The sequence below is a fragment of the Streptomyces sp. NPDC001204 genome, from assembly GCF_053598035.1.
The window spans coordinates 1-109,550 of the sequence record NZ_JBSFJL010000032.1 but is presented as its reverse complement, the minus strand read 5'-3'; the positions used below and the strand labels follow the sequence as shown (position 1 = coordinate 109,550).

At 69.1% G+C, this 109,550-nt stretch carries 102 protein-coding genes and 4 pseudogenes; 54 read left to right on the top strand and 52 right to left on the bottom strand.

Annotated features, from left to right (window positions below; all coding sequences use genetic code 11):
• On the bottom strand, positions 1 to 662 hold a 662-nt coding region (locus ACWC91_RS33055; RefSeq protein WP_450645050.1), incomplete at its 3' end, for an aldehyde dehydrogenase family protein.
• Positions 663 to 1,340: 678 nt separating this feature from the next.
• Between ACWC91_RS33055 and ACWC91_RS33050 the strand changes: the two genes are divergently transcribed.
• The gene (locus ACWC91_RS33050) at positions 1,341 to 3,014 is read left to right on the top strand and encodes a sigma-54-dependent Fis family transcriptional regulator (protein WP_450726152.1); all 1,674 of its coding nucleotides are present in this window, start codon (positions 1,341 to 1,343) and stop codon (positions 3,012 to 3,014) included.
• A 596-nt stretch (positions 3,015 to 3,610) separates the two neighbouring features.
• Here ACWC91_RS33050 and ACWC91_RS33045 read toward each other — a convergent pair.
• The 8 genes from ACWC91_RS33045 to ACWC91_RS33010 all read right to left on the bottom strand — a co-directional run bounded on the left by ACWC91_RS33045 (position 3,611) and on the right by ACWC91_RS33010 (position 11,773).
• Positions 3,611 to 4,939 (bottom strand): flavin monoamine oxidase family protein, encoded by a 1,329-nt coding sequence (locus tag ACWC91_RS33045; protein ID WP_281155360.1) that lies wholly within the window; start codon positions 4,937 to 4,939, stop codon positions 3,611 to 3,613.
• A gap of 13 nt (positions 4,940 to 4,952) precedes the next feature.
• Positions 4,953 to 5,300 carry a cupin domain-containing protein gene (locus ACWC91_RS33040; RefSeq protein WP_281155359.1) on the bottom strand — a complete coding sequence of 116 codons (348 nt, stop codon included), beginning with the start codon at positions 5,298 to 5,300 and terminating at the stop codon, positions 4,953 to 4,955.
• A 290-nt stretch (positions 5,301 to 5,590) separates the two neighbouring features.
• Complete coding sequence (locus ACWC91_RS33035; protein WP_281155358.1) at positions 5,591 to 6,238, bottom strand: MBL fold metallo-hydrolase; 648 nt, start codon at positions 6,236 to 6,238, stop codon at positions 5,591 to 5,593.
• The gene (locus tag ACWC91_RS33030; protein ID WP_281155401.1) at positions 6,238 to 7,338 is read right to left on the bottom strand and encodes an S-(hydroxymethyl)mycothiol dehydrogenase; all 1,101 of its coding nucleotides are present in this window, start codon (positions 7,336 to 7,338) and stop codon (positions 6,238 to 6,240) included. Before ACWC91_RS33030 ends, ACWC91_RS33035 begins: the two co-directional genes overlap by 1 nt.
• A gap of 284 nt (positions 7,339 to 7,622) precedes the next feature.
• Positions 7,623 to 8,567, bottom strand: coding sequence for a PDR/VanB family oxidoreductase (locus tag ACWC91_RS33025; protein ID WP_281155357.1), 945 nt, complete (start codon positions 8,565 to 8,567; stop codon positions 7,623 to 7,625).
• A complete protein-coding gene (locus ACWC91_RS33020) occupies positions 8,557 to 9,759 on the bottom strand; it encodes an aromatic ring-hydroxylating oxygenase subunit alpha (RefSeq protein ID WP_281155356.1) in 1,203 nt (400 codons plus the stop codon). Before ACWC91_RS33020 ends, ACWC91_RS33025 begins: the two co-directional genes overlap by 11 nt.
• 119 nt (positions 9,760 to 9,878) lie before the next feature.
• Positions 9,879 to 10,628, bottom strand: a complete 750-nt coding sequence (locus ACWC91_RS33015; protein ID WP_281155355.1) for a VOC family protein — start codon at positions 10,626 to 10,628, stop codon at positions 9,879 to 9,881.
• Positions 10,625 to 11,773: a PucR family transcriptional regulator gene (locus ACWC91_RS33010; RefSeq protein ID WP_281155354.1), complete on the bottom strand. Its 1,149-nt coding sequence runs from the start codon at positions 11,771 to 11,773 to the stop codon at positions 10,625 to 10,627. The genes ACWC91_RS33015 and ACWC91_RS33010 overlap by 4 nt, the downstream gene beginning before the upstream one ends.
• A gap of 200 nt (positions 11,774 to 11,973) precedes the next feature.
• On the opposite strand from ACWC91_RS33010, the gene ACWC91_RS33005 reads away from it, so the two are divergent.
• The 3 genes and pseudogenes from ACWC91_RS33005 to ACWC91_RS32995 all read left to right on the top strand — a co-directional run.
• On the top strand, positions 11,974 to 12,267 hold the full coding sequence (locus ACWC91_RS33005; protein WP_281155353.1) for a helix-turn-helix domain-containing protein: 294 nt from the start codon (positions 11,974 to 11,976) through the stop codon (positions 12,265 to 12,267).
• Positions 12,268 to 12,333: 66 nt separating this feature from the next.
• Positions 12,334 to 13,051, top strand: a pseudogene (locus tag ACWC91_RS33000) (transposase family protein).
• Positions 13,052 to 13,064: 13 nt separating this feature from the next.
• A pseudogene (locus tag ACWC91_RS32995) lies at positions 13,065 to 13,731 on the top strand (IS630 family transposase); the annotation flags it as partial.
• A gap of 55 nt (positions 13,732 to 13,786) precedes the next feature.
• Here the strand turns inward: ACWC91_RS32995 and ACWC91_RS32990 are convergent.
• Together ACWC91_RS32990 and ACWC91_RS32985 are read right to left on the bottom strand one after the other, a co-directional pair.
• Positions 13,787 to 14,209 (bottom strand): diguanylate cyclase domain-containing protein, encoded by a 423-nt coding sequence (locus ACWC91_RS32990; RefSeq protein WP_450641771.1) that lies wholly within the window; start codon positions 14,207 to 14,209, stop codon positions 13,787 to 13,789.
• A gap of 401 nt (positions 14,210 to 14,610) precedes the next feature.
• Positions 14,611 to 14,808: a hypothetical protein gene (locus ACWC91_RS32985; protein WP_281156580.1), complete on the bottom strand. Its 198-nt coding sequence runs from the start codon at positions 14,806 to 14,808 to the stop codon at positions 14,611 to 14,613.
• 13 nt (positions 14,809 to 14,821) lie between these two features.
• Between ACWC91_RS32985 and ACWC91_RS32980 the strand changes: the two genes are divergently transcribed.
• A complete protein-coding gene (locus ACWC91_RS32980) occupies positions 14,822 to 14,947 on the top strand; it encodes an SbtR family transcriptional regulator (protein WP_281156581.1) in 126 nt (41 codons plus the stop codon).
• Positions 14,948 to 15,443: 496 nt separating this feature from the next.
• Here the strand turns inward: ACWC91_RS32980 and ACWC91_RS32975 are convergent, their stop codons facing one another.
• Positions 15,444 to 15,683 carry a hypothetical protein gene (locus ACWC91_RS32975; protein WP_348638517.1) on the bottom strand — a complete coding sequence of 80 codons (240 nt, stop codon included), beginning with the start codon at positions 15,681 to 15,683 and terminating at the stop codon, positions 15,444 to 15,446.
• Positions 15,683 to 16,297: a helix-turn-helix domain-containing protein gene (locus ACWC91_RS32970; protein ID WP_450641767.1), complete on the bottom strand. Its 615-nt coding sequence runs from the start codon at positions 16,295 to 16,297 to the stop codon at positions 15,683 to 15,685. Before ACWC91_RS32970 ends, ACWC91_RS32975 begins: the two co-directional genes overlap by 1 nt.
• Before the next feature lie 443 nt (positions 16,298 to 16,740).
• On the opposite strand from ACWC91_RS32970, the gene ACWC91_RS32965 reads away from it, so the two are divergent.
• Positions 16,741 to 17,862, top strand: a complete 1,122-nt coding sequence (locus ACWC91_RS32965) for a three-Cys-motif partner protein TcmP (protein ID WP_450726149.1) — start codon at positions 16,741 to 16,743, stop codon at positions 17,860 to 17,862.
• Here ACWC91_RS32965 and ACWC91_RS32960 read toward each other — a convergent pair.
• On the bottom strand, positions 17,834 to 18,589 hold the full coding sequence (locus ACWC91_RS32960; protein ID WP_281156584.1) for a DUF5131 family protein: 756 nt from the start codon (positions 18,587 to 18,589) through the stop codon (positions 17,834 to 17,836). The two genes, ACWC91_RS32965 and ACWC91_RS32960, sit on opposite strands and share 29 nt — an antisense overlap.
• Positions 18,590 to 19,146: 557 nt before the next feature.
• Between ACWC91_RS32960 and ACWC91_RS32955 the strand changes: the two genes are divergently transcribed.
• A complete protein-coding gene (locus ACWC91_RS32955; protein ID WP_450641765.1) occupies positions 19,147 to 20,637 on the top strand; it encodes a DUF2971 domain-containing protein in 1,491 nt (496 codons plus the stop codon).
• Positions 20,638 to 21,016: 379 nt separating this feature from the next.
• On the opposite strand, the gene ACWC91_RS32950 is transcribed toward ACWC91_RS32955, so the two are convergent.
• Positions 21,017 to 22,123 (bottom strand): hypothetical protein, encoded by a 1,107-nt coding sequence (locus ACWC91_RS32950; protein WP_281156586.1) that lies wholly within the window; start codon positions 22,121 to 22,123, stop codon positions 21,017 to 21,019.
• A 152-nt stretch (positions 22,124 to 22,275) separates the two neighbouring features.
• A complete protein-coding gene (locus ACWC91_RS32945; protein ID WP_281156587.1) occupies positions 22,276 to 23,910 on the bottom strand; it encodes a helix-turn-helix domain-containing protein in 1,635 nt (544 codons plus the stop codon).
• A gap of 958 nt (positions 23,911 to 24,868) precedes the next feature.
• On the opposite strand from ACWC91_RS32945, the gene ACWC91_RS32940 reads away from it, so the two are divergent.
• The 6 genes from ACWC91_RS32940 (at position 24,869) to ACWC91_RS32915 (ending at position 33,049) form a co-directional block, all read left to right on the top strand.
• Positions 24,869 to 25,900 carry a hypothetical protein gene (locus ACWC91_RS32940; protein ID WP_281156588.1) on the top strand — a complete coding sequence of 344 codons (1,032 nt, stop codon included), beginning with the start codon at positions 24,869 to 24,871 and terminating at the stop codon, positions 25,898 to 25,900.
• Between the two features lie 657 nt (positions 25,901 to 26,557).
• Positions 26,558 to 27,268, top strand: a complete 711-nt coding sequence (locus ACWC91_RS32935; protein WP_281156589.1) for a TnsA-like heteromeric transposase endonuclease subunit — start codon at positions 26,558 to 26,560, stop codon at positions 27,266 to 27,268.
• Positions 27,265 to 29,433 carry a transposase gene (locus ACWC91_RS32930; protein ID WP_281156590.1) on the top strand — a complete coding sequence of 723 codons (2,169 nt, stop codon included), beginning with the start codon at positions 27,265 to 27,267 and terminating at the stop codon, positions 29,431 to 29,433. Before ACWC91_RS32935 ends, ACWC91_RS32930 begins: the two co-directional genes overlap by 4 nt.
• Positions 29,421 to 30,455, top strand: coding sequence for an ATP-binding protein (locus ACWC91_RS32925; protein ID WP_281156591.1), 1,035 nt, complete (start codon positions 29,421 to 29,423; stop codon positions 30,453 to 30,455). The genes ACWC91_RS32930 and ACWC91_RS32925 overlap by 13 nt, the downstream gene beginning before the upstream one ends.
• A 138-nt stretch (positions 30,456 to 30,593) precedes the next feature.
• Positions 30,594 to 31,724 (top strand): TniQ family protein, encoded by a 1,131-nt coding sequence (locus ACWC91_RS32920; RefSeq protein WP_450641764.1) that lies wholly within the window; start codon positions 30,594 to 30,596, stop codon positions 31,722 to 31,724.
• A gap of 125 nt (positions 31,725 to 31,849) precedes the next feature.
• Positions 31,850 to 33,049: an endonuclease domain-containing protein gene (locus tag ACWC91_RS32915; protein WP_450641762.1), complete on the top strand. Its 1,200-nt coding sequence runs from the start codon at positions 31,850 to 31,852 to the stop codon at positions 33,047 to 33,049.
• Between the two features lie 12 nt (positions 33,050 to 33,061).
• Here ACWC91_RS32915 and ACWC91_RS32910 read toward each other — a convergent pair whose 3' ends face one another.
• The 10 genes from ACWC91_RS32910 to ACWC91_RS32865 form a co-directional block, all read right to left on the bottom strand.
• The gene (locus tag ACWC91_RS32910; RefSeq protein WP_450641761.1) at positions 33,062 to 33,244 is read right to left on the bottom strand and encodes a multiubiquitin domain-containing protein; all 183 of its coding nucleotides are present in this window, start codon (positions 33,242 to 33,244) and stop codon (positions 33,062 to 33,064) included.
• 114 nt (positions 33,245 to 33,358) lie between these two features.
• Positions 33,359 to 33,640 carry a DUF3892 domain-containing protein gene (locus ACWC91_RS32905; protein WP_401791303.1) on the bottom strand — a complete coding sequence of 94 codons (282 nt, stop codon included), beginning with the start codon at positions 33,638 to 33,640 and terminating at the stop codon, positions 33,359 to 33,361.
• Positions 33,641 to 33,787: 147 nt separating this feature from the next.
• Complete coding sequence (locus tag ACWC91_RS32900) at positions 33,788 to 34,813, bottom strand: ImmA/IrrE family metallo-endopeptidase (RefSeq protein ID WP_450641760.1); 1,026 nt, start codon at positions 34,811 to 34,813, stop codon at positions 33,788 to 33,790.
• A 13-nt stretch (positions 34,814 to 34,826) separates the two neighbouring features.
• Positions 34,827 to 35,735, bottom strand: a complete 909-nt coding sequence (locus tag ACWC91_RS32895) for a hypothetical protein (protein WP_450641759.1) — start codon at positions 35,733 to 35,735, stop codon at positions 34,827 to 34,829.
• An 80-nt stretch (positions 35,736 to 35,815) separates the two neighbouring features.
• Positions 35,816 to 36,766, bottom strand: a complete 951-nt coding sequence (locus tag ACWC91_RS32890) for a hypothetical protein (protein ID WP_450641758.1) — start codon at positions 36,764 to 36,766, stop codon at positions 35,816 to 35,818.
• Positions 36,767 to 36,995: 229 nt separating this feature from the next.
• On the bottom strand, positions 36,996 to 40,946 hold the full coding sequence (locus ACWC91_RS32885) for a hypothetical protein (RefSeq protein WP_450726147.1): 3,951 nt from the start codon (positions 40,944 to 40,946) through the stop codon (positions 36,996 to 36,998).
• A gap of 14 nt (positions 40,947 to 40,960) precedes the next feature.
• A complete protein-coding gene (locus ACWC91_RS32880; protein ID WP_450641756.1) occupies positions 40,961 to 41,371 on the bottom strand; it encodes a DUF6375 family protein in 411 nt (136 codons plus the stop codon).
• Positions 41,368 to 42,267 carry a radical SAM protein gene (locus tag ACWC91_RS32875; RefSeq protein WP_450726145.1) on the bottom strand — a complete coding sequence of 300 codons (900 nt, stop codon included), beginning with the start codon at positions 42,265 to 42,267 and terminating at the stop codon, positions 41,368 to 41,370. The genes ACWC91_RS32880 and ACWC91_RS32875 overlap by 4 nt, the downstream gene beginning before the upstream one ends.
• 137 nt (positions 42,268 to 42,404) lie before the next feature.
• Positions 42,405 to 43,940, bottom strand: a complete 1,536-nt coding sequence (locus ACWC91_RS32870; RefSeq protein WP_450641754.1) for a caspase family protein — start codon at positions 43,938 to 43,940, stop codon at positions 42,405 to 42,407.
• On the bottom strand, positions 43,930 to 44,313 hold the full coding sequence (locus ACWC91_RS32865) for an effector-associated constant component EACC1 (protein WP_450641752.1): 384 nt from the start codon (positions 44,311 to 44,313) through the stop codon (positions 43,930 to 43,932). The genes ACWC91_RS32870 and ACWC91_RS32865 overlap by 11 nt, the downstream gene beginning before the upstream one ends.
• 432 nt (positions 44,314 to 44,745) lie before the next feature.
• Between ACWC91_RS32865 and ACWC91_RS32860 the strand changes: the two genes are divergently transcribed.
• The 4 genes from ACWC91_RS32860 (at position 44,746) to ACWC91_RS32845 (ending at position 48,363) form a co-directional block, all read left to right on the top strand.
• Positions 44,746 to 45,327: a hypothetical protein gene (locus tag ACWC91_RS32860; RefSeq protein ID WP_450641750.1), complete on the top strand. Its 582-nt coding sequence runs from the start codon at positions 44,746 to 44,748 to the stop codon at positions 45,325 to 45,327.
• A complete protein-coding gene (locus tag ACWC91_RS32855; RefSeq protein ID WP_450641749.1) occupies positions 45,324 to 45,938 on the top strand; it encodes a hypothetical protein in 615 nt (204 codons plus the stop codon). The genes ACWC91_RS32860 and ACWC91_RS32855 overlap by 4 nt, the downstream gene beginning before the upstream one ends.
• Positions 45,939 to 46,096: 158 nt before the next feature.
• Positions 46,097 to 47,623 (top strand): ParB/RepB/Spo0J family partition protein, encoded by a 1,527-nt coding sequence (locus ACWC91_RS32850; RefSeq protein ID WP_450641748.1) that lies wholly within the window; start codon positions 46,097 to 46,099, stop codon positions 47,621 to 47,623.
• Positions 47,624 to 47,739: 116 nt separating this feature from the next.
• Positions 47,740 to 48,363 carry a hypothetical protein gene (locus tag ACWC91_RS32845; RefSeq protein WP_450641747.1) on the top strand — a complete coding sequence of 208 codons (624 nt, stop codon included), beginning with the start codon at positions 47,740 to 47,742 and terminating at the stop codon, positions 48,361 to 48,363.
• A 246-nt stretch (positions 48,364 to 48,609) separates the two neighbouring features.
• On the opposite strand, the gene ACWC91_RS32840 is transcribed toward ACWC91_RS32845, so the two are convergent.
• The 7 genes from ACWC91_RS32840 to ACWC91_RS32810 form a co-directional block, all read right to left on the bottom strand.
• Positions 48,610 to 49,473: an SDR family oxidoreductase gene (locus ACWC91_RS32840; protein WP_450641746.1), complete on the bottom strand. Its 864-nt coding sequence runs from the start codon at positions 49,471 to 49,473 to the stop codon at positions 48,610 to 48,612.
• 97 nt (positions 49,474 to 49,570) lie between these two features.
• Positions 49,571 to 50,032 carry a GNAT family N-acetyltransferase gene (locus tag ACWC91_RS32835; RefSeq protein WP_450641745.1) on the bottom strand — a complete coding sequence of 154 codons (462 nt, stop codon included), beginning with the start codon at positions 50,030 to 50,032 and terminating at the stop codon, positions 49,571 to 49,573.
• 14 nt (positions 50,033 to 50,046) lie between these two features.
• A complete protein-coding gene (locus tag ACWC91_RS32830) occupies positions 50,047 to 51,369 on the bottom strand; it encodes a UDP-glucose dehydrogenase family protein (RefSeq protein ID WP_450726143.1) in 1,323 nt (440 codons plus the stop codon).
• A 140-nt stretch (positions 51,370 to 51,509) separates the two neighbouring features.
• On the bottom strand, positions 51,510 to 52,790 hold the full coding sequence (locus ACWC91_RS32825; RefSeq protein ID WP_450644082.1) for an aminotransferase class III-fold pyridoxal phosphate-dependent enzyme: 1,281 nt from the start codon (positions 52,788 to 52,790) through the stop codon (positions 51,510 to 51,512).
• A 92-nt stretch (positions 52,791 to 52,882) separates the two neighbouring features.
• Complete coding sequence (locus tag ACWC91_RS32820) at positions 52,883 to 53,059, bottom strand: hypothetical protein (protein WP_450644080.1); 177 nt, start codon at positions 53,057 to 53,059, stop codon at positions 52,883 to 52,885.
• Entirely contained in the window at positions 53,056 to 54,138 is a 1,083-nt protein-coding gene (locus ACWC91_RS32815) for a hypothetical protein (RefSeq protein WP_450644078.1), read from the bottom strand. Before ACWC91_RS32815 ends, ACWC91_RS32820 begins: the two co-directional genes overlap by 4 nt.
• A 396-nt stretch (positions 54,139 to 54,534) precedes the next feature.
• The gene (locus tag ACWC91_RS32810) at positions 54,535 to 54,963 is read right to left on the bottom strand and encodes an ATP-binding protein (protein ID WP_450644076.1); all 429 of its coding nucleotides are present in this window, start codon (positions 54,961 to 54,963) and stop codon (positions 54,535 to 54,537) included.
• A 236-nt stretch (positions 54,964 to 55,199) separates the two neighbouring features.
• Here ACWC91_RS32810 and ACWC91_RS32805 point away from each other — a divergent pair, with 236 nt between their 5' ends.
• The 4 genes from ACWC91_RS32805 to ACWC91_RS32790 all read left to right on the top strand — a co-directional run bounded on the left by ACWC91_RS32805 (position 55,200) and on the right by ACWC91_RS32790 (position 58,650).
• Positions 55,200 to 56,465, top strand: coding sequence for an XRE family transcriptional regulator (locus ACWC91_RS32805; RefSeq protein WP_450644074.1), 1,266 nt, complete (start codon positions 55,200 to 55,202; stop codon positions 56,463 to 56,465).
• The gene (locus ACWC91_RS32800) at positions 56,462 to 56,983 is read left to right on the top strand and encodes an NUDIX domain-containing protein (RefSeq protein ID WP_450644072.1); all 522 of its coding nucleotides are present in this window, start codon (positions 56,462 to 56,464) and stop codon (positions 56,981 to 56,983) included. The genes ACWC91_RS32805 and ACWC91_RS32800 overlap by 4 nt, the downstream gene beginning before the upstream one ends.
• A gap of 450 nt (positions 56,984 to 57,433) precedes the next feature.
• Positions 57,434 to 58,393: a hypothetical protein gene (locus tag ACWC91_RS32795; protein ID WP_450644070.1), complete on the top strand. Its 960-nt coding sequence runs from the start codon at positions 57,434 to 57,436 to the stop codon at positions 58,391 to 58,393.
• Positions 58,390 to 58,650 carry a hypothetical protein gene (locus ACWC91_RS32790; RefSeq protein WP_450644068.1) on the top strand — a complete coding sequence of 87 codons (261 nt, stop codon included), beginning with the start codon at positions 58,390 to 58,392 and terminating at the stop codon, positions 58,648 to 58,650. The genes ACWC91_RS32795 and ACWC91_RS32790 overlap by 4 nt, the downstream gene beginning before the upstream one ends.
• 249 nt (positions 58,651 to 58,899) lie before the next feature.
• Here the strand turns inward: ACWC91_RS32790 and ACWC91_RS32785 are convergent, their stop codons facing one another.
• Positions 58,900 to 59,598, bottom strand: a complete 699-nt coding sequence (locus tag ACWC91_RS32785) for a hypothetical protein (protein WP_450644066.1) — start codon at positions 59,596 to 59,598, stop codon at positions 58,900 to 58,902.
• A 106-nt stretch (positions 59,599 to 59,704) separates the two neighbouring features.
• On the opposite strand from ACWC91_RS32785, the gene ACWC91_RS32780 reads away from it, so the two are divergent.
• Positions 59,705 to 60,019 (top strand): hypothetical protein, encoded by a 315-nt coding sequence (locus ACWC91_RS32780; RefSeq protein WP_450644064.1) that lies wholly within the window; start codon positions 59,705 to 59,707, stop codon positions 60,017 to 60,019.
• A 1-nt stretch (position 60,020) separates the two neighbouring features.
• Entirely contained in the window at positions 60,021 to 61,268 is a 1,248-nt protein-coding gene (locus ACWC91_RS32775; RefSeq protein ID WP_450644063.1) for a DNA cytosine methyltransferase, read from the top strand.
• A gap of 286 nt (positions 61,269 to 61,554) precedes the next feature.
• Here ACWC91_RS32775 and ACWC91_RS32770 read toward each other — a convergent pair whose 3' ends face one another.
• Positions 61,555 to 63,006: a hypothetical protein gene (locus ACWC91_RS32770; protein WP_450644061.1), complete on the bottom strand. Its 1,452-nt coding sequence runs from the start codon at positions 63,004 to 63,006 to the stop codon at positions 61,555 to 61,557.
• The gene (locus ACWC91_RS32765; RefSeq protein ID WP_450726141.1) at positions 63,003 to 64,436 is read right to left on the bottom strand and encodes a hypothetical protein; all 1,434 of its coding nucleotides are present in this window, start codon (positions 64,434 to 64,436) and stop codon (positions 63,003 to 63,005) included. The genes ACWC91_RS32770 and ACWC91_RS32765 overlap by 4 nt, the downstream gene beginning before the upstream one ends.
• A 705-nt stretch (positions 64,437 to 65,141) precedes the next feature.
• Here ACWC91_RS32765 and ACWC91_RS32760 point away from each other — a divergent pair.
• The 25 genes from ACWC91_RS32760 to ACWC91_RS32640 all read left to right on the top strand — a co-directional run bounded on the left by ACWC91_RS32760 (position 65,142) and on the right by ACWC91_RS32640 (position 91,657).
• The gene (locus tag ACWC91_RS32760) at positions 65,142 to 66,074 is read left to right on the top strand and encodes a conjugal transfer protein (protein WP_450642887.1); all 933 of its coding nucleotides are present in this window, start codon (positions 65,142 to 65,144) and stop codon (positions 66,072 to 66,074) included.
• Positions 66,071 to 66,412 carry a hypothetical protein gene (locus tag ACWC91_RS32755; RefSeq protein WP_450642889.1) on the top strand — a complete coding sequence of 114 codons (342 nt, stop codon included), beginning with the start codon at positions 66,071 to 66,073 and terminating at the stop codon, positions 66,410 to 66,412. Before ACWC91_RS32760 ends, ACWC91_RS32755 begins: the two co-directional genes overlap by 4 nt.
• Complete coding sequence (locus ACWC91_RS32750) at positions 66,409 to 66,990, top strand: hypothetical protein (protein WP_450642890.1); 582 nt, start codon at positions 66,409 to 66,411, stop codon at positions 66,988 to 66,990. The genes ACWC91_RS32755 and ACWC91_RS32750 overlap by 4 nt, the downstream gene beginning before the upstream one ends.
• Positions 66,987 to 69,677: an ATP-binding protein gene (locus ACWC91_RS32745; protein ID WP_450642891.1), complete on the top strand. Its 2,691-nt coding sequence runs from the start codon at positions 66,987 to 66,989 to the stop codon at positions 69,675 to 69,677. Before ACWC91_RS32750 ends, ACWC91_RS32745 begins: the two co-directional genes overlap by 4 nt.
• Positions 69,677 to 70,027, top strand: coding sequence for a hypothetical protein (locus ACWC91_RS32740; protein ID WP_450642893.1), 351 nt, complete (start codon positions 69,677 to 69,679; stop codon positions 70,025 to 70,027). Before ACWC91_RS32745 ends, ACWC91_RS32740 begins: the two co-directional genes overlap by 1 nt.
• 1 nt (position 70,028) lies before the next feature.
• Positions 70,029 to 72,791 (top strand): hypothetical protein, encoded by a 2,763-nt coding sequence (locus tag ACWC91_RS32735; protein ID WP_450642894.1) that lies wholly within the window; start codon positions 70,029 to 70,031, stop codon positions 72,789 to 72,791.
• A 35-nt stretch (positions 72,792 to 72,826) separates the two neighbouring features.
• Positions 72,827 to 73,936, top strand: coding sequence for a C40 family peptidase (locus tag ACWC91_RS32730; RefSeq protein ID WP_450642895.1), 1,110 nt, complete (start codon positions 72,827 to 72,829; stop codon positions 73,934 to 73,936).
• Positions 73,933 to 74,577, top strand: a complete 645-nt coding sequence (locus tag ACWC91_RS32725) for a hypothetical protein (RefSeq protein ID WP_365776900.1) — start codon at positions 73,933 to 73,935, stop codon at positions 74,575 to 74,577. Before ACWC91_RS32730 ends, ACWC91_RS32725 begins: the two co-directional genes overlap by 4 nt.
• On the top strand, positions 74,553 to 77,183 hold the full coding sequence (locus tag ACWC91_RS32720; protein ID WP_450642897.1) for an ATP/GTP-binding protein: 2,631 nt from the start codon (positions 74,553 to 74,555) through the stop codon (positions 77,181 to 77,183). The genes ACWC91_RS32725 and ACWC91_RS32720 overlap by 25 nt, the downstream gene beginning before the upstream one ends.
• Positions 77,174 to 78,088, top strand: a complete 915-nt coding sequence (locus tag ACWC91_RS32715; RefSeq protein WP_450642899.1) for a replication-relaxation family protein — start codon at positions 77,174 to 77,176, stop codon at positions 78,086 to 78,088. Before ACWC91_RS32720 ends, ACWC91_RS32715 begins: the two co-directional genes overlap by 10 nt.
• A 252-nt stretch (positions 78,089 to 78,340) precedes the next feature.
• The gene (locus tag ACWC91_RS32710; RefSeq protein ID WP_450642901.1) at positions 78,341 to 78,469 is read left to right on the top strand and encodes a hypothetical protein; all 129 of its coding nucleotides are present in this window, start codon (positions 78,341 to 78,343) and stop codon (positions 78,467 to 78,469) included.
• An 88-nt stretch (positions 78,470 to 78,557) separates the two neighbouring features.
• The gene (locus ACWC91_RS32705) at positions 78,558 to 79,139 is read left to right on the top strand and encodes an OmpA family protein (protein ID WP_450642902.1); all 582 of its coding nucleotides are present in this window, start codon (positions 78,558 to 78,560) and stop codon (positions 79,137 to 79,139) included.
• Positions 79,140 to 79,421: 282 nt separating this feature from the next.
• The gene (locus tag ACWC91_RS32700) at positions 79,422 to 80,024 is read left to right on the top strand and encodes a hypothetical protein (protein WP_450642903.1); all 603 of its coding nucleotides are present in this window, start codon (positions 79,422 to 79,424) and stop codon (positions 80,022 to 80,024) included.
• Positions 80,018 to 80,902, top strand: coding sequence for an ATP/GTP-binding protein (locus ACWC91_RS32695; protein WP_450642905.1), 885 nt, complete (start codon positions 80,018 to 80,020; stop codon positions 80,900 to 80,902). The genes ACWC91_RS32700 and ACWC91_RS32695 overlap by 7 nt, the downstream gene beginning before the upstream one ends.
• A 21-nt stretch (positions 80,903 to 80,923) precedes the next feature.
• Positions 80,924 to 81,622 carry an SAF domain-containing protein gene (locus ACWC91_RS32690; RefSeq protein WP_450726139.1) on the top strand — a complete coding sequence of 233 codons (699 nt, stop codon included), beginning with the start codon at positions 80,924 to 80,926 and terminating at the stop codon, positions 81,620 to 81,622.
• Complete coding sequence (locus tag ACWC91_RS32685; protein WP_450642909.1) at positions 81,622 to 82,449, top strand: hypothetical protein; 828 nt, start codon at positions 81,622 to 81,624, stop codon at positions 82,447 to 82,449. The genes ACWC91_RS32690 and ACWC91_RS32685 overlap by 1 nt, the downstream gene beginning before the upstream one ends.
• Positions 82,439 to 83,926 carry a CpaF family protein gene (locus ACWC91_RS32680; protein WP_450642910.1) on the top strand — a complete coding sequence of 496 codons (1,488 nt, stop codon included), beginning with the start codon at positions 82,439 to 82,441 and terminating at the stop codon, positions 83,924 to 83,926. Before ACWC91_RS32685 ends, ACWC91_RS32680 begins: the two co-directional genes overlap by 11 nt.
• Positions 83,923 to 84,876, top strand: a complete 954-nt coding sequence (locus ACWC91_RS32675) for a type II secretion system F family protein (protein ID WP_450642911.1) — start codon at positions 83,923 to 83,925, stop codon at positions 84,874 to 84,876. Before ACWC91_RS32680 ends, ACWC91_RS32675 begins: the two co-directional genes overlap by 4 nt.
• On the top strand, positions 84,873 to 85,757 hold the full coding sequence (locus ACWC91_RS32670; protein WP_450642912.1) for a type II secretion system F family protein: 885 nt from the start codon (positions 84,873 to 84,875) through the stop codon (positions 85,755 to 85,757). Before ACWC91_RS32675 ends, ACWC91_RS32670 begins: the two co-directional genes overlap by 4 nt.
• A 43-nt stretch (positions 85,758 to 85,800) precedes the next feature.
• Positions 85,801 to 86,121, top strand: a complete 321-nt coding sequence (locus ACWC91_RS32665) for a hypothetical protein (RefSeq protein ID WP_450642922.1) — start codon at positions 85,801 to 85,803, stop codon at positions 86,119 to 86,121.
• Positions 86,121 to 86,546, top strand: coding sequence for a TadE/TadG family type IV pilus assembly protein (locus ACWC91_RS32660; protein WP_450642913.1), 426 nt, complete (start codon positions 86,121 to 86,123; stop codon positions 86,544 to 86,546). Before ACWC91_RS32665 ends, ACWC91_RS32660 begins: the two co-directional genes overlap by 1 nt.
• Before the next feature lie 14 nt (positions 86,547 to 86,560).
• Entirely contained in the window at positions 86,561 to 87,004 is a 444-nt protein-coding gene (locus ACWC91_RS32655) for a TadE/TadG family type IV pilus assembly protein (RefSeq protein WP_058928832.1), read from the top strand.
• A complete protein-coding gene (locus ACWC91_RS32650; protein ID WP_376504268.1) occupies positions 87,004 to 87,456 on the top strand; it encodes a TadE/TadG family type IV pilus assembly protein in 453 nt (150 codons plus the stop codon). The genes ACWC91_RS32655 and ACWC91_RS32650 overlap by 1 nt, the downstream gene beginning before the upstream one ends.
• A complete protein-coding gene (locus ACWC91_RS32645) occupies positions 87,456 to 90,932 on the top strand; it encodes a LysM peptidoglycan-binding domain-containing protein (RefSeq protein ID WP_450642915.1) in 3,477 nt (1,158 codons plus the stop codon). The genes ACWC91_RS32650 and ACWC91_RS32645 overlap by 1 nt, the downstream gene beginning before the upstream one ends.
• A gap of 170 nt (positions 90,933 to 91,102) precedes the next feature.
• Positions 91,103 to 91,657, top strand: coding sequence for a histidine phosphatase family protein (locus tag ACWC91_RS32640; RefSeq protein ID WP_376504265.1), 555 nt, complete (start codon positions 91,103 to 91,105; stop codon positions 91,655 to 91,657).
• Between the two features lie 177 nt (positions 91,658 to 91,834).
• Here ACWC91_RS32640 and ACWC91_RS32635 read toward each other — a convergent pair whose 3' ends face one another.
• From ACWC91_RS32635 to ACWC91_RS32625, 3 genes are all read right to left on the bottom strand, one after another.
• The gene (locus ACWC91_RS32635; protein WP_450642917.1) at positions 91,835 to 92,416 is read right to left on the bottom strand and encodes a hypothetical protein; all 582 of its coding nucleotides are present in this window, start codon (positions 92,414 to 92,416) and stop codon (positions 91,835 to 91,837) included.
• A 210-nt stretch (positions 92,417 to 92,626) separates the two neighbouring features.
• A complete protein-coding gene (locus tag ACWC91_RS32630; protein WP_450642919.1) occupies positions 92,627 to 93,478 on the bottom strand; it encodes an IS5 family transposase in 852 nt (283 codons plus the stop codon).
• Between the two features lie 98 nt (positions 93,479 to 93,576).
• A complete protein-coding gene (locus ACWC91_RS32625) occupies positions 93,577 to 94,497 on the bottom strand; it encodes an SDR family NAD(P)-dependent oxidoreductase (protein WP_450642920.1) in 921 nt (306 codons plus the stop codon).
• A 167-nt stretch (positions 94,498 to 94,664) separates the two neighbouring features.
• Between ACWC91_RS32625 and ACWC91_RS32620 the strand changes: the two genes are divergently transcribed.
• Positions 94,665 to 95,270 carry a TetR/AcrR family transcriptional regulator gene (locus ACWC91_RS32620; protein WP_376505905.1) on the top strand — a complete coding sequence of 202 codons (606 nt, stop codon included), beginning with the start codon at positions 94,665 to 94,667 and terminating at the stop codon, positions 95,268 to 95,270.
• Positions 95,271 to 96,760: 1,490 nt separating this feature from the next.
• Here the strand turns inward: ACWC91_RS32620 and ACWC91_RS32615 are convergent.
• Positions 96,761 to 97,465, bottom strand: a pseudogene (locus ACWC91_RS32615) (DUF2637 domain-containing protein); the annotation flags it as partial.
• A 719-nt stretch (positions 97,466 to 98,184) separates the two neighbouring features.
• The gene (locus ACWC91_RS32610; protein ID WP_376505903.1) at positions 98,185 to 98,622 is read right to left on the bottom strand and encodes a lamin tail domain-containing protein; all 438 of its coding nucleotides are present in this window, start codon (positions 98,620 to 98,622) and stop codon (positions 98,185 to 98,187) included.
• Positions 98,623 to 99,083: 461 nt separating this feature from the next.
• Between ACWC91_RS32610 and ACWC91_RS32605 the strand changes: the two genes are divergently transcribed.
• Positions 99,084 to 99,677 (top strand): hypothetical protein, encoded by a 594-nt coding sequence (locus ACWC91_RS32605; protein ID WP_376505901.1) that lies wholly within the window; start codon positions 99,084 to 99,086, stop codon positions 99,675 to 99,677.
• A 136-nt stretch (positions 99,678 to 99,813) separates the two neighbouring features.
• On the opposite strand, the pseudogene ACWC91_RS32600 reads toward ACWC91_RS32605, so the two are convergent.
• The 10 genes and pseudogenes from ACWC91_RS32600 to ACWC91_RS32555 form a co-directional block, all read right to left on the bottom strand.
• Positions 99,814 to 99,963, bottom strand: a pseudogene (locus ACWC91_RS32600) (IS256 family transposase); the annotation flags it as partial.
• A gap of 320 nt (positions 99,964 to 100,283) precedes the next feature.
• The gene (locus ACWC91_RS32595) at positions 100,284 to 100,601 is read right to left on the bottom strand and encodes a DUF6087 family protein (protein ID WP_376505899.1); all 318 of its coding nucleotides are present in this window, start codon (positions 100,599 to 100,601) and stop codon (positions 100,284 to 100,286) included.
• Positions 100,602 to 100,662: 61 nt separating this feature from the next.
• Entirely contained in the window at positions 100,663 to 101,307 is a 645-nt protein-coding gene (locus tag ACWC91_RS32590) for a hypothetical protein (protein ID WP_376505897.1), read from the bottom strand.
• Positions 101,308 to 101,536: 229 nt separating this feature from the next.
• Positions 101,537 to 101,791, bottom strand: a complete 255-nt coding sequence (locus tag ACWC91_RS32585) for a hypothetical protein (RefSeq protein ID WP_376505895.1) — start codon at positions 101,789 to 101,791, stop codon at positions 101,537 to 101,539.
• Positions 101,791 to 102,267: a hypothetical protein gene (locus ACWC91_RS32580; protein WP_376505893.1), complete on the bottom strand. Its 477-nt coding sequence runs from the start codon at positions 102,265 to 102,267 to the stop codon at positions 101,791 to 101,793. The genes ACWC91_RS32585 and ACWC91_RS32580 overlap by 1 nt, the downstream gene beginning before the upstream one ends.
• Positions 102,176 to 102,757, bottom strand: a complete 582-nt coding sequence (locus tag ACWC91_RS32575; RefSeq protein ID WP_376505892.1) for an MvdC/MvdD family ATP grasp protein — start codon at positions 102,755 to 102,757, stop codon at positions 102,176 to 102,178. The genes ACWC91_RS32580 and ACWC91_RS32575 overlap by 92 nt, the downstream gene beginning before the upstream one ends.
• Positions 102,757 to 103,038 carry a putative ATP-grasp-modified RiPP gene (gene tgmA / locus ACWC91_RS32570; RefSeq protein WP_450644302.1) on the bottom strand — a complete coding sequence of 94 codons (282 nt, stop codon included), beginning with the start codon at positions 103,036 to 103,038 and terminating at the stop codon, positions 102,757 to 102,759. The genes ACWC91_RS32575 and tgmA overlap by 1 nt, the downstream gene beginning before the upstream one ends.
• Before the next feature lie 260 nt (positions 103,039 to 103,298).
• Positions 103,299 to 103,844: a hypothetical protein gene (locus ACWC91_RS32565; RefSeq protein ID WP_450644304.1), complete on the bottom strand. Its 546-nt coding sequence runs from the start codon at positions 103,842 to 103,844 to the stop codon at positions 103,299 to 103,301.
• Between the two features lie 59 nt (positions 103,845 to 103,903).
• Entirely contained in the window at positions 103,904 to 104,467 is a 564-nt protein-coding gene (locus tag ACWC91_RS32560) for a hypothetical protein (protein ID WP_450644306.1), read from the bottom strand.
• Positions 104,464 to 105,348 (bottom strand): ATP-binding protein, encoded by an 885-nt coding sequence (locus ACWC91_RS32555; RefSeq protein WP_450644308.1) that lies wholly within the window; start codon positions 105,346 to 105,348, stop codon positions 104,464 to 104,466. The genes ACWC91_RS32560 and ACWC91_RS32555 overlap by 4 nt, the downstream gene beginning before the upstream one ends.
• A 317-nt stretch (positions 105,349 to 105,665) precedes the next feature.
• Between ACWC91_RS32555 and ACWC91_RS32550 the strand changes: the two genes are divergently transcribed.
• Together ACWC91_RS32550 and ACWC91_RS32545 are read left to right on the top strand one after the other, a co-directional pair.
• A complete protein-coding gene (locus ACWC91_RS32550; protein ID WP_450644310.1) occupies positions 105,666 to 106,520 on the top strand; it encodes a helix-turn-helix domain-containing protein in 855 nt (284 codons plus the stop codon).
• Between the two features lie 7 nt (positions 106,521 to 106,527).
• Positions 106,528 to 106,770 carry a DUF397 domain-containing protein gene (locus tag ACWC91_RS32545; RefSeq protein ID WP_450726154.1) on the top strand — a complete coding sequence of 81 codons (243 nt, stop codon included), beginning with the start codon at positions 106,528 to 106,530 and terminating at the stop codon, positions 106,768 to 106,770.
• 235 nt (positions 106,771 to 107,005) lie between these two features.
• Here ACWC91_RS32545 and ACWC91_RS32540 read toward each other — a convergent pair whose 3' ends face one another.
• Positions 107,006 to 107,236 (bottom strand): hypothetical protein, encoded by a 231-nt coding sequence (locus ACWC91_RS32540; protein WP_450644312.1) that lies wholly within the window; start codon positions 107,234 to 107,236, stop codon positions 107,006 to 107,008.
• A gap of 417 nt (positions 107,237 to 107,653) precedes the next feature.
• Here ACWC91_RS32540 and ACWC91_RS32535 point away from each other — a divergent pair, with 417 nt between their 5' ends.
• Positions 107,654 to 107,836 (top strand): hypothetical protein, encoded by a 183-nt coding sequence (locus tag ACWC91_RS32535; RefSeq protein ID WP_450644314.1) that lies wholly within the window; start codon positions 107,654 to 107,656, stop codon positions 107,834 to 107,836.
• A complete protein-coding gene (locus tag ACWC91_RS32530; protein ID WP_450644316.1) occupies positions 107,833 to 108,753 on the top strand; it encodes an IS3 family transposase in 921 nt (306 codons plus the stop codon). Before ACWC91_RS32535 ends, ACWC91_RS32530 begins: the two co-directional genes overlap by 4 nt.
• The last annotated feature ends 797 nt before the right edge of the window (positions 108,754 to 109,550 follow it).

Below are 109,550 nucleotides of genomic sequence, written 5' to 3'. Positions count from 1 at the left end.
AGGTACGGCCCGAGGTCGCCGCCGTCGCCCAGCACGTTGACCACCCCTGCGGGCACCAGATCCTGGACCATCTCGGCGACGAGCATCGCGTTGAGTGGCGTCGTCGGCGCCGGCTTGATGACGATCGTATTCCCCGCGAGAAGCGCAGGCGCGAGCTTGTAGACCGTCTGAAAGAAGGGGAAGTTCCACGGAATGATCGCGAGGACCACTCCGATGGGCATGCGGTGGACCTCGATACGTGACCCGCCGTCCTCGCGCAGGACCTCGGGGTCCAAGCGTAGCCCGGCGACGTGGCGCAGCCAGGTGAGGGCGGCGTCGACATCGCCCTCGGCCGCTGCGATCGGCTTCCCGTTCTCCAAGGTGATGATCCGCGCGATCTCGGCGCTGCGCTCCTCGATCCGCTGGGCGAGCTGGTGCAGGATCTCCGTCCGCTGCGCCATTCCCGTCTTGCGCCAGTCGTTGAGGGCCCGCGCAGCCGCGTTGCAGGCCGCGTCGGCCTGGCTCTCGTCGGCCACGGGCGCCGCGGCGAAAGCCTCGCCGGTCGCCGGGTCGACGACGGGCTGGCTCGATGCACCGTCGACCAGCTGACCGTCGATGAGCAGCTTGAACACGCGGTCTGACAGGTCGACCTTGGTGGCAGCGGGTTCCTTCTGGAGCGTCATGATCGGCTCCCTCTCCATCTGAGGTTCTGGCTGGTGGTGGTCGATCGCCGGTCCGCGATCTGTGGTGTAGAATGCTGCGCCAGAGCGGGCGGGATAACTGTTCAGGAACCGGACACCTGGTTCGGCGGTCGATGCCAGTGTGACCGGGCAGCCGTTCGCGCGGCTGCCTGCCGGATTCCCAGTGGCGTGTGGTCCTGTTTTCGTTGCTCCGAGTTGTTCTCCGCGAGTTGCTCGACGCTGGTGTGCGGCCGGGCGGCCTACGCGGGGGGCGTCCGCGGTGGCGGTCCAGGTGGAGGGTCCCGCAGTTGCGTTCCGGGTAGTACTGCACGTGTCGCCGCCTTGGATGTCGCCATCGGGCAGTGGCCGCACGGCGGCCCACGGTTCCAGGCGTCCCGTCCGCCCACGACGACGCGACGTTCCGCGTCACTCCAGTCGCACCCGGTCGGTCCAACCCGATCGGAATCCTGTCCGGCATCACCACCCGTCAGGCCAAGCACCGAGGCAGTTCACCAGCGACCACCCCCCTGATCGCCCAGCGGTGCCACAGCTCTGGTGGTCACGTGCTGGTCAGCCGCCCGAGAAAGCAGCGTTCACACAACACCAGCGGACACTGGTAAGGAGTGCCCGACCGTGCGACGATCTACAGACTCAGCACTCGGCCCGGCCCTTGGGAGTCGTATGCCGTATCAAGACTTCGTGGGCACCGACATCCCGGAACGCGATCTGCCCGCCGACCCGGACATCCGACAGTCGTGGTACCGGTCGACCTTGGCCGGCCTCACGCCCGGCAGCCGAATCGCGTGCGTGCCGGCGACGCTGAACCTGCAGTCACGGCTCGTCAGGGCGGCCACACCCATCCTGCAGGGTCTGGAGAACCAGCTGCACGGGTCCGACTTCGGCGTGCTGCTGGCCGACAACGAGGGCTCCATCCTCCACCGCACCTTCGGGACGCCGAAGCTCGCCGCAGCCTCGGACCGCCTGGGAGTGGTGGTCGGGGCGCAGTTCACCGAGCAGACGAGCGGCACCAACGCGATCTCGACCCCGATCGAGACCCGCCGTGGCGTGTTCGTGCTCGGCGGGCAGCACTTCCTGGAGTGCTTGCGCGATCAGATCTGCTTCGGCCTGCCGATCTTCCACCCCGGGACCAAACGGCTGGAGGGCGTCATCAACATCGCAGGGCCGAGACGCGAGAGCCCCGCCCTGATGAAGCCGGTGCTGACCACCGCCGTATGGGAGATCCAGCAGCGCCTGCTCAACACCTACTCCGACGCCCAAGTCGCTCTCCTGCTCGCGTTCCGCGCCACGTGCGACAGCCACCGGCGGATGCCCGTGGTCGCGGTGGAATCCGGCGAGACCTTCACCAACGGGGCCGCCGCGACGGAGTTGCGAAGCGGCGACCTCGCGGTGCTCCGCGAGGTCGCCGCACGACCGGGCCTCGGCACCGGCGACCGGCTGCTCGTCGACCTGAGCATCGGACAGCAAACCGTCCGCGTGGAGCGCGTCTGCAAGCAGGGCGCCGTCTTCCGGATCATGCGCAACGAAGAAAGGACCGAGGCGGTGCCCCGCGCCTCGGTCCGGCACCGCACCCTCGGTGACGAGCTCGCGGATGCGGTGGCCCGTGCACGAGCCGGCACCGGGCACGTCCTCATCCGGGGCGAGCCGGGATCCGGACGGACCTCCGCAGCCCACGAACTCGCCGCGGGCGATGCCGACCTGAGCATCGACGGCTGCGACGCGATCGTCATGGGCCCCAATGCCTGGGCGGTGGAGCTGCGGCAGTTGGCCGAACGGTCGGTCGCCGGGTTCGTCGTCGAGTCCGTCGACCTGCTGAACGCCCCGCTCCTCGCAGTCCTGTCCGACGTGATGGAGCGGACGGCTTCGCGGATGATCCTGACCAGCGGCCCGGACGCGGATGCGACCGCGCGGGCGGCTGCCCTGTGCCGTTGCGTCATCGAGCTGCCCTCGCTGCGGCAGCGCCGCAGCGAGTTGCCGGCCATCCTCACCAAGCTGCTGGCCGCCCGCAGAGCCAAGGACGTACGCTTCGCGGCCACGGCGGTCGCCGCGCTCGCAGGTCAGGACTGGCCTGGGAACCTCAAGGAGCTGCAGATCGTGGTGGACGAGGTGCTGGCGTCGCGCTCTGCCGGTGACATCACGGTGGCCGACCTCCCGGAGCGCTACCGGACCCCCGTCCGCAAGCGGAACCTGGGGCTGCTCGAGCAGGCGGAGCTCGACACGATCCGCAAGGTGCTCACCCAAGTGCGGGGAAACAAGGTCCAGGCAGCACAACTGCTGGGGATCAGTCGGTCCACCCTCTACTCCAGGATGAGGGCACTCGGCCTTCAGCCGAGCTGATCGGTGCGGCCGCGGGCTTATCAGGATGTGCTGGAGGTGCAGGCCGGTTCCACGATGCGAGCTGCAGAACGGCGGCGGCGCCCGGGACCACCGGCGGGGGTGGCCGAGGTCGAGGGCATGCGGCCGGGGGCTGAAGCGGCTGGTGGTACAGGGCCGTTTCCCGGGGCTGTCGTCGGCGACCGAGCAGGTGGCCACTCTGGTCGCCGGACAGACGGGCCGGCGCCGAGGGGTTCCCAGGAACGCAGGACGGGACCGCACCGGCCGTCTGAACCGGCATCGACCCGGACAGGTCCTCCGGACGGCGCCGCCCCCGCGGCCATGCCGGCGTCCTCTTGCGCACTCGATCCTTCGACCGGACTTGCCCCGGGCCGTGTGACGACTTCCGAAGTCGTACTCCGCTATGTCCCGCCCTCACAGGCGGTCCGCGCACGACGGTTGTCCTGCGCATCATCGGCTCCCGGGGACGGAATGTACCCGGCAGCGCGTTCCGGGTCGGGCGCCGGCGGGACTCGGGAAGCCGGTCCACGCCCAGGGGCCGATCGGCTCCGCAATCGCGGGCCCGGCCCATGGACCCGGCCGCCGGTTTCCAGCCGGATCTATGCGCGGCGCCCGAAGTGCCGAGCGTGGACGTCGCGTCCGGCACGGATACCGGATTCGATTGCCCCGTCGATGAATCCGTTCCATCCGTTTGCCAGGTCCGATCCGGCGAAGAAGACCCGCCCTTCGGTCGCCTGCAGCTCCGAGAGGCGCGCCACTGTCTGGTGGGGCCTGAACATCGACCAGGTGCCCTGCGAGAACTCGTCCTTGGCCCAGTTGTGTCCCGTGGTGGCCACGATCTCGAGGTCACCGAAGATCTTGCCGAGCTCCGTCCGGACAAGGTCGGCATCCTCGGCGTCGACGTTGGCCCCATCGGGACCGAATGCGATGAGCACCTGGCCATCGTCCAGGATCTTGTCCGTGACAACGTAGTTGATCAGGTGGTTGTCCGGGGCCACGGCGAAGAACGGCTCGGGCAGGTCTCCCCGGACGTGGACCCAGACCTTCGAACCCCGGCCGGCCTGCCGCTCTTCGCTTGCCGCTCGCTTCCCTGCGGACAGAGCCGGGTTGAACTCGATCGAGCCGAGTGTGTTCAGCGGGACCGCCACGACCACAGCCGACGCCCGGAATACCTCACCGTCTCGGATGGTGACGGCGACGCCCTCCTCGGACTGTTCCACAGCGGAGACCGGGCTGCTCAGTCGAATCTCAGCAAGCGAGTCGTCGGCAATGGCCTGGATCAGCGATCGCGTCCCGTCCTTGAACTTGTAGCGCCCGACGGTGTCGAACATGGTCTGGATGTTGAAGTCGCTCAGCGCGTACCAGCGCAGCGCAGCGACCAGTCCGACCTCGCTGCAGGGCGCGGAGCCCATGGCACCCCAGAGGCCGTTCGCCAGGTCCTTCTCCTCCTGCGACAGGTCCAGCGCATCGATTCGGTCCTGGATGGACAGCTTGTCGACGCGCGCGAGCGCCTCGGATCGCAGGAACGGCTCGAAGGGCCGGTCGAAGACCTCGCGGGCGTCCTGCACGACCTTGTCCATGACCGATTCGATGGCCGCGGCCACCTCCTCGTACGGGCGGATGCTCTGCTTGCCTCCGGCCACGGTGGCCGCGAGTTCCGGAGCGGAAACGCCGATCGTCTCCACGAGTTCCAGGCCGTAGCGGGTGATCTCGGAATAGACGTGGGGCTGGAACCAGTGGACCCACGTCCCTCCGAGTTCGAAGGAGTAGCCCGGGAGCGCGTCGTCCTTGTACCACGTCCTCCCGCCGAGGCGGTCCCGACCCTCCAAGAGGACCACCTTGTAGCCTCGCCGGCTGAGCTCTCGGGATGCGGTGACGCCGGCGAAGCCGCCGCCGATCACGACGACGTCGTAGGAATTGCTGCTCATGATCAAAGTACCTCTATCCACTGATGACGAAGAACTTCTTGATGGGTTCGTGAACGTGGCACACGGTCTTCGTGCCCTTGGGGAATGAGGCGACGTCGCCCGCATTCAGGCAGACGCTCTCTCCTCCGATCACCTCTACGGTCATTCGACCTTCGATGAGGTACATCGACTCGTCGCTGAGGTATTCGTCTTCGACTCCGCAAGGCTGGCACAAGAAGATTCCGGCGAGGAGTTGCCCCTCGCCCTGTGTGTTGGTTCGCAGCCACAGGACCTTCGCGTCAGGCACCCCGTAAAGGACGTTCTCCATCGGATAGTCCTCGGGCGCGCTGAGGTCTTCGGTAGAGACCGGCAGTTCAACCACTTTGTTTGGATGCCTTTCCTTGTACCCGGCCGGCTGACGCCGCTTCGCGGTCGAGGCCGCGCTCGGTCTGTGAAGGCACGTCGGAATCCCGGTCCGGATCTTTGCGTGCGCGCTACTCGGCGGTGCCGGTGACGCGGTGGTCAGTGAACCTCAGGAGCCCTTTCGGCAGACGCGGCATCCGCCTGGAGCGTTATTTCGGTTCCTCTTCCTGGAGTTCCGGTGATCGTGACCGGCCGCGAGTCGCGTTCTGTATGCGCAGATTCTGTGCCGAGGGGAGGCCCCGCAACTGTTCAGGAACCGGACAGGTTCCGCCGGACGGGGAGCGTGGGCGCTGCGAACCTGGCGCGCTCCTCGGCGATCGTGGTGTCGTCGCCGTGTCCGGTGTGCACGACGGTGTCGGGAGGCAGGCCGAACAGCTTGGACCGGACAGACGTCTCAAGCGTGGCACGGTCGCTGAAGGACCGCCCTGTTGCGCCGGGTCCGCCCTTGAACAGGGTATCGCCGGTGAACACGCGGCCGAGGTCCGGCGCGTACAGGCACACTGCGCCGGGCGCGTGGCCCGGGGTGTGCAGCACCTTGAGCGTCGTACCGGCGACGGGGAGTACCTGGCCGTCGCAGAGATCGAAATCCCAGGGCTTGCCCGCGTGGACCAAGTCCCATAGGGGATGGTCGTCGGGGTGCAGGTGGATCGGCGCGCCGACAGCGTCTCGCAGCGCCGGGGCGATGCGCACGTGGTCGTCATGGGCGTGCGTGCAGACGATCGCCTTCACTTTCCGGTCACCCACGACGGCGAGAACGTCATCGACCTGGTGGGGTGCGTCGATCACGATGCACTCGGTGTCGTCGCCGACCACCCATATGTTGTTGTCGACGTCGAACGTCTCGCCGTCCAGGCTGAATGTCCCGGAGGAGACCCCGTGGTCTACTCGTGCCGCCATCAGAGGATCACCACTGAGCGCAGCACCTCGCCGCGGTGCATCCGCTCGAATGCTGCCTCCACGTCGGCGAGTCCGATCTCCTCGGTCACGAACGCGTCGAGGTCGAGCCGGCCCTGCAGGTAGAGGTCGATCAGCAGCGGGAAGTCGCGGCTCGGCAGGCAGTCGCCGTACCAACTCGACTTCAGCGCGCCGCCGCGGCCGAAGACATCGATGAGTGGCAGGTCGGGAACCTTCATGTCGGGCGTCGGCACGCCCACGAGCACGACCGTGCCGGCGAGGTCGCGGGCGTAGAACGCCTGCTTCCACGTCTCCGGGCGGCCGACAGCGTCGACAACGACATCGGCACCATCGGCGCCGTTGTAGAACTCTGCCGAAATCCGCTTGATCTCCGCGACCGGGTCAACCTTGGAGGAGTCGACCGTGTGGGTCGCGCCCATCTTGCTGGCGGTCGCCAGTTTGTCGGGGTCGATGTCGACGGCGATGACCGGATTGCCGCCGACGAGCACGGAGCCCGCAATCGCCGCGACACCTACACCGCCGCAGCCGATCACGGCGACGGACTTGCCGCGTGTGACCGCGCCGGTGTTGATCGCCGCACCGATGCCGGCCATCACGCCACATCCGAGGAGACCAGCGGCAGCCGGGCGGGCTGACGGGTCGACCTTGGTGCACTGGCCCGCAGCGACCAGGGTCTTCTCGGCGAACGCGCCGACGCCCAGGGCCGGAGACAGTTCGGTGCCGTCCTCAAGGGTCATCTTCTGCGTCGCGTTGTGGGTGGCGAAGCAGTAGTGAAGGTCGCCGCGTTTGCAGGCCCGGCACTCGCCACACACTGCACGCCAGTTGAGGATCACGAAGTCCCCGGGTGCGCACGCGGTGACGCCGGGACCGACCGACTCGACCACCCCTGCGGCCTCGTGGCCGAGCAGGAACGGGAAGTCGTCGTTGATCCCACCCTCGCGGTAGTGCAGGTCGGTGTGGCAGACGCCGCAGGCCTGCACCTTGACCAGCGCCTCGCCCGGTCCCGGGTCGGGCACGTTGACAGTCACGAGCTCGACCGGCCGGCCCCTGCCACGGGCGATTACTCCCTTGACCTGATGCATTGTTCTCCTATCTGTCGGGGTGGCTCTGAAAGTCACGCGGTTGCTCTCTGGGGGCGGGGAACGGTCGACGCTGGCCGCGGGGTTTCCGGGGCTTTCGGTCGGGCATCGTGGCTCCAAGACGCCGCATCCCGGCGCTGCCCGAGCATCCGCTGGGGCCTTTCCGGCTTGGGACTCCCGGGGGAATCCAGAGCCGACGGGCCTTCCATGCGCGACACCGATCGGTGTGGGGGCCTTCCAGCCGGGTGGCAGCATGACGGCCGGTCGCGTTGCAGGTCGTGCCCGCTTCAAAGGTCGAGGATGAGTTGCGGGCTGCTGGCGCGGGACACGCAGATCAACATCGTCGTGCCTGCTTCCCGGTCGTCGTCCCCCAGGAGCTGGTCGCGGTGGTCGGGCACGCCGTCGAGTACCTGCGTTTCGCAGGCGCCGCACAAGCCCTCACGGCACGAGGTCTGGACTATGACGCCTGCGCGGGCCAGCGCGTCGGCGATCGACTCGCTCGCAGCCACCTCGCATACGACACCACTGCGTCCGGCGACGACGGTGAACGCGTCCGACGGTCCGTCGGTGCTTGTGCCGGAGAATCTCTCCATGTGCAGCGACCCGGCGGGCCACGGCTCGCACAGCCGCTGTACGGCGTCGAGCAGACCGGTGGGACCGCAGCAGTAGACCTGGGTGTCGGGCCGAACTGTGCCCAACAGTGCCGACAGGTCGAGAGGGCCGCGCTCATCTTCCGGAGCCACTCGCACCCGGTCTCCGTAGAGCTGCAGTTCGTCGGCGAAAGCCATCGACCCGCGAGTCCGCCCGCCGTATGCCAGCTCCCAATCGATGCCTTCGCGATCTGCCTGCCTGATCATGGGCAGGACAGGCGTGATCCCGATGCCGCCTGCGATGAACAGCGCCCGCTGCCGGGCTGCGAAGGTGAAGTTGTTCCGCGGCCCCCGGACGGTGATCACATCGCCGACGCGGATGCGGGTGTGCACGTACTCGGAGCCCCCGCGGCTCTCGGGGGCGCGCAGTACAGCTATCTCGTAGGCCCGGTCGTCCTGGAGGTCCCCGCACAGCGAGTACTGACGCACCAGCCCGTTCGGCAGGACCACGTCGATGTGCGCGCCAGGCTCCCAAGGCGGAAGGGTGGCGCGGTCGCCACGCTCGAGGCGCAGCGACCGCACACCTGCGGCCACGGGGACGGCGGCGGTCACCTCAAGGGGGAACTCAAGGTCAACCGGCATCGCGCGCGCCCAGAGTGATGGCCAGCGGCTTCTCCCAACGGCCAGTGAGGTAAGCGGTGGCGAGCTGGGCCTGGAAGGCACGGACGCCGTCCTCGCGCTCGTCGAAGGGTCCGGGCCTGTATCCGTCGGTCAGCATGCCCTGGTACACGGACTCGCAGGCTCCGAAGTCCTGGCGGTTGGTGACGTCCCAGAACGACGCGGCGAACGAGGGGTCGAAATCCGGGTGTTCGGCAACGCTGCGGGGGAACAGCCAGGAGCACTCCACCCACGTCTGGCCGGGCGCCAAAGGCACCAGACGGTGGGTCATCACGTAGTCCGGCTGCAGGGTGAGCAGAAGATTGGGCGCGAGCATGAAGTAGTACGTCCACCGAGCCTGCTCATCGCTGATGCCGGCGATGCGCTCTCCACCGCTGCGGCCGTCGAGGCTGTTGGTGTCGGCATCCTTGCGCAGCTCCAGGCCGCCGCCGAGCCACATGCCCGTCTGGTGCAGACTCATCGCCGACTCAGGGGGGCTGACCCGGCAGAGCTCCGGGTGGATCGAAGGGCAGTGGTAGCACTCGAGGTAGTTCTCGATCACCGTCTTCCAGTTGGTCTGGAGCGTGTACGTGTGCGAATCACCGACGACCATGTCGGTGGGGTCCCACGGAGCGACCACGTCGGTCAGATTGCCGACCCACTCGCTGAAGCTCGGAGCATCGTTGGAGGCGTTGACAAAGATCCAGCCGAACCATTCGACTGCCCGCAGCCCGATCAGCGGCCATTCTTCCCTGGAGAAGTTCTCCGTGTCCATGAACTGCGTTGCCGAGCGGAGTTCGCCGTCCAGCCCGTAGACCCACGAGTGGTAGGTGCACTGGATCAGCTTCTTGTTGGTGCACGTGTCCGCAGGAAGGAGCTCGTGTCCGCGGTGCCGGCACGCGTTGTAGAAGGCGTGCACGACGCCGGCGTCATCACGGGTCAGCAGAATGCCTTGGGTGCCGACCCGGACGGCACGCTGGTCGCCGGGGTTCCCGACGACGCTGCTGCGGCCCACGCAGACCCAAGCGGCCTCCAGGAGTTGCTTGCGCTCCCAGTCGAGGATCTCGGCAGACAGGTAGGCATCCGCCGGGAGCGTGCGGGCGTCGGAGAGCCGTTCCTCGAGCACGATGTTCAGCGCAGAGGCAGTGAGAGGAGCGGGCGGAAGGACGGTGGTCATGTTGTCGTCTCCCTCTTCGAGGTGCCGGGACGGCGACGAATCTAGTGACCGGTATAGCGAGACAACATATGCGTGCGCACAGTCCGACCCGCACGATCTGTGCGCAGCCACAGTCACGTCTAGAACGCGGCGTGCTGCATGAGGAGCTCGTCCGACGCCGGCGTCTGCAGGCCGAAGGTGACCCCGAACGGATCGGCGAGCAACGCGAAAGGACCCAAAGCCGATTCGGTGGCTGGCACTCGGACCCGCGCGCCCAGATCACTCAGGCGCGCGACCTCCGCCTCCAGGTCCACAACACGCAGGTACGGAATCCAGTGCGGCGGAACAGCCGACGGCAGGACATCCAACATGTCCACCACACCGGCCACCGGTTCACCCTCCGACGTCAGCAGACGGTAGTCACCTGGCGTGGGCTGAGGCTCATGCATCACCCGACAGGACAACGCTCGGGCGTAATAGGCCGCTGCCTCCTCCGCCTGCGGCGTGTACAAATCGAAGAAAGCCACGTCACCCAGCCGCCGACTGGGCGGACTGGGACAAGCCAGGTCGGTCAACCTGAACAACGCGCCGTCAGGCGCCCGGTACACCGCTTCGTGCCGGTCGTGGACCAGCACCGCACCGGCCGGCCCGGCGCCGAGGGCGAGCGCGCGGCGGACCGCGGCTTCTTTGTCGGCAGTTGCGAAACAGGGCACCCAACACCCCGACGGCGGTACGGGAACGTCACCGGCCGGCACGAACGGTATGCGTTGCCCGGGGGCGCCGCCGTCGCTCAACCCGTTCACGACCAGGGTATAGAACGCGCGGCTGGCGCGTGTGTCGCCTCCCACAAACAGAACGGAATCCGGAAAGACTCGGGCACGGCCGGTCACTGCGCCCCCTGCCCGTCAAGCAGCGCCGACAGATCACCAGCAGTTCGCACATCCAAACCCGAGACAGCCAACCAGAAATGCGCACGACCGCTCGGAGAGCTGACGCTGCGCCCGGTCAGCTCCTCGATCAGCCTCAGGCGGTTGCGCAGGGTGTTGCGGTGCACGTACAGCGCCGCCGCAGTCGTCTCCGCATCACCGTCCTCCGCAAGGTATCGACGCAGCGTGGCCACGAGTGAGGTGCTGTTCCTACGGTCGTACTCCGCAAGCGGCGCCAGTGCCTCGGCCGCGAGATCGCCCAGCGGCAGCCCGGCCTCCAAGCCGGCGATCAGGAGGGTCGTGGTCAGATCCTGAGTCCGGTGCACATGCACACCGTAGCCCTCGGCCAAGGCACTGCGTGCATCGAAGTAGCCGAGCCGCAGACCGAGCACGCCGACACGTGCCCTGCTCACCCCGACACGGGCGTCCGGTCCCAGACTCGTGAGGTGCTCGTGGCACAACCGCGCCACGAAGAGCCCGGCGCCCTCGGGTACGACCAGGACAACCCTGTCATCCACGACAGCCCGCACGTGCGGATCGTGCTGTTGGGTCAGCAGGGTGTGGAGGTTCCAGGGGTAGGAGCGGAGCCGCCGAGGCGGGCAGGCCACGGACCCGACGACGATCTCGTGCGGCTTGTGAACGTCCAGGCCGTGCTCGCTGAGGCGTCGCGCGCCCTCCTCCTCGCTCGGGCGGCCTGCGACGATGTCTTCCAGTACTTGGCCCAGCAGTTCCCTCCGCCCGCTCAAGATGGCATGCCGGCGGGACAACTCGATGCCGGCCAGCGTCGCAGCGAAGGACAACAACGCCGGCGCCATGTCCTGCCCCCGTGCGCACAGAACGGCCACCGGCTCGCCTTCCAACTCCACAGGCCGGAGTACGCCGCCGGCGACGAGGCCGCCGGACGCAGGCGAGGCCGCAACCCATTCCTCCGTCGACCACTCGGCCCGTGCCGGCACGCTGACCAGGACCCCGCCGCGCAGGTCGATCACGGCCACCGGCGCGCCCGAGACCCTGTGGAGGGCGCTCACCAGCGCATGCAGCGGCCGCTCAGCAGTCAGCGCGTCGGCCAGGGCGCGGTGGTCGGCAAAGTCGTAATCAGCCGACGTCATGGCCCCGCATCCTACTGCCCCCCTTCAACAGCCTCGGCGGCAACCCACCAGGGCTGCGCCCCGCGGGCCGCCCGGGGTTCACTAGTGTCCTGAGTCGGGGATTCGCTGCGTAAGTCCTCGACGGTTCGGCATGATGGCCGGGTGGCGAGGACGGGACGGCCGAAGGCCGAGCTGGTGCTGACCGATGACGAGCGTGAGACGTGACCCGCTGGGCCAGGCGTCGGACCTCTTCCCAGGCCCTGGCCCTGCGGTGCCGGATCGAGCTGGAGTGCGCAACCGGCGCTTCGAACAGAGACGTTGCCGCCCTGCTCGGTGTCGAGGAGCACACGGTGAGCAGGTGGCGGGCCCGCTTTGTGCGGGACCGGCTTGAGGGCCTGACCGACGAGCCACGCCCGGGTGGCCCCCGGAAGATCACCGACGCCCAAGTGGAAGAAGTGGTCGTCAAGACACTGAGCCCTTTCCAACCTGCCTCTGAAGTATGGCGGTTGGGATGACAACGTGGTGAAGCCCCTGGTAGATGGGTTTTCGACCAAGAGAACCGTCTCCACCAGAGGCTTCACGTGCTTGTTTACCCGTCGGGCGTCGATGTGTCCAGCTCTGCCCTCCGCTTCCTCACGCAGCAGTTGCGGCGGCACCGCCGTACGATCGGCTCCCGTTGGCGGCGCCTGAGCGCCGGCCGCCAGGCCCTGCTGACACTCGCCCATCTGCGGGTGGGACACACGTATGCGCAGCTCGCGGCCGGGTTCGGCGTCGGAACCACGACGGCCTACCGCTATGTCACCGAGGCTGTCGAGTTCCTGGCCGCCCTCGCCCCCAGCCTGACCGACGCGGTGCGGACCGCGTCGGCGAAGGCATTCGTGATGCTGGATGGCACGCTCCTGCCGATCGACCGCATTGCCGCGGACCGGCCGTTCCACTCCGGCAAACACAAGAAGCACGGGATGAACGTGCAGGTCATCGCCGACCCCTTCGGTCGACTGCTGTGGGCCTCACCGGCCCTGCCCGGCGCCGTCCACGACGTCCGCGCGGCCCGCGAACACGGCATCGTCGACGCCCTCGCCGAGGCCGGCATCAAGTCCGTGCTGGGGCCGGCGGGACACCCTCTCCGCAGGCCAGAAGGCCGTGAACCGATCCCACGCAAAGATCCGGGCCCTCGTCGAGCAGGCCGTCGCCACCCTCAAGTCCTGGCGGCTCCTCCGCAAACTGCGGTGCTCGACCACCCGGATCACCAGCCTCGTCCAGGCCTTCCTCACGCTTCATCTGACCAACTCAGAGTGAAGATGGAAAGGGCTCACTGGAGACCACGCCGAAGGACGCCACGCACTGGTCCACGCGGTCGATGGCCAAGGAAGTGGGCCTCTCCCAGTCGGCCATCACTCGTATCTGGCGGACCTTCGGCCTCAAGCCGCACCTGGTGGACACCTTCAAGCTCTCGAAGGATCCGCAGTTCATCGAGAAGGTCCGCGATGTGGTCGGCCTGTATCTCGCTCCGCCCGAGCATGCGCTGGTGTTGTGTGTGGACGAGAAGACGCAGATCCAGGCTTTGGACTGGTCCGCTCCGGTGCTGCCGATGATGCCGGGCATGCCCGAGCGCCGTACTCACGACTACGTGCGCGGTGGCGTCACCACGCTGTTCGCCGCGCTGAACACCGCTACCGGCGAGGTGATCGGCCAGATCCATCGCCGGCACCGTGCCGTGGAGTTCAGGAAGTTCCTCGTCCGGATCGACAGGGAGGTGCCCGCCGGCATGGACGTGCATCTGATCTGCGACAACGCCTCGACGCACAAGACCCCTGCCATTCAGCGGTGGCTGATCGCGCACCCCCGCTTCCACGTGCACTTCACCCCCCACCAGCAGCTCCTGGCTCAACCAGGTCGAGCGCTGGTTCGGCCTGCTCACCGACAAGCAGATACGGCGAGGTGTCCACAAGAACGTCCAAGCCCTGGAGAAGGACATCCGGGTCGGCTACCCCGACTGGTCAAGGCCGGTCGAGAACGGCCAAGTCAACCTGGTCACGCACGCGAGCGGCAAGCACCACGCCCTCGGCGAGACCACCCCGGACGGCCCGGACCAGCCCGCGATCTGGAACGAGCAGTGGTCTCGCCGGGCAGGCTGGCAGCAGCCCGAGCAATGCCGATCAACACGTCTACCGCGGGGTCAGCCCGTCGTGGTGGAGGGGCTGTTGCAGCTGGTCGCGCAGTGCGGCGATGTCCGCCAGGTCGGACGACGAAGGCAGCACCGCTGCGACGGCAAATTCGTCGCCGCCAGCCGGGCGCGAAGGCCTGCCGCCCGGCGCTCCAGCGGGCCAGGCGCTGGCCCATGGTGTAAATGACGGCGTCGCCGGCGGCGCACCCGTAGGTGTCGTTGATGCCCTTGAAGCCGTTGTCCTCCAGGAGCAGGACGTGCACTGCGCTGCGGCGGCCGGTGCGCAGCATCCGGTCGGTGTAGGCGAGCAGGTCGGGGCAGCCGGGCAGTCCGGACAGCGGGTCCCGACGGGCGGCGTCCAGCTGGCGGCGCACGGGGAGGTTGTCGGCGAGCGCGGCCAGGACGAGGGCACGGCTGCCGCTGCGATGACAAGGCTGCGTGTTGGCTGCCGTAAGGCTTCGGTAGCGGGCATGATGGGACCTCCGTTCTCGCCCGTGCGGGGGCGGAAAAAGGGAGAGGCGCACCCCGAGCTGTTGCAGGTGTAGGGGGTGCGCCTCTTGCTGTGTTCACCTGGCACCCGGAAATACCGGGGGTCAGGCATGCTGGAAGTGCTCGCGTCTTGTGACGGGGAGGCGGGCGTCCGGGACGGCCGTGAAGCGCCTGAGCCGATGCGGCGGCCGCCCCGGGCTTGTTACCGCCAGGGGCTCAGTGAAGCGAGGGGCCAGGTGCTGCCGCAGTCGAACGTGCTCGCGTTGCTATGCGGGGTGCGGCCGCCGGTGGGCCGCGGGTCGGCGTGGATCGCCAGCAGGTCCGTTTCGTTCTCGGTCAGGTCGTAGATGCAGCCGCGGCCGGAGAACTCCTGCACCACGCACAGCAGGCAGGCAGGCACGGTACAACCCGGCGTGCGCGCCGAAGACCTCCTCGTACTCGTCAACGCCATCTCACTCGCCACCGAGCATCAGGATGACGACGCCCAGGCGAACCGACTGCTGGACATCGCGATCGACGGCATCCGCCTACCCCGGTGAAGCCCCACCCCCACAGCTCAGGGACGCTCTGAAGGGCAAGGCCATGAAGTTACGGGTCGGTGCGTGGCTGCAAGTGGGGGCTGATCTGGAAGGACGCCGGACGCGAGAAGCGGAGCCCCGGTAGAACTGGCTGGTCCGCCAAGACAAGCCGTTCACAAAGACCGGAGGCTCCGCTGTCCGGACAGTCTGCGAACCGGTTGCCCCTGCGGAACGATCCTCCAGAATCCGCCGGGGGGCGGTCTCGCCCCTCGCCCGGGCGGGGGCCGCGGCGCGTGGACGACGCGTTTTCCTTAAACCAAGTGATCAGAGCGTTAAAGGAAAGTCCCTCCAGCCAGAGCGGCGCCGGGACAGTACTCTTGAGTCGAAAGCCCCGGTGGACCGCTGACCTCGGTCAAGTCGCCGGGGCTAAGCCATGTCCAGAACGAACGGCACCGGCGTCGGGACCAGGATCGCTCAGCGCTGGTCCTTGGCGCGCGTGCGGCGGCAAGCTCGCCCGCTACAGTCCGCGCGCGAGGCGGTCGGGGGCCAGCGCGGGGGCCAGGGTGACGACATCCGCCAGGCTCAGTCCGGCCGCCGGGGCGATCCGTTCCGCCTTCGCCTTCTCGTACCCGGCCAGCTGTGTGATCTGCCTGTCCCGCTCGGCTTCCAGCTTCGTCAGGGCGGCCCGGGTCTTTTTGATCTCGTCCCGTACGGTGCGCAGTTCGGCGAGGGCTGCGGTGTAGCGCTGTGCGTCCATCAGGCTTCCTTGTCCGGACGACGGGCGGCGGGTGCGGGGACGTAGGCGATCGCCCCGCCCGAGTGGGAGACAAGCCGGCTGCCCAGCAGCAGGTCAGCGAGCATCCGGTCGGCCTGCGAGGAGGCAGTCACGTGATGGACGGGCGTGGCCAGGTCGGTGACGTAGCCCGCCAGCCGCGCGTGAGGGAAGGCATAGCGGCCCTGGGCGTTCTTCTCCCAGGCTTCCAGGCCGGTCAGCACGGCCACCACGTAGCCCGACAGGGTCACCGGCAGGACTCCGGCGGCCGCCACGCTCGGCGCATCGCAGCGCCACCAGCCGCGCAGCGCCTTGAGGAGATCCTCGGGGGCGAGGGAAGCCGCGAAGGCGATCCACTTCCGGTCCGGTTCCTGTACCTGCTTGGCCGCGTCGACACGCAGGACGGCGATCTCCTGAGCATCCAGCCGGTCCAGCGGGGCGTGCCGGCGCTGACCGAGTGCCTGGACCACATGGAGCGGAACCATGACGCGCACGCCACGGCGGGACAGGCCCGGCAGCAGTCCGGCGTGCACGAGGCGGCGGAAGGTGGTGATGGCGCAGCCGAGTTCCTGGGCTGCCTGCCCGGTCGTCAGCAGCATCCCACCCATCTCCTACATGCAAACTCCGATATCTGATTCGGCATAAGGGTTAGCGGAGGCCTGAGAGACCGTCAAAGGCCGGCTGACCGGATACCGCCCATGAACCCCAGGCCTCCTCCCACCGTCGGCTCCATGACGGAGGCGGACGAGGCAGCCGGTTAGGTCATCACCGCGTAGATGGGAGCGAAGAATCACCCAGAGGTAAGCGAATGGGGACGGGGCGGCCGACCCGTCGGGCTGTTTCCGCGGCAGGCTCGCCGGGGCATTCTGCCGGACGGGGCCGATCTGGTGGCCGACGCTCTTCAGTCCGCGTACCAGCCGCTCCCCCAGCGGCTGGTACGCGGTCTTTACGCTGAACGTCGTTGCGCACACCATCTGTTACCAGGGGATGCGACTGGCACGCGCCAGCCGCCGACCGTGGCGATCCTGGACAGGGGGCACGGATGGGCGTCTTGTGGAAGCTGGAGCCGGCAACCGCGGCCAAGCACCGGTTGTACCAACGGTACCTAGACGCCTGGTGGCCGATCCTGCTGCAGACCTCCCAGAGCACCGGCTACTCCCGGCCCCGGGTCACGCTCCTGGACGCGTTCGCCGGCCCGGGCCGCTACAAGGACGGCGAGCCGGGCTCGCCGGTGTTCATCCTGGACCGCCTGCTCGGTCATCACGCGGTCGACCGCATGCACCTCAGCCCCCGGCGGGTGCATTTGATATTCATCGAGAAAGACCACGCGCGCCACGAGCACCTCGTGGCGGAACTCGTCTCCCGCTTCGGACCGCTCAAGGATCTGCCGGTACGGGTGGAGGTCCGGCGCGGCGAAGCAGGCCGCGACAGCCTCTCAGTCCTCGACGAGCTCGGAGCCTGGGGCAATCCGATCCTGGGGATCTTCGACAGCTGGGGCAGCGTCAACGTGCCGCTGCACGTGATGTCCCGCATCGCCCGCAACCGCTCCAGCGAAGTCATCACCACCTTCGGACCCAACTGGTTCAGCCGCCGCGAGGAGCTCAACGCCGACATCCTCGACACGGTCTTCGGCGGCCGCGGCTTCTGGACCGCGGCCGCCGACGAGCTGGGTCCCGACGAAAAGTGGCGGGTGTGGCTGCGCACCTACCGGGACGCGCTTCGGCGGGCCGGCTTCGGCTACCAGCTGCAATTCGAACTCGTCCCCCGCACCGGACAGCCCCTCTACCTCGTCTTCGGCACCGGCAGCACCGCGGGCCTGAAGGCGATGAAGGACGCCATGTGGAAGGTCGACGACCTCGACGGCGAGAGCTTCCGCGATCCCCGCACCCGAGGTGCCAAAGCGGACGGCCAGCTCGACCTGTTCCAGGCCGCGGGTCTGATCGACGACGAGCTGGCCGAGCTGGTCGCCCAGCGCCTGAGCGCCGAGGCCACCACTGTGGAGGCGATCGGCGAGTGGCTACTGACGGAGACCGCCCGCTGGATGCCGAAGCACGCCTTGCAGGCGGCCCGGCAGATGCGGCAGGACGGCGTGATCGCCGTCCAGTCGCCGGGCAAGCTCACGACGAAGAGCCGGATCAGCCTGCAGGCACAGGTTCGGGCATAGGCATCTGGTCCCAGGTCCGGCCCTGAAGATGCCGGCCGGATGCCTTCGGGGTCCGACCGCCCCACTGCTTGAAGAAGAAGGCCACATCGGCCTGCAGGCAGGCGTCCCGGATCCCCGTGACCCACTCCTGCTCCATCGGGCGGAAGCGGGGGCCGGACTCGCCTCCGGCGATCACCCAGTGAATGCCCGTCAGGTCCAGCCCGCCCAAAGGCCCGAGCAACGGCTCGCACGACAGGAACCGCACCGCGGCCGGAACCTGCCGCAGGTCTTCGACGCGCGGCAGTTCCTTCGCGCTCTCCACGGATACACCCATCCACAGGTTGGCCGGCCACTCCAGCCGGTCGGCGACCTGCCGCAGCCGGCGCGCCCGCTTCGTGAGCACCTGATACGTGTGCTGCGGGGTCTGCGCGATGACGTCGAAGACCTGCTCGACGTAGTCCAGCGGGACACGGGCGTGGAAGAGATCCGACATCGAGTTCACAAACACCGTGCGCGGCGCCTTCCAGCCCAGTGGGACCCGCAGCGCGTCGGGATGCACGGTCAGGCCGAAGCCGGGGCCGGAGGTGCGAGGATCGCCGTCGTTCTGGTACTTCGCCGACCCCATGGCCTTGAGCCGCTTCGCCAGCGTCAGGGCGTAGCAGTTGTCGCATCCGTCCGAGACCCGGTCGCAGCCGGTCGTGGGGTTCCACGTCGCCTCGGTCCACTCGATCGAACTGCGGTCACTCACCCGTCGGCTCCCCATCCCCTGTAGTCGCGGCCGCCCGCAGGCCTGGCCGTCCAGCCCGTGGCGTGTCCAACGAGCCATCCGGCCGCCAGACATCGGCATCCAATCATCCGTCGCCGTAGGCCGTCACAGCTTCCCCTAAATAGAACATGTGTACCCTTTTCTTCGGTGGTGCGCGCGATACGAACCAGCCATTCACCTCGGACACCGCCCCCTTCTTCAGCTATGCCCTGGGGAACGACGAGACCGCGCCTACGACGCCGTGACCGTCGAGCCATTGAACGACCCGAAGAGGGACCTCGGGCCGTGTAGGCGGGCAGGCCGCAGCAGCATCCACCCGCCTCCAGGCCCGCCGGTTTGCAGTCTTCGGTACCGCCGGTTTCTCGTGCGGCGGCTATCCGGCGCCGGCTCCTGCCGCCGCCTGGCGTGTCCAGCCGGGACAGCGGCTCCCTACACGGAAGCCCACATCTATATTATCGTCATGGTGACGACAATGGAGTAGAGTAGCCGTTGCGGGCTGCACGAACCGGCAGCGGGCCCGGGTAGCGGAAGGATCTTGCATGGCCGCCGATGATGAATTCTCCAGTGGTTACGGCATGCCCGCGCACCCAGCTGCGGCGGTTGAGACCTTCAGCGAATACGAGATGGCCCGGGCTCTGCGGACCATCACCGGCCATCTCTTCCACTACACCAACACCACGGCGGCCATCACCGGCATCCTGGCCACGGGCACCTTGCGCCTCTCGCCCTACGAGTCGACCAATGACCTATGGGAATCGCAGCCGCACTACCCGACGCTCAGCGCGCATCACGACGACAGGAGCCTCGACGCCGGCTTCTCCCTCTGGGAGGAGCTCGACCGGCAGCTGCGTCTGCACACCAAGGTCGGATGCCTGACACAGGATCTGGCCCTGCCGACCCACGTGTTCAATCCTGACGCGCTGCGGGGATGGGCTCACCTGTCATTGTGGGCGCACTACGGTGACGGACATACGGGCGTATGCCTCCGGTTCGACCGGGCCAAGCTCGTCGAGTCCTTCCTCAAGCACGCTGCTCCTGCGGCCTTCGCCTTCCACGGCCCAGTCCGCTACCTCAGCAGCCAGGACAGTCCACCGACACGGGGCATCAACGTCGGGCAGGTCGCGGAATTCGGAGCGGACGCGGTCGCACTGGCCTATGCGGAGGCCAACAAAGACGTGCTGTTCTTCCGCAAACACTTCGACTGGGACAGCGAAGCCGAGTACCGGCTCATCATGGTGAACCAGTCCACCGGCTTCGACTACGTCGACATCCGGGACGCGCTCACCGGCGTCGCCCTGGGCAGCGCGTTCCCCCAAGGGCGCGTGCAGGAGCTGCAGGAGGCCCTGAGGCCCTACCCCAACGTCACGGTGGAGAATCTGCAGTTCCTCAACCGCAGGCTGCACAGCTTTCCCTTCCAGGGCTCGGTCCCCCAGGCCCGTCCGCTCTCCTCCCACATCTGGCCTGCCGCACGGCGGGAGGGCCCGCTGGCCGAGCGTCTGCTCGCGCTGCGCCAGGCCGAGACAGAGGCTGAAACACGCCGCCAGGCTGCCGCCCTCCTCGTCCAGGAGCCCTTGGCGCATCTGACAGAAGGCGGTGCGAGGCTTGTCTCACAGTTGCGTCAGTGGCCGGAAACCGAGGTGGGCGGCTACTCCCGCACCACGGCGGTGCCCGAAGGCCTGCGTCTCCGAAGGCCCGGAGTCCCCGGAGAGGTCATCCACTACGAACGCGGCTTCCTGTGCGTGGTGGAAAACCTTCCCAGCCAGTCATACACCCTGGCCGCATCGGCCGCCATCCAGGTCCTGAACGGCGAGCGCCTGCGACTTCATGCCGTCGTGGACACCGAACACTGGCTGGCCGACGGGCACAAACGCGAAGAACTCTGGCGCAGTGAGCGGGAAACTGACGCAGCCGACGCGGACGCATCGGTGGCCGCGCTTCTGAGGGAGCTGAACAGCGCTGTGCAGGACGCCCGCAAGGTATTCGACCAGATCCGCGGCGTCGGCACTGCACAAACAAAAAAGACATCATGACGCCCGTTCCAGGACGAGGCTGCAGGCTCTGCAGAGATCCTGACCCGGCAGCTGGGACTGGTGCGGACAGGCCGGCTTCCGCGGTGACGCTGCACCAACGGTTGGTCCGACGTCTGCAGGTGGTGGCCCAGCACCGCCGACCACACCGGGTGGAGCGCTGACGAACCGGCCGACGCACAGCTCGACGGGAGACTTCGGGTCGCCGTCTCGAGAACACCGGGCCGGAATGAGCGCCCCTCCCGTCCTGTGGCTCCAAGGCCTGTCGACAGCCCAGCCGCCCGGTGTGGTCCAGACCCTTGTCGAGATCAACCTCTTGACCATCGCCGAGCGGGCCGCCGCACGTGGGCGTGGTCCGAACACGTACCGCCGCAGCGATCCGTCAGGAGAGCAGATCGCTGCGCAGCGCATCGAGCTCGTCGCGAGGCAGTTCGCTGCGCAACGCCGTCGCTTCGTAGCGGAGTTGAAAGGTGTGAGCGTGGCTGTCGTCCATCCAGTACACCGTCATGGCGGACAGCATGCTCTGCTTCACCCATCTGGTGCGGGCGGGCGTGCCTGCGTCCTGATCGATGATCCACGCCTCGACTTGTTTCGGCAGTCCGAACGTCAGCGTGTAGGCATCCGGTTTTGTCTGCGGGCTGACTTGCCATACGGGGTGTGGTGCGGGGGTATTTTGGAGTCGGCGCAGGCGCACGGCGTGGGTGGGGTGTCCGCGAGCGTAGTCGACGAACTCGTTGAGATTGTCGGAGGCGAGACCGAGGACGAACGGGGCGGCGGGGAAGGCCAGGACAAGTCCGAGGGTCGACCGGCTGTGCAGGCTGCTCGCGAGAGCTGTCAAGGGGGCTGTCACTGACGGTTGGGTGGCTACTGGCCCGTCCGACATGTCCAGCAGCAGCCGGCGCAGGAAGTTGCGCATTTCGTAGACCTTCGGGCGCTCTGCTGCAGGCATCGCGTTCATGGCGGCATGGACGGCCTGGGCCGTGTCAGCCACGATGGTGCGCAGGTTCGCGAAGTCCGGCATGGACAGGTCGACCAGGGATATCTGGTGGGCGAGCGCGAACTCCTGTGCGTCCTTGCTGAATCCGGAGGTCGAGAAGATCGCATAGCTGTAGCGGTAGCGTGTCCTGGGCCGGCGCGGGCCGTCCGCGACTGCCACGGTGGTCATTACGTTCTCGTTGACGTCGTGCACGACGCCGTGGCCGTTGCGGACCGTGGACAGCCGCACCCTGGTCTGTGTGAACTTGGCCTCGACGAACAGGCGGACCGGCAGCGAGAAGGGCGGCACGTACCGGAACTGGCCCAGTGTGTCGGCCTGGTGCCAGGCCCCGCGGCCCCGCACTACTAGGCCGTGGTTGCGCTCCTCCAGTACCTTCCAGGGTTTCTTGTCCCGATCGTCCCGCGCGGTGAGAATCTCGTATCCGCTCGACCTCAGCAACCAGGCCAAAACTTCCTCGAGAAGGTACCCACGCAAAGCAGCCTCTGTGATCACCCCCGGACCCTATCCGCCTGGTGCGGCATCGGCCCGCCGTACGCCAGCTGGGTCGCGCGCGCCCTGAGCTCGATCCCTGCCCATTGCGGCGGGCCGCCCTACACCACGCGGCGTCGGTGGTCGCGGCCCCATGGTGGTTGCCGCCGAGCCGTCTATCGGCATGCCGGGCACAGGTTGTCGTCGTTGTACTCGTATGGAACGTCGGCCGGAGCAAGGTGGGCGGTCCGGCACGAGGTGCACAGGTCTCCCCCGCAGCTGCGACAGCCCACGTAGCGCCCACCCGCGTACTCATAGCGCCGCTTCTCGATATACGGGTCGTTGCACCTCTTTTGCCGTTCCGGCTCGACCTCGGGGTACAGCGCTGCGACTTGGTAGGTGTCCTTCAGCTTGACCTGAGTGAGGTCCCGGCCTTCTTGGAAGACTTGTCGCCACTGTCCTTGCAGGTGCAGTTCGTCAGCGCCGCATACCTTCACAAGGGTCAGGCCTTCGGCATATGCCTTGTAGGCCTTGGACCATAGGTTGGCGAAGGCTTGGGAGCAGATGATGTGCATCCAGTCGGGACGGCGCAGATCCATGTTGGATGTCGTCTCCCCCATGGTGGAGACGAGTTGGGAGTACAAGGCTTTCACGTACTCCAGCGTGACCGCGTCGTCCTCGTCGAGGGCGCGGGCCCGTGCGTCACGCAGGGTGGTACGGAACTTCTCGAGCAGGTTCTCGGTGGACCCGGACGTGTAGGACTCGTGGATGACCGGCGGGTCACACAGTGCGTACTTGGAGCTCGATAAGCGCAGCAGGAGCCGCAGAGTGGACTCGGTAATCCAGACAGGTCCAGGTTCAAGGCGCGGTCCGAGAGGGCTGGGCAGGTAGGCGCCGTGTTCCCAGGCTGAGGGGGTGATGAGATGGATGCCGGCACGACGCCGGTCATGCGGGTGAGGGGCTGTGGGCTGGAGCTGGCCGAGGGGAAGATGGGTCTTCAAAGCGGCTAGGTAGGCACCGTTAACGTTGAGCGCCGCCACCGGGTCCGTCTGGTCTGGTGCCTGCGGGCGCTGCCAGTCGGGACGTGCCTCCCAGACGCGGTCAGGTGCGTGCAGGGACGACTTACGGAGTGTCTCGGGTAGTGCGGGGCGGCGGACGATGTCGTACCGGGCACCGATTCGACACGCGTCAAGCAGCCGCATGGCGTCGGGGATTGCGCGTGCGGTGAGTGCTGCGATGGCTTGGCGCTGATCGCCGTCGTGGGCGGCCAGGGCTGCGGCGACGGTCTCCCCGATCAAGTCCTGGGGGGTATTGGAGCGGTGTGAGGCACCGGAGCGGCGGTGTGGGATCGGGGGCTGTGGTGTCTCATCAGGCTTGGGAAGGCTGAGGGTCGGCAAGGGGGTGGCTGCCTCGGCGCACTCGGCAGCGGTGAGGTGTTGCGGATAGCCGTCCACTTGCTGGCTGGCCGGGTTTCCGCACAGCACGCAGGGGGCGTGCTGTGGCAGGAGTTCGGTGGAGGTGTCGGGCGCCGGTTGGTTGACGGCGAGGTGGGGATCGGCGGCGGCTTGGGTCTGGTCGGCGGCGCAGGTGCGGGCGTGTGTGAGGAAGTAGGCGTAGGCGGCGCGGGCGTGTCCTTGCGGCTCGGCGTGTCCCTCTTCCCATGCGTGGAGTGTGGCGGGGCTGATGCCGATCGCGTGGGCTACTGCATCAGCGGTGAGGGCGAGACTGGTACGCAGACGGCTGCGTTCGGCGGGCGCAGGCAGAGGACGACGCGTGGCGAGGAGGGCGTCGATCGCGGGATATCTGCTCATCGTCTGTTCTTTCTCGATATGGCGGGAGGCGGGAAATGAGAGGAAGCGGCAAGCGCTGGTGGCGTGGGCGGTGCTGTCCCTCTCTCCGGTCCGTCAACCGGAAGCTCTTGCCGGCGCCGCTCGCCGGGGCTCGTCGGCGTTGCTGGTCCACGAGGCCGGGTCAATGTCGGGGCAAGAGGTGCTTACCTAGGGCTTATATGAGGCGCGGTAGGCGGGCGCGGCAGCCAGGGACGGGGTAGATGGTGATCGGCCCGGAGGGGGACCCGCCTCGCCGGCTTCTACTGAGATTCCGGGCGTGATGTCGCGCGACGACGGAGCCTCTGGGCTGGGACTCCCGTCGACCGTCCGGCAACATGGTCGAGATCATCAGTTACGGCTCATCGCGTTGCTGCCCGTGGTGCACAGTGCTGGCAGGGTGAGCCTGTCACCGGTGATAAGCGGGCGCGTGCGCATATGTGCGGGGCCAGGGCCGCGGTAGCGGCATTGGCGCCAACAGGGCAGGCACGCAAACGGTGTACGAACCTAACGTGGACCTGGCACGGATGGCGTGCCGGACACGTCTCGAACCTAGAGCGGGCTCGCAGGGCGACGTGATTCTTTCGGTCATTTGTTCCTATGTGTTGCCCGGATTCAACGCGTGTAGCACGTGGTAGTCCACCGTCTGCCTGTAGTCGACGGGCCCTGGCTGGAAGTCCGGCTCGCTGCTGGTCACCGGCAGGATATTCCGCCTCGACTTGGCGTTCGAAAGGCCATCAGCGCAGGTTAGAGTGCACTTTTGACGGGCAAGGGTGGGAGTTCTGATTCGCGTCCTTACGCAGGAGAGGGGCACTGTAGAGGCAGGGTCTGACAATGCGTCGGTGCGGCCGGTACGACGGATATGGCGCGAAGATTCGGCTACCGCCCGGTACCGCAGCCAGACGCTGCATGTGCTGCCGGAAGGGTGCGCCAGGATGCGCCTATGAGTCTCACCTCGTCCCTCAAGGAACCAACATCAGCGATGTCACGGTTCCTCACCGAGCATCTGCCGGGCGTCGATGGCCTGTTATCTGACTACCGCAGGCGCCTGGTCCGTTATCCGGCGCCGGTGGGCCCTGTTGCCGGCGTGGGGCAGCGACCGGAGTACCGGATGCTGGGTCACACGATCGACCACCGGCTGCGGATCAGTCTCGGAGCGCCCACCGGCCAGCCGATCAGAGAAGGCATCGTGCGGGCGGCTATCGACGACGACGGCTGGCCGGCTCCTGACGTCATCAGCACGGTGCAGGCGGCGGGCGCGGTGTTACTGAAAGAACTGGACCAGTACGAAAGCAGCGACGGCCAGCCGTTGGCGTTCGACTCCGAGACGGAGGACCGTCTGGTGCGGCTGTGCCACGTCGCCTCGAGCTTCGAAGCGATCTTCCGCCACGTGGGATGGATACGCGGCAACAGCCTGGGCTCCAGCTGGCCAGGCGCAACGCTGGATGAAATCGTCGATGCCGTACCGCCCTACATCGTCGACGACATCCGCCAGCAGATGAGGCTTGCCGCACATCCCGGGCCCTTCGACGGCCTACGGCAGCTGCCCGCCGCGCAGCGCGTCTGCGGGCCCGTCTTCGACGGCAGCCTCCATGTAGGAGGAGCCGACGCCGACTTCATCCTCCGCGGCCAGTTGATCGACTGTAAAGCCACTATCCGCCCCGAGCGGATGGGCCGCGCTGAGCTCTACCAGCTCGCTGGCTACCTTCTGCTGGACTACAGCAACAGCTACTCCATCGAATCCGTGGGGCTGTATCTGTCTCGGCAGGGCGCCCTCATCGACTGGAGCGTCGCGGACTTCCTGGGCTTCATGGGCGCGCAGCTCGAGCTGCCCGACCTGCGCGCTGCTTGCCGGTATGCGCTGACCGACGGTGCGGCCGGGGCGCCCCCGCCGCCGGAGGACCAGCGCCGCCCGCTCCCCCGCCCGCGCAACGCGCCACCGGTCCAGGACACCCTCTTTGGCGACCTGCCTTGATCCGCTGCGGCTGCTCCAGTTGGCCTTAGGGCAGTCGGGAAGCGCAAAGGCAGCGAGTGGAATGGTTCTTGCCTGTCTCCTGTGAACGCTCATGCCGACGACCGCTGCGCGACAGGATCTGCTGGGCACCCGGTCCAGGGCGAGGAACTACACGAGAGCCGAATGCCTTGGCAGGCATGCCTAATCGGGTGACGCGCAAGCTCCCTCACGAACGGTGCTATGCCGTGCGCAGAGCTCATCATGTCTGATCCTGCCCCAAAGTCCGCGGCCGGTATGCGGCTGAAGGAAGGCACCGCTGCGAGTAGAGGCCGCTGGGCGCGACCCTGCAAGCGATCAGCCGGGAATCTTGCCCGCGTTCCGGGCGGCGACAGTGCTCCCATCGGTGATGGTTCTGGAGCCGCTCTGCTTCCGCTTCTTGTCGCCGCGCCTTGTTGGTGTGAGCGCGGCGTGCGAGCCACGGCTCGCCGTCGCGGGTCCGACTGGCGTCTCCACGGCGTGTGCCCAAACGCCTGTCCTGCCTTCCAAACAGTGCCTTCTATACCAATTTCCCTGCATATATGAGAGTTGTTCGTGATCCCTCTGTCTTTCGAAGCACACCAGCAAGCTGATCCCCGGCCGCCACTGAGCATCGGCCGTCGCTTGGCTGATCCGGCACACATGACCGCACGGTTCATCCGCCCTGACGGCACCGAGCGCGAACTGCCCTGGCTGGAGACGGCTGGAGAACAGCGGCTGGAGGAGTGCCTGCCGGTGCGGCGGTTCCCCGTCTGCAAGGGGCGGCGCTCGGCGCCGGGCTGGTACTGGTCCGCGACCGACAGGTGCCTGGTGCACCACGGGTTCAAGGCCATGCGCACGCAGCTCATGATGCTGGACCACGATCCGGTGGTGACAGCTCTGGCCTGCCGGCCGGTGGAGCTGTCGTGGCACGGCCGGGGCGGCAGGACCGTGTCGCACGCGCCGCACCTGATGGCCCGTCTGGCGGACGGCAGCGGACTGCTGGTGGACTGTGCGAGCCGGTTCGGGGCGGGGCTGCGACTGGTTTGGCGGGCCGCCCACCTGGAGGGTGCTGCGGTCGCCGCAGGCTGGCACTACCGTCTGATCGGACCGCCGCAGCCCGTGGTGGAGGCCAACGTGCGCTGGCTTGCCGGCTACCGGCATCCGCGGTATGCGCAGGACCGGTTGCCGGAGGTGGCCGAGTGTTTCCGGGCGCCGACGGCGCTGGCCGAGGGGGTGCGGCTGCTGGGTGATCCGATCGCGGTGTGGCCGTCGGTGTTCCACGCATTGTGGGTGGGCGTGCTGAGCGTGCCGCTGGAACGCCCGCTGCACGAGCGGACCGTCGCGGTGGCATGCGCGGAGGACGGGCGGTGAGCCGGCCCCTGCTCAGGCCCGGCACTGTCGTGCGCTACGACAATCGGGAGTGGACCGTTGCGGGTATCGAGGGAGCCTCGGCGTCCGGTGCGCGGATCTGGCTCTCCGGGACGGAGAAGAAGGACGGGCAGGACACACTGGCGGTGTTCGGGCTGTCGGAGTTGCTCGGCGATGCGTCGTTCGAGCCGGTAGGGGGTCCGCCGCGTCTGCGGGTACCGCAGATGGGCCTGCTGTCGACGGTGTCCGAGGATGAGCAGTGGCGTGCGTTCGAACTGGAGCGGCACGTCCGCGAGGTGGAGACGGGGCGTCCCACCCCGGACGGCGCGGCGTCGGTGAGAGCTGAGTACGATCCCGCGTCCACCACTCTGGCCCAGCGTGAGCAGGCGAAGGCCGACGAACTGGCCGCGCAAGGCTGGGCGGACGTGAGCCGGGCGACGGTGCGCAGGTGGCGTGCGCGCTACCACGCGGACGGCGTGTGGGGGCTGGTCAAGAAGCGTCGCAGCTCGGCGCGGCTGGTCCGCGCCGATCCCCGGGTGGTCGAGGCGCTGCGCGCCCTGCTGCCTGTCGAGGCTTCCCGCTCCCGGTCGCGGGGGTGGAAGAAGCGGATGCGCGGGGAGGTGCAGTGGTGGCTGGACGACCACCACGGCGAGCCCGGCCGGCGGGCGGTCGAGGTGCCGCCGCAGTCCACGTTCAACAGGCTCCTCGACACGGTGGAGGCATCCCTCGGGTTGCAGGGGACGGTGGCGCAGCGGCGTGCCCGCGCCGGCCGTCCGGCCCCGCCGTTCACCCCGACTGTGGCGCTGCGTCCGGGTGAGATCGTGATGCTGGACAGTTCGCCGCTGGACGTGCTGGTGGTCCTGGACGACGGGGTGGTGGGGCGGCTGGAGCTGACCATCGCCGTGGATGTGGCCATGCGCGGTCTGTGGGGGGTGCTGCGGCCGGTGGGGAGCAAGCTGACGGACGTGTCGGTGCTGCTGGCGCAGATGATGACGCCGATGGTGATGCGGCCCGGTTGGTCCGCGGCGCTGTCGATGGCCTCCTCGGTCGTGCCGCACGAGCGGCTGACCGGCATCGACGAGCGGCTGAAGGACGCGGCGGCCCGTCCGGTGATCGTGCCGGAGACGGTCGTGGTCGACCAGGGCAAGGTGTTCGTCTCTGCGGCCACCCGGGCCGCGTGCGAGAGCCTGGGGATCTCGCTGCAGCCGGTGCCTCCGGCCAACGGACCGGCCAAGGGCCATGTGGAGAGGCCGTTCGGTTCGATCAATTCGCTGTTCTGCCAGTGGCTGCCCGGCTACACCGGCTCGAACGTGAGCGAGCGCGGCTCCAAGGTCGAGCAGGAGCCGCTGTGGACCGTGGCTGAACTCCGGGAGCTGTGGGAGGAGTTCCTCGTGTACTGGCACCATCGCCCGCACGCGGGGCTGCGGCATCCGCTGATGCCGAAGAAGACTCTCACCCCGAACCAAATGTGGGCGGCACTGCTGCCCGTCGCCGGGTACGTGCCGGTGCCTTTGTCGGCGGACGACTTCGTGGAGCTGCTGCCGGTGCGCTGGCAGCCGATCACCGATGCCGGTATCCGGTTCGACTACCGCACCTACGACGGCATCTGCCTCAACGGACACCGCGGGCAGGACTCCGGGGTGCGGGCGGAGAAGGGCCTGTGGGAGGTGCACTACAACCCCTACGATCCGGTCCGGATCTGGGTCCGGCTGCCGGAGGGTTTCCGTGAGGTGGCGTGGATCCACACCAGCTCGGTCGCCCTCCCGTTCACGCACCACGTCTGGGAACACATCTGCAAGGTGGTCGAGCGCACCGGCTCGCGTGAGGAACACGAGGCCGAACTGGCCCTGGCCCTGGATGCCTTCCTCAGGCGGGCCGCGGGCAAGGAGAAGCTGTCCAGCGTGGAGCGGCGGGTGATGGCGAAATCCCGCGCCTCGGAGAACGTGCCGGTGCCCGCGGGCGAGATCAACATGCTGGACGTGCTCGCCCCGTCGTTCGGGCTGGCCGGTGTGTACGCGGCACCGGATCCCGACGACGAGACCCTGCTGGACGAGGACGGCGACGCGGACGCGGACGTCGTCGGTGACGGGCCGGAGGCCGGCGATGTCTCGGGAGGGTCTCTCATCCTCAGCGACCAGGACCTTGAGGAGGACCAGTGGCTGCCGTAACTGCTGCCGTGGGCGGCAACTTCTCCGACGGCGATGCCACTCCCGGCGCGGTCACGGACTGCGTCCGGTGGCAGGAGTACGTTAGCCGTCTGCGGGTGACCGCCCCTCCGGTGGACGACCCGTCCTGGGACCGTACGAGGCTGCTGGATTACCACTCGGAGTTCGTCACCCTCAAGACGCCTTCCATGGAGCGGGCGAAGGCGGAGCTGAGGGTGACTCTGCTGGTGAACAACAAGCAGCCCGGCACCGCCAGGCGCGGGCTGATTGTGTCCGGGCCGCCTGGGGCAGGAAAGTCGACCACGCTCATGGAACTCGGTCGGTCCTTCGAACTGAGCGAACGGCGCCGCCGGCCGGGTCTGGAGGGCTCCATGCCCGTGCTGTTCGCTTCCGTCCCGCCCACCTACACGCCCAGGAACCTGGCCAAGGTCCTCGCCCGGTTCGCCGGCATTCCCGTCCACGACCGGATGACCGAACACACCATCACCAACGCTGTGTGCCACGTCCTGTACGAGCGGGGCACCCGGCTGGTGTTCATCGACGACGTGCACCTGCTCAACACCCGTACCCGGCCCGGCGCCGACACCTCCGACCAGGTCAAGACCCTGATGGAACGAGTACCCGCGACGTTCGTGCTGGCCGGCGTCAACGTTGAGGACTCACCGCTGCTGACCGGGCCCCGCGGCGCCCAACTCGCCGCCCGCTGCAAACTCCTGCGCACTCCCCCGCTGCTCAACGGCACCCCGGAACAGAAGAAGACGTGGCGCACGCTCCTGGGCGACATGGAGGGAGCGCTGCGGCTGGCCCACCACCGGCCTGGAACGCTGGTGCGCCACGCCGCCTACATCCATCTCCGCACCGGCGGCGTGATGGCCAGTCTCTCCCTCCTCGTCAGGGAGGCCGCGATCCGCTCCATCCTGGACGGAAGTCTCGCGATCACGAAGAAACAGCTGTCGCAGGTGCTCCTCGACGTCCAGGCCACGAACGGAGCGCGCGCCACCCTGCGGCAACGCCCCGGCAGCTGACCGGCGCGGCGGAAGACCCCACCCCGGCCTCCCGCCGCGGGCCCGCCCTGTAGTCCCCTTCCCCTCTCCGACGGGGCGCTGAGCCACGGCCGCGCCCCTGCCCTGCCCTCAACACCCCCACGTGCAAAGGACAATGCTGTGCAAGCCCCCGCCTCCACGCTTGTTCGTATCCCGCCCGTAGCAGGGGAACTGACGGGTTCCTGGTTCCGGAGGATGGCCGCCCCTTACGGCCTGCCCGCGCAGGACTTGCTGCGGGGCATCCTGAGCGGCACGCACCGGGTGCAGGTGGCAGGCACCCCGGGCAGCGGACTGGAACTGTTCCTCAACACACCCGCACGAACGGCCCTGGCCCGCTCCACCGGTCTTCCCCTGCCCCGGCTCACCCGCCTGCTGCCCGCTCTCGCCGCCCCGCACGGGCGGCTCGCGGACGACGAGAACCCTCGGGCGGCCTGGTACATGCCGGGCGAGGCATGGGTGACAACCTGTCCTGCATGTACCGGGCGGGCCTGGCGGCCCGGACAGCCGGTACTGGTGTACCCGGGAACGGCCGGGCACGTCTGCCGACGTCACCGGCGCTGGCTCCTCGCGCATCCCGAGAGGCCGGCGAGCATTCCGCTGGAGACCCTGCCCGAGGTTCTCACCGCTCACCGACACCACTCCGCTCTCGCACGAGCCCGTCCGGATGCGGCAGACGTGGTGGCCCTCGCCGCGGCGGTGGTGTGGTCGTGGCAAGTACAGGGGTGGAGATCCGAGACGGTCTGGCAGGACCGTGTACGCCGACTGGCCGCGGTCACGGGATCCATGCCGACGGCCGTGGTGCCGCATGCCCTGGTGTCCTACCCGGAGACGATCGCCGTGGCCCGGCTGCTCGGCGCTCCGCGCTGGCAGCAGCGGCTGCGCGAGACCGCCGCAGTCCAAGGGGCAGGCGCCGCAATGGAATTGCTGCTCGGGGAAATCAGCCGCCGGGTCGGCAGGCCGTGGCTCGCGGACTGGCTGATCGCCTACACCCGCACCAGACCCAGGACGGCCGCACAAACCGATCCCCTCGATCGGTGGCTGCACCGGCTCACCGCTGCGGACGGCCCCGAAAGCGATGGCTTGTGGACGGTGCACCGGGCGGCCGTACGGCCCACCGAGTACAGCGACCGCATCGGCTTCCTCACCGGCCGCCGTCCCCGCAGCATCTGCGAAGAGGCCGGGGCAGCCTTCCTGACCGGTGGCTGGGAACCGGTGCCCTCGCCGCGGTCCGGGCCAGCGCCGTGCCCGTGACATCTGCCGGCCCTGTGCCTGGCTCCCTCACCAGCCAACTCCGCCCCGAACGTATCTCGCCGGCGTCCACAGACCGCCACACACCCCGCCCACTCATCCCTCACGCACGAAGGAGAGACACGCTCATGGCATCGATCAGTCCGGAGTACGCCAACCAGTTACTGGCGGAACTCACCGAGGGCTGTCCCGTCCCCGCGGCGCCCGCCTCGCTGTCCCGCTACACCTTCCAGATCAGCAACCACGTCCTTATCGGAGACACCGCCGTGCGCGGCTACAAGTACAAGGGCCGGTGGCGGCTGGACGACCGGGACATCCGCGCGGCCGGCAACCGGCTCGCCTCGCTCCCTTTCGACCCCGACGACCTGGTCGACGCCCGTCTCTCGTCCGCCGAGCACAACCAGACGTGGCGCTCACAGATCCACCGCTGGTTCGAGCACATCTCCTACCAGGACCAGAGCGCCAACGGCTGCCGCTGCGAAGGACAGCAGCCGTGCATCGGCACCCGGCCCAACCGCTACGGGCTGGGGTGCGGAGCGACCTTCGAGCAGGTCAAAGAACGCTACGGCCGGTCGCCTATCGCGTGCACCAGCCCGCTACCGCTGCTGACGTGGTCCGGCACCACCTGGATGGTCCCGCGCGCCTACGCTGCCCTCCTCGACCGAGCGGACCAGATCGCCGCCGAGTGCGTCGAACAGGCCGCCCGATGCAGCCGCTGCAACGCCACCGGAGACGTCCGGAAATGGCGCACGTCCAGCAACAGCGGCTACACCACCCTGTGCCCCGCGTGCGCCGCCTCCGTCGCCCGCCCTTACAAGGACCACCTGCGCGGTCGGCTGTATGCGTCGCTGCTGAAGAACTCGCAGCCGGAGGCATTCTTGTGCCGGTTGTGCCTCAGTCCGCGGCAGGCCGTGTACTGGGACCACTGCCACGCGCACGGATTCGTGCGCGGCCCGGTGTGTGCCAGCTGCAACACCTACGAAGGCGGCGGCCACAGGTTCATCCACCAGCCGGGCGCGGTCCGCCATCTCCTGCTGTGCGACGGCTGCCGCCGCGACAGGACTGTGCCGCCGCGCCACCAGCCCGACATCGTGCTGCAGACGTTCGTGCCCGACCCTCACGGCCCGTGTGCGAAGCAGTCCCACTCCGCGTGGGGTGCGATTCAGGAAGACGGATCGATCCGTTTCCGAATGCGCTGCTGGCAATGCACATCTACCCCCGAGTGGGAACAGGTCGTGCCGGCCGCACAGGTCAGGCAGCTGGTACGGGAGTTCGTCGACGAGGCCCTGGAGGTCGGTGCCGACGGCCCCGGCCAGGAATCCGCCTGACGGCCCGTCGCCTCATCCGTGGCCGTCGTGGCCGCGGCTGTAGCGGACGGTGTAGGTGTCCTGGTCGTTCGGCGGCTGGCCGGGGTAGGCCAGGTCGACCACCTGCTCGAAGGTGATCTCCTTCGCCTCCCAGGTGTGCGTTCGGGCGTTGACGATGATCGTGACGGGCGCGGGCCCGTGGCTGTCCTGAGACATGGGTCCTCCTAGGTGAGGGGGTCGTGTGTTCGCCCGGAGGTGCCCCGGGCGGGGCGAGCGTCCGGCGGGCCACCGCAGGGGCGGCGCGCCGGACAGCAGTGTTGTTGCGGCGGGTCAGCGCCGGGGAAGGGCGAGGAGGTTGTTGGTCCACACGCCGTCGGCGTGGGTCCTCAGGTACTTCTCGCCTCGAGCGGGCGTCACCACGGCGACTTCCGTGCGGTGCCCGGCTCGGTCGCTGGTGTAGGCCTTGCCGGCCTGGTTCTCGATCCAGTCGACGATCTGCGCCCGCGTGTTGTCGCCGGTCTTGCCGGATGCCTGCTCGGTCCACCACAGGTGGGTGATGTGTTCGTGCGTGGTGCCGCCGGACAGGCGCACCGCAGTGATCTGAATAGCCATCGTTCTGTTCCTGCCGGCGATGTCCCGACGGCGCCCGCGGCCGGCGCCCGGGTTCCGTAAGCACCCCTGGGTGGGGTGCTTCGCCTGGGACGGACGACGTAACTCGCGGGTAGGGGTGAACGTGGTGCAGATGGGGGTGGCGAGGCGTCAGTCGCAGTTGAGACAGCGGTCACTGCCTGCAGGGAACATCGAGGGTGGGTGCACGGTGAAGCAGCCCGGGCAGAAGTGCTCGGTGACGCGGGGCGGGCAGGCGCAGCGGCCGCAGTCGGGGCACGGGGGGATGTGGCAGCGCCGGCAGGCGGGGTCGAAGGAGCGGTACTCCTCGTCGCAGTTCGCGCAGATGTAGTCGCGTGACTGGGGGCCGGTGTCGGGAGTGGGTGGGGTGAAGGTGCGCCAGGGGGCGGAGTCAGTGACGAGGAGGGCGACGAGGTAGCTGTCCATGGGCGCGGTGTCAGTGTGCAGTTCCCGTCCGAGGATGCCGTCGCGGTAGCGGACCTGGGTCAGCCCTCGTGCGTGGCCGGGGCCGGTCAGCGCGCGGTCGATGACGGCTATGTCGCCTTGGAAACTGCCGCGTCGCAGGGGCGGAAGGCCGTGGGATGCGGCGAAGGCGAGGTGTCCTGTGGCGTCGAGGAGGAGGATGTGTCCGGGCGCGGGGAGATGCTGGGCGGCTCGAACGCAGACCGCCATGCGGGAGGCGTTGCTTGCCTGCCACAGCTGGGCGATCGCCGAGGCGGTGGGTCCCTTGGCGTCCAGGTGCTGGCTGACGAGGGGCGCGGGGAGCAGGATCTCGGCGGCGAACGCGTCGCAGGCCGCGTCCTCCAGGAGGAGGCCGCCGTCGGGTTCCCTGCCGAAGGGCTCTATGAGGGCGAAGCTGTTCTTCTGCAGGTGGTGGCCCAATTCGTGCAGGGCGGTGAAGTCCCGCCGTGCAAGGCTGGCGGACGTGGCGACGGACAGATGCGGTGGCGGGCCGAAGTCATACGCTCCGGCGACGCTGCACCCTTGTTCCGTCAGATTCTCGTCGACCTCCAGGACGGTCAGCTCGGGCCAGGTTCTCAGCTCCGCGAGAGCGCCTTGTGCCAGGCGCTCAACCGCGCCGGGACGGGCCGCCTCGAGTTCTTTGATCATCAAGGCGGCCTGGGTCCGGGCGGCGCCGGCAAGCACGTAGTTGACCACGCGGTATGCCCCCTTATTCGCCCAGACGCAGTTCGAAGTAGCGGTCCGTGCGTGCCGTCCAGTTCGGCTGCGTGCGGTCGTCGTCACGCGCCGCGAGCGTGTAGATACCGTAGGCGGCGCGCAGCCGGGCGTCGCGTTCGGTCTCGTCGTGCTGGGCGGCGAGCGCCTTCACCTGCTTGCGGCGCAGGGGGCGGTTCAGTTCGTGCACGACGGCGGGCGGCAGAGCGGGGTTGGCCTCGAGTAGCCAGCTAGCCGGCTGCTCGAGGCGTTCGGCGAGCGTGGTGGCCTGGTCGGCGGTCAGGGCGAGTTGCCCTCTCCATACGGCGAGCGCTTGGGGCGGCGGCAGTTTCAGTTCGGCTCCGAGTTGCGGGGCGGTGATGCCGTGGTCATGAAACAGCTGGTTGAGGCCTCCCGATCCTTGGGGGGCCCACTGTGCCGAGGCAAGGAGTGCGAGCTGGTCGGCCAGGACTGCGCGGTACTCGATGGCCGGCGCGGAGGGGGCTGTGCCGCTCCCCCACTGTGTGCCGGGCACGGCGTCGGCGAGCGTGCGGGCGGTGAGGGCGGGAGGGCGGCTAGTGAGCTCGCTGACCTGCCGGTCAAGGACACACCACGGAAGGGTGGCTTCCAGGCCCCACCACAGGGCCAGTGGCTGTTCCAAGGTGGTCGCCTGGGCGGGCAGGAGCAAGGTGTTGGAGTCTGCGTACCGTTCGAAGGAGGCCGGCACGGCGCGCAGGGTGTCATCATCGCTGGCCGCTGTGATCAACAGCAGCTGGATGGTGTCGTCCCATACGGCGCGCCAGATCTGGCCGGGCTGCGGGTCCTGGGGTGGTGCGGTGGCCACCTGGCGGACGGCGTCGGGCACCTTCAGTCCCGCCGCGGCGGCCACCAGCCGTTGGTAGGCAGTGGTGTGGACAGAGCTCATACCGTCTCCCCCGTCTCCTCGGCTGTGGTCCATCAGCGCATTCTCTTCTCACTGGGTCCAGACGACGTAACTGGGGCTGTTCACGAAGGAGCGTCGTCGCAGCGCCGCAGCAGGGCGGCCATGACCGCCTGGGGGTCGCTGTCCACGGACAGGGCGGTACGGAGCGTGGTCTTGAGGTTCGAAAGGACGGCAGCCGCGTGGGTTTGCCGGATCTCCAGCAGCTGCGCCGCATGATGGGCGTCCTCGTCGAGGTAGGGAAGCAGCAGGCGTTCGTTGGGTGACAGGCGCTGCCAGATGTCCTCGGCTACTCCGTCGACCCCTGTGGGGTCCGGTGCGGTGGTGGCAGCGTGCTGGTCGACGAGTTCGGCGACGGTCCCTTCGTCGGCGTACAGCGCGGTGAAACGGGCCGGCGCCAGGAGATCGAACCGGGCCTCAAGGACCTTGGCGAGGTCTTCCTCCCGCACCGCTCCCTGGGCGCACTGGAGCACGGACGAGAGGATGGTCTTGAGGGCGTGGACCGTCTGCTTGGGGGTAGGGCCGGAGTGGTTCCATCGGGTGATACCGACACCTGTCACCCGTGCCGCCTGGGCAATGAGATCGTCGAGATCTCCCTGCCACACGGCTCCTTCGGCATGGTCGGCCAGCGCCCAGCGTGGCGGCGAGCCCTTGTCCTTGTGGTAGGCCGTGTCCTCGTCCATCAAGCGGGCGATGCGGCGCCGGAGCTTGCCCCGCGGCGTCTTCTTCGCCTCATCGATGAGGAAGTTCTTGATCGACGTGAGGAACAGCCTCTCCAGGGAGGCCTCGTCGGCGGCCTGGGCGAAGCAGACGGTCACGAACCGCTGTCCCGCTCCTTCCTGGGACAACATCGCACTGATCACGTCGTACGCCGCGTCATCGCTCCAGACGGTGTGCCCTTCCGGAGGCGGAAAGCCGGAGGCACGGCGCACCTGATGGACCAGCCGCCGCAACAGATCAAATGTCGCCGGCCCGAACCCGCCGGTCTGCAGCTCCTCGAAAGCCCCACTTGCCACGAGCCACCCCCGATCCCGTCCTCCCCGCTCGGCGCATGTAGCCGCCGACCTCCACGCCTGCATACACCATCATCCGCCCCCCAGGTGCGCGACGCGCCGAAGGCCCCCGCCGGCCTGCGCGCGACCGTGACATGGTCAGCGGTTCGCACTGCCGCGTGGTCCCCGCAGATGCAGGGGTGGCGGAAAAGGCAGGCAGCCTTGGCTGTACACACGCAGCGTAGGACGGTGTTCAGTGCTGCTTCGTCTGGCGCCAGATGTTCTGGTGGGCCTGGTAGAGGGCCTGCAGGGCACCGGACGGTCTCTCGGGCCAAGCGGTTTTCATGGCCCGCTCTCCCCAGCAGAAGGTGACGATCGCACGGCCGGCCGCATATCGTCGAAGGAGGTCGGCGCGGAGATACAGCAGCCCGCCCGAGAAGCCGGAAGGGGCTGCGAAAGACCGCGTGGCAAGTGCGCCGGTGGGTTCGGATTGGTCGAAGCCCGCTGGAAGAGCACGCAGGTCGAAAGCCTGTGAGAACAGCCTGCTGGGGACGTAGGCGGTCGCCTGGTTCTGGCTGCTGTGGTGGGGTTCCCAGGTGAAGTGGTGGGCCAGCCGCTCGAAGCGGAGCTCGGGTCCGTCGTAGCGCAGCGTGTTGCTGTACAGGTCCTTTGTGGTCAGCCCCGGTTCGGGTGCAGCGAAGCGGGTATGCCAGGGGATCTCGCCAGCGAAGAGGTAGTACTCGGCGGGCAGGTCGATCATGTCTCGGCCTGGGTAGGCCTGGGCATTGAACGCCTCCAGGAGCGCGGTCAGGTTCTTCTGGTCGACGAGGACGGTGTTGAAGAGGCCGAAGGTGTCGCGTCCGGTGGTGATGTCCTCGGTGTCGATTTCTGCGTGGACGAGCAGCCACGGGCCTTCGTCCTCGTCGAGTTGGGCTGGCGCAAGGAAGTTGTCCGGCACGTTGACGATGCCGTGGCGCAGCCATTCGAGGTCGTCGTCCGGTGTCCGCGGCGTCCATGTGCCGAGCGGGAGCGGGACAGGCTGCGGGTGCTGCGGGAAAGTTGGGTCGATGTCTACTTCGAGGTCCTCGGGTGGCTGGCCGCGGTCGGTCAGCATGCCCGCCATGGTGTGGAAGCCGATCCAGCCGTACTTCTTGCCGTAGCGGTCGATCTGGTCGCTGGAGTTGTGGCGTTGCCGGGACGCTGCTGAGGTGATGCGGCGTTCCACCTCGTCGAACAGGTCGGGGCGCCAGCCCAGCGCGTGGACAACACCGAGGACGACGGCGGTGGCTTCCTGGTGTCCGGGGTGGGAGTCGTCGTAGTTCCTGCGGTCCTCGAACAGACGCCCGAGGGTGTAGTTGCCGAAGTCCATGGCCATCGTCCGGCGGACGTCCTCCCGGCGTGGATCGCCCTCGGGCAGCGGCGTGGTCGCCGGTGCCGCGGTGAAGGCCAAGGGAAGTTCGGCTTCGGCAGGGACCGCGGCGGGATAGCGGCGCTGGGCGAGGTCGAACGTCGAGGAGACGTAGTACCGGGTCAAGGAGTGGAGGGTAGGGTGGGTGGCCTCGTGCCCGGTGAAGGCGTGCAGCAGCCCTGTCAGGTAGACGGGCAAGGCGGCTTCCAGGTCCGGGGCGTGGCTCGGGTGGGCCGTCGTGACGCCGTAGGAGGCGGCCACCATGCGTTCGCCGACGTAGGCGTCGTTGATGGTGATCGCTTCCAGGGTAGGGGTGAAGAGTCCGCTGATGTCGTGCCGGCCGTACCAGTACAGGGCGGCCGTGGCGGCGTCGCGCAGGTCGCGGTGGGTGCTCGTCAGCGTCCACATCAGCCACCGGGCCCGCAGCCGGTCGGATTCCGTGCGGTGCGGATGGTCGCGCCAGCGTGTGGCCAGGGCGGTTGCGTCGGCGAGGAGGGGCCTGCTGTGTGCGCGCTGCCATTCGCTCCAGCGCAGGTCGCGGTCGGCGACCGGTCTGTCGCGCAGGATCCGGTCGAGGAAGTGTGCGTTGAGGGGGTGCCCGGGGGCTGCGCGGGTGCTGTGAAGCCGCTGGAGGAGGTCGTCTCGTCCACGGAATTCGTCGCTGTGGTTGGCGAGCGCCTCCACGGTGACGGAGTCGAGGTGGGCTGCTTCGAGCCGGGCGGCATGCAGGAGGGCACGCAGGCGCAGGGGTTCGGCAACGGCCTGCCACAGTTGCGCAGCGCCAGCGCGGGGCATGGCACCCGCCAGGGCCTGGAAGATGTCGGTCGCGAGGGGGTGCCGTTCGTCCGGCGTGCCGTTGAAGCGTGCTGTGGTCGTTCCTTCGCGCAGTAGCCGGGCGATGCCCTTGCCGTGTGTGTGCACGAGGCTGGTGGCGATGACGTGCCCGGCCATCAGGTCGTAGACGAAGGACCAGGTCACTCCGCCCGCGCCATCGGGGTGTCGAAGAAGGACACCTTCATTTTCGAGGGCGGCGAGAAGGCTCTCCTGCCAGCGGCGGTGGGTGTCCTGGCACAGCTGTTTCGCCTGGGTGTCGGGAAGGTCGCGTGCCCGGTCCTCCCACAGGGCGTTGCCCAGAGCGTCGAGTGCCTGGTTAACGTCGTTGGGGTGGATGAAGGGGGTGAGTTCGTAGACGCGGTGGGCGGCAGAGGTCAGGTACTCACTGAAGATTCCGGTGAGGGAGCTGGGCAGGCCTGCTGCGCTGACGGGTTGCTTGCGGTCGCGATTGGCTGTGGCGCAGTAGATCTTCAGTGTCAGCGGGTGGCTGAGGAGTTCGCGCGGCAGGTCAGCGCCGCCCGGTTCGATTTTGTAGTGGGTGAAGTAGCGGGCGATGGCCTTGTCGAGGTCTTCGTCGAATCCGTCGAGCTCCAGGATGTCGGTCACTTCGGCGGGGATCGTCTCGTCGAGGAATGCCTCGCGGACCGTGCACACCACGAGCACGGACGGGTACTGCTTGAGGGTCACCTGCAGACTGCGCAGCAACGGCGGCCACAGCGTGGGGGTTTCGGCCTCGTTCAGGCCGTCGATGACGATGGGCAGGCGGCATCCGGCTCGTTGTGCGGCCGCATCGACGGCGGCGAGAAGCTCCTCGAAGGAGACCAGGGGCTTGCCTGCTGCCGTGACCTGGCCTGCGAGATCGTCGAGGGTCTGGCGGGCGCTCAGACGCCTGCCGTAGAGCAGGACGCCAGCGGGACGTGCCGCGGTTGCCGCGGTGAGCGTCGCGGACAGTTGCGTCTTTCCGAATCCGGCGTCGCCGGTGACCACCGCGAGCCGGGTCGACAGGTGATCGGTGACGTGGCGGGCGAGGGCGGCGGCGTCGCGGATGTGAGCGATCAGATTGGTCAGCGGCAGAGCGGCTGCATGCCGCAGGGCACGCAGCCGCCGGAGTACGGCGGGCTGCGCAGTGGGTGCCTGGGGCACAGTGCGGTCGGTGGTGCCCAGCAGCGGGGAGGGCTGGCTGTTGCTGATCTGCTGGTGTGCTTCGTGGAGGAGTTCGGCCACGTCACGTCCCACGGCGGCGATCTCCGCGGTCTGCTCGGCCACAGGGGCGGGCAGCGTAGCGGCCGCGTCGTCGAGGGCTGCTTCGAAGCGGGCGATGTTGCGGTTGGTGTCGCCCAGGTCGTCCCACGCGTCGGGTTCGGCGAGCATCCGGCGAAGCCGGTGCTCGGCTGCCGATGCCTGATGCACCTCGGGAATCCAGCGTTCCCCGGCCTCGGCGGCGGCTCGCGCATGCTGTTCAGCGAGGCGCTCCGGGGTCAAGACGAGGGGCCCGAAGTAGGACTCGCGCAGCAAAACGGCATCGCCGACAAGCAGATGACCGAGCTCGACCTCTGTGGCCAGGTGCAGCTTCATCGTGGTGGACAGGCCGTAGAACCATGTCTGGTCGCCGGCGGTGAGAGGGTGCCGGGTCCACAGCACGAAGTCGGTGATGCCCGGAAAGTGCTTCTCGGTCTTCCTGAGGGAGTCCTCGACGTCGCTGCGGCGGCCGACGCCGATGGCGCGGCCCGGCTGGATGTCCCACCATTTGGTCTGCCACCCGAAGCAGCGACCGGGTTGGCCGAGCGGGCAGTCGGGCTGGTCGATGTCGAGGTGGAACTCGACGCCGGGCTGCTGGGCCAGGGCGATGAAGCGGCCGTAGCGGGCGTATGCGTGAGTGACGGCACCCCGGCACAGCAGCTCGAAGTTGTCCCGGGGGCTGCCCGGCAGCGCGGTGAACTTGTCCCAGTCCAGCGGAGTCATCGGGTCGTTCGCCCTCACTTGCCCCGGCCGTAGCCGGTGCCGGGGTGGTCGTGTGCGGAATACACCTCGATGCGGGCCCCCTTGTCGATGAGGGCCTTCAGCAGCGCCTGGACATCGGTCTCATCGGTGGTCACCACGATGGAGTCACCGTCGCGGCGCATGGTGAGGTCGTACAGGAACTGCTCAAGTTCACGCGGCCCGATGCTGTGGATGTTGAGGTCGCTGAGCAGTTTCAGGACCTCGTCGCTGTAGCGGTCGTTCGGCTCGCCGACGGTGAGGCGGCCGGCTTCCTCCTCCGCCTGCAGGGCCGTCGTGAGTTGTTTGATGACAGCGTGGGCGCGTTCGGCGGTGGCGGTGTCCTTGAACCGGCCGATCATGACGAGGTTCATGGAGTGCTCGGTGCCGTATCCGTACCAGACCTTCATGCGACATCTTTCTGCTGCAGGCGCTCGAGTGCGGCCAGGACGCCGCGGTCGTCGACCGGTTCCCCGGCGGAATGATAGGAGGTTCGCCGGAGCGTTCCGGCAGCGTCGATGTGTGCGTAGGTGCGCAGTCCCGTCTCGCGCGGAAGCGGCTGGGCGGTCGGTAGGGAGCCGGTGTCGCCCTCGCCGAGAGTGAGGGCGACGGGGCCGCGGTAGTTGGTGATCCATTGGTGCAGGGCGGCGACGGTGTGCGGGCTGCTTCCCGGGCGGCCGCGTGCCGGACGCTCGGGAAGCAGCAGGAGTTCCGCTGCCCCGGTCGAGGCAGCCAGGTCGGCGACGGCGTCGAGATCGGGCAACGTCAGGGTGTTCACGACGCAGTTGAGCCCGAATCGAAACGTTTGCCCGATGCAGGTAAGCCGCTGCACGAGTTCGGTGAAGGGGCGGCCGCGCTGTTCCTCATAGGTGGTGCCAACCCCGTCGACGCTGACGCGGACGAAGTTGAGGACTCCGGCCAGCGCGTCGATCAGTTGGGGTGTGAGCCGGTGTGCGTGCGTCGTCATGGTCACCGCGAGGCTGGTGCGTTCGGCAGCATGATGGGCCACCTGGGGAAGGCGGCGGTAGAGGGTGGGTTCTCCGCCTCCGAATCCGATGCCGAGGCAGCCCTCCGCGTCCAGTTCATCGATCCATGCGCACAGCTGGTCGGCATCCAGCACGGCGGCGGTCTTGGGTGCGTAGCAGAACGGACAAGCCAGATCACAGGCGTTGGTCAGGGCGATCGACACCTGGCGAGGGGCACGGGCCCACTGAGTTTCGGGGACGTCGACCTCGTCGAAGAGTACGTTCAGGCCGGTGCGGCGGTCGAAGAGGTGCATCCCGTCGGGGCCGGCACGACGCTTCACTGGCAGCTCCGCATCACTTGCACCTCTCCCGTCCACGTTTCAGTCCAAAGTATGGCAGGGCTCACCAGCCCCAGCCACGCGGTCCTGACCGTGCACCGCAAGGGGTTCCAGGGCCGCCACCGCGCAGGCCGTGCCGCTTAGCTGCCGTCAGGAAGGCCGGCCGCCTTGCACACTTCAGGCATTTCAGTGACCGTCTGCATGCCCGCGTAGTAGCGGATGGCGTTGGGGTACCTCGTGCCCTGCTCCCGGTACATCAGAACCTGGCCTACCAGGGCGCTGATCTGCCATGAGTCCCCCAAGGCAGCGGCAAGCAGGCGGAAGGCCCGATCGGCGCGGAGAGAGCTCTCCGGGAGGGTCAGCTGCACCCTGTCGAGCTCGGCGTCCCGGGCCTCGATGCGGAAGACGTAAGGGAGTTGGGCTCGCAAATTCATTGCCATCTCGTGCGCCGTCACCTTGAGCGTTGGGACATCGAAGCGAACCGGCCACGACAGATCGATCGGATGGAGTACGTCGAAGTGGTCGCCGCCACGCCGGTGGGAGTCCCTCACCCTCCCCGCGTCGTTGTTGCCGAAGCCGCTGTTGTTCCACAGCGGAGAACGCCCCTGAGCGTGGAGGTGCTGGAGCACAAGACGCTCCGGCGCCACGACACTGAGGTCGTCGTCCAGTTTGAGATAGCTGAACGAGAGATCGCGGGCGTCGATATGGCAGCGTCCGCTGATCTTTCGCAGGTGTTGGCCGAGACGGACGGCGATCGATCGATCATTCCGTGCGACGTAGAGGATCTCCGGGGCGTCGCGGGACTCCCGGTGCAGAAGGTAGACACCGGGCCAGTCCTCCAGCTTCTCGATACTCTCAGCCGTGAGGACGTGGTGCGGCTGCGCGGCGAGGATCCTGAGGAAGCGGTCCACGTGCTCCTGAGGAAGCAGCCGGAATCCTGTTCCGCCGGTGTACGCGACGTTGCGGCTGAAGGGGTAGGACTCGACAGTGTCGGTCCCCCGCTGGTTCGGTTCGGGAAGACCGCGTGCCTTGAGCGTGCTTTTGAGCTTCGGGTAGATGTCGGTCAGAGCGAGCGCCGGCGGGGCACCTGGGATGCCGCTTCGCACAACGTCGCACAGAACCTGGGTGAAGGACGTGGCAGCAGTCTCGTCTCGCGAAGGCACGTGCGCGACCTGGTCGGCTGCTGTGAGCGTATAGACGCCGCGAATGTCGGTGCTATCCACGAGTTGGCTCTCACCGGCGCCCGCCAGACCATGGATGATCCGGCCCGAGTAACAGCAGTCGAGGATCACCAACTTCACCTGGGCCGGTGAGTCCAGGAGAGCGCTGCGGACCTTGTCATACTCCAGGCCGGTCAGGTCGGGATAGCGCAGCTGGGTATCGCCGGCGGCCAGGCACAGCGCACCGGACTTGCTCACAACCCCGTGGCCGACGAAGTAGATCAGCAGGGTACCCGTGGTTTCCTCGGCCAGGCGGTGCAGTTCCAGGGCCAGGTCCGTGGCCCCGGCGGTGTCCTCCAGAACGTGCACCTGGTCCTCGGACCAGCCGCACAACTCGGGGCTGGTCAGCAGCCGGTGCATCGCGTGCAGGCTGTTGCGCGCGGCGGGCACGTCCAAGAGGGAGGGATCTCGGTAGCTGGAGACGCCGATGAGCACGGCGGCGTCGTCAGACTCCATCGGCGTCCTCCGCCAGGAATCGCCGGATCAACGCCTCAGCCTCGGCGGCGTCACCGGTCTCGAGCTCCAGGGTGCGGTCGGCCCGGGTGACAGAGATGCGAATCTTGGTCGGGGTACGGCGGTTCTGCAACCAGGTGGCGAGGGAACCGGCCAGGACGGTGGCGATCCCGCTGGAACCGAGGGACACCGTCAGCAGTTCGAGACCAGCGCCGAGCTCGTTCTCCGCGGGTGGGGCGGGCACGACGTGGACCCGTCCCTGGAGACCGCGTTCACCGCGGAGCCACCCGATCAGCGCCAGGTGACCTTCGAGGCCAGTCGCCGAGTCGAGCCTGATCTGGACATCCGCCGCCCTGGTGTCCTGGGTGCCGTGCATCGCGTACTCCCCCGCTGCTGCGCGCATCTAACGCCCAGGGCTACCCCGGGCTGGTACGAGGAGTCACCCTACGTGCGCGTGCCCGTCCCGCTCGGCCCAGGCCCGACAAAGTGATGCCACACACCACGGGACAGGGCCGACTCCGAGCCTTCACACCAGCAACCCTCAACCGCCACTACCGGCGGCCCTTTGCCCCTGAGCAACTAACGCTCCTGCTGAGCAGATCCCGGAGACGTCACACAAAACCACAGGTCAAGCCAACCGACAGCGGCGTGCACTCAAGCAGGCACCACCCCTACCTGCCAGTAACTTCTACCGAACCCTGCTCTCAGAAACTGAGCAACTCCCTGGTCGGCACGTGAGGACTGCTCATCTCCAAGGGAGCCGCAACAGTCCATCACCTACCAACTCGCCGCCGAAGCCGCGCCGTTGATGCCCGGCGGCGGCTGGACAGCCCGTCCGTCCGCCGCATCCAGCAAGGAGGGTGCCGTTCTGGAACACCCCGACGGGCGGCGCATCGAGATCAGCCCCGCACAGCGTGAGGGGTACGTCCGGGCGAGGGTCGCCTACCCGGACACCTCGTACAGCCTGATGCAACGGCACCGCCCCCGTACGGAGATGCGCGCCGACCGGGGCGGCAGGGCGCTGGAACAGGCCGTCCGTACCAAGCTGCTGCCGGTCTACGACGAGACCTACCCGAAGGTGCTCGCGGCCAACGAGGAGTCCCGCAAGCACGCCGAGGCCCGGGCCGCCGTGGCGGATCACCTCGTGGCACTGGTCCCCGGAGCCGAGGTCACCCGGCCCGAACCGTCCCTGATCGTCGAGTACCGCAAGCGCGGGACCATCGAGCGCGTGACCGCGCAGGTTCTCGGCGACGGCCTCAACATCGTCACCTTCCGCTATGTCGGCGACGAGGCGACCGAGGCCGTCATGAAGGCCTACGGCGAGGTAACCCGGCGCACCGCAGCGGCCCCGGACGACCGTTCCGGCGACGCCGACAAGGCCGCACGATGAGCACGCCGACCGCCCGCCACCGCTGCCCCTACCGGCCGGGGGCACCGTCCTGGTACGTGGGCGCCACCCGCCGCGCCCTGCCCCCGAGCCGGTTCCCCGCCGTCAAGCGCCAGCAGCTCACCGCAGAGCAGGTGGCCGTGTCCGTCGGCCACTCAGGCGAGGACGGCACCGCCCACGTGACGCTGCTCATCGGCCGCCATCTCGGGAAGCCGCCAAGGCCCGGAGCGGCCCGCGACACCTGGCTGCGCCTACGTGCAGACATCGCCGCCCACCTCCACAAGGCCGGGTTCGCCACCGTGCTGACCAAGGGCGGAGTACGGGCCACCCCGCCCCGGCCTGAGCCGGTCGCCGTCCACCTGGAGCACGGCGACGTGTTCCGTGACGGGCTCGACGCCTTGGGCCGCTACCGCATCTGGTGCCCTGAGCACCCCCATCTGGCCGGCCGCCTGCAGCACGCTCACGGCCTGGGACCGCAGGTGTTCACCTACGTCTACGCGACCCAGAAGGCCCGGCATCCGATCTGGCCGACCGGCTTTCGCACCCTGCACGACGCCGCCGAAGCCTGGGCCGCCCACATGGGCCTGCCCCCGGTGACGGTGACCGAGACCTGACCGCCCCGACGCCCGCCCGAAGGGCGCCCCTGACCAGCACGGTTCCCCCAGCACTCCCCGGAAAAAAGGTGTTGCCCCACGGATCGAATGGCGTATAATTGATTTCATGAGCAAGCGGCAACTTGCTCAACACCAACCGATCGCACAAGGAGCAATCCGTGAGCGACACCGCAACGACCACACCGATGCAGCGGGTCACGCTGCAGCTCGGCCAGATCCGCGTCAACGAGAACAACGTCCGCCAGGACCTCAACCTGGACGAGAAGTTCCGCAAGTCCGTCGCGGCCAACGGCGTGAAGGTCCCCGTCGTGGTCCTCCCGCTCGGCGAGGACACCTACGAGCTGAAGATGGGCCACCGGCGCTACTTCGCCGCCCGGGCCACCAAGGAGACCGAGGCGGAGCAGGACGCGATCGAGGTCCCCGCGTACGTGCTCGACCCCTCCCTGCGCGAGGCGGGCGAGGACTTCATCGACCAGCTCATCGAGAACGACGACGACTACCGCCGGGGCCTGACCGAGCTGGAGCAGGCCGACGCCCTGTTCGGCGCGGTCGGCGCGGGCATGAAGCAGGCCAGGGTCGTCGAGCTCACCGGCCGCTCCCGCAGGGACGTGTCCCAGGCGGTGAAGACCGCCAAGTCGGTCGGCGCGCGGACCCGTTCGGCACTCGCCGAAGCCGGTACGTACGACCTCGACCTCGAAGTCCTCGGGGTGCTGGGCGAGTTCGACGACGACCCCGCCGCCGTAGACCGGCTGCTGGACGCCTACGCCAAGGGCCGCTTCGAGTTCCAGGTGCAGTGGGAGCGCGACGACCGCGAGGAGCAGCGCGCCCGCGCCGAGGTCCGCCCGCAGCTGACGGCGGCGGGTGTGCGGCTGGCCGAGGACGGCGACACGCTTCCGGCCACCGTCGAGCCGCTCAGCGAGCTGGACGGCCCGGACGGCGAGCCCATGACCGCCGAGGCGCACGCCGAGTGCCCCGGCCACGTGGCGACCTGGGCCGAGAATCCCCGCGAGCCCGGCGAGGTCGAGTACTTCTGCACCGACCCGGAGCGCTTCGGTCACTACCCGCCCCAGGAGGACGCCCCCGAGACGGACGGCGACCAGGCCGAGGAGCGGCCGCAGGCGACGGGTGAGGCCAAGTCGTCGGAGCCGTCGCGCGAGTACGTCAAGGCGGGCAACAAGGCCTACCGCGCCGCCGAGAAGGCCCGGCAGGCGTGGCTGAAGGACCTGATCGGCCGCAAGACCGCACCGAAGCCGCTCGCCGCGTTCATCACCGGGCAGCTCCTTGCCTGCCCCAAGCCGGTGGCTCAGTGGGTGGGCGACGCGGGCCGCCGGGACCTGGTCAAGGAGCTGACCGGCTACGACGCCCCCGCCGAGCGCGCCGCCACGGCGACCCCGGCCAAGCTCACCCTGCTGAACTTCGCGGTGCTGGCCGCGACGTTCGAGAAGCGGATGGGCGAGGTCCGGACCTGGCGCACCGACAGCACCGCCCGCTCGGCCGTGTACGAGCTGCGGGAGATCCGCGAGGACGCCCGCACGTGGCTGAAGTTCCTCGCCGAGATCGGCTACCCGCTCTCCAGCGTCGAACAGGCCATCGTCGAGGACGAGCCCTACCAGGAGGGCGAGCCGGAAGCGGCGACGCCGACGGACAGGCCGACGAGGACACCCCGGACGACCCGGACGCCGTGAGCGTCGAGGACTCCGAGGACGCGTCCTGACCTGCTGCCCGGGCCGGACCTGACAGGTCCGGCCCGGGCCCCCTCCCCCTTCCCTCTCTGCGCGCCGCCCGCCCGGAAGGCCTCGTCATGCTCCGCTCCGAACTCCGCCTGAAAGCCTCTCTGTTCGTCGCCCAGGCCGCCGTCAGTAACCACACGGGCCTGATCGCCCGGGCCGGGCTCGCCATGCCGGCCGCGCCGTTCGGCTCCCCCGCCTGGCAGCTGCCCGCCCTTCTCTCCTACCTTCACCGCCTCCACCAGGACGAGGAGGACCCCTCCCCCGAACTGTGGCGCGCGCACACCGAGCGCCAGACGGGCCCGGTGCCCCGGCCGCACATCCGCTACCAGGCTGACGGCCTGCACGATGCAGACGCGGTGTGCGTGCTCGACATCCAGCTCGGCCCGCGCGACGAGGCCACCGGCTGGCCCGCCGCCGACGTCGCCGTCATCGAGCAGGAGGAAGGCGCCTGCCCCTTCGGACGCGTCACCCGCCGCCACGGCGTGGAAGCGATCGCCGCGTACACCGCCCAGGAGCTGACCGCCGAGCACGCGGCGCTGATGGACCGCGCCCGCCAGCACCAGGACGCCTACTTCGTGCGCCTCGCCGGACTGGCCCAGCGCGCCGCCGAGTGGGCCGACAAGGTCCGCGCCGCCGCGCACGCCGATGCCGTCCACGTCCAGGCCGACCGCGCCCGGGCCCGCATCACCCGCTGACCACCCCCGCACACCCGCGCCGACTGCCGCCTGTGGAGGCCTGCGCCATGTACGAGTTCGAGCCCGCCTCTCCGACCTACGCCATCTCCGACACCATCGTCGAACACCACCTGCGCGGCCGTGACCGCACCCGCGCCGACCTGCCCGGCGGCTACCGGCTGACCTCACGGGACGTCGCACAAAGGCCGAGCCGCCGCGCGGCTTCGATCATCGCTTCGTGGGCGGGTTCGCCTTCCCACTTCCCGATCAGTCCGGCTGAGCGGACCTCCAGCTCGGCGGCGCCGCGGCGAGACCCAAGAACTGCCGAGCTCCGCGCAGCGTGGTGCGCAGTTGCCTCTGGGTCGCCCGGCTGTCGAGGCGTACGTCGAGGGCCCCTGGAGCGGTGCTGTCTGCCCGCAGGCCTGCGGGCAGACAAGATGCGTCGAGACCGTCGCGCTGGGCGATGAGGACGCCGAGTTCGTGGCGGCTCAGGGCGTCGGGCCCTGCAACATGGTAGATGCCTGCTGCGCCGCTCGACGCCAGTTCCAGCAGCGCGGCCGCCAGGTCCGAGACATGGACCGGGCAGCGGATGTCGTCGGTGAACAGGGCGCCGTCGAAGGTGCCGGCGGCGAGTTGGTGCACCAGGCGCTCGTGCACGGAACGCCCGTGGCCGATGATCAGCGACGTACGGGCGACAACGGCCTTCGGATGCACCGCGAGGACCCCGGTCTCGGCCGCGGCTTTGGCTGCGCCGTACGGGGTGACGGGGTCCGGGAGACAGGACTCGTCGTAGTGGACTCGGCCGGCGCCGGAGAACACCGCGTCGGTGGACACGTGAACCATCCGGGTTCCGTGCTTCGCCGCCACTATCCCGAGCTGGAGGGGGCCTTGCGCTGTAACCGCCCAGTCGGCCCGGCCGCTCGATGCGTTGATGACGACGCCCGGGTTCACCTCGGCCATGACGGCGTCCAGGCCTTCCACGTCCCGCAGATCGAGGTGGCACCACGCGGTTGGGGAGGTGTTACCTGGCTCGGTCGTGTACGTCCCGACCGTCGTATGCCCCGCCCTTCTTGCCTGCCGGATCAGCTCGGACCCCAGAAAGCCGCTGCCGCCGACGATCAGAATTGTCATGGGCGTCACCGTAGACCCGTCGACCCCATGGCGAAGGCGGTCACCCTGGTGTTCGGGGGACCGCCTTCATCGTCGGCCGGGCGGGCGAACTGGGCGACTACGACTGTGGCTGCCAGACGTAGCGGACGTCTGGCTCGCGTTCGTCGTTGCGCTGCCCGTCGGTGCACTCGGCCTCGACGAAGCCGTGCCGCTCGTAGAAGCGTCGGGCCGGTCCGTTGATCTGGAATGTCCACAGCGACAGGCCGTTTGGCTGCTGCTGCTTGGCCAGGGCCATGAACCGGTCTCCGAGGTCCCGCCCGCGCCACTCTGGTTCGAGGTAGAGCTGCTTCAGCTCCCCGCCGTTGAGCACCAGGAGCCCCACCACGCTGTTTCTCATGACGGCCACCCAAGTCTCGTACTGCGGCACGAGCACGCGCTTGAACCAGTCCCGTACGTCGGCTTCGTCGTGTGGACAGCGCACGGTCGGCAGCGCGGCGGCGTAGGAACGCAGCCACACATCGGCCGCGGCGCGTGCGTCGGCGTCGCGGGCGCGGCGGAGAAGAACGTCGTCGATGGTCATGGTGGGGGCCGGTTCTACTTGCCGGGGCGTCCGAGCTGGTGGATGGTCCAGCCCGCTGAACGCCAGGGCTCCGGGTCGAGGGTGGTGCGGCAGTCGACGAGCAGGGGGGTGGCCGGGCGGTCGGCCAGGACGTGGGGGTCGGTCTGCCGGTACTGGGGCCACTCGGTGGCCAGGACGACGAGCTCGGCGCCGTCGAGGGAGGCGGCCAGGTCGTCGGTGTAGTCCAGCTCCGGGTTGCGGACCATCGCCGTGGGCACGGCCTGCGGGTCGTGAACGGTGACGATGCCGCCTGCTTGCTGGAGGGCCTGGGACAGGGCGAGGGCCGGGGACTCGCGTACGTCGTTGGTGCCGGGCTTGAACGCGGCGCCCCACACGGTGATCCGGGCGCCCTTGATGGTGCGGTCCCCGAGGGCGCGGGTGATGAGGCCCAACGCGACGTCGGTGCGGTTTTCGTTGATCTCCTCGGCGGCGCGCAGGAGGGCAGCGGCCTGGTCGGCGCCGAGCTGTCGGGCGGAGGCGGTGAAGGCGCGGACGTCCTTGGGGAGGCAGCCGCCGCCGTAGCCGATGCCGGGCCGCATGCCGCCGCTGCCGATCCGGGGGTCGATGCCCAGGATGTCCACGATCTGGGAGACGTCGCCGCCCGCGGCCTCGCACATGTCGGCGACAGCGTTGATGAACGAGATCTTCAGGCCGAGGAAGGTGTTCGCGGCGCCCTTGGCCAACTCCGCGGTCTGCGGGTCGGTGACGAAGATCGGCACGCCCGCGTCGATGATCCCGGCGTACACGCCGCGGATCGCCTTCTCGCCCTCCGCAGTGGTGACGCCGGCGATGAGCCGGTCCGGGCGAAGGGTGTCCTCGACAGCGTGGCCTTCGCGCAGGAACTCCGGGTTCCATACGACGTCGACCTGTTCGCCGGCGGGGGCCAGGCGCTGGGCGAGGGCGGTGACCTGACGGGTGGTGCCGGCAGTGACGGTGGACTTCCCGACGATCGTGCACGCCCGGTCGAGGTGGGGAGCGAGCTGACGGATCGCGCCGAAGACCTGCGCGGTGTCGTAGGAGCGGCCGTCGGCGTCGATGGGGGTGCCAACGCCGATGAAGTGCAGCTCGGCGAAGTCGGCGGCCTCACGGACGTCGGTGGTGAAGCGCAGACGTCCGCTCTGGGTATGGCGGGCGAGCAGTTCCGGCAGGCCGATCTCGTAGATAGGGCATTCGCCGGCGTTGAGTCGATCGACCTTGGCCTGGTCGACGTCCACGCCGATGACCTCGTGGCCGAGTTCGGCCATCGCCGCCGCGTGCGGGATACCGAGGTGACCGCAGCCGATCACGGAAACACGCATTGCTGGTCGTCCTTGTCTCGTCGGGGGCACACCACACCCGGTGTGCCCCCGACGCTATCGGTTGGCGAGGAGGACCCAAGTCGGGTCGCTCGTAAGTTCGTTGGAGTGTTCGAGCGGTGGTGCGGGGCGGGTCCGGACGGTCAGCCCACGGCCTCCAGCGCGCCGGACAGGGCTGTGATCAGGAACTCGATGTCCTCGTCCGTCGAGATCAGCGGGGGCGCGACGACTATCCCTTCGCTCTTGGGCTCTCCGGCGCCGGTGAATGGGTAGAAGAACACTCCCCGTTCCTCTGTGGCCTTCATCACGGGCCAGAGCTGCCCTGGGGCGACCTCCACCCCGTAGAGGAAGCCCAGCCCGCGTATGTCCTGCACGGGCCCGACGCCGTTCAGGGACTTCATGGCCTGTCCGAGGCGTTCCCCGCGGGCCTCGAAGGCGGTGAAGTCGATCGCCTCCAGCTCGTCGAGGACGCCCAGGCAGGCGGCCGCCATGAGGGGGTGGGTGGCCATGGTGCCCATCGCCGGCAGCGGGTCGGCGTCCTCGTGGCGGATCCACGGAGCGATCTCGGGCGACACCAGTACGGCGCCGACGCCTGTGTACCCGGCGCCCAGCCCCTTGGACAGGATCACCATGTCGGGCTCGCAGCCGTCCCAGTGGTGACTGGCGAGCGGTGTCCCGGTGCGCCACATCCCGGTCAGCACCTCGTCGTGGATGACCAGGACGTCCCGTTCCCGGCAGAACTCCGACACCCGCCGAAGGTAGCCGTCGGGCGGCACGAAGGCGCCGCCCGTGGTCCCGTTGACGGGCTCGATCAACACCGCGGCGACGTTCTCGGCTCCGCGGCTGTCGATCTCCTTCATGATCTCGTCGGCGCACGAGGCGTCGCAACCGCGGCCCTCGTGGGCGTGCGTCGGCGGGTAGGGCGCCGGGAAGGCGGGGCCGAGGCCGAGCGCGTCCTCCGGGCGCGGCCTGCGGGCATGGTTGCCGGCCAGGGCGAGAGTCAGCGCCGACATCCCGTGGTAGCTCATGTTCGAGGTCAGGATGTCCCCGCGCTGCTTCTTGTCGCGAACGCGGGTGATGTTCCGGGCCAGGCCCACGGCGACCTCGACGCCGAGCGTCCCGCACGTGGTCAGTGCTACGGAGTCGTCCGGGCGGCCCACGGCCGTGCACAGACGGTCCGTCAGCTCCGTCTGGATGTGGGGCTGGACGACGGCGGCGCCGCCGAAGGAGTAGCGGAAGAACTGCTTCTCAATCCTGGCGTGAACCTTGGGGCTGCTCTGGCCCACGTTGGTGCACAGCAGTCCGCTCGATCCGTCGAAAATCCGGGTGCCTCCGGCGCAGTGCAGCCACGGTCCCTGCGATCCCAGAACCTCGAAGTCCGGCAGAGGCCGGGATGAGGTCAGCAGCCGCTCACGGTTCTGCAAGTACCGATTCACTCTGGACAGTCCCTTCTCGGGTGTGCTCACGGGCTGGGGCCGCGCATGGGAACCGAGCGCGGCCCCGGGAACCGTGCCGGTCAGACCGCCCGGGCGGTGACGGGAACGTTCACGCCGAGCTGGCGACACAGCTCGACGAGCGTGGGCGTGGCCTCGGCCTTCACGATCACGTCGCCGTCCTGCGGGCCCTCCAGCGGGTAGGGCATGTACTTGCCGAACTCCTCCAGGCCCTCGGTGTCGATAAAGACGACCTTCATGCCGCGCTCGCGGGCCCGCTTCTGGACCGACCGCCGGTCGGCGTGGAGGCCGACGACCAGGAGCGCCTTCGCCTCGGGGTGGAACGGCACAGGCGGGATCTTCTGGTCGTAGCGGCGCACGAAGACTCTTCGAGCCCGGCCCGTGCGGCGAGAAGGTCGAAGTTGTGCTGGAGCACGGGGCCGACGAAGTAGCCGGCTTCGTGCAGGGCCTTGAGCGCGTAGTGCGCGGCCGTCGGCTCGGCGAGGAAGCTCTCGCGGAACATCGTGACCAGCTCGTCCGCCTTCGCCGTGGCGTCGAGCAGCATCTCCCGGACGAGGGTGTCCTTCTGCGGGCTCAGGATGAACGGGTGGGTCTGCTTCATGACGTTGTCGGTGCGCTCGGTCACCCGGTACGCCTGGTGCAGGAAGTGCAGCGGCGGCACCCCGGCCTCGACGCTCGTGCCGCAACCGATCTCGACCTGGAAGGGCAAGTACTTGGACAGCTCGCTCAGGTCGTCGGCGTAGGTCGGGTTGCCGCGCTGGTCCTTGATGCGGATGCCGCCCGCCAGGACGTTCCACGGCATCTGCCGGACGTTGCGCGTCACCTCGAAGTCCTCGGACATGAACACGACGTCGAGGGAGCAGAACCCGGCCGGCGTCTGCCGCGAGGCGCGCTCGTCCTGCGGGTGGCTGTCGTACGGGGTGACGGTGACGCGAAGGTCGCCCTTCGACCAAGTGGTGCCGTCCGTCCCCCGCCAGCCGCCCTCGGCGAGCCAGGAGCGCACGTTGCCGCGGTACTCGTCGATCTCGGCCTTCGGGGCAAGCACCGACGTGTACAGGTACAGCTCCGCGAGGACGAGGCGCGGCACGGGGAACGTGTAGTCGAGTTCGTACCTGTGGCGGTAGTGCACGACGCGGCGGCGACCGTTCTCGTCCTCGCTCCAGCCGGACTGCTGGGCGTTCGCCGGGTCCTGCGTCCTGCGCCAGATCCCCTCTTCGATCGCCCGGGGCCGTTCGTGTCCGGCGCCAGCGAAGTGCTTGTTCCAGGCTGCCACCTGGGCGTCGTCGAGCTGTTCGATCACGGGATAGGGCAAGAACATGTCGTCCTCCTCCGGAACGGCGATGGGATTGCACTTGCGGATCTCACCTGGCAGGGGCTGGCGGGTACCCGCCCGCGCGGACGCGGGCAGGGTTGGTGCGTCCCAGTGGCCAGGGGCGTGGCGGCCTTGTTTTCCGGCCCCGGGACCGGTCAGGGATGGTGCGCCCCACTGCGGGGTTCAGTGCCGTAGGGGATCGGCATTCGGGAGTCGTCCCGAGGGGGCAGTCAGGGGGGTGTGCGGGGGCGGCGTCGGGGCGGCTGTGGCCGACGAGCGCGTGAGGGCTGCGTACTTCGGTGGCGACGGTCGAGGCCACGAGGCCGAGCCCGACGGCCACAGCTCCTAGGAGGGTTGCGCCGGCAGTTCTCCCGTCCGGCGTCGGCATGCTGTGGCGGCCGGTCACCGGTCAGTCTCCTTGACCACGATCTCAGCCCAAACGCGCTTCCCCCATGGGAGGAGGTCGGTGCCCCAGCAGTCGGCGAGGACGTCGACCAGGACCAGGCCCCGGCCGCCGAAGGAGTCCGGCCGGGCAAGGCCCAGCTCCGGCATCCGGCAGGACTTGTCGACCACCGCGAGGCGCAGCCGGTCAGAGCGCGGTCGCTCGGCGATCACCCGGACGCTGTGCGACTGGCCGTGTCGAACCGCGTTGGTGACGAGTTCCGACATCAAGAGGGCACCAGTCTCTGCGGCGTCGGCGCCCATCTCCCAGTCGTCACATGCCTCACGGACTATCCGACGCGCCGCCGGAACGCTGGCGGCCTCGCTCGCGAGGGTGACGCTCTGGCGCGGGAACTGTCCTGGTCTCGCCTGCTCGTCGGTCATGGTCATCGTCAATGCCTTGGTCGGGGCGACTGGGGGGAGGTCCCGCCCGCTGTACCTCGGGGGGAGAAGCATGTGGGCGGGACGGCCACCGCGGGGCGGTCACGGGCGTGTCCCGTGGTGGCTGACAGACAGTCAACGACCGCGAAGGGGGACGGGGAGACTCCAGACGGTGACTCCAACTCGGAGTCACCGCAGGGTCGTTGGTCGTAGCATCGGTTCACCGCTACTCGGGGGAGTTGCAGATGGACCGCCAGTCACCACACGTGCGTGAGGTCGTCGCCGGACTGCTTGGAGACGAGCGCCTGCTCAGGGCGTGCGCGGAGCGGGACATGGGCGCGGTGTTCCGGATGCTCAATGCGCGTGGGGTCAGTACGCGGCGGATCGCCGCCGCAGTGGACATCACACAGGGCCGTCTGTACGACTACATGAACGGCAAGAGCCGCGTGGAGAAGATGGCCCTGTTTGAGCAGATCGCCGATGCCTTCCACATTCCCGGTCATCTGCTGGGGCTGGCGCGCCGGTCGTGGGAGCCCTCGCCTGCAACAGCCGAGCATCAGCGGGCCGACCACCCGCCGCCCGACGGTGACGTCTTGGCGGCCATGGGCCACTTCCGCAGCGCGGACCGGCAGACCGGCGGCGGTCGGCTGTACGGGGCTGTCGTGCGGCACCTGTCAGACCGGGTGGCGCCCCGGCTGGTCGACATCAGTTCCGGCCCGCAGGTGTTCGCCGCCGCAGCCGCGCTGACCGAGATGGCCGGATGGATGGCTCACGACTCCGGCCACGACGACCGCGCCGCTCAGCACTTCGCCCGCGCACTCCCCCTTGCTCGCACTTCCGGTGATCTGCCGCTGGCCGCGAACGTCGCCGCGAGCAGCAGCCACCTTGCACTTCAGACCGGGGACGCGGCGGCGGCCGTCGGCTGGGCACGGACCGGGCTCGATCTGGCCGCGCAGGGGCCGCGGATTCCGGCACTGACGGCCCGGCTGCACACCATGCAGGCACGGGCCCTCGCTGTGGCAGCGCAGCGGACCCCGGCCGCCCGCGCTCTCGAGGCGGCCCATGATGATCTCGACTCCGTGCCCGCCGCGGATCACCCGTGGCTGAGCCCGTTCGACGCTGCCGCGCTGGCCAGTGAGTCAGCGCTGATCCTGCGCGACCTGGAACGGTACGACGAGGCCCTGACACATGCCGAACAGGCGGTCGCACTGCGGGAGACGGGCCGGGCCCGGTCACTTGCACTCAGCCGCATCAGCCTCGTGGACATCTATGTGCGCCGGGGTGACCTGGACGCCGCGGTGAGCGTCGGACATGACCTGCTGAGCACGAGCCCGACCCTGGGTTCGGTCCGGGTGGTGCAGCAACTGGACGAGCTGCGCCGGCTACTGGAGGCGCACCGGGGGTACCCGCCGGTCCGGGAGTACCTGGTCAGGTTCGATGACGCGCGCCGCGTCAGAATGCTCCTGCTGGCCGATCTCATCCCGCCGTCCCCGGGAGGCACCGCAGCATGAGGCCCACCACCCCTACCCCTGCCGACCCCGAAGCCTGGAATGCCTATCTCGCGGAGGGCAACGCGAAGCAGGCCCGCAAACGCGTGGCCGCCGATGTGCTGCTGAGAGATCCAACCGGACGCGTGCTCCTGGTGAACCCTACCTACAAGCCTGGATGGGACCTGCCCGGCGGGATGGCGGAGGCCAACGAGCCGCCGGAGGACGCTGTACACCGGGAGCTCATCGAGGAACTCGGACTTCGCGTCAGCCTGCTCGGGCTGCTGGTGGTGGACTGGGTGGCCCCGCACGGTCCCTGGGATGACCAACTCGCGTTCATCTTCTATGGCGGCACCATCGACCAGGACCAGGCCGACCGGCTCCAGCCGCGAGACGAAGAACTGTCCGAGGCCGCCTTCGTCACAGCCGCCGAAGCCGGGGTCCGGCTCCCGGACCGGACCCGGCGCCGGTTCGACGGCGCCTTGAAGGCCCTGGACGAGGGACGGCCGCTGTACCTCCGCGACGGCGCACCCGTCCTGTGATCGACGGCCCACCATGCGCCACGAACCCCGGTCGAGGTCGACGAGCGCTACAGGCGGGTGCGGGCGTGTGTCCAACAGCGCGGACCGGCCCTTCCGACCGTGGAAGAGCTGATGGTCACCGCCCCGTTCCAGGTCCGGGACAAGAAGGTGCCGCACTTCGAACGAGAGTGGGCCGCGCACCGCCGCAGCCGGCCGTGACGTGCTCTGGGTGCCGGCGAGATTGACAGCCATCCAGCAAGAGCGTCATATTGATTACGCGAAACTAGCGGCAAAAGCGGTGGGCGGCGGAAGGCACCCTCTCACGAGGGTGTCGCCCCAGGGCGGCAACCCCGACCGAACGTCCCGCCGACCACCTTCACCAACTCGACTCGCCCGCCGGCGCGTGAGCGCCAGAGGAACAAAGAGGAGCAGGCCCTCAGTATAGGGCCGCGATCCGAACCGGAGAGTGCAATGTCCAAGGCCCTGAACCCGCAGCGTCGCGTCGTCGGCGACCGTGCCGTGGTCAACCGCGACTGGATCCGCGAGTTCACCGGCGCCAGCGTCGGCACCGCGGCCCGCTGGTACAAGGTGCGCCTCGAGCAGCCGGAGGAGCACCGTCACCCGGAGAAGGAGCGCATCGACGGGACCGACTTCTACGACGAGCAGCAGTTCCGCGACTTCTACACCTGGTTCCAGCAGGAGAAGGCGAGCAAGGTCCTCAAGGCCGACCCCGAGCTGTACCAGGCCGACCCGGAGGATGTCGTCTCCATCAACACGGCTGCCAAGTGGCTGGGCTTCAACGGAGCCTCGGCCATCCGCAAGTACCTGAAGGACAACCCCGACTACTTCCCGAAGCCCCTCGCCGAGCCGGTCGAGGGCCCGACCGGCCGCATGATCCCCGGTTTCCGCGTCGGCGACCTGCAGGACTTCGACAAGAAGCGCACCGGGGACAAGCTCGGCAAGGCCGGCCGCCGTCCTGGGCCCCAGGCCGACGCGGCCGTCGGCCGGCCCTCCGCCCTCGAGGAGGCCCTCGCGGCCGAGCTGAGCGCCCACGTCGGCGGTGAGCCGCTCACGGCCACGCAGCTCGCCGAGCAGTACGCCGCCAAGGCGATCGACCGCGACGGCTACCACCCGGGGCTGGCCGCGGAGCTCAGCGTGCAGTACGGGGGACCGCAGAGGTCTTGGGAGTACGTCGTACGCAACGCCCTCGAGCACCGGCCCGCGGCCGCGCCGGCCCGCTCGGAAGCCGACCGGCGGGCGGCCGTCGCCCTGGCCGCCCTGCGCGAGCGCGGTGACATCCGTGGACTCGCCGCCTCCCTCGCCCGCGAGCACGGCGGCAGCCCCGACGTCTGGTCGCGCGCGGTGAACGCGGCACGCAGGCTCGCCGACTCGACCACTGATCACCCCACGCCGAAGGACGAGTCCCGATGACCAGCTACCAGCTCCGCGACACCACCACTCGCCAGCTCCTCGCCCGCGACCTGGCCGACTACGCCGCGACCGAGGCCGCCCTGGACCGCCTCGACGACGAACTGGAACACGATCTTGCAGCCAACGGCGAAGGCGCCGGCCGCATCCGGATGCGCCTGGACGTCGAGCGGGTCACCGACGGCGTGACCGAGGCCGTCGGCCACCACGTCCTGCTGCTCGGCGTAGACGACGCTCCTGACCTGCTGCCCGCTGTGTGATCGCCGCGCGCGAGAACGCGTACCGTCGACCACCGACTACCACCACAGGCAAGCGCCGCCTCGCGTGGCCGCGAAACGCCTGGCTGTGGCCCCCGGTCCACCGGGGGCCACAGCTGTGAGCAGGGTTGCCAAGACGCCCACAAGAGCGTATAATTGATTTTAAGTTTCAGGCGGCAACCTGGAGCGGTCACCACTCTCAGGAGTCTCTGTGGGCCGGGCGCGGCAACGCCCGGCCCACAGGCCACCAACTCAGCTCACAAGGAGACGTCGCGCATGAGCAGCAGCCTGCAGCTCGGTCTGTTCACCACCGAAGAGGGAACCGACCCCATGACCGACCTCGTCCCAGACGAGGTCGACATCTACATCCTCAATCTCTCGGGCGGGAAGGACGGTCCCCGCGCCGCCGCTCTGGCTCTGGACGCTGCGCGCGCCGCCGGCGTCGAGGACCGGGTCTACACCATCCATGCCAGTCTCGGTCCGCTGGGGTGGCCCGCCGTCACGGTCGGCGGCGTCCGCTACCCCGGCAGCAGCGAACTGGCGGCCCTTCACAGCCGGGCCCTGGGCGTGCCTCTCGAGCGGCACATCGAGGTCCGGCGGGCTCGTGATCTGGAGAGCGAGCGCGTCCCGTACGACCTGTTGACCTACATCGCCGAGCGCGGTGACTGGCCGTGGAAGGGTGTGCTCCCCTGCCGCAGCGACTGGAAGACCGGCCTCATCTATGGCGCCTTCAGCTCCATGGTCCGGGCCCGCAAGAAGCAGCTTGGCCGTCCGGTGGTCTGCGCGAACGTCCTGGGGATCAGGGCGGATGAGAGCCCGGATCGCAAGAAGCAGCCTGCGTTCCGTACGACGACGGACAACACGGCCCGTGTCGTACACGAGTGGTCTCCCGCCCATCAGGTGACCACCCAGGAGGTCAAGGACTGGACGGACGAGCAGGGTCTTCCTCACCAGTGGTGCTACGACTCCCACCCGGGCGCGGGAGATTGGAAGGGATCCAGCCGCTTGCTCCTGCTCGCTGTGCGTCCTCGCCTCCCAGCGGGACCTGCTGCTCGCCGTGAAGCGCCGGCCGCGGCTGGCGGAACTGTACGCCCTCGTCGAGCGGGTGCGGGGCGTCCCCTTCAACCCCAACACCAGCATGGCCGAGTTGATCGAGCGGGCCGCCCGGCCGGGAGCACCCGATCCGGGGGTGGTCATCGAGGACGAAGGACCCGAGTTCGACGCCCTGGAGAACGCCGTCGAGGCCGCGCTGAAGAAGCCCGCCAAGCGGGCTCGCTACGTCCGCCCCGGCACCCCGGCGGACGCCCTGCCCGGCAGCTGCGACGGCTGCGCAGCAGGGAACCCCACCGCCGCCGCGGACCAGGAGGCGTGACGTGTACACCTCTGGTCACTTGTTCAGCGGAGGCTGGGGCGACGGCCGCGGCTTCATGAACGCCGGATACGCCCCGCGCTTCGGCGCCAACCACAACCCGGCCGCCGTCGCCACCGCGCGCGCCAACGTCCCGGGCCTGTACGTGCGCGAGGCCGCGATCCAGACGATCGACATGCGCACCCTTCCCTACGCGGACGTCCTGGTCGGCTCGCCGATCTGCCGGGAAGCCACCCCTGCAGGCGGCAACTCCAAGGCCCGCGTCCAGGAAGAGTTCGATGTCGGCGAGGGCAATGTGGCCAAGCCGAGCCGGTGGGAGCAGACCCGGATGACGGCGTGGGAGCCGATCCGCTACGCCGACGTCCACGGACCGCTGGCCTACGTCGGTGAGAACGTGCCGGGTTTCTTCACCAACAATCCGAGGATGTTCGACGCCTGGTTGCGCGTGTGGGACGCCCTCGGGCCCCACGGCTACCACCCGACGATCGCCTGCGTGAACTCCGCGCACATCGGCGTCGACACGCCGGACGGCGTCCTCGGCCCGGTCCCGCAGTACCGCGACCGGCTCGTGTGGGTGATGGTCCGCAAAGACCTCGGCGTGGTGCCAGACCTTCGGCCCAGGCCGGATGCGCTTTGCCCGTCGTGCGGCCTGGTCAAGGGCATTCAGCATTGGCCCGGTGTCGAACGCGGCCGCCGCATCGGCGGGTACCTGCGCCGCAAGCCCGTATCCGGGCGCCCGTCCACGGCGAAGCAGTCGTACTACTACGTGTGCCCGACACCACGCTGCCATGTGCGCGTGGAGCCGGTCATGCGCGGCATCGGCGAGGTCCTCGACATGGACGTGCGAGGCCACCGGTTCGGCGACGGTCGACAGGACCGCAAAGAGTTCGAGGCGTACTCGGCCGCGGCCCGCGCCCAGGTCGAGGAAGGACACAGGAAATTCGGCGGCAAACCGTTCATCGTCACCCGCCGCAACCACGGTCGGCCAACCCCGCTCAACGAGCCGATCGGAACCGTCACCGCGCAGGGCGGCGCCCACCACTATCTCGCGCGCCCCGCCGCGAACTTGGACATCGACGAGTGCGAGTACCGGCCCCTGACCGTCGTGGAGAACGCCCGTGCCCAAGGCTTCCCCTCACACCACGTCTTCGCTGGCAGCGAGGGCGACCAGAAGCTCCAGGTCGGCGACGCCGTGCCGGTCACCGTCGCCACCTGGGCGGCACAGAAGACACTGAAGGTCCTGCCGTCGTGACGGCAGGTCGGTCGAAGTGAGCCGGCCGTTCAGGCAGGCACGAGAGAGCGCGGAGCCCCAGGCGAGTCCTGGGGCTCCCGTCTGTGTGCCGGCCAGTCCGTGTGCCGTACGGAGCGGCAACGGTCAACGTACGGACCGCCAGAGGCAACGGGCTCGTTGCGCAAGGCGGTGGAGCAGGCGCCGGAGGTCCGCCCACACCGCCCGTCCTTCGAATCCGATCAGCATCCGCGCTCCCTTTGGCTGAGTTGCTGATGTCGGCGCCGTACCGCCTTGGTCCCTGGCCCGCTCATACGCGTCGGGCGAGCGGGGCGAACAGTCCGTCGCCGGGCCAAAGGTCTTGTTCGGCCACGAGGCCGGCGAGGAACACCTCGACCTCGGCCAGCACGGCGGCCCGCTCGGCGGTCCCGTAGACGATGAACTCGTCAGCTGCGGCGTCGAAGGCGCGCACCTGGCTGTCCGGACCGATGCAGACGAGGGCTCGCGCGATCTCGGGCAGGCCGAGGCTGAGGGCATCGCAGTCCCCGGATCGGACGAGCTGCAGCAGGTCGATGGTGACGCGCTCCCAGTCGCCGACGGTCGGCCAGTCGGCGCCGCCGTTCAGTTCGTGGGTGAGGGTGGCGAGCGGAATGATCTCGCCTGGCTGGCGTCCCTGGGTGAGAAGGTCGTGGATGCGGGCGCCATCGGGCTGGAGGACCTGCGGGTGGAGCAGGGTGTCGGCCGCCACCACTGTGGTGTTGATCTCCTGGGTGCCGGGGCCGGGGTAGTACGGCTCGTGCGCGAAGAGCAGATAGACGCCGGTGGTGCGGACAGCCGGAGTGGGTTCGGGCTGGGTCATGACGAGGGTTCCCTTCAGCGGTGATGTGCCAGGCGTGTGCTGAGGCGTCGGGTGAGTTGGCGGCCGGACGCCGGGCGGGTAGGGGCCCAAGGGCCGCTCAGGTTCGCGGGTCTGGTCCGTGCCAGCTGTGCCGTCCTGGGCGGTGGTGCGCTTCAGGAGTTGGGCAACCTGGTCGGCGAGTTGGAGCATCAGCCGTTCGCGGGCGATGAGGTTGGCTGAGGCCGAACGGGGGTCCCGGGTCTGGAGCAGGTCCGCGGCGTCCCACATCAGGTGTTGGCCGATCTCGGCCGAGCGGCGCAGCTCGTAGCGGTCGCTGCCGGCGGCGGCTCGGACGAGCGCGGTGTGCAGGGCGGCGAGGCGCTGCATGTAGCGGACGGCGTCTTCGCCTTCGACGCTGCGCACGTGTTCGCGGGCCCGAGCGTCGAGTCGGCCGGTGAGGTGCTCGGCGAGTATCGGAGCGAGCAGCATCGCCGGGAGGGCGACGTCGACGGGGACGCCGTAGCCGATAGCGAAAAGGCCGGCGATCAGGCTGAGGAGGGCGACCGCGGCGGCGGAGAGCCGCAGGGATCCGGGGACGGGGTCCAGGGTGATGCGCTGGGCGGGCCGCCTGGTCAGCCAGCGCAGGGCCAGCCGCTGGGTACGGGTGGCGGCCGGGGTGAGCACCCCGATCTGGTGGGGAGTCTCGGGCGGGAGGCCGTCGCCGGGGACGGTCCACGCGATCCAGCCCCAGGGGGTGCGTTCGTGGACGAGCACGAGCTCGCACGCGGCCGTGCAGGTGCTGTCGCGGACGTGGCCGGTCCGCAGGGCGCGGGAGTGTTCCTTCTCCCACTGCCCCGGATCTCCGGTGAAGGGACGCGCGTGGTGCGCCGCGGTCGGCGGCCGGGTGTGGAGCGTGTCGGTCACGGGCTGCTTCCTTCCGGTTGGTCGGTCAACGCGGAGGCGCACGTGGTGCAGCGGCCGTCACCGTCGGGGTGGGCTCGCCGGGGGGTGGGGCCCGGGCAGGTGCGGCACGGCGGCCAGCCGAGGCAGGCCGGGCAGAGGTCCTCGCCGGGGGCCGTTCCGGGAACGCCGCAGCCGGCGCATTCCACGAGGGCCCGATAGGTGAGGGCCTCGCTCACCGACCGCGCGGCGGCAGAGCTGGTCGACTGCGGCGGCGGGACGTCCCAGGCGGGTGTGTCGTGGCGGTCGGCCGCGATGGCGGGCGGCGGGTAGGCCTGGGCAGCGCGCAGGCGGGCGGCAATGATCGCGCCGACCGTGGTCCGCACCGGATTCGGCAGGGGCCGGGCAGCGATGACGTGCCGCAGCTGCTCGCGGCTCCAGCCGGACTCCAGCATCACCGTCACGACGCGGCCTTGATCGGTCAGCGCCTGCCCAGTCAGCAGCAGCTCGGGGCGAGCCGCCCCGAGTTCGAGCAGCAGCAGGATCCCCGGGTGCATCTCATCCGCCACGGGCGCGGCTGGCGGAGAAGTCGGCATGTCCGGCTGGCCCGTCCGTCCAGGTGTTCGCGACGGTTCGCCGCCGCACGGACGGAGGGGTCTGGTGTTCTGCTTGTTGGTCTTCTTTCTCTTGGTGTTCTTAGTGCCGGGATCAGCCAACGTAGGCTCAGCCAATCTTGGAAAACCCGACTCTGGTTGCGACCTGGGGTTTTGCAGGCCGGGCAGGTCGGTGATGAAGTACAGCGCCTGGCCGAGCGTGCCGTCGGGGTTCCGCTCGCGGGTGCGGTAGAGGAATCCGTGCCGCTCCAGCTGGTGAAGCCCGGTGGCGACCGCGTCGACGCCTTCGCGACCGCGGCGCACCAGTTCGGCCACCGTGACCTGCCAGCCGTCCCGGTGCGTGCTGACGTACCCGAAGATCCCCTTCGCTTTGAAGGACAGCTTCGAGTCGCGGAAGAGGCCGTTGGCGATCTGGGTGAACTGGTCGGCCGCCATCACCCCCCGCCGGATCCCCGCCCCGAAGCCGACGTCGTGTTCGTCTTCGATCGCGAGGGTGGACGTGGCTTCCAGCAGGGCGACGTCGAGGGTGGCAGGGCGGTCGGTGATCGAGTAGACGACCTCGCCGAGCGTTCCGTTCGGGCGCCGCAGGCGTTCGCGGATGAGGTAGCCATACCGTTCCAGTTCCTTCAGACCGGCCCGGACCGCCTCCCGCCCATCGGGCCCGACGGCAACGAGGTGGGCGAGGGTGACCTGCCAGCCGTCCCGGTGCGTGCTGACGTACCCGAAGATCCCCTTCGCTTTGTAGGAAAGCCGGCTGTCGCGGAACAGCCCGTTGGCGATCTGGGTGAACTGGTCGGCCGCCATCACCCCCCGCCGGACGCCTGCCCCGAAGCGGCTCACCGCCGTGCCCCTGAAGCGGGCCGCGCGTGGTGGCCAAGGCAGCGCACCGGGCCCGCCGAGGTAGGGCGGTCGGCTGACCCGGGTGCGCGGGCGTGCGTGTGTTCCATGTCGTCAGCTCACCCGCCGACCCCGACCACGCTGACGGCCACGAGCCCCGACCATCGATCACGATCCGGCAACGGAGCCGTCTAGCTGCCATGGTCGGGCTCATGGTCGGGCCGACCACGACGCCTTCAGCCCGGGCGCTCAGTGATTGCGTAGCCGACTGCGCAGCCGTGGACGGGCGTTGCGCAATCGGGCTGCGCAACCGGTCGAGGATCCTGCGCAGTCGAGTTGTGCTGGGGCCACTGCGCAAGCCGGCCGGGCTTCCTGATCTTCTCTTGCGCAGGTCCGTCTGGCGCACTGCGCAGGTGTCTTTCGCGGCCCGGCCGGCGTCCGTCTGGGCATCGGGGTCCGGGCCCTGCAGCCGGGCGGCAGGTGATCGCACAGCGGTCGCCGGTCCGGGGAACCGCGCCGGACGCGATGGCCTGCCGTCGGCTCCCGGCTTACCCATGGTCGGGGTCATGGTCGGGCCGACCATGACCCCGACCATGGACTTCGTGTCCCCATCGTGACCATGGTCGGGGGTTCATGGTCGGTGGTCGGGTCGGGGTCGACGGGTTTTCTCGAGGTCAGCAACATCCGTTCTGACCTGGGAGTTTGACCATGTCCCCTGGCAAGCAGGCCTCACCGAGCGAGGCCGCTGCTCCGATGGCGGCCGGCGCCCGGCTGGAGGCGATGCGCCGCCGCGTACGCCTCTCACGCGTGGCGGTCTGGACCGTCATCGCGGCCGGCCCCATCGCCCTGTGCGTCGCCGTCGCCTCCCCCCCGACCACGGTCGCGGCGGCCCCCGCGACCAAGCCCACCGCCGTGCGCACCGCGACGGCCGCCACCGACCCGGGCGGCTATGCGCAGGTGTTCATCAGCGCGTGGCTGCGCAGCGACGCGAACGACGAGACGAGTGCGCAGGCACGGCTTGCGCAGTCGATGGCGCCGGACGTCGAACTGCCCGACCCGGCCGCCGATGCGCAATCGGCGCCTCAGTCCGTGACGGCGGTGCGCAGTGCGCAGGGCGGCACCGGCGCGTGGTCGGTGACGGTGGCTGCGCAATACGGCAACGGATCGGTGCGGTACTACGCCGTGCCGGTGGCCTTCGACAGCACGGGCTCCTCGTTCACGGTGACCGGTGCGCCCGGCGTGGTGGCCGGCCCGGCCCGGGCCGAGGTTCCGAAGTCGTCGTACGCCGTGACCGTCCCGGAGGGTGATCTGTCGTCCGCGGTCGGAGAATTCCTCACCGCCTATCTGACGGGTGCCGGCGAGGTCGACCGCTACCTCGCGCCCGGCGTGAAGCTCACCGCCGTCTCCCCCGCCCCCTACACGGCTGTTGCCGTCCAGCAGGTGTCCGCGGTCGACGAGGCCGCGGCCGCCGAGCAGGTACCGGCGGACGGCACGAGGGTGCGGGTCCTCGCCTCGGTGGAAGCCCACGACGCGACCGGCCGGTGGCCGCTGGCGTACGAGCTCACTTTCAAGGCCCGCTCGGGCCGGTGGGAAGTCGCCGCGCTGGAGTCCGGGACTGCCCAAAACGGGGGTTCCCGATGAACACCGTGCACAGCCTGATGCTCGCCGGGCAGCTGGACGACCTCGGCAACTCGTGGATCAACATGTTCAAGGAGTGGGCGACCAAGGGCCTGCAGGCCGGTCTGATCTGCCTCGTCGTCGTCATCATGATCCAGAAGTTCAGCCTCAAAGCGGGGATCGGTGCCCTGCTGCTGATGGTGATCGCGCTCGGTCTGTACAACTCGCGCAACGAGCTGGCGAACATGTTCACCGACGAGGTGAAGAACCCGTCCAAGGGCGGGCCCGCTGTTCCTGGGATCGTCCAGTCCGAGCTCCCGGGCTCTCGTGACCACTCGCCGGGCGCCGGGGGCTGGCTGTGACCGCGGCAGCGGCACGGGTGGGCCGCTTCTACACCGCCGCCCGCCGCCACCCCTGGGTCTTGGGCAAGGTCGCCGACTGGAAGATCCCGCTCGGCCCGTACACGCCCGCCCAGATCGCGGTCGCCGTCGGCGGCGGCTTCCTCCTGATCAAGACCATCGGCTGGTGGTCGTGGATGGGGCCCATCCCCATCGTCGCGTGGGTCTTGGTCATCTGGATGGTGCGCCGGCCGAAGATCCGGGGCCGGGCCCCGATGCAGGCCGCACTCGGCTGGGTGCTGCTCGGCTGGCAGCCCCGCGGCGGGCGGATCGGCGGGCGGGCCGCCCGCGACCGCGCGCCCCACCCGCTGCTCGGCGGCTTCACCATCGAGGACACGCCCACGCCCGGCCCCGCTGCGCAGCCCGCGCCATCCCCTGCAATTGCGCGGCGTCTAGCCCGGGCTCCGCACCCGGACCCGGCCGCACAGCGCTCGTCCGCATCCCGCCCAACACAGACGGCTGCTCCCGCGGTGCCGACGGGGCCGGTGTCGGGCGTGCAGCAGCTGCTCGCGCTCGCCCAGCAGAGCGGGGGTGTGCGGTGAGGGTTCCGATCCGTCACATCGCCGGGCACCTGGTCTGGTCGACGCACGGCAGCGTGTGGGCCGTCTACCGCCTTCACCCGGGCCCGGACGCGCAGGGACGCCGCGAGGAGACCGTCCAGGGCACCTACGTGCCCGCCGCCGTCCGCGACGAACAGCTTGCAAAAATCACCCACTTGGTGCGCTCGCTGTCCGGGGCCCCGCGCCTGTACGGCATGTGCGCCCAGGTCGACCCGGGCGAGGTCGCCCTGCGGATGATCGAGGGCATCGAGCCCGCCGAGCAGGCACCCGGTGAAGGCCGGCACCCGTGGGTGGAGAACGTCGAGGCCACCCTCGATCTCCTTGACGACCAGGAGATGCACCGCCGCACCCTGTGGCTCGCTGTGCCCCTGCAGACCGAGACAGGCGGCCTGCAGGTGTCGGCATCGCTCGGCGCGGCGTGGGCCGAACTCGCGCCGATGCTGGGCATGCGGCCGGCGCCGGTGGCACGGCGCGAGGTGAGCGCGTATCGCGAGCAGGCCTCCCGGGTGGAGGCCGCGCTCGCCGGCGGTATCGCCTTCCGCCCGGCCCGCCCGGCGGAAATCGTGTGGATGATCCAGCACGCCCTGCACCGCGGCCTCGCGGAGCCGCTGCTGGCGGAGGCCGAGACCAGCGAGATGTACGGCGGGCAGCTCCGTGACGGTGTGCTGCGCTCCCCCAGCTACGCCGACCTCGGCCAGGTGCGCCTGCAGGAAGGCGGCATCGACCCCGAACTCGACGACGTCGACGAGCTCAAGAGCGCGGGCCGGATCACCCGCTCGGGCCGCAAGGCCTGGTGGCGAGTGAACACCGGCTCACCGCTGGGGCGGCGCTGGCTGCAGGTCGAGTCCGACACCGGGGTGGGCTACCAGGCGCAGTTGGCGCTGGCCGAGTGCCCGCCCGCGGTCAGCCAGGACGCCGCCGATCTGTTCGCCCAGCTGGAAACCCTCGACTTTCCTGTCGACTACACCATCGACCTGACACTCGTGCCCGCGGAGAAGGCCCGCGACCAGGTGCGGCGCAAGAAGAACGAACTCATCGACCAGGCCGACCAGTACGACGCCCGTCCGACCGGCATGCCCGCCTCCCTCACCGAGGCCGCCCGCGACCTCGGCGAGCTCGACGCCCGTCTCTCCCGCACCAGCGTGGAGGTCGAGGTGCAGTCGGTGACCGTGCTGACGGTCTGGGGGCCGACCGCCGCAATCTGCGACGCCCGCGCCCGCGCCCTGGCCGCGCTGCTCGGCGGCGCCGACTACCGCGCGGTGCGCCCCGCCGGCCTGCAGGAGGCTTTGTTCACCCTGGGGCTGCCCGGCACCGTACGGCCAGGTGTCGTGCGGGAGTTCACCCAGCACCAGGTCTCCGAAGACTGGGCGCTGGGCGGGGCCTTCACCGCTGCGGAGGTCGGCGACCCCAACGGGATGTTCCTCGGGATCGACCTGGACTGCGGCACCACCCGCCCCGTCATGATCAACGTGGCGGATGCGCCCAAGGTCGATGCGTCCGCCTCCATGGGCATCGTCGGGGACCTCGGCGCAGGCAAGAGCGTCCTGCAGAAGCTGATCGCGGAGGCGGTGTGGGCGCGCGGCGGCTGCGCGATCTGCATCGACCGCACCCCCGTACGCGAGTGGGCCACCTTCGCCCGCACCGCAGCCAAAGGCCGCGTCCAGATCATCGACGCCGCCCAGGCCGAGGTGTCCATCGACCCGCTGCGCATGTTCGACGGTCCGGAGGGCCGCCACTACGCCCTGTCCTACCTCACCCTGCAGCTCGGCATCGGCCCGATGAGCACCAACGGCGAGGTCCTCCACCACGCCGTCGAGCAAGCCGCCCTCAGCGACGCCCCCTCCATGCACCGCGTCCTTGAGGTCCTCGAGGAGATGGCCACGCGCGAGGCGGGCAAACGGCAGGACGCAGCCTCCACCCTCGCCGGCCTCATCCGGGTCGTCGCCACCAACTCCCTGGCCCGGATGGTCTTCGACCCGACGCTGCCGCCGGTACGGCTGGACGCCTCCAGCGCCTCCGACATGATCGTGATCACCACGACCGGTCTGAAGCTGCCGCCGAAGGCCGCGTTCGACAAGCCGGAGGTCCTGCACCAGCAGCCGCTGGAGGCGCTGATCGGCCGCGCGGTGCTCTACCTGATCGCCGCGATCGCCCGGCAGACCGCATTCGAGGACCCCGAGCGGTTCACCGCGGTGGTCCTGGACGAGCTGTACTGGCTCACCTCGTCCGCCGAAGGCACGGCCCTGGTCAACGAGATCCTCCACGACGGCCGCAAGCACGGCGCCGGGCTCCTGGCGGGCTCACACGACGCCGAGGAACTCGGCCCCGATCGAGGCCTGATGGCCTACCGGGCGCTCGCCCGCACCGCCGGCCGTGAACGCGCGCGTCGCGGCCTGGAGTTCGTCGGACTCGACCCCGACGACGGCGAGCTGCTGCGGCTGGTGACCACGGGCCTGTCCCCCGTCGGCCAGAAGGGCCGGGAGGGCGAGTTCCTGCTGACCTGCCCGCGGCAGAACACCGGCCGCATCAAGGTCTCCATCCCTCGCATCCCGCGCATCACCACCTCCATCACCACCACGCCAGGACGCCGCACGAGCTCTGCCTCCGCCTCCGTGCCGGAGCCGTCCGTCGGTGACGCCGTGGAGACCCGTCCGAAGGAAACCGTCTGATGACTACTTCTTCCTGGGGCCGCTCGCGGCGTGTTGCCGCCGCCGCGAGCGCCCTCACCGTGATCGCCGTCGTGGCTGCCGCGGTCGTTCTCGCCCTCGGGGTGGGCGTGCCGGAGGCGTGGTGGCCACACACCGGACAGGCGTTCGCCGCCGACACCCGCCCCGCGCGCCACGATTCCTGCGCTTTGATCGTCGGCCGGGCCAAGGCGTACTGCGAGCGGGGCGCCGCCTCCGGCGCCGCTGAGCGGCGGGACGTAGCCGGTGCTGCGTGGAGGCTGGTGCCCGCCGGTGCGGGTGCGGCTGCCCTGGTGGTGTGGCGGTTGCGGGCCGCTGGGCAAAGGCGGCGCTGACGTGTTCCGTCCAGACCGCGCGACCCTGCGTTCGGCCGGCTTCGTCGTGCTGCTCACCGGCGTGTTCCTCCTGGTGAACAGCCAGGTCGTGTACGCGGCCAGCAGCAATAGCGAGACCGGAGACCTGCTCGCCCCTTTGAACATCTACTCGTCCGAGGGTGTGCCGATCGACGGGTACGACCTGAACGCTTCAGGTGGCTCCATCTTCGCTTTCAAGACGCAGGCCCTGGCCTTCGCCCTTTCGGGCCTGTTCACCCTGATCCGGCTGCTCGTCGGGCTGGCAGGGTGGGCGATCGAGGTGGCCTTCCGGTTCCCGCTGCTGAAAATCCTCACCCGCCCGGCGCAGAAGGTCGCCGACGCCTACGACCACGTGGTGGTCGACACCCTCGGGTTGAAGGGGCTTCTGCTGGCCTGGGCGTTCGTCTTCGCCGCATTCATGATCGTGCGCGGGCGGGTCGGCCGTGGTCTGGGCGAAATCTTCCTCACCCTGCTCATCGGGGCGATCGCCGCCTCGGCCCTCATCCGCCCCGACACCCTGCTCGGCACGGACGGACCTTTGGGCCAGTCCCAGCAGGTGGCCGCTGAGGTCGCCCAGCAGAGCGTCAACTCCTACGACTGGGGCGGCAAGCTCGCCAGCTACGACCCGTGCGCCGGCATGGCCGGCAACGCTGAGGTCAAGTGCGAGGAGCGTGAAGGCGAAGGACCGGTCTACGCAGCAGAGGTGGCCCGGCCCATCCAGGACTCGATCACCAACGCCCTGATCGTCAAGCCGTACATGCTCCTTCAGTACGGGCGCATCCTGGACCCCGCCAAGGCATCGGACCGCACGGCCTATGCCGTCCACCTGAAGTGGATCACGGGCGGGTACAAGGTCGGCGCCAAGGTCACGGATGAGGGCAAGGACGTCTGCCGCAAGATCCGCGGTCCCGGACGGAAGTACTGCGAGCGCGGCTATACCGAAGGCACACCCAGTGGGGATGACAGCGGCAGCGGTCTGCCGGAGCTCACGCCCGGCGGCGCACTGCTGGACACTTCCAATGCGATCGTCACCGACGAGGACCGCGAGTTCGACGCGTTCTTGTCGGATATGAAGCGGGCCGGGCCGGTCGGCAAAGCGTGTGCCGCCTACGCACAGAAGCCCACCTGGTGGCGGGTCGGCGGAGCCTTCCTGCTGCTGATCGCCGCCCTGTTCATCTGCGGCATGCTGCTCTCCTCCGCCATCGTGATGCTCGGCACCCAGGGGGTCTGCGTGGCGGCGGCGGCCGTCGGCGGCGTCACCTTCGTCGCGGGCATGCTGCCCGGGCCTGCGCGCCAGTCGGTGTGGAAGTGGCTGTCGCTGTGGGGGATCGCGGTCCTGGCCATGGTCGGGATCTGCGCCTTCGTGCCGTTCTTCGGGATCGCCGTCGACGCCACCATCACCAACGGCCCTGACTTGATGGTCGAGCGGATCCTGCTCATCGACGTTCTGGCCATCGCAGGCGCCGCCGGGCACCGCAGGCTCCTGACCGGCATCGTCTCCTTCGGCCGGCGGATGGCCATGCGCATGCGCTACGCCAAGGTCGGCGGCACCCACATGCCCGGCGACACCTCCGAACTCGGCGCCGCCCTCGCCATGAACTCCCCCGCAGCGATGGGCGGATACGGCCCAGGGCTGCGCGCCTTCACCGGCGGGGGCGGCGGCAGGTTCGGAATGCTCGGCACCCGGCAGCGGCTGATGGGCGCGCTCACCTCGTTCTTCGACGGCGCGGGTATGCCGGTGGACACCGGCCGTGTCCTCGCCGATGCCACGGCCGAAGCCGGGCGGGGGCTCGCCCCGCTGACTGCGGCCGCGGCAGTCGGCGGGCTGGGTGCACGGCTCGGCGCCAAGGGCGGGCACTGGCTGCTGATCGGCCGCCGACCGGACAAGGAGCAGTTGGCCAAGTGGCGCAAGCCCACCGCCGACGGCGACCCGGGCGCGGGCGGGATGCCGGACGGCGGCGGCGACGGCGAGGGCGACGGCGGTTCAGGCATCACGGGGCCGCGGAGGCCCTCTGGCCCACCCGACCGCTACCGCAACGAGCAGGGCCAGGTCGTCGACCGGAACTCCGGCCAGGTGCTGCACGACCAGAACGGCGACCGCACCCTGCTGTCGACGCGGGCGCACAACCGGCTGGTCCGCTTCCGCGGCTACCGCATCCTGCACCGCGGGGGGCGGGCCGCGTACGGGGCGACGGTCGGCCTGCCGGCCAACGTCCGCCGGGCCCGGACGGGCGGCTCGCGCTACTCCGAAGACGCCCGCCAGCAGGTACGGGTGTGGGGCAACACCGTCCGCGAGGACGGCCGGGCCTGGGGCGACACGGGGCGTCACGTGTCCCGGGTCGTGAGGGATCACACGGACGACAGAGGGGGGACGGGTCCCTTCGTCAGTCGCCGCCTGCCGACCCGTCCATCACCGGCACCGGTGCCGCGTCCGGCCGGCTCTGGTTTCCCGGGCCGTGCACGACCGGCCTCACCGCGGCCCGCTGCGCCTGCTGCCGGGGCCAGCACCCAGCCGACCGCCCCGCCGACGTCCCCGACCCGGCTCGAAGGCGGTGGGCCCCAGCGTCCGGCACGCCCGGCACCGGACCGGTCCGGGCCGGTCTTCCCCGGAGGAGGCGGCGCTCGCAGCAGCACCCGTGACGAGGCGAGAGCCCGCTTCCAGGAGCTGATGCGGCGCACCGCGTCCGACGCCGAGCGTCGGCGCCAGGAGCGGGCCCGGCAGCCGGAGGACGGTGAGGACGGGTGAGGCCGTCCCGGCGCCGGATGGCGCGGTGGGGGTGTGTGGTGGTGCTGTTGCTGTTCGCTGCCGTGTGCTGTGCACCGGTTGGCAGCGCGATCAGCGCGTACGTCGCGCTGAAGACGGGCCAGCAGGATGACGGCGGGATCGCCGAGGGCGGCAGTGCCGCGGACATCCCGTCGCGGATGCTGACCGCCTACAAGAAGGCTGTCCAGCAGGTCGGGAAGTACGTGCCGAAGTGCCAGGGCATGCGCTGGCCGATCCTCGCCGGGATCGCGAAGGTCGAGTCCAACCACGCGGTGGGCCGCAACATCGCCGACAACGGCGACATCCGGCCGAAGATCTACGGGGTTCTCCTCAACGGCTCCGGCCAGGGCGGCAACACCACCGCCTTCCCCGACACCGACAACGGCAAGTGGGACGGCACCTCTCAAGGTGAGCGAGCTGTCGGCCCCTTCCAGTTCCTGCCTTCCACGTGGGAGTCGATCGGCAAGGACGCCAACGGTGACAAGATCGCCGACCCGCACAACGCCGACGACGCTGCGCTCGGCGCCGCGATCTATTTGTGCGGAGGCGGCCGTGACCTGACCGAGCGCGCCCAGCTGAAGTCCGCGATCCTGCAGTACAACCACTCGAGCGAGTACGTCGCCAACGTGCTGGGCTGGATCGACCAGTACACGGCGGCCGCCAAGGACCCGGACCTGAAGAACGTCTCGGGGAAGGTCCGCATCGTCGTCGAGGCGGCTCTCTCCCAGCGAGGGGTGCCGTACTCATGGGGCGGCGGCAACGCGAGCAGCAAGTCGTACGGCATCTGCTGCTCCCCCAGCGGCAAGAGCGGCGCGAACATCAAGGGCTTCGACTGCTCGGGCCTGACCGTGTACGCGTACGCCAAGGTCGGCATAAGCCTGCCGCGCACCGCGGCCGCCCAGGCGGGTGTCGGCCAGCGCATCCCAGCGAGCCTCGGAACCGGCGCCCTCAAGCCAGGCGACCTCGTCTTTTACGCCTACGCCCCCGGACGCGATTCCACGATCTACCACGTCGGGATCTACCTCGGCAGCGGTCAAATGATCAACGCTGCCCGCCCGGGCACGGTCGTCCGGCTGGACTCGGTCAACGCCATGTCCGGCTTTGCGGGGGGAGCGCGGCTGCTGTGACCACCACCCCACGCTCACCGCGTCTGCTGTTGCTGAGCACCGCACTGCTCGCCATCGCCGGCATCGCCCTGCTGGGCATGCCGCACGGTCAAGAGCCGCCGGCTCCGGCGACGTCGCCGACCGCCCGGGCGACCACGGATCCGTCATCTGCGCCCTCCGCGCCTGGGCGGAAGACGGCCGTGGCCACGGCTCCCTCCACGACACCCGCGGGATCGACACCGTCGGTCGTTGAGTCCGCTCTGCCGCCGCATGGCGAGGGCGTGGCCGGCGACCGTGCCATCCAGCGGTCGCTGGAGGCGGCGTGGCCCGCCGACCTTCCCGCCGCCGACGAGCGGGAGTTGCTCACCGCCGGGCGCGCGCTGCTACGCGCGGACGCCACCGGAGTCGGCCGCGCGAAGTGGCCCACGGTCTTCCCCGACTCCGGCCAGGAAGTGGTCCCGGCGTTCGCCACCGCTCACTTCCGCATCCAGGCCGCGATCGCCCGCCGCGACGGCAGCCCCAACAAGGCGGTGGTCCACCTGGTGTGGGCCGGCATGGACCGCGGCGGCACCTTCACCGACCTCCGCATCACCGACTGGCACTTCACCCGAACAACTTCGAAGAAGGGAGCAGCGACGTGGAATCCGCAGCCCCGTACCTGACGGACCGGGCCGATGACACGGCTGCAGGTCAGGTACTCGGCCTGGTCACCAGCCTGGTCGACGCCGCCGACTGGCTCTACGACCACTGGTACCTGGTCGCCCTGGCCATCGCCGTGGTCTGGGGCGTGGGCGAGATGGTGGTACGCCGGCTCGCGGCCAAGGCTTCCGCCGAGCGGATGGCCTTGGAGCTCGTCTCCAACCGGCACTTCGACCCGAGCCTGGAGGAGATCTTCCGGCGCGGCGTCCAGCTCGCCCGCGCGTCCACGGCCATGCCCTGGTGGGCGCCCCGTAGGGCGAAGACCGTGCAGATCCGGCTGCGCGCGGACGGCAGTGCGCCGTTGCGCTACCGCATCGAGGGCCCGGCGGGCGGTGAACGGCTGCTGTCCATCACCCCGTTCGGACCGGACATCACCGTCCACCGGGCCCGGCCGATCGTCGACGAGCCGAGGACTCACACCGTGCGAGCCGAGTTCATCCTCCGCGGCAAGCTCACCTCCCCGCTGCGCGTGGTCCCGCTCAACCCCGACCCGCTCCAGCCGCTGGTCGACGCCGTGGCCGATCTGCGCGCCGAGCTCGGCGACCTCGCCGAGATCCGGCTCGACATCCAGCGCGCCCCGAAGTGGGCACTGCGGGCACGCCGCCTGCAGCTGATGAGCGCCGCACGCCGGAGTGAACGTAGGGAGTCCCAGCGGGCCGCGCGCTGGCTGCGGCAGGACGCCAGCGGCATCGAGGACTCCCTGGGCTTTCAGCTGCAGCAGCTCCTCAGTGACAGCCCCGGCTCGGGTAACAGCCGGCGGCTGGTGATGCCGCCGGTCCCGCGCCGGGTGGAGCCGGCCGAGGCGCTGGGCAAGCTCGCCGAGGACGACCACCTCGTCCGGGTCCAGCTGCTGGTGATGTGCGCCTCGAACACCGAGGGCCGCGCCCAGGCGAGGCTCGCCCAGCTCCAGGCCGCATTCGACGTGTTCGGCGGCCGCTCCCGGTGGGCCATGCGCGGCTGGCGGCTGGGCCCGTGGCGGTTCGGCGCCGACCACTGGCCCACCCGGCACGGCTTCGAGCGCCGCTGGAATCAGGGGCACTGCCAGCCGCCCCGCGCGAACTGGGTCCGGCTGGATGAGCTGACCGGGCTGCTCAAGCCCCCCACCATGAACTGCCGCCTGCCGGTACTCGCCGGCGACCTGCCGACCTTCGCCTTCGGCGAGCCCGAGTTGCTGCTGCAGGGTATCTACCGGGGCCCGGACGGCCGGGAGCGGCTGGTCGCCACCTACGCCGAGGAGACTCTGTTCGAGGTCGGGGTCGGCAAGGCCGGCGGCGGCAAGACCGAACGCGCCCTGGCCCAGGCGATCGGCTGGGCGCACGCGGGCGGCGGGCTGATCTTCGTCGACCCGCACCGCGACTCCTGGCCGCGCGCCCTGCCGTTCCTGGCGCACGACACCCTGATGCCGCGGATCGCACTGGTCGACCTCAACGGTCTCGGCCCCAACCCGCGGGTGAGTTCGTGGAATCCGCTCGCCATGCACCAGGGCCAGACGGCGCACGAGGTCGTCGAGGCAATCGCCGACGCCTACGCCTCCGCACTGGCCTGGGACGACGCGACCGCACCGCGCGCGCTCACCATCCTCACCGCCGCGCTCACCGTCCTGGTCGCCGTCAACGAGGCGGCCTGCCAGGCCGGCCAGCCCGAGGACCAGGCAACGATCTTCCAGTTACGGGCCCTGCTCACCGACGGCGCGTTCCGCAAGGCAGCCCTTGCGACGGTGGCGGCCCGCCTGGATGAGGAGACCCGCTCCTGGTGGCAGTCGGTGTTCCCGACCCTGCCGCCCGACGCGTTCGCCGTGGTCCTCAACCCGATCGCCCGGCTGGCCGCCAACCCCATCACCCGCGCGTTCCTCGGCCAGCCCGTCGGCGTCTACAACATCCGGACGGCGATGGACTCCAAGATGATCGTGTGGGTGTGCCCGGGCGGCAACGGGCCCACCGACCGGCTCCTGACCGCGCTGCTCGCCCGCGATCTGCTGCGGGCCGCCCGCTCTAGGCGGGACACACCCGAGGAGAAGCGGGTGCCGTTCCGCCCGTACTTCGACGAGCTCATCACGCTGACCGGCGCGGCCCCGGAGACCATCGCCGCGATGTTCGAGGATCTCCGCAAGTACCGGTGCCACATCCACGGCATGACCCAGCTGCTGGCCCGCCTCCCGGCCGCAGTGCGGCTGTCCCTGGTGCAGAACGCGTCCACGCTGGCCACCACCGCCGGGTCGAAGTCGGCAGTGGCACCGATCACCGCCGAGTGGGGCGACAACCCCAGCCCCGACCGGGTCGCCACCATGGACCGGTTCGAGCACTACGTCTCCATGAACGTGCACGGGCGGCGCATCGGACCCATCCAGCTGCGCGGGCCCCATCTCGACGACGTCTTCGCCCCCCAGGCCCGCCCGCGGGAGGTCCCCGCGCTGGAGCGGGCCGCCCAGGCCAACGCCGGAGCCCTCCCGCTGCACCAGCTCACCGACCGCGCCGCGCAGCAGCTCGGCCGCGTCACCGCCTTCCTCGCCGCGCACTCCCCCGCCGGCGCCGCCGCTGTCCACCTGTCGAAGGAAAACGAATGGAAATGACCGCTGCCCAGCCGAACGACCGTACGGCGGCGGGCTTCACGCCCAGCCCCGTGGAGCCCCTCGCGCATCAGCTCCTGGCCACGCTCGCCCAGCACCGCATGGCCTCCACCGGCCAGCTGCACGTCCTGCTGCGCCCCGACCGCTCCCGCCAGTCGGTCTCGGAGCGGCTGAACGATCTGCTCGACGAGCGCCTGGTCGACTTCGCCGTGCTGCCGCAGTCCCATCGCACCCGGGTCTGGTACCTCACGCCGAAGGGTGCCCGTCTCACGCGGGACTGGCCGGCGCTGCGGGGCCGCCCGCCGTATCCGATCACCACGGCGACGGCCGCCTCGCTGAAGACCCCCCACACCCTGACGGTTGTGCGCACGCACCTGACATTCGTCGCCGATGCCCGCCGCCGCGGCGACGAGCACGGACACCTGGACTGGACGCCCGAGGTGTTCCACGCGATCGGTGACGGAGAGAAGGTCGTGGCCGACGCGGTCATGCACTACACCCTCATCGACGGCCAGCAGCGGCGGAAACTGAGGGCGTTCGTCGAGGTCGACCGCGCCACCATGGGCGCCGAGCGGCTGGCAGCGAAACTGATCGAGTACGCCCGTCTGTGGGCGTACGAGCCGCAGCCGGTCGGCCGGCGCCGGCAGGCGGGCAGGCCCGGATGGCTGCGCTGGTACCCGGTGTTCCCCCGGATTCTCTTCGTGCTGACCGGCGCCGGACGGCAGGCGATGGACAACCGGATCAGCGACCTCAGGGCCATGGTCGCCCACCATCCGCTCGTGGCTGAGATGGCCCGCGAGGTGCCGCTGGGAGCAGCCGTCCTCGAAGACATCGAAGAGCACGGGGCCACCGATGACGTGTGGGAGCCGCTGGCTGGCGACAAGCCCCGTCCCTGGACCGAGCTGTGACACCGCTTCAGTCGCGGTCGGCCGAATGTCGCAGCCTTGCAACTGCTCCGAAAACCGCTTGAACTTTGCTCACGCGAACCAGTAATTTACTGCTGCACAGCGGGGGTGTCGACTCAGAAACACCTTGCTTGCAAGGACATTAGGGGATGCCAGATGACACAGGCGACTGGCGCGATTCGCAGTAACGAAGGATGCGAGGCGAATGTGTGGCCCCTGCGGACGCGGGCCGTCTCGCACATCGGGAGCGCCTGCGTGCTCGAGGGAGCCGGCGACTTCGACCTGGACGACCTGGACCTGGTCCGCGGCCGGTTTCCGGACCGGCACGTGACGCTCGACGGTGACGTGATCACCGTGTGGCCCACACTCACGCCCGGCCGGTGAGGACGCCCCAACACCCGCCCGCCACTGGGGCCGCGACCGCCACGCAACCTCCTCCCTCGCGGACTCCTCACCGAAAGGACGCAGTTCCATGAGCACTTGGACCACCACGACCCTGAGCAGGCGCCTCGCGGCGCTGGCGATCATGGCAGGGCTGATGCTGGGAGTGGCCGCCAGTTCCCACCGGAGCAGCTTCGGCCTCGCGCCGCTACGCAGCAGCGCGAGGCTCGCCCCTCCGAAGATTCTCGATCCTCCTCGGACCCGGCCGGCATCAGCCGGGTGGTCGGGGGACCAGGACGACGCCGTGCGCCGCACGGACACGAACACGGAGGTGACGTACGAGCTACAGGCCGAGGTGCTGTGCACCAAGGACAGTGCACGGCTGAGTGATGCGGCACGGTCCCGCATCACCGCGATCGCCCGGGAGATCGAGCAGCGGACAGCGACACGAGTCCGAGTCTCCGGCTTCACCGACAACCTCGGCTCCTCCGTGCACGGCGACGTGCTCTCCAAGCAGCGCGCCAGCGCCGTGCGGGCCGCTCTGGCCGCAGAACTTCGCTCCACGACAGTCGTGTTCGAGACGCAGGGGTTCGAGGAAAGGCACGCGGTCGCGTCCAACACCACGGAGGCCGATCGGAAGAAGAACCGGCGGGTGGAGGTCTCGTTCGCATGACAGGAGGCTGGGACCGTCCCACCGAAGGCCATCCGTTCGTGCGTAAGCGGAACGAGCGAAGACACAGATCTACAAATCGAGATCTGGTCCCGAAAGTGACCGGATAAGTCCCGAGTTGTGCGAGTGAACTCAAATATCGAGCTGGGAAGTTGACTGGCATATGCGTAATCTTGCCGCTACGCAAACGGATCACCGCAGCTGGACCGGGTTGCGGAACTGAACTGCCGTCAGTCGGCGGCTCAGGCAGCGGTCATGTCACACCGCGCCGTACGGGGAGGCATCGTGAAACGTCGCGCACACATTCCTCTTTCCGCTGTTCACTTCCGAAAGGTCGCCGCCGCCTCGATCACGCTGTGCGCTGCGCTCGCCTTGACCGCGTGCAGCTCATCCGGCGGGAAGGATGAGGCGACGGACGAGTCCTCGAGCGTCACGCAGTCCCCCACGGCATCTGCCACCGCTGACCCGAAGGACACGGCGAAGAAGGAAGCGATCGCCACATATGGGGCCTACTGGCAGGAGATGGAAAAGCTCTACGCCGACCCCACCGGCAAGAACGCGCAACTTGATCAGTACGCCGCATCCGCCGCCTTGAAGAACGCCGAAGCAGACGCCAAACGCGCTCACGACCGCGGCCGCATCTATACCGGCAGCGTCGCCCTCACCGACCAGACGGTCACCAAGGTGAACGTCACGGGCAAGATCCCCAACGCTACCGTCTCCAGCTGCCTGGACATCTCCAAGTGGCGGAGGGTCGATGCCGAGACCAAGAAGCCGGTGTCACTCCCGGAGAACCGGCTGACGAAGTACCGGATTCTCAGCATCGTCGAGAAGTACCCGGAAGGGTGGCGCGTCACCCGCGATGAGCCCCAGGGGAAGTCATGCTGACGCGCCGCATTGTCATCACAGCGGCAACCGTCCTGGCCACGCTCTCTGTCCCTGTCACCAGCTACGCGGAGGATGACCCCAAGGGCGACGGCGGCATCGAGTGCGGCCTGTACGACTGCGAGGTCGAGGTAGACGTCCCCGGAAAGGGCGGCGGCAAAGCAGGCGGCAGCGGCAGCACGGACGGAACAGGTGGAAGCGGTTCGTCCGTCGGTCGCGACCCCACCGATAAGACGGTCTGCGTTTACAAGCTCGCAGACCCGCAGCCACCCGCCGGGAGCCTGGACTGGAAAGGCCACGAACCCGGCGACGGAGCCGTGTACGAACAGACATGTGGCTGGGGGGACGTCGACGGCGACACCATCACTCGGATGGTCTGGTTGGCCGACCCGCCTCCGCAAGAGACTGTCGACCCGGCTGTCTTGGCGCAGCGGGCAGTCGACTCGATGACGCTGCTTGGTCCGGACATCGCCAGCCCACGCGCGGCCGGGAAGTACACCGTCGGTGTCCCGATGTGGATGTGGGTCAACCAGAGCGCCACGACGTACGGACCGAACACCGCGTCGGCCACCGCGGGCGGGGTCACCGTCACCGCGACCGCCGAGGTGTCGAAGATCGTCTGGACGATGGGCGACGGCGCCTCCGTGACCTGCACCGGCCCCGGTACCCCGTACACATCGTCCGAGGGCATGGCCCAGTCCCCGACCTGCGGACATGTGTACTCCAAGACCTCGGCCGGTGCCCAGAACAGCAAGTTCCCGGTGACCGCGACCTCAACATGGACGATCAACTGGCAGGGCGGCGGACAAGCCGGCCAGCTCACCGAGGTCCGGCAGACCAACGTGCAGGTGGCGGTCGGCGAAGTCCAGGTCGTCAGGTAAAGCCGCCGGAAGGACACAACGGTGAGCAAGACCCAAGTAGACACAGCTCCGATCGGCGTCCCCCAGCAGGGACGTGTGGCTGGGCCCGTGACCCCGCCCCGAGTATCGGCCCGGAGGCGACGACCAGGCGTCATCGCCCTGTCGCTGGCGCTGATCGCCGCCGGAGGCGCCGGAGTTGCCGTCCTCCTGCTCCAGGTCGGCAACCGCACCGACGTGGTGACCGTGGTCCGCGACGTCCAGGTCGGCCAGGTCCTCACCGAGGACGACCTGGGCAAGGCGTCCATCGCCCTGGACCCAGCCGTCAAGGCGGTGCGCTCGGACGACCTGAAGTCGGTGGTCGGCAAGCGGGCCGCCGTGGAACTCAAGCCCGGCTCCTTGCTCGCCCCCTCGCAGGTGACGAAGGACTCGCTGGTGAAGGCCGGTGAGCAGCTGGTGCCGATCGGCCTGGAGCCCAAGCAGATCCCGGCCACCGCTCTGGTGCCGGGCCAGAAGGTCGAGCTGGTGCACGTCCCGGCCCAGGGAACGACGGATACCGGCAAGACGTCCGACGCCGCTCCGCAGACCATCGACGGCCGGGTCGTGAAGGCGTCCGGCGCCGCCCCGGGTACGGGAATCGTGGTCGTCGACGTCGCGATGTCCGCCACCGACGGTCCCACAGCCGCCGCGTGGGAGGCGGCCGGCACTCTGCGCCTGGTCCTCGCCGCTCCGGACGGCAACTGATGGCTGTCATCGCGCTCGCCGGCTGCAGTGGCGCGCCCGGCGTGACCACCAGCGCTCTCGCCCTGCTCCTGTCATGGCCGCTGGAGGCAGGCCGGCGGATGATCCTGGCCGAGTGCGACCCGGACGGCGGCGCCGTCCTGCACGGGCTGCTGCAGGGCACGCTCGGCGACCGGTACGGGCTGCGCAACCTATCGGTCGCCGCCCGCAAGGGCGAATTCAGCGACGCCTTCTGGCGGCAACTGATCGACCTGAGCAGCGAGGACAGCAAGAAGGAGTCACCGCGCGACCGGCTGCTGCTGCCCGGCCTCACCGACCCCTCGCAGTCGGCGAGCCTCGGCCAGGTCTGGAAGATCCTCGCGCAGATGTTCCGCGGCATCGAGGCCGAGAGCGGCCACGACGTCCTCATCGACCTCGGCCGCCGCGGCGCGTACGGGCCCTCCGGGATCCTGGCCGAGCAGGCCGACGCCACCTTCGTGGTCGTCCGCAACACCCTGCGCTGCCTGCAGGCAGCAGAGGGCCGGGTCCGCGCACTCGAGGAACGCGTAGGTGACATCAGCGTGCTGATGATCAACGAGGGCCCGTATCCCGCAGGCGAGGTGCAGCGTGTCCTGCAGGTACCGGTGATCGCCACCCTGCCGTACGCGCCGAAGGACGCCCGTGTGCTCTCCGACGGCGTCGAACAGCCCCGCCACTTCACCAAGTCGCCGCTGATGAAGGCCGCCCGCACGAGCAGCACGCTGCTTCTTCAGCGGACCGCCATGCGCCGGGCTCGCCTCGATCCACGCCTCGGACGCACGGCGGGCGGGGAGGTGACCCATGCAGGCTAGGCCCCTGCACCCCGACCCCACGGTGACACCTCCGCCCCAGGAGTGGGGGCGTCAGACCAACGGCGCTCCAGCGCCTGCCGGCGCTGCCGCGAGTACCCAGGTCCTCGGCACGGCAGCACCTCAGATCACCGTCGACTACCGGGTGGCCCGGGACATCGCGTCCCAGGTCGCCAAGCAGCGCGAGGAACTCCTCAAGACCAAACCCAACATGGACCGGGACAGCGAAGAACAGCGCTGCCTGAACTGGATCGCCGAGGCCGTCGCGCTGTGGTCCGACGCCCAGGCGATGACGCCGCAGGAAGACGAGGCGCTGCGGCGCGCCGTGTACGACTTGCTCTTCCGGGCCGGTCGGCTTCAGCCGTACCTGGACGACGACCGTGTCGAGGACATCATCATCCAGGGCCCGCACGAGGTGTGGCTGGACTACGGCGATGGGGAACGCCGCCGGGTGGGCCCGATCGCGGACTCGGAAGAGGAACTGCTGGAGCTGCTGCGGGAGTTGGCCCGGGGATCTGGGCACAGTGAGCGGACGATCTCCACCGCGAACCCCACTCTCGCTCTGTCGCTGCAGGACGGCTCCCGCCTTCAGGCCATCACGGGGCTCGGGCCCATGACGTATGCGGTCATCCGCCGGCACCGGGTCTCTCACGCGAATCTCGACGACCTGGTCCGGCTGGGGACCATCGACCCGATCCTGCGCGAGTTTCTGGGCGCCGCCGTGCGCGCCGAGAAGAACATCATGATCGCGGGGAAGCAGAAGGCCGGGAAGACCACGCTGATGCGGGCGATGCTCAAGGAGTTCGACCCCGAGTGCCGGTTCGCAACCATCCAGACCGAGGACGAGCTGTTCGCCCACGCCAACGGCTACCACAAGCAGGTCGTCTCCCTGGTGGGCCGCGAGTCCAACGGTGAGAAGGACGTCACCGGGCGCGGCGCCGGCGAGGTCACGCTCCTGGACCTGATGCATCCCGCGCTGCGGATGTCGCTGGAGCGGATCGTGGTCGGCGAGGTCCGCGGCCCCGAAGTCGTCGCCATGATGCAGGCGTTGACGAACGGCTCGGGCGGCAACCTGTGCACCATCCACGCGCGGCGCCCGGACATCATCTTCGACCGGATCGCCGAGCTGTACGCGCTCGCCCAGGAGAACCTGTCCGAGCAGCTCGCCTACCGGCAGACCGCCAACGGCCTGGACTTCATCGTCTACGTCGACATGACGGACGAGACGCAGATCGGCGCCCGCCGCCACCGCTACGTCTCCCACGTGCTGGAGCTGACCGGCATCGGCGAGAACGGCCGGCCCGCCACCAACGAGATCTTCTCCCCCGGCCGTGAGTGGGGCGAACTGCGGGCGGTACCACGGATGGACCCGGGCTGCATCGATGACCTGCGCCGCGTCGGCTTCGACTCCGGTCTGCTGCAGCAGCCGTACGGGGCCTGGCAGGCACCGCTGCCGTTGAAGGTGGGGGTAAGCCGATGACGCTGCTGTTCGGGCTACTGTGCGGCATGGCCGTGGTCGGCGGACTGATCGGTGTCGTGGCTGGCCTCGTTGGCACCACGGCGCCGCGCCGGGCCCCGCTACTCAAGCGCTGGCAGGCGGCCTGGCGCGGAGGGAAGAACCAGAGCGAGGACGCCCGGCTGCGGAGACGTACTCTCATCGCCGCGGCCGTCGTGGTCTTCGTCGCTGTGTGGCTGGTCTCGGGGAACTTCGTCGGCGGTGCGCTCCTGGGGGCAGCCGTCATCGGCGTGCCCTGGCTGATCAGCCCGGCGCAGATGGCGCAGGACCGCATCGGCCAGCTGGAGGCGCTGAGCGAGTGGACGCAGCGGCTCGCCGGCCTGCTGCGGCTGGGCATGGGCCTGGAACAGGCGATGATCACCAGCCGTCAGGGCGCGCCGGACGAACTCGCCCCGCAGATCATCAACCTGTCCGACCGGCTGCGCCTGGGGTGGCGGCCGGACGGAGCCCTGCGAGCGTTCGCCGAGGAACTCGACGACGTCACAGCCGACAAGGTGGTCGCCGCGCTCATCCTGTCCGTCAACGACCGCGGCCCCGGCCTGGCTCAGGCACTGGAGGATCTGTCTGGCACCGTCCGCGAAGAGGTCGCCCGCAAGCGCGCCATCGAGGCGGACCGGGCCAAGCCCCGCACGACCGTGCGGTGGATGACCATCATCACTGTGGGCGTCGTGGTGGCCGGGTTCTTCGTGCCGTCCTACACGAAGCCGTACTCCACTCTCCTCGGACAGCTCGTACTCGCCTTCCTGACGGCCGGGTTCGTCGGCGTACTCGCCCTGATGCGGCAGCTGGGCAACTTCCGCCGCGTCCCGCGATTCCTGATCACCGACCCGTCCAGCACTGTCCGGCTGCCCGCTCCCGCGCCGGAGCCGGAACTGCCGGCCACCGCCCGAGAGCCGGAAGGAGCCGCCTCGTGAACCTGCTCCCCGTCGTTGTGACCGGCGGTACGGTCGGCGCTGGCGTCGCCTTGCTGATCCGGGAACTGCTGCCGCCTCAGCCCGCGTTGGGGCCGGCTCTCAAGCGCAGCGCCCCGGCCACGCTGACCATGCCCGAGCCGGAACTGGACCGCGAGGAGGTCTGGGGCCGGTGGCTGCTGGCCCGCCTCGAGCGTCTGCCGGGCGTGCGGGTCCCCACCACGAACCTGGCCCTGCTCGGGCAGGGGCCGGGCCAGTTCATGCTCAAGAAGACCGCGCTCGCCGCGCTGGGGCTGCTCTGCCCAGTGATCGCGACGATTCCGTGGATCATCGCGGGCGTGGGCCTGCCGTTCTATGTGCCCGCCGGCGTCGGACTCATCATCGCCGCCCTGCTGTTCATCACGCCCGAAATCGCCGTGCGGGACCAGGCCAAGCGGGCACGGGAGGAGTTCGCGCACGCCCTTTCCGCCTACCTCGACCTGGTCGCGCTCAAGCGGGCCGCCGACGCCGGCCCCGCCGAGGCGTTGGAGAAGGCCGCCGAGGTCGGCGAGGGCTGGCCCTTCCTGTATCTGCAGGGCGCCCTGCGCCGGGCCCGGCTGGAGAAGATCCCGCCGTACCAGGCGCTCACCGAACTCGCCCACGAGTACGACCTGCCCGTCCTGGACGACGTCGCCGACATCATGCGCGGCAGCGCCACCGACGGCGCCGCCGTCTACAAAGCACTGCGGGCCCGCACCGCGGCGCTCAACGCCGAACTGCTGGCCGACCAGGCCGCCGAGGCGAACGCGGCCAGCGAAAAGATGACCGCGCCGGGAGCGCTCCTAGCCGTCTTGGTGATGCTGCTGATGGCCTTCCCCGCCGTGATCCGCATGCTGACCGTCTGAAGACCACTCCGACTCGTTCAACGCTCCAGAGAGGTAAAGGAACATGAAGCACACCGCAGCCCGCACCCGTCGTGCTGTGCTCCGTGCGACCACGCACCCGCACACCGCCCCGTCCACCACGTCACGCGGACCGGGGCGTGGCCGCCGGGGCGCGCGCACCTGGGCACGCGCCAACAGCGCGGTCCTCCGGCTCACCACCCGAGTGCAGGAAGGCCTTCAGGAGGCCTCCCGCCGACCGGACCGGGGCGACATCTCCACCACGACCGTCATCATCTGGGTGGCCGCCGTCACCGGTGCCGTTCTGATCGCTGGCACCATCGCCGTCGTGATCGCCAAGTACAACGGCAAGCTCAACGGCCTGTGATGAAGCCTCCCGAGCGGCTGACGGCCTGGTGGGAGGGGCGCCGATGGCGTGACGACCGCGGGGACACGAGCATCCAGATGGCGATCATCTTCCCGTTCGTGCTGCTTGCCACGGTCGCCGTCGTCCAGGCTTCCATGTGGTACTACGCCCGGCAGATCGCTCTGACCGCTGCCCGCGAGGGCCTCACCGCCGCCCGCGCCTACCAGTCGAGTCCGGCCGACGGTGCGGCCCAGGCGCGGAACGTGCTGGGGCGCACCGCCGGTGACAGCCTGAGCGGCTACAGCGTCTCCGCTGGCAGCGACGGACAGCGGGTGCGGGTCCAGGTGTCCGGCACGGCCCTGTCCATGATCCCGGGTGTGCCGGGCCTGCAGGTCACGCAGTCGGCATCCGGCCCCGTGGAGCGCTGGACTGTCCCGGGGGAATGAATCAGGTGCGATCCATGGCCCGTTGGGCAGGAAGACTACGCAGCGATGAGGGCAGCGCCGCGATCGAGGCGGCGATCGTCCTCCCAGCCTTGATCATGTTTTTGTGCATGGCGATCGCGGGCGGCCGGATCGTCACCTCCGGCGCGAAAATCGACTCCGCGGCGGAGGATGCGGCAAGGGAGGCGTCCATCCACCGCACAGCGGCGGCCGCGCAGAGCGCCGCGCAGTCGGCGGCTGCCGAGTCCCTGGACGACCAGGGCATCAAGTGCGCGTCGACCAGCGTCAGTATCAACACTGGCGGTCTCAGTGTGCCGGTGGGGCAGGTCGGCACGGTCACCGTGACCGTGACCTGCACGGTCAATCTGTCCGACCTTCTACTTCCGGGTGTGCCAGGAGCTAAGACGCTCACGTCGACGGCGACCTCCGTGGTGGATCAGTACAGGCAGCGGGGTGACTGATGATCTTCCGCCAGATCTGCCTTCGCCGAGCGCGGCTGGACGATGCCGGAGGCGTCACGGTGTTCGTCGCCGTGTGCGTCATCGCGCTGATCGGGATTATCGGCGTCGCCGTCGACGGTGGCAGCAAGATGCGCGCCACAGAACGCGCGGACTACGTCGCCGGCGAAGCCGCGCGGGCAGGCGGGCAGGCCATCGATCCCGCCGACGCGATCAGTGGGAGGGCGATCGTCGTGGATCCGCAGGCCGCGGCCGCCGCAGCCCAGGCCTACTTGCGCTCCGCCGGTGCCACCGGCACGGTCAGCGTGTCCGGCGACGGCAAGACGCTCACTGTCACGGTCACCGGCACGTACGACACCAAGTTCTTGTCGGTGGTTGGAATCGGCTCTCTGTCGGTGACCGGCCATGGCAAGGCGGTCCTCCTGCATGGCGTCACGGCTCCCGAAGGAAACTGATGCGCACCACCCCCTCCCCCGCCGCAACCGCCGGCCGCACCCTGGCGCTGGTTCTCAAGGCCGTGCTGAGTCTGCTGGTCCTGGCGGTCGCGGTCGTCGGGCTGCCGCTGCTGCTGGCGTGGGCCACCCCGGTCATCTGGGCTGCCACCCACGACGACGTCATGCACTTGCTGGACCGGCAGGACACCGGGAGCGTGTTCCTGCTGCTGCTCGTGGCGGTGGGGTGGATCGGGTGGGCGCAGTTCACGTTCTGCACGGTACGCGAGCTCATCGCGCAGGTTCGGGGCCGTACTTGGCATGCCCCGCGCGGGATGGGCGCCTCGCAGCGCGCTGCGGCTCTCCTGATCGGCAGCATCTTGGTGCTGCTGCCCACCAGTTCGGCGCTGGCTTCCGACGCCCAGGCCGCGCCGGCCACCTCGGCAGCCCCGGTCCCCGGGCAAGCTCAGGCGCAGCCCGCAGCCGAACCCGAGCAGAGTCAGGCCTCCGTTGCGAGCACACCGGCGTCCCGCACCACGTACACGGTGCGCGAGACGCGGCCCGCGGAGAGCCTGTGGGGCATCGCTGAACGAGAGTTGGGGGACGGTGAGCGGTGGCGGGAGATCGCTGCCCTGAACGAGGGCCACACCATGGTCGACGGCACCGTTTTCCGTGCGAACAGCTTTCTGCAGCCCGGCTGGCGGCTGGAGATGCCCGACACCTCAACTGGAGTGGGCGGTCTCCGTGCGCAGCTGGGTGACAGTGCCCCAGCTGCCGGCGAGACGAGCGAGCGCGTCGTCACGGTCCACTCGGGCGACTACCTGTCGAAGATCGCGGCGAAAGAGCTCGGCGACGGCGACGAATGGCCGGAGTTGTTCAAGGCCAGCCGGGGCAAGCAACAGCCGCACGGCCTGCCCGCGATCACCGACCCGAACGTCATTTACGCGGGTCAGCAAGTCACTGTGCCCGGCGCCCAGCCCGAGCAGCCGCCTCAGGGACGGGACCAGGGTGACAAGGCTGACAGTCAGGAGACCACTCCCCCGGCCAGCCAGAAGCCCGACGGTGAGCAGAAGCCGGGCGGCGGCACGGGGGACGAGCAGGCACCCGCGCCGAGCCAGACCACCACGCCCGCACCAGAATCCTCGGCCCCCAGCGCACCGGCCAGCCGCCCTGCCGAGCAGCCCGGGCAGGATCAGTCTCCGTCGGCACCGGCCTCCGCGACCCCGAAGCCCAGCGTCAGCGCGTCGCCCTCTGCCGCCTCCCCGTCAGCGTCAGCTGAAACGTCCGGCTCCGCTGCCGACTCCTCCCCTACCGCGTCGGCGTCCCAGGCCCCGGCGCCCGCTCCGGCAAGCAGCTCGCTGAACCTGCGCACCGTTCTCGGTGCCGGTGCACTGCTGGCGGCCGCCATCACCGGTGCTCTTGCCCTGCGTCGTACGCTGCAGCGCCGCCGCCGCAAGCCCGGCGAGAAGATCGCCATCGCGTCGGAGACGTCCACGGCCGAGGCCCAGTTGGCGGCGGCCGCCGAGCCGGGCGGCGCTGCCCGCCTCGACGTAGCACTGCGGACGCTGGCCCACCAGGCGGCTCAGGACGAGGACGCGATCCTGCCGCAGCTGCGGGCTGCCCGGATCGGTACCCGCGCGGTGGAGGTGCTGCCCGAGGATCTCACCCAGGACCCCGCGGCGCCCTTCGTCTCCGGGCAGGGCGGATGGTGGGCCCTGCCCCCCAATGCCGTACTCCTGGACGAAGAGGACGCCCGCGAGGTGCCGGCACCGTATCCGGGGCTGGTCACGGTCGGCAGCACCGAGGCGGGCGACCTCCTGCTGCTCAACCTCGCGCAGCTGCCCGCGCTGCTGTTGGACGGCAATCCGGTCCACATCACCGAGGTGTGCACCTCCCTGGCCCTGGAACTCGGCATGAGCCCGTGGGCAAGCGAAGTCGAGGTCGTCACCGTGGGGTTCGGCGATGACCTGCCGCAGCTGCTGCCCACCGCGCGGATCGCTCACATGCGCCAAGCCACGCACGCCCTGCGCGATCTGAGCGAACGGCTGCTGGAAGCGCACCAGATGCCTGAAACCGAGCATCAGCCGTACCTGCTGCTGTGCGCATCCTCGCTGGACGAGGACACGGCCTGGCGGTTCGCCGATGTCATCGACAAGTCGGGCACGGTCCCCGTCACGCTGATCGCCCCCGCGAGTACTGCGGCCGCTCACTTCCCCGAGGCGGAGATCCTCAACGCCTCCCTCAGTGATCCGCAGACCCTCGAAGATGCCGGCGTCGACATCACGGTGCAGCGCCTGGAGCACGCCGCGTACCTGCAGATCACCACGGCACTGAAGGTGTCCGGGCAGCCGTCCCACCAGGCCGAGGGTCCCTGGCAGGACGTCCCTGACGAGCCCGACCAGATGCAGCAGCCCGAGCAGACCGCTCCGGAGGAGCCCATCGCGTCCGCAGCCACCGCTGCCCCGAACGTCTCGCTGGCGGCTCCATCGGATGCGGGCAGCGACGTGTTCCCGGCCCTGCTGGCCGCTAGCGCCGACCCGTCCGGACTTCGACTCCTGCCCACCGCCACGACCGCAACTCCGGCTGGCGACGGCCCCGCCACAAGCGCTGCAGCAGTGCCCCCGCCCCCAGCTCCAACACCTCCAACAGCCCCGGAGTCCCCCGCCAGTAACGAGGACGCGGAGGCCGACGACCACAAGGCCTCGACCGAGGACCTGCCGGAGGCGGAGGACTGCGAGGCGCATGACCTGCACGCGCCGGAGATCAGGGTGCTGGGCCCGGTGGAGGTGACCGGCGTGGACAACACCGGCCACGGCCCGCGGATGGCACAGCTCGCCGCATTGTTGTTTTTCCGGCCCGGCCGGAGTGCGGACGTGCTGTGCGCCGACATGGATCCCGTCAGCCCCTGGTCGTCGAGCACCCTCAACGCCCGCTTGCAGGGGCTGCGTCGTTCTCTGGGTAACGACCGTGCCGGCAACCCCTACGTGCCGCGCCGTAGTTCCGGTGAGGACCCGTACCAGCTCGCGCCCGGGGTGCGCTGTGACTGGAGCCGCTTCCTGCAGCTCGTCGAACGCGCTCTTCCGTTGGGTCCCTCCGGCCTGACCGATCTGGAGAAGGCGCTCACTTTGGTGCGCGGTCGGCCGTTCGGGGGCAAGGCCCTGCCCTGGGCTGAGCCCTACCAGCAGGAGATGGTCACGCGCATCATCGACGTGGCGCACACGGTGGCCACCTACCGCACGCCTGCGGGCCCGCACCACGACCTCAGCGCGGCCCGCCAGGCCGTCGCGACCGGTCTCGACGTCGACGACACGGCGGAGCTGTTGTATCGGGACTGGCTCAGGATCGAGTATGCGGCCGGGAACCGGCAGGGTCTGCACATGGCCATCTCCCGCGTCCAGCAGGTCAACCGGGCGCTCGACTGCTCCCTGGAGATGGAGACTACGCAGCTCATCAACGAGCTCCTCAACGGCTCGGGCACGGCCGTGCGCAAGGCCCTCTAGCCGATGGCCTCCGCAGATGCGCAGCGCGTCACTGCCCGCCAGTTCGCGCGCCCGCATCCGCAGCGATAAAGGCATCCGCTGGGCAGGCCGCCCCTTGCCGGACACAGCGAGCGAGGCCCCTGGTGGATATCCGGTGGCCGACATCGCTTTGATCCGTCACCCTTCCGGGCGTGACCATCTTCTATCTGGTGCAGCACGCGGAGAAGGAACCTCAGCCCGGTGATCCGGGCCTGACCAATCTGGGACGACGCCAGGCCGCGAGAACATCTGAGTGGCTGCGACAGCTCAGCCTGCGCGCGGTGTTCAGCAGCCCCCTGCGGCGCGCTCGTCAGACGGCAGGGATCATTGCCGCGCCAACTGGCCTGCGAGTTCAGCAAGACGCTCGGCTCCGCGAGCGGTTGAACTGGGACGGATCCCAGCCCATGGAAGACTTCCTGAAGCACTGGGCCGCCACAACGGAGGATCGGGATCTCGTACCTGCCTGCGGTGATTCCTCCCGCGCTGCCGCCGAACGCCTGCGCGCGTGCTTGACCGACTTGACCGAAGGCCCTGGCCCTATCGCTCTGGTGACACATGGCGGGGTCACCGTAGATCTGCTGCGCACCTTGATCGGCGACCACGCGGTACCGAACGAGCTGATGCAACACAGTGTCCCCTCCTGCGCGATCACCACGCTGGAGCACCTGTCCGTCGTTGACATCGCCTCGGTGGCGCATCTGCAGTGACCGAGTTGCCCTTTGGCCGGAAGCGTCCGATCAGGCACCGCAAGCTCAGCAACAAGCCGGTGAACATTGACGGCCACGGTACTCGGTCGATCGGGAACACTCCCCCTGGCCGAGGTTGTCGTTGATGATGTCCACGTGACTAACCGCATCAGCGCTCTGATCTCGGCCTTCGGCGTCCTAGCCAGCACTGTGCTGCTCGACGGAGCTATTCGTGATTACCGCTCTGGAGTGTCGGCTCTCTGGATCGCAGCTGGAGCTCTGATCTTCCTCAGCGCCTTCTACGCACTTGTGCGTGACGTGCGGCGCCTCCGAACAAGGCACTAGAGAGCTGGAGGTGACGTCGTGGGCTGCATACGCCAGGAGTTCCTTGATGGCTGCCTCGTCGGAGGCGGGAGGGCGTTCACGCCACTCGGACAGCGTGTCGCGGACGGTCTGCGCAACGGCCTTGGCGTGCTGCGCAAGGTCGTTGTCGAGTGCCGCCATGTCCCCGCTCGGGGTTCGGCCCGTGATGACGATGGGACCGGCCAGCGGGTACAGGGGCATGCCGCGCCAGGCACTCGACAGGGCCCATGCGGCCAAGTTCTGGGGAAGTCCGAGCTTCAGCCCCTTGCCGTGAATGTGCAGAGCGGCCCGCCGGTGGTAGACCCCTTGGTCGACGGCGTCGGATCCGACGTGTTCCTGGATCGCGATGTGCGCATCGGTCGCGGGCAGGGCGAGGTCCGTGACCGTGGCGTCCGGGTCGATGCGCAGTGCGTACATGGGTCCTCCTCGTCGGTTCACGGGCGGGGCTGCGCAATGCGCAAGGGTGCGGTGCGCACGGCTGCGCAATGATCGCGATGTCTGCGCAATGCAGTTCTGACCTGGTGTTTCTTCTGATTGCGCAGCCTGCTGGGCACGGCGGGAAGACTGGGTGCCCAGCCGGTGCGTGGTGTCGGACTTAGAGCGTCCGCGAGTAGGCGTTGAGTTGGGCTATCGGATGCGGGGACTGCGCGGGCGGGTGTCCCACCGGTGGGTGTACCAGGCTCGTCGGATCAGGCTACGGACGGTGATGATGGCTGTGGCCAGAGCAAGGAAGAACTCGGTGCATGCGCGTCGCCGCTCGGTGTTGCGGCGAAGCTTGCCGAAGTTGTTCATCCACGAGTTTGTGCGCTCGACCACCCAGCGGCCGTCGGTCTGGATCGGCGTCTTCGTGCCGCGCTTGCTGATGCGTGGCCTGATCTCGCGTTCGGCCAGGGCGGTGTGGACGGGCTGGTAGTCGTAGCCGGCATCTAGGCTCAGTGCCGGGTTCTGCGGGGCGTGGTCTAGGCGGTCTGTCAACTCGGTGAACTCGTCGAGGGTTTCGTAGAGCAGCGTGTGGTCGCGAACGTTCGCGGCGGCAGGCACCGTCACCATGGGTATTCCGTATCCGTCGGTCAGCTGGGACCGCTTGGTGCCCTGCTTGCCCCGGTCTACCGGAGACTTCCCCGCGCACTGCCCGCCCGAGGGTGCCTTGGTGATGCACCCGTCCGCGGCCAGGTCCTCGAGTTCCAGGCCCACCATCTGGTCGTACGCTCCCAGTACCGCGAGGAGCAGGTAGCCGATGACACCGGCCTCGATCCACTCGTCCCGCCGCCGGCGGATCGTGGTCGCCGAACAGGCCTGGTCAGCGACCCGCTCGTAGCCCATCCCCGAGACCAGCGCCAGGACAAGCCGGTCGAACACGACCGCGTCCGCGATCCGCGGGTTGTGGCACCCCAGCGGGTGCGAATCGGGGCGGGCAGGGATCAGCCTCAGGAACTCCTCACGGATCGGGTCGATGATGGACGCGGGCACGACGGACACGAACCCCCCAGATGGTCACATAGCGTAGGCAACTCCATGATCATCAAACCCGTCTCCGTCGTGCCGCCCCTCTCCGTTGTGGCTTACTGGCCGACGCTCTACACGATGAAGCGGTGGATGGCTTCGTTGGCGTGGTCCTGAAACGACGGGTTGACCAAGTCGGGGAAGATGTCCACTTGGTCGACCAGGGGGCCCTTCAGCTTGTTGGCCGCGCTGGCGTAGAACACGCCGCTGGACAGGGTCGGGTCGGTGACACCGTCGACCAGTCGTTTCGCGCCGACCTCAAGCTTGTGGGAGATCCCCAGGGCGGGCAGGACGTACTTGGACGCCATGCGCAGCGGTAGGGCAATGTCGTTGGAGGCTTGGGTGCCGGTGGTGGCGCCGGGGCTCACGGTGAGGAAGCGGCGGTCGGGGTACTGGCGGGCCAGGTAGGCCATCCAGAGGGCCCCGATGTACTTGGCCTGCCCGAAGGCGAGGTTGAAGTCGGTCTTTCCGTCGGCGAAGTAGCTGCCGTCGATGACGGTGGCGAGTTCATCGGCAGAGGTTGAGGCGAAGGACGGCCGCTTCATCCGCAACATCGGAAGTCCCCTGGCTGCTTCGCTTCCGGCCAGAACCGCGACCTCGCCGAGCCGCCCCTCGGTCAGGAGTCCTTCGAGGAGGACGACGTGACCCAGAACATTCGTCGCGAAGACGTTGGTGACCCCGTCAGCGGTCAACTCCATCGACCGCGGGCCGATGACGCCAGCATTCATGACCAATGCGTCGACGGATCCGTCGACGGCGGCAAGGCCGGCTCGGACCGAGCCCAGATCGGCGACATCCATGACGACGATGTCGAAGATGCGCCGGCCGGTAGCGGCTTCGAGGTCGGCCTTTGCCGTTGTCGCCCGGTCTCGGTTGCGGCAGGCCAAGTAGATGCGGGCCGTCTCCGGTCGCAGAGCCAGTTGCCGGGCCACGTCCTTGCCGATCCCGACATTGGCGCCCGTAATCATCACGGTCTTTCCCGTGAGTGTGCTCATCGGGATTCCCTCTCATCTTCTGTGGGGCTGTTCAGATTGGACGGCTCATGCTGATTCGCGGGGCCGGTGCTGCGTTGGCGAGTCACGCGGCCCTCAAAATGGGTTGTGCAACTCAGTCTGACCCGGCCAGACTGGGCTGTCAAACTCAGAATCGCTACTATGGGTGCATGGCGAACAAGACGAACGATCGGCCGCGGCTGACCGCGAAGGGCGAGCGCGTTCGGGGCCGAATCGTGGAGGGGGCTGCGGCCTTGATCCACGAGCGCGGAGTCGCGGGTACCACCCTGGAAGACGTCAAGGGGGCAGCGGAGGTCAGCGGCTCGCAGCTCTACCACTACTTTCCCGACAAGAACGAGCTCCTGCAGGCGGTCATCGACTACCAGGCCGACACCCTCGTCAATCACAATCGGCAGGCGCTCAGCAGTGAAGACGGAGTCGCAGCCTGGCGGGACATGCTGATCGCCGGGGTGAAGCACGGCCAGGCAAAGGGCGGCTGCCCACTCGGTTCGCTCGGCGGTCAACTCGCCGAGAGCGACCCCGAGGCCCGAGCCCTCATCGCCGCCGGATTCGAGCGATGGTCGGCTGCCATCAGCGAAGGACTCAGGTCGCTTCACGCCGACGGGAAGCTCGCACCCGGCATTGAACCGGACGCCCTCGCCACCACGATGCTCGCCACCCTGCAAGGCGGACTTCTACTCGCCCAGGTACAACGGAGTACGCGTCCCTTCGAAGTTGCAATCGATACCGTCCTCGCCCTTGCCATCCGGACTTGAGACGCGAAGACCGGTAGCCGGCTGTACTCCGCCGCTGAACGATGCGTCGCAAGGCCACCAGGGCCGCCTCCGCGCGCCATCCGACGACTCTGGCCGGGTCCCGCTCCCTGTGCAGTTCCTCAGGCTCATCGTCGCGTTGAGGCAGAGCGGCACGGCCCCCGCCGAGCGGCGGCGATGCGGTCCTCTACTTGAGGCACGGATCATCACCGTCCGTAGCCTGATCCGACGACCTGGCATACCCACCGGCAAGACACCTGCCCGCGCAGCCCCCGCATCCGATAGCCCAGCTCAACGCCTACTGGCGGACGCTCTTACTGCTGTGCTTCGGCGTGGTGGCGGATGAGTGCCTGCCAGCGGCGTTCGAAGTCGGCGGCGTTCTCTGAGATGTACTCGGGGGTAATGGGCTTGTTGTACTGCGCAGTGATCCCGTGGGCTGCGCACTGCTGCGCAACGGCCTCGAAGGACGGTTTGTCACTGCGCACCCGTTGCTCGGCCCAGAGGCTGTAGACCCGGAACGGCAGCAGGTAGCGCCGCAAGGTGGAGGGGCTCACCGGCTTGCCACCACGACCGTGGAGGCCTTTGCCAGCTAGGAACTCGGAGAGCTGCTCCGCCTTCTCCGGTTCGGCACCGTTCTCAGCCTGGTACTCCATCCACGCCAGGTAGTAGCGGTCGACAGTGGTGAGGACGACGGTCTCCCCCGCGACGGCATCCTCGTCCGGAGACTGGTCATCGATGGCGGCGCTCACCTGCGAGGTGCGTTGCTCCTTGGCGGCCTGAGCGCCCGCGCCGGCGGGCGCCGTTTCGGGTGCCTCTTCAGACGGGAGGACCTCTTCGGTGACCTGCTCGTCAGGATCTGCGGCTGCAGCTCCAGCGGGCGGTCCACTGCTGCCGAACTCGTGCTCCTCAAAGCTCGCAACAAAGGCTGCCAGGTCCTCGCCGGTGATGGGCCGGCCGCCATCTCCAGTGATGGCGTCCCGCTCGTACACGTAGGCGGCGAGGGCGGCGGCATCCGGGTACGTGCTGAACTCCTGCGCGTAGTCGCCCCAGGCGCTGTGGAAATAGTCGTACCACTGGTCGGCTGGCTCCGCTCCGTCGGTGCCAGCGGGCTCTTGGCTAACGAGCGCATAGCGTTTCTGCAGGACCCGGAGCAGGGGCTGCACCTGGTCCTCGGAGAGCGGATCGCCAGTTCCCGTGGAGATGCCGTAGGTGTCGCGGAGCCAGACGGCCCACTGCGTCGGGGTCGGCTCGGCCTGGAACTGGGCGAGGAACGCCCGGTAGGCCTCGGCAAACCGATCGGCGGCTTCCTCGGTCGATTCCTGCCGCTCGTCCGGCTGCCCGGGCACTGGGGTTGCGACAGGGTCCTGGACCGGCTTCGGCTCTGCGCTCTCCAGCTCGGCCGCACCCTGTCCCTGAGATGCCACGGTTTCCAGGGTGGCGTCTTCCGACTGGGCCGCGGCGGTGACCCGCTCGACGGTGAACTGGATCGGTGGCTCCTCGATGCCGGCGGCGGCGAGACCGGCGAGCGCAGTCTCGGCGAGCGGGACGCCGTACCGGGCCAGCCGCAGGGGCATCAACGCCTCAACGGGGGCCTTGCGCCGCCACGCTCGGCCGAAGCGGGAGCGGAGGCTGGCCTGGTAGACCAGACGCTCCTGCTCCAGCTTGATGACTTGTTCGTAGGAGCGGAGCTCCCACAGCTTCATGCGGCGCCAGAGCAGGAACGTGGGCACGGGAGAGAGGAGCCAGCGGGTGAGACGGACGCCTTCCATGTGCTTGTCGGCGGTGATGTCGGCGATCCGGCCGATCGCATGCCGAGCAGCCTCGACCGCGACCACAAAGAGCACGGGCATGACCGCATGCATGCCGACACCCAGCGGGTCCGGCCACGCCGCTGCGCCATTGAAGGCGATGGTGGCTGCGGTCAGGAGCCACGCGGTCTGCCGCAGCAGTGGGAAGGGGATGCGGATCCAGGTGAGGAGCAGGTCCAGGGCGAGCAGGACGCAGATGCCAGCGTCGATGCCGATCGGGAACACGTAGGAGAAGTTCCCGAAGCCCTTCTTGAGAGCCAGCTCGCGGACGGCTGCGTAGGATCCTGCGAAGCCGATCCCGGCGATGATCACGGCACCCGTGACGATCACTGCGACCAAGACCCGGTGCCCCCGAGTCACAACGAGCACTCCATCCCGGCCCGCACGCATCCCGCTCCCCGGTTTGCACTTCACAACTGAGCCGTTCCCACACTCCCACAACCAGCCACCGCTCGCGGCGTTTTGAGGTCCCAGTCCGCCCAATCCCGCAACAAACCCGCTCACCACCGCCCGGAGCAGTAAACGCGAATGCAACCCTGATAACAGATCAAGGACCGTGCGCCTCCCGGAGGCCGATCACGACCGGCCGCTGCCGGCGGCGGTCTTCAGGCCCGCCCGGGCCGTCTCGTACCGGAACAGGAGACGGCCCCTGTCGAAGAACTCACCCGTCCGGGACGTCGTCGGCTCGAGCCGACGACGTCCCGGTCTGGCGGCTCCACCACCTCGGCTGTGTCACCGCGCCGTTGCGACACCCCAAGCCGAAGGCGAGCGCTGCTCCGGCTCCTCCCACAGCAATCGCCCAGGGCGGGAGCCGGTGCGTTCGCGCCGGCGGTGAACGCCACGACGGCCCTGTGCGCGAACACGGCAGTCAGCCCGGCGCGGGCCTTGCCGTCGGGTCACATCATGGCGGTACCGTCGGCGTACTGCCTCAGCAACTGCTCCAGGGCGGATCGGCTGAGGACCACGGGCGGCAGGCCAGGGTGGGCCATCGAGCCGCGTACCGAGCGGCACGAAGGTCTCTGGCCCGGCCCGCAGAGCCGGTGGCTTCGCTCGGAAGTCCGGGCGGAGCGGGGGTTCTCCCGGTGCGGTGCCGGGCCGGATTCATGTCGTCAGCAGGCGGTCCAGCTCTTGCTGGGGCTGTTGTAGGAGCAGGTGTCCTGGGTCTTGCCCGCGGCGGTCTTCAGCGTGGCCTTGTCCTTGTCGTTGTTCCACACGTAGGCGGCACGCTGCTGGTACACGTGCGCCGCCGTGTTGGTGCCCTTGCCGGTGTGGACGGTGACGGACGCGCCGGCCTTCAGGGTGAAGGTGCCGAAGGTGTAGCGGTGGCTGGAGGCGTCGGAGAGGGTCCAGCCCTTGAGGCTGACCGCCTTCGACGTCGAGTTCTTGATCACCACGTACTCGGCGTTCAGGCTCGCGTTGGAACGCGTGTCCGGGCCCGGGCTGTTGTAGTAGATCTTGGTCAGGTGCACCGAGCCGGCCGCCTGCGCGGGCGTGGCTACCAGAAGGGAGCCCGCCAGAACACACACGGCGATAGCCGTCTTCTTCATCGGATATACCTCAAAGGGTAGTTACGGGTGGTCAGGCCATCATCATCCCGTACCGTGCGGGCCCCGGCGGGCACAGTGACACACCTGTGGCACAAGCTGCCGAACTGTCACACTTGACGCCCCGCCCCTGTGGCGGAGTACTCTCCGGGACCGACCGGGTGTCCACCGCGCACCCGTATGCTGCTCCCCCGCCCCGTGCGGGTTTCCCTCGCAGCACTCTCCCAGCTGATTGACCATCGCGTAGAGGCCAGCCACATCACGGGCTTGAGTTTCGCCGTTTTCGCATGGTCGCTCCGGTGGTTGTGGTTGCTGGCGTTTGGGGTCTGTGGCCTTGGCGGCGGCCGTAGGGTGGGGCTGTGGATGAGTGGCTTGTAGCGCAGGTACAGCACCTAGACCAGCAGGGTCGGTCGGCGAAGGCGATCGCCAGGACGCTGGGGGTGGGTGTCAGAGACGTCGTGGGGGTGCTGAACGGCGCCGTGCAGGTCTCGGTTCCGGGTCGTGGCGAGCCGCGTTGCTGGGTGAACGCCGGCTGGAGCCGCAGTGTGGATCTTGAGGGTGCGCCGCAGTGGACGGGCTTGGATCCTGGGGCTTCCGATGCCGAGGAGGTGCGCGGCCTTGTCGCCGTACTCGTCGCCGTGGACAGCGACCGATCCGCGAAGGCCCAGGTCGCCGGGTTCCTGCTGGATGTGTGGTGCCTGGGGGTGAAGAACGCGCTGCCTCCGGAGCCAATGGCCCCGAGTCAGCTGGCCGCGCACCGGCACGCCTACTTCAGCGCCTTCGAGGGGCATGCGCAGGTTCCCGCCGAGCTTGTCCGTGCCCTGGTGTTCGGTGCCGCCGACTACGCCCGCGGACTCGGGTTCGTTCCCGAGGCGGACTTCGATGCCGCCGCCGCTGTGCTCGGTGAGCCCGCCGGTCCCTGCCCGATCCGCTTCGGCCGTGATGGCAAGCCCTTCTACGTCAACGGGCCCTATGACGATCCCGAGGCGATCGTGCGGACTTTGCGGCACACCGTCGGCGACGACGGCTTCCACTACACCGTCGCCTTCCCCGAGTAGCCGCGGCGGCGTCGGCTGTTCCGAGCGCGTCGATGGCCGCCCGGGGCGCGTGAGCCGGCAGACCATCACCCCGGCGGGTGACGGGCCGGCCGGTTCGGGCTGTTCGCAGGCCGGACAGCGGCAGCATCAGGGGGCGGGCGCCTGCCCGGACGAGGGCGACGAGGTGGGGCGCGTCCACGGCCCGCCACCGGGCCTGGACGGACTCGACGAGTGTGAAGACCATGGCCAGGGCGGCGGCGCGGGAGCCGGCACCCGTGGTGACCTTGGTCCGCAGCCGGACGGTGGCCCGGCGATCTCGGTGGCAGCGCGCCGCCGCGGTCCTCTGCCCGGGCTCGGGCGTCTCGGCCGGGGCCACCATCGGCTTGGGGGCCGTCTCGGGCTCGAGCCAGGAGAACAGGCCCTCCCGCAGGCGGGAGCGGCCGGTCCCGGGCGAGAGGGCGGCTGTCGCGGTCGTCACCGTTCCTCCGGGTCACTGCGGGATTGACGTACAACACATCCCCCTTCACCGCCGGAACGCCAACGGCCGTGTTCCGTTACACCCCAACGGCTGTGCCCTACGAGCCGGGGGCAACTCGGGGGCACAGCCGTTGGGTGGGGCAGGTGGCATCAGGGCCGGTGGAGCACCTCGGTCGGTCGCCATGGTTCGGGCATCCGCGGCAGCTTGCCGAACGTCGGCAGAGGGACCTGTTCGGCCCGGGACGCCGCGTCACCGCCGGTCTCGCTCGCAGCGGCCTGGAAGTCCTCGGCGACTCCGGCCGGCGTCCACTGGTGCCCGTCCCATTCCTGGATGCCGCGCGGGACGTCAGGGGTGACGTGGGCTCCCCGCCCCGGCTGGTCGCCGAGCGGTGTGGCCCGACGTTCCCCGGACGTGGGGCGGCGCTGCTCACGGCCTGCTGCCCACTCCTCCAGGGGCTCGTCTTCCATGGGGGGTTCCCTCCTCGTCGGCTTCGTCCAGTCTGCCGCGTCAATGTCGCGGCCGGGAGGCTTATAGCGTTGTCGACCATCCGCCGCGCGACAGGGTGGTCTCACCATCGGGGGCGATGGTCACCCTTGCCCCGTAGACGAGGAGTTCGCCGTGCTCCAGCCACCGCCATCGGATCTGCTCGAGGACGTCGTACAGGCGACGCGGGCCGCCCTGGTGGACAGTCGTGGTGCGCTCGCCCCGTTCGGTGCGGGCGTGGACCCAGGAACCGTCCGGGTGGAGCATCCACGTCATGCGGCTGCCGTCGTCGCTGGTGCCGGTGCGGTGTTCGATGCCGGGCGCGAGCAGGGAGAGCATCGACCACACCTCCCAGGCCTGCATGACGTCGAGCACGGGGAACGGGGAGACGGTGGCCTCGCCGTCGTCGGTGCTGGCCGTGGTGAACAGGTCGTTGAGCGCGGGCGGGTAGTCGTCGCCGGTGCGGGTGGCCATGAACGATGCCCGGTCCCACTCGACTCGTCCCATCGCGCCGCCGTCGTCGGTCTTGTCGGCGGTGATGATCAGGCCGGTCCCGGTGATGGTGGTGACCAGGCGCCCGCCGGGGGCGAGGGCGGTCAGCCACTGGGCGGGGATGCGGGGCATGGACACCATGGACACGATCCGGTCGGAGGTGCCCGGCAGTCCGCTGTTGCCGTCGCCGGTGACCACGATGGGTGCCGACCCATCCGGTCGAAGCCTACGGCGGCGGCCTGGGCCAGGTACGGGTCGACGTCCAAGGTCGTCACCAGGTCGTCCCCGAGCCGGCGGCAGGCCAGGGCGGCGCTGTAGCCGGAGCCGGTGGCCAGGTCCAACAGGCGCACGCCCGGTGTGAGACGGCCGTGCCGCAACATCGTGACGACCAGGCTGGGCAACGTGGACGACGAGGTGGGGAGCCCGGTCACGGTCTGGCCGGCCTCGGCGTGGTCCGCGTGCACCGGCCCCACACGGTGACCAGCGTCGTATCCGAGTAGGCCGCTGCCGCCCACGCTTCCTCGTCGGACGGCCCGTCGACGACCGTCCACCCGTCCTTGCCGGGGGTGAACCAGCGCTCCAACAGCATGTGCCGCGGGGTGTCCATGAGCGGCTCCCACCAGTCCGATCCGGGGTACGAGATCCGGGCCGCGAGTGCGGCCGCGTGGGGCTTCCAGTCCATCAGGACACTCCTTGAAGATCATCGGCAACCGCTTCGGCGATCGGCAGGCCGGTCGCGCCCTGAATCCAGTCCCATTGGCCGCACGGATTGACCTCCAGGAACGTCCATCGACCCTGCGGGCCCACGATGAAGTCTGCTGCCCCGTAGCGGAGTTGCAGCCGGTCCATCAGCCGCCGCATCCCCTCGGCAACCTGCTCGGGCACCGTGGTGATGGTGTAGGTCAGTGCGCCGTAGTCGCTACGCCAGTCCTCGTAAGCGGCGTCGCTGCCTGCGTGGATGGCCGCGGCGAACATGCGCTCACCAACCACCGTCAGGCGTACTTCGTGGTCCTTGTCGACCCAGCTCTGGAAGAGATGCGCGGTGACGCTGATCCCCTGCAGGTCCTCAAGGTCGGCGAGGGTCAGACAGTGCGCGTAGACCGATTTGAGCTGTCTCTCCTCGATCAGGACAGGGGAGGCAACCGGTTTGTAGATCACCGGTCCGCCGGCCCTGGGCGGCGAAGGCCCGTACCTCCTGCGGCCGGTTGGTGATCAGGGTGGGCGGGATGCGGAGCCCGCACGCTCGCGCGGCGGCGAGCTGTACAGGCTTGTACTCGGCGCGCGCCATGGCCGTGGGGTGGTTCACCCACCGGCACTCGAGCGCGGACAGAACCCCACCGAGACCGGCGCGGGCCTGGGCGGCTGCGAACCTCTCCTCCGGGCCGGACATCCCCTGGGGGAACTGGAACGCCCCGGGGGCGCGGTAGTAGACCGCGCCAACCCGGGACAGCTCCACCGTCCGGTGCTCGGTGGTGAGTTCGCCCGTCCATGCGCATTCCTGGTCGATACGGCCGGTCAGGGCGAGGCGCTGCGGGAAGTCGACAGTGTCCATGCGGAACACCTCAACTCCGCGATGCTGCAGCTCGATGACGACCCGGTCTGTGGGCCAGTCGTCAGAGGCTGCCACGATCAGGACGGGCGAGGTCATCAGTCCTTGGGCCCCTCGTCCAGCGGCGGCGGGTTGTCCGTGGAGCCGTCCGGAACGGTCGGCGAGTGGGTGTTGGCCATGCAGGTCAGCAGTCCGCCATCGTCGGACACGCTGACCTGGCGGCCGTGGTCGTAGGCGTGGGCCGGGATACACGCGGCGCCGGTGGAGTCCGGAATGCGGGCGAACCGCAGCGCCCACGGCCGGGTCTGCGGGACAGACGGCGCCTCGCTGCTGTAGGGGGTACGCCCCCCCCCGGCCGGAGTGAGGGGGGAACGCCTCACGGCCCAAAGCTGTCCTCACAGTCTTCTCTCCGTTCGATTCGGTGGGGTGGGCGGGCCCGATGCAGAGGTGGAGCGGGGGCGCTCCTCGGGCCCGCCCGGCGCCGGCCGCCTGTCCTTCGTGTGGGCCGACCGACGCGTCTGGTCCCGGCGCGGGGAGGGAACCTCGCCGTGGGGGAACGGATCGGTGCAGTCCCCGCGCCGGGAGTTCGTACCTGCCCGATGGCCAGGGACCGACGTCATCCGGGCCACCAGGCAGGGGGTCAGGGGATGGCCGCGGCGAAGGTGATCACGGTGATGCGTCGCAGTTCGCGCACGGCCTGGCGGGCGACGACGAACGGCAAGTCCGGGGAGTCGTAGAGGACCAGTGCGTCCGGGTCGGGCGCACTCTGCCCGCCGGGGCGAGGGTAGAGCGTTCCACGCACACCTATTGGCTCGGCTTCACGCACGCGGAGCTTTGCGTGGCCCTCGCGCAGTCTCGGGCACAGGCGCGGCGCTTGCTCCGCGCAGGCCTCGCACATGGGTGGAATCGCGGAGCGAACACCTTCCCAGCGCGGGTCTATTGAGTCGTCAAGGAGAGGGAGGACCCACAGCATTTCGCGATCGTCGCGGGCGGCCGGCCCCTTGCAGCACGCGCAGAGGAAGTTTCCCATCGCGGTCCTCTGCCGCTCAGAGTGGAGCTCGGCCACGTACTCGGGTCTGCCGGTGGCAGTGCCGCCGCACAGCGTCCACAGCACGCCATCCAGGTCGCGCGCGAGGGCGTCCCGCACGGGGTCGGCGTACGCGACGCCGGACGCGGTGACCGTCACGGGCGCGGGTGGTGTGCTCTCCCCCGTCCACGGCGTCACGTACGGCGCTATCGGTCTCTTCACGATGTCCCCCCGTCTGCCGGCTGCAGGGCGATTCCGAGCCGGGCCGCAAGAGGGGCGTGCGGTGTCGGCTCGGGCCTAAGCTGCGTAAGGGCTTCGCGGAGCGGTCCGGTCGGGACCAGCCGGTCGCTTGCCGAGGGCCGGAACCAGTACGGGCCTGGGGGCACGGTCCGGTTCAGGGACGGCAGGGTGATCGTGTGGGGCGTGCCAAGGCACACGGCGTGGGTGTGGGGCACCCACCGGCTGAAGGATCCGGGCGGGACCAGCCAGTAGACCCAACCGTTCTCTGGGTCCTCGATCACGGGCCCGCAGCCGCCTTGGATCTCGTCCATCAGGGCGACGGCGGAACGTGCCTGAATACCGGAGCTGGTGATGACGACATCGAAGAGGTTGCCGCCGAGGCGTACGCGGGTGTCGCTGCGGGCCTCGACCGCCAAGAGGGTGCGGATCACCTCTGCGAGGTCGGCCATGTCGGCGGCCGGCTCCCGCGCCGGGCCGGCGGACTCGACCAGGTGCTGCATCACCTCGACGCCGGTCGGCATCGGCGCGGCCGGGGCCGTCACAGGTCCACCCGGCCCGGGTTCATGGTGGCGCGCACGGTCTTGCCCTCGAAGTCGGAAACGACGAACCAGGAAAGACGTGCGCCATGCTGCCGGGCGTTCCACAGGCCGCGGCCCTCGGCGCCTTCGACGGCCTCGTGGAAGTTGGGGAACTTCGGGTTCGGGTCCGTGACGTCGATGAGGAGTTCGTGGGCCTCGGTGACGCAGAGACGAGCGTCGAGGCTCTGCCCCGCCTTCCCGGGAGTGAGGCCGTACTCCACGGCGTTGTCAACGAGGCAGTGCAGTACGTCGATCGCGGCGTGCACGTTCCCCGGCCAGTGCAGCATCGTAAGCATGCTTCGGCCCGAGATGCGGGCGATCGTCACCGCGCTGGAGTCAGCGGGGATTTCCAGCGGCATCTCGCGTAAGACCGGCGCGGTCACCGCAGCGGATTCCATCTCAGAGGGTCCTTTACTCAGGGGCAGGGTGCACCAGGTCGTCGTTCCGTCCTCGCTGACTCCCCAGGCCTCGGCCAAGGACTCGACGAGGAGGAGCCCGCGGCCGCTCTCATCGTCGGGGCCGGCGCAGCGCGGCACGGGAGGAAGGGAGGAGCCGTCGTTCACCTCGATCACGCAGCGGTCGCCCTGGAGGTAAACGCGGACGCCGATGTCCAAGCCCCGGGCGTGGCGGAGGGCATTGGTCGCCAACTCGGTGAGCAGCAGCTCCGCAGTCTCCACCAGGTCGGGCCGGCCCCAGTGGGTGAGGCCAGCCCGGACGGTCCGGCGAAGCCGCTGCGGCCAGGCGGCGTCTGCCTCGGACAGGCCGTCGGTGTCGGGATCCGGGCGCCGCTCGATCGACATCTCAACGGCCGTCCGGATGCCTGCCTGCTGCGCGGCGAGTGTCATGCCGAAGACCTCCGAGCGCGTCCAGTGCGTGGCGATGTGGCAGGGCGAAGCGGCATCGCACTGGAATGCGAGATTTCCCCACTTGCCTGTCACGGCTTGCGTTGACTCAACTACCGTGGCGGTAGGACGCATTGGGAAGCAACTGAATCGCCGCTGAAAATTCAGCGGAGACGTAAATGGACTATGCCGGAACCTGCACAGGGGCTGCGGTGAGTGCACAGGGGCTGTCACACTCTGCGCAGGGTCATACTCAACCAGCGCAGACGCATGGGGGTGGTGCACAGGTGGCGGCGAAGCGAGGGGCAACCGGGCGGCGCTTGGAGCTCGGCATCCAGCTCAGACAGTTGCGCGAAAACTGTCCGCCCATCGAGGACGGCAGGGCGCGCGGCATGACCCGCAAGGCTGCCGTGCGTGGTCTCAAGGCGCTGTCGGAGGCATCCCTCGCGCGAATCGAGAACGGCGAGCTCAATTTCCGGCGCAACGTCGGAGACCTGCGCACGCTGTTGAAACGTTACGCCGTCGACGATGACGAGCTGATCGAGCAACTGGTCGAGCTAAACCGCGAGGCCCCGAACGACGACTGGCTGACCCAGTACCGCGCGTTCATGCCGGCGGGGATGCCGCACTACGTCGGCCTGGAGACAGAGGCCTTGGAGATCCTGGCCTACCACCCGACCGTCGTGTACGGCCTCCTGCAGACGGAGGACTACGCGCGAGCACTGTTCGAGGTGCAGCGACCCGTCGAGGACACCACCAGCGAGTTCATACAACGCAACGTAGACCTGCGGATGGAGCGCAAGCGCAGGGTCCTCGAGCGCGACGACGTTCGTCTCCGCGTGATCCTCGGCGAGGCTGCGCTCCGCATCCCCGTCGGTGACGAGGACACGATGCGCAATCAGTACCGCGAAATCGTCAAGCTGGCCCGGGAGGACCACATCCAGGTCCAGGTGCTGCCCTTCAAACGCGGCTACCGAACTACCAACGACTTCGCCATCCTGGACCTCGGTGAGCTCCCGTCTCGGGTTCAGACCGACAATGCATGGGGGGCCGTGTCCACCTCGGACAAGCCCCGCGAAGTCGACCGGTTCACACGCCGGTTCAACGCGATGGTCGGGGCCGCCCTCGGCCTCGAGGAGACCACCGAATTCCTGGAAGCACTCACCGGAAAGTAGCGTAGCCATCAACACTCACCGAATCCACCAGCCCTCGACCGAAATCGCCCCGGAAGAAGCCTGGTACAAGTCCTCATACAGCAGCGACGGCACCGGCAACTGCGTCGAGGCAGCCAACCTCCCGGCCACCGTGGCCGTCCGCGACTCCAAGGACAAGCCGGGGCCCGCGCTGGTCTTCCCGCGCAGCTCCTGGAGTTCCTTCGTCGCAAGCGTGAACGCCGGCGAGTTCGCCCCCGACGCGCGCGCCTAACCTGAGCTCTACCACGGCCTAACACGAACAGCATGGTGGCCCCCCTCAGACACATTGACGGGGGCCACCATCGTCTTTCTACCTGTCACCAACGCTACCCGTGACGGTGTGTAGCACAGTGTAGGTCTACCTGCCCCGGTTGTTCGAGAGTCACGCCGTCCTGATGGGTTGTGTGATGCGTGGCGATGAGCACGGCTGCGTTCTGGGCGACGGTCGAGGACCGGCTGGCGGACGGTCAGATGCGGCTGCTGTTTGTTGCGGACCGGATCCCGTTGGAGTTGAGGGCGATCGTCGAGTTCCTGAATCGGCAGATGCGGCTGACCGACGTGTACGCCATCGAGCTGACCCAGTACCGGGGCAACGGAGACCTCCGGGTCCTGGTCCCGCGCATCCACAGGGAGGTCGCCACGGCAGCGAAGTCCCCTTCCCGCCGCCGTACCACGCCCAGGACCACGCGCGCCGACATGGACGCGGCGCTCCGCACGCGCCTCGCCCCGAAGCTGAGGCAGATCGCGACCGCTTTACTCGATCACGGGGCTGCCAAGGGATGGTTGGAGGGCGGATACGCCACCTATCCGAGCATGTCCGTCCACTACTCCGTCGCCGGCCGGCAGGTGCCGATCTGGACGCTGTCCCTGTACGACAACCCTCCCAAGGAAGAACTCGCTTTCAGCTTCGGATCAGTCACCCACCACCTCGGCCCGCATCGGCGGCCGCGTTCGCACAGTCGCTGCCGGCCGTGCCCGAGTTGGAGAAGAAGCTGGAGGTGCAACGGCAGAAGGGCTAAAAAGGCTGGCCCTCAATTCCCTGAGTGCCTTCGCCACCCAGCCCGCCGCCGTAGAGGGCATCTTTACCCGCGATCCAGCACCTTGAGCTGCCGAGTTTGGTGGAGTCCGGTGATCTTTTTTCAGGCGGACTGCGGGGCGGCTTCCTGCTCACCACCGCCGAACGCGAGGAGCTTGCTGCCCTGCGCAGGGAGAATGCCCAGCTCAAGCGGGCGAACGAGGTCCTGCGGACGGCCTCGGCTTTTTTCGCCGCTCAGCTCGACCCGACCCGGCCCAGGTGAGAGCGCTCATCGACGAGCACCCGCACCTGGGGGTCGAGCCCGTACTGCGGGAACTGCACATCCCCTCCTCTACTTACTACCGCTGGTGCCAGGCCGAGAAGCGGCCGTGTGAGCGGCGCCGCCAGGACATCGAGCTGACCGGGCAGATCCGCCAGGTCCACGAGGACTCCGGCGGGATCTACGGCTCACCCCGCGTGCACGCGGTCCTCAAGCGAGAAGGCGTCCACGTCGGCCGCAAGCGGGTCGAACGGCTCATGCGGGAAGCCGGCCTCGCCGGGATCAGCCCCCGCAAGGGCAAGAGCTTCACCCGCCGCGACCCGGAGGCCGACCTCGCCCCTGACCTGGTGCAACGCGACTTCACCGCATCATCGCCGAACCGGCTGTGGGTCACCGACCTGACCATGATCCCCACCCAGGAGGGGCCACTGTGGCTGTCGGCGATCCGGGACGCCTTCTCCCGCAGGGTGGTGGCCTGGGAGACCTCCGCCCACGCGGACGCCGACCTGGTCCTCACCTCGCTGGAATACGCCCTCGCCAGCCGCGAGGTCGCCCCCGGCAAACTCGTCCACCACGCCGACCACGGCACCCAATACACATCCATCAAGCTCACAACACGCCTGGTCAGAGCGGGAATCCAAGCATCCATGGGATCGGTCGGCGACTCGTTCGACAACGCCCTGGCGGAGAACCTGTGGATGCTGATCAAGACCGAGTGCATCCGCGGCCGCGTCTTCGCGACCAGAGCCGAGGCGAACCTCGCGCTCTTCGAGTACATCGACGGCTTCTACAACCCCCGCCGCATCCAGAAACGGCTCGGCTACCTCAGCCCGATCGAGTTCGAGGAGAAGCACTACGCCAACCAGGCAGCGGCCGAACAAGTGAACCTGAAACCCCGTCACCCCTCTCTGACCAGCTAGTCAGCCACTCCCGCGCAGCGGGGGAACCTCAGTCCAAGCCCTGGAGAACGCGAACGCACTCGCACAGCCAGCACAGCGAGGGCGTCCCCCGCTCGATGGTGAACTCCTGCACGCCGTGGCCCACGCCTATCTGCGTGAAGCCATCAACGGCCCTGGTCTCCATCGCCGCCTAGCTGACCTGTTCAACCGCCCGGAACCGACCATCAAAGACTGGATCAAAGCAGCACGGGACCGCGGCTACCTCTCCCCCGCCGTCCCAGGCCGCCGGGCCGCCGGGCCCGGCCCACTCCTCACTCCCTCTGAGGATGGCTCACGGACACCACCAACGTGACCTCCGTACCGGTCAGCGTCTGCACCGGATCGGATTATCAAGGGCGAACCCATCGCACAGGACGTGCAGAACCGGGGTGGCCTTGGGTGTCAGCGCCGCTGGCTGGAGACCTGCTGGCCCGCCCGGCTGGATGTGGCCGAGTTGCCGCCTCGCATCGTGACGGCACGCTAACCGCAGGCTGGCCGGTGCGTGCGTCAGCGACTCGATGGCCGGTGTTCCTCACACCGCCAGAGCTGACGCCGGAGCGGATGGAGCTGCTGTCCGCGATCGGGATGGGGTGGTCCTGATGGTGGGCGTCGTCATCGCCGCAGCCGCCGCGCTTGCGGCCGGCTATCTGCTCGGGCGGCTGCGCCCGTGGCAGCGGCTGGGCGACTACTGAGGTTTTCGGGTTGAGGTCGGTGTGGTGATGGCCAGGCCGGTTTCGGTGAGGCAGCCGTCGATGAGGCGGGGGCGGTGCTGGATGTGT

What these genes read in the sequence shown, in the direction of transcription:
- ACWC91_RS33050 (WP_450726152.1), top strand. Translation starts at nt 1,341, where the DNA reads ATGCCGTATCAAGACTTCGTGGGCACCGACATCCCGGAACGCGATCTG.
- ACWC91_RS33045 (WP_281155360.1), bottom strand. Translation starts at nt 4,939, where the DNA reads ATGAGCAGCAATTCCTACGACGTCGTCGTGATCGGCGGCGGCTTCGCC.
- ACWC91_RS33035 (WP_281155358.1), bottom strand. Translation starts at nt 6,238, where the DNA reads ATGGCGGCACGAGTAGACCACGGGGTCTCCTCCGGGACATTCAGCCTG.
- ACWC91_RS33030 (WP_281155401.1), bottom strand. Translation starts at nt 7,338, where the DNA reads ATGCATCAGGTCAAGGGAGTAATCGCCCGTGGCAGGGGCCGGCCGGTC.
- ACWC91_RS33025 (WP_281155357.1), bottom strand. Translation starts at nt 8,567, where the DNA reads ATGCCGGTTGACCTTGAGTTCCCCCTTGAGGTGACCGCCGCCGTCCCC.
- ACWC91_RS33020 (WP_281155356.1), bottom strand. Translation starts at nt 9,759, where the DNA reads ATGACCACCGTCCTTCCGCCCGCTCCTCTCACTGCCTCTGCGCTGAAC.
- ACWC91_RS33010 (WP_281155354.1), bottom strand. Translation starts at nt 11,773, where the DNA reads ATGACGTCGGCTGATTACGACTTTGCCGACCACCGCGCCCTGGCCGAC.
- ACWC91_RS32990 (WP_450641771.1), bottom strand. Translation starts at nt 14,209, where the DNA reads ATGCTGCGCACCGGCCGCCGCAGCGCAGTGCACGTCCTGCTCCTGGAG.
- ACWC91_RS32975 (WP_348638517.1), bottom strand. Translation starts at nt 15,683, where the DNA reads ATGGACGCACAGCGCTACACCGCAGCCCTCGCCGAACTGCGCACCGTA.
- ACWC91_RS32970 (WP_450641767.1), bottom strand. Translation starts at nt 16,297, where the DNA reads ATGCTGCTGACGACCGGGCAGGCAGCCCAGGAACTCGGCTGCGCCATC.
- ACWC91_RS32965 (WP_450726149.1), top strand. Translation starts at nt 16,741, where the DNA reads ATGGGCGTCTTGTGGAAGCTGGAGCCGGCAACCGCGGCCAAGCACCGG.
- ACWC91_RS32955 (WP_450641765.1), top strand. Translation starts at nt 19,147, where the DNA reads ATGGCCGCCGATGATGAATTCTCCAGTGGTTACGGCATGCCCGCGCAC.
- ACWC91_RS32945 (WP_281156587.1), bottom strand. Translation starts at nt 23,910, where the DNA reads ATGAGCAGATATCCCGCGATCGACGCCCTCCTCGCCACGCGTCGTCCT.
- ACWC91_RS32940 (WP_281156588.1), top strand. Translation starts at nt 24,869, where the DNA reads ATGAGTCTCACCTCGTCCCTCAAGGAACCAACATCAGCGATGTCACGG.
- ACWC91_RS32935 (WP_281156589.1), top strand. Translation starts at nt 26,558, where the DNA reads ATGACCGCACGGTTCATCCGCCCTGACGGCACCGAGCGCGAACTGCCC.
- ACWC91_RS32915 (WP_450641762.1), top strand. Translation starts at nt 31,850, where the DNA reads ATGGCATCGATCAGTCCGGAGTACGCCAACCAGTTACTGGCGGAACTC.
- ACWC91_RS32910 (WP_450641761.1), bottom strand. Translation starts at nt 33,244, where the DNA reads ATGTCTCAGGACAGCCACGGGCCCGCGCCCGTCACGATCATCGTCAAC.
- ACWC91_RS32905 (WP_401791303.1), bottom strand. Translation starts at nt 33,640, where the DNA reads ATGGCTATTCAGATCACTGCGGTGCGCCTGTCCGGCGGCACCACGCAC.
- ACWC91_RS32895 (WP_450641759.1), bottom strand. Translation starts at nt 35,735, where the DNA reads ATGAGCTCTGTCCACACCACTGCCTACCAACGGCTGGTGGCCGCCGCG.
- ACWC91_RS32885 (WP_450726147.1), bottom strand. Translation starts at nt 40,946, where the DNA reads ATGACTCCGCTGGACTGGGACAAGTTCACCGCGCTGCCGGGCAGCCCC.
- ACWC91_RS32880 (WP_450641756.1), bottom strand. Translation starts at nt 41,371, where the DNA reads ATGAAGGTCTGGTACGGATACGGCACCGAGCACTCCATGAACCTCGTC.
- ACWC91_RS32870 (WP_450641754.1), bottom strand. Translation starts at nt 43,940, where the DNA reads ATGGAGTCTGACGACGCCGCCGTGCTCATCGGCGTCTCCAGCTACCGA.
- ACWC91_RS32865 (WP_450641752.1), bottom strand. Translation starts at nt 44,313, where the DNA reads ATGCACGGCACCCAGGACACCAGGGCGGCGGATGTCCAGATCAGGCTC.
- ACWC91_RS32860 (WP_450641750.1), top strand. Translation starts at nt 44,746, where the DNA reads ATGCCCGGCGGCGGCTGGACAGCCCGTCCGTCCGCCGCATCCAGCAAG.
- ACWC91_RS32855 (WP_450641749.1), top strand. Translation starts at nt 45,324, where the DNA reads ATGAGCACGCCGACCGCCCGCCACCGCTGCCCCTACCGGCCGGGGGCA.
- ACWC91_RS32845 (WP_450641747.1), top strand. Translation starts at nt 47,740, where the DNA reads ATGCTCCGCTCCGAACTCCGCCTGAAAGCCTCTCTGTTCGTCGCCCAG.
- ACWC91_RS32840 (WP_450641746.1), bottom strand. Translation starts at nt 49,473, where the DNA reads ATGACAATTCTGATCGTCGGCGGCAGCGGCTTTCTGGGGTCCGAGCTG.
- ACWC91_RS32835 (WP_450641745.1), bottom strand. Translation starts at nt 50,032, where the DNA reads ATGACCATCGACGACGTTCTTCTCCGCCGCGCCCGCGACGCCGACGCA.
- ACWC91_RS32830 (WP_450726143.1), bottom strand. Translation starts at nt 51,369, where the DNA reads ATGCGTGTTTCCGTGATCGGCTGCGGTCACCTCGGTATCCCGCACGCG.
- ACWC91_RS32820 (WP_450644080.1), bottom strand. Translation starts at nt 53,059, where the DNA reads ATGAAGGTCGTCTTTATCGACACCGAGGGCCTGGAGGAGTTCGGCAAG.
- ACWC91_RS32815 (WP_450644078.1), bottom strand. Translation starts at nt 54,138, where the DNA reads ATGTTCTTGCCCTATCCCGTGATCGAACAGCTCGACGACGCCCAGGTG.
- ACWC91_RS32810 (WP_450644076.1), bottom strand. Translation starts at nt 54,963, where the DNA reads ATGACCATGACCGACGAGCAGGCGAGACCAGGACAGTTCCCGCGCCAG.
- ACWC91_RS32805 (WP_450644074.1), top strand. Translation starts at nt 55,200, where the DNA reads ATGGACCGCCAGTCACCACACGTGCGTGAGGTCGTCGCCGGACTGCTT.
- ACWC91_RS32800 (WP_450644072.1), top strand. Translation starts at nt 56,462, where the DNA reads ATGAGGCCCACCACCCCTACCCCTGCCGACCCCGAAGCCTGGAATGCC.
- ACWC91_RS32795 (WP_450644070.1), top strand. Translation starts at nt 57,434, where the DNA reads ATGTCCAAGGCCCTGAACCCGCAGCGTCGCGTCGTCGGCGACCGTGCC.
- ACWC91_RS32790 (WP_450644068.1), top strand. Translation starts at nt 58,390, where the DNA reads ATGACCAGCTACCAGCTCCGCGACACCACCACTCGCCAGCTCCTCGCC.
- ACWC91_RS32760 (WP_450642887.1), top strand. Translation starts at nt 65,142, where the DNA reads ATGTCCCCTGGCAAGCAGGCCTCACCGAGCGAGGCCGCTGCTCCGATG.
- ACWC91_RS32755 (WP_450642889.1), top strand. Translation starts at nt 66,071, where the DNA reads ATGAACACCGTGCACAGCCTGATGCTCGCCGGGCAGCTGGACGACCTC.
- ACWC91_RS32740 (WP_450642893.1), top strand. Translation starts at nt 69,677, where the DNA reads ATGACTACTTCTTCCTGGGGCCGCTCGCGGCGTGTTGCCGCCGCCGCG.
- ACWC91_RS32715 (WP_450642899.1), top strand. Translation starts at nt 77,174, where the DNA reads ATGGAAATGACCGCTGCCCAGCCGAACGACCGTACGGCGGCGGGCTTC.
- ACWC91_RS32705 (WP_450642902.1), top strand. Translation starts at nt 78,558, where the DNA reads ATGAGCACTTGGACCACCACGACCCTGAGCAGGCGCCTCGCGGCGCTG.
- ACWC91_RS32695 (WP_450642905.1), top strand. Translation starts at nt 80,018, where the DNA reads ATGCTGACGCGCCGCATTGTCATCACAGCGGCAACCGTCCTGGCCACG.
- ACWC91_RS32685 (WP_450642909.1), top strand. Translation starts at nt 81,622, where the DNA reads ATGGCTGTCATCGCGCTCGCCGGCTGCAGTGGCGCGCCCGGCGTGACC.
- ACWC91_RS32680 (WP_450642910.1), top strand. Translation starts at nt 82,439, where the DNA reads ATGCAGGCTAGGCCCCTGCACCCCGACCCCACGGTGACACCTCCGCCC.
- ACWC91_RS32675 (WP_450642911.1), top strand. Translation starts at nt 83,923, where the DNA reads ATGACGCTGCTGTTCGGGCTACTGTGCGGCATGGCCGTGGTCGGCGGA.
- ACWC91_RS32665 (WP_450642922.1), top strand. Translation starts at nt 85,801, where the DNA reads ATGAAGCACACCGCAGCCCGCACCCGTCGTGCTGTGCTCCGTGCGACC.
- ACWC91_RS32660 (WP_450642913.1), top strand. Translation starts at nt 86,121, where the DNA reads ATGAAGCCTCCCGAGCGGCTGACGGCCTGGTGGGAGGGGCGCCGATGG.
- ACWC91_RS32655 (WP_058928832.1), top strand. Translation starts at nt 86,561, where the DNA reads ATGGCCCGTTGGGCAGGAAGACTACGCAGCGATGAGGGCAGCGCCGCG.
- ACWC91_RS32650 (WP_376504268.1), top strand. Translation starts at nt 87,004, where the DNA reads ATGATCTTCCGCCAGATCTGCCTTCGCCGAGCGCGGCTGGACGATGCC.
- ACWC91_RS32645 (WP_450642915.1), top strand. Translation starts at nt 87,456, where the DNA reads ATGCGCACCACCCCCTCCCCCGCCGCAACCGCCGGCCGCACCCTGGCG.
- ACWC91_RS32635 (WP_450642917.1), bottom strand. Translation starts at nt 92,416, where the DNA reads ATGTACGCACTGCGCATCGACCCGGACGCCACGGTCACGGACCTCGCC.
- ACWC91_RS32625 (WP_450642920.1), bottom strand. Translation starts at nt 94,497, where the DNA reads ATGAGCACACTCACGGGAAAGACCGTGATGATTACGGGCGCCAATGTC.
- ACWC91_RS32620 (WP_376505905.1), top strand. Translation starts at nt 94,665, where the DNA reads ATGGCGAACAAGACGAACGATCGGCCGCGGCTGACCGCGAAGGGCGAG.
- ACWC91_RS32610 (WP_376505903.1), bottom strand. Translation starts at nt 98,622, where the DNA reads ATGAAGAAGACGGCTATCGCCGTGTGTGTTCTGGCGGGCTCCCTTCTG.
- ACWC91_RS32595 (WP_376505899.1), bottom strand. Translation starts at nt 100,601, where the DNA reads ATGGAAGACGAGCCCCTGGAGGAGTGGGCAGCAGGCCGTGAGCAGCGC.
- ACWC91_RS32585 (WP_376505895.1), bottom strand. Translation starts at nt 101,791, where the DNA reads ATGGACTGGAAGCCCCACGCGGCCGCACTCGCGGCCCGGATCTCGTAC.
- ACWC91_RS32575 (WP_376505892.1), bottom strand. Translation starts at nt 102,757, where the DNA reads ATGACCTCGCCCGTCCTGATCGTGGCAGCCTCTGACGACTGGCCCACA.
- ACWC91_RS32555 (WP_450644308.1), bottom strand. Translation starts at nt 105,348, where the DNA reads ATGACACTCGCCGCGCAGCAGGCAGGCATCCGGACGGCCGTTGAGATG.
- ACWC91_RS32540 (WP_450644312.1), bottom strand. Translation starts at nt 107,236, where the DNA reads ATGTCGGCGCGCGTGGTCCTGGGCGTGGTACGGCGGCGGGAAGGGGAC.